The sequence below is a fragment of the Paraburkholderia ultramafica genome (assembly GCF_902859915.1).
In the GTDB taxonomy this organism is placed as follows: Bacteria; Pseudomonadota; Gammaproteobacteria; order Burkholderiales; family Burkholderiaceae; genus Paraburkholderia; species Paraburkholderia ultramafica.
In genome coordinates, this window is the sequence record NZ_CADIKK010000019.1 from 1 (window position 1) to 115,343 (window position 115,343).

The window sequence follows — 115,343 nt, forward strand, 5'->3', positions numbered from 1 at the left end:
TTTGCACCAAGGGCATCCAGGCCCGAGGCTCTGATGGGGTACCCATCTGCGGATATTCATCGTGGGCCCGCAGCGATTGCTGCGAACTGAGCCCGGATACATGGCTGCAACCTCGACCCAGTGCCAGAGAACGCGGACTGCTTGACAACAGGGAGTCGTCCATACATGGCATAAACCTCTCGCTGCGTAGCGGGAGTCGTCCATCACATCAGAGCCACTGCAAGCGTGATTAGCCGCGCAATTAGCTGCTCCATTAGTTGCCCGATCATCCCGGCAACTTCGCAGCCAGCACATCCACCTTGTCGATGCTCGGCGGCGACGCGAGCAAATCGCCGGCCTTCGCCATCAATGCGGCCGCCACCTTGCCGTTCAGATGCGCGTCGCGGCCGGCTTCGTCGGGAAAGGCGTCGAAAATGCCGAAGCTGGACGGCCCCAGCTTCAAACCGAACCACGCGGTGGTGGCCGGCTCCTGTTCGACGAGCGGCAGGCCGCTGAGCAGAAAAGCCTCGACTTCCTGTTCCTTGCCGGGCTTGGCTTCGAGATGAACGTACAGAGCGAGTTTGACCATGACACGACTCCTGATGTGAGACGCAGACAGTGAAATCGCTTTGCGAGCCTGCACAAAGCGCGACGAAACATGCGGGAGCGTTTCGCCATCATCTGAGTATAGGCCGCACCGCTCAGCGGCAGGCGCAGCCCCAAGACGCAAGCAGCGCGAGCGGTTTGCGCTACCGCAGCAACCGGCGCGGCGCATGCGTGCGGCCGACGCGCGTCCGCTATACTCGCCGGCCCTGAAGTCATTGGCCGCCGGTTGCGGCCTGGAAAGAAAATCATGTCGACAATTCCCGCCTGCCCGCAATGCGCGATGGACAACACCTACCCGGACGGCGAAAACTACGTGTGCCCGGATTGCGCGCATGAATGGCCGCTCAACGCCCCCGCCTCCGCCGACGACGCCCACGAGCGCGTGGTCAAGGACGCCAACGGCAACCCGCTGGCCGACGGCGACGCCGTGGTGCTGATCAAGGACCTGAAGGTGAAAGGCTCGTCGATCACGCTGAAAATGGGCACCAAGGTGAAGAGCATTCGCCTCGCCGGCGGCGATCATGAAGTGGACTGCAAGATGGACGCGGGCAACTTCATGCTGAAGGCCGCGTATCTGAAGAAGGTCTGACCGAACGGGGTGGCCCGGAGCGGCGCCAACGAGGAGCGACACTGATGTTTTCCCACGTATTCGTCGGCATTACCCATTTCGAGCGCGCTTTCGATTTTTATCAGGTGCTGATGGACACGTTGGGCCTGCAACTAGGCGCCCGGAAAGCGCAACTCGAAGCGCACCACGCGCGGCGCCGGACACACCACGCGCGCCGTGCCGCCGTGCAGATGCATGATCGCCTTGACGATCGCGAGCCCCAATCCGTTCGATTCGGTGAACGCGCTGCGCGCCGCGTCCGCGCGATAGAAGCGATCGAACAGCCGGTCCAGTTGCGCGTCGGGAATCGGCTCGCCCTCGTTTTCGACCACCACGGTTGCGCCCTCCGCGTCCTGCGTGCCGCGCAAACGCACGACCGTATCGCTCGCGCCGTAGCGCACCGCATTGACGACCAGATTGTTGATCGCGCGGCGGCACAGCATCGGATTGACCGATGCCACGCCTTGCGCATCGACTTCGAAGCGCATGCCCCGTTCGTCGGCGGGGCCCTCGAAATAATCAGCGATCCTGATGAGCTCCGCGTGCAGATCGACCGGCTCGCGTTCGACGGACAGCGCCGCATGATCCGCATGCGCGAGAAACAGGATGTTCTCCGCAATGTGGCTCAAGCGGTTCAGCTCTTCGAGATTCGATTCGAGCAACTGCTGATATTCGTCGGGCTCGCGCGGTTTGGCGAGCGTCACCTGGGTCTGGCCGATCAGCGCGCCGACCGGCGTGCGAATCTCATGCGCGAGGTCGGCGGAGAACTGCGACAGCCGTTGATAACCGTCGGCGAGACGGTCGAGCATCGCGTTGAACGCGTGCGTGAGCTGCCGCAATTCGACCGGTGCCGCGTCGCTGTCGAGCCGCACCGACAGGCTCGCCGGACTGATCTGCGCGGCCCGCGCGGCGATCTCGCGCACCGGCCGCAACGCGCGGCGCAGCACGTACCACGCGAGCAGCGTCGCGGCCAGCATGCCGATCAGCGTGGCCAGCACGATGCGATTGCGGTACGCGGCCAGCATCCGCACTTCCTGCGTCATCGGGTGCCCGGCGATCACTTCGACTTCGGTGCCGTCCTCGCGGGCTCGCGCGGTGGCAATCGCCCAATGCACCGGTACGCCGCCCGGCAAGCGGGTCTGGCGGATGTCGGCGAAACTCGGCGGGCGGTCCACGGCGCCGGCCGGCAGCGCCGGCACCGCGACGTTCGCCGGGTTCACGTCGACGAACGGCACTTCGCCCGGACGGCGAAACAGCAGCACGTCCTGTTCCGCGCCGAGCATGGTCTCGAACAGCAGCGGCCGCTTCTTGAGTTCGCTGACCGAGTAAAGGTCGTGCACGATCCGGCTGAAATGTTCGACGCGGCCGGTGAGCACGACGTCGGCGCGGCGTTGCAGCGACACTTCGGCCGAGTGATAAAAATACGCGCCCAGCGTGCCGATCACCACGCACGCGATCAACGCGAACAGCCCCGTGGTGCGCGCCGTCAGCGAACGCTCGGTCCAGAGTTTCATGCGCCGTCGCCGAACGTGTAGCCGATGCTGCGCACCGTATGGATCAGCTTTTTTTCGAACGGATGATCGACCTTCGCGCGTAGCCGTTTGATTGCCACGTCGACCACATTGGTGTCGCTGTCGAAGTTCATGTCCCACACCTCCGATGCGATCTGCGAGCGCGACAATGCTTCACCCTGGCGGCGCACCAGCAGATGCAGCAGCATGAATTCCTTGTTGGTCAGCGGAATCTCGACGCCTTCGCGCGTCACCTTGCGGCGCAGCACGTCGAGCTTGAGGTCGGCGACCTCGAACACGTCGCTCTCGCGGATCACGCCGCGGCGCAGCAGCGTGCGAATGCGCAACACCAGTTCGGTAAACGAAAACGGCTTGACCAGATAATCGTCCGCGCCGAGTTCAAGACCGCGGATGCGGTCGCTGACGTGATCGCGCGCGGTCAGAAAGATCACCGGCAGATCGCGCCGCGCGCGCAACGCGCGCATGATTTCCCAGCCGTCGATGCCGGGCAGCATCACGTCCAGCACCACGAGGTCGTACGCGTGTTCGAGCGCCATGTGCAGGCCGTCCGTGCCGGTGCGCGCGAGATCGACTGCATAGCCGCTCTCGCGCAAACCCTTCTTCAGGTAGTCGCCGGTTTTCGGATCGTCTTCGATGACGAGGATGCTCATGGTGCTCGGTGCTCCAACTCGGGCTTCGGCCCGGGGTTCGGCTCAGACTGTGACCCAGACTGTAGCTCGGACTGCGGCTCAAGCTGTGACTCATGCTGTGACTCACGCTGTAACTCAGCGGCGCTCTCCGGCGCGCTGCAACACGCGCCGGACATCGCTATCGCGGCCATTCTACGTGGCGGCGGCGCGCCGTTCATGACGTTTTTGTCATCGGTCTGTCACCCGGCCGAGCCGATTCGCCAACTAATCTGTCCCTACCGTTCACCACCCTGGAGCAGATTCATGAAGATCGTTTCCGCGCATGCAGTGCGCGCATTCGTTGCCCCCGCGCTCGTCGCCGCCGCTTTCCTCGCGACGACACCCGCTGCGCAGGCCCAAAACGCCGCGCCCACCGGCGTGCGCGGCACGGTGACATCGCTCGCTGGCGATCTGCTCAAAGTCCATACCCGCGACGGCAAAGACGTCGACGTGAAGCTCGCGGCTGACACGCCGATTCGCGGCGTCACACTCGCCAACGTGAACGACATCAAGCCGGACAGCTACGTCGGCACCGCCGCGATCCCGCAAGCCGACGGCACGCTGAAGGCGCTCGAAGTACACGTGTTCCCGGCCAGCATGCGCGGCTCCGGCGAAGGTCATCGGCCGTGGGATCTCGGCTCGAACAGCTCGATGACCAACGGCACGGTCGGCTCGCTCGTGGTCAGCAACGGCCGCACGATCACCGTGAAGTACAAGGACGGCGAAAAGAAAATCGTGATTCCGCAAGACGTGCCTATCGTCAACCTGCAACCGGGCGACCGTTCGCTGCTGGTGCCGGGCGCGAAGGTCGTGCTGTTCGCGCACAAGGAAGCGGATGGCTCGATGGCGGCGAACTTCATCTCGGCCGGCGTGCACGGCGTGACGCCGCCGATGTAAAGCGCGTTCCGGTCATTCCTCAATCATTCAAGCGGCCGCGTTCCGTGACGACGCGGCCTTCCACTTCCCGTTCGCACCGTCATCTTCGCCCATGTCCGAACCGCAAACGCGCCTCCTCGTTCACCCGCTCGTCGTACGCGTGACGCACTGGATCAACGCGTTCGCGATGGTCTGCATGGTGATGAGCGGCTGGGCGATCTACAACGCGTCGCCGTTTTTCCCGTTCAGATTTCCGGCGTGGGCGACCGTCGGCGGATGGCTGGGCGGCTCGATTGCGTGGCATTTCGCGGCAATGTGGCTGCTTTGCGCGAACGGGCTGCTGTATCTGACGTACGGCATCGGACGCGGACATTTCCGCCGCAAGCTGTTGCCGGTTCATCCCCGCGATGTCGCGCGCGATGCGGCGCTAGCGCTGCGCTTCAGGCTGCCGCACGATACCGGCCAATACAACGCGGTGCAGCGCGCGCTGTATCTGTTCGTGCTGTGCCTCGGCGTGCTGCTGGTCGCGTCCGGACTGTCGATCTGGAAGCCGGTGCAATTCTCGTGGCTGACCGCGCTGTTCGGCGGCTTCGATTTCGCGCGACGCGTGCATTTCGTTGCGATGGCGGGCGTGGTCGGCTTTGTCGTCGTGCATCTGGCGCTAGTGCTGCTGGTGCCGCGCACGTTGCCGCCGATGCTGACAGGCCGCGCCCGGCACGCCACGCATGAAAGGACTCAGGCATGAGCGCATCCAAACCCACCGACGCCCGGCAATCGCGGATCGTCCTCGCCGATCATCGGCCGCAAATCGAGCGGCTGCAGCGGCGTCTGTTTTTGCGCTCGTCACTGTCGATCGGCGCGCTGGCAATGCTGTCCGGTTGCAACATGCAGGACGGCGATTCCGTCGACAAGGTGCTCTGGGCGATGTCGCGCTGGAACGATCGCGTGCAGGGCTGGCTATTCGACCGCAACAAGCTCGCGCCGACGTATTCGGCCCGCGAGATCACCAACCCGTTTCCGTTCAACGCGTTCTATCCGGAGTTCGACGCGCCGGATATCGACGGTTCGACGTATCAGCTGGAAGTGTCAGGGCTGGTGTCGGACAAGCGCAGCTGGAATCTCGATCAGTTGCGCGCATTGCCGCAAGCTTCGCAGATCACGCGTCTTATCTGCATCGAAGGATGGAGCGCGATCGGGCAATGGCGCGGCGTGCCGTTTCGCACGTTCCTCGAACGCATCGGCGCCGATCTGAGCGCCCGCTATGTCGGCTTCAAATGTGCGGACCGTTATTATTCGAGCCTCGACATGGCGACGGCGCTGCATCCGCAAACGCAACTGACGCTCGACTTCGGCAACGCGCCGCTGCCGGCCAAGTACGGCTATCCACTCAAGTTGCGCGTGCCGACCAAGCTCGGATTCAAGAATCCTAAACATATCGCGGCGATTTTCGTGACCAACACGAATCCCGGCGGCTATTGGGAAGATCAGGGGTACAACTGGTTCAGCGGTTTATAACCGAACGCCCACGCCACTCCCCTGGCTCGCCTAAACGGCGCTCACGTAGCGCGCAACCGGCTTCAGCACGCGCGGTGCCGGTGGGTCGTAGACAGTGCGCATGCGTTTGACTTCGTCGACCGGACTCAGGCCGAACAGACGCTTGAACTCGCGGCTGAATTGCGATGCGCTCTCGTATCCGACGCGCGCCGCCGCCGCGCCCGCATTCAAACCATCCTGCACCATCAGCAGACGCGCGTGATGCAAACGCGTGGTCTTCACGTACTGCATCGGTGACGTCGCCGTCACGGCTTTGAACCGCGCATGAAACACCGGGAGGCTCATGCCCGCTTCAGCGGCGAGCGTATCGACGTCGAGTTCGCCGTGGTAGTCGGCATGAATGCGGCGCAGCGCTTTCGCAATTCGGCCAAAATGATTCTGATGCGTGAGCGCCGCGCGAATCGCATCGCCCTGCTCGCCGGTCAACACGCGATAACAGATTTCGCGCACCACGCCTGGCGCAAGAATGCGCGCGTCGAGCGGCGAGGCCAACGCTTCCACCAGACGCTGCACCGCATTGCACAGCGCCGGATCGAGCGGCGTCGAATAGATGCCGACCGGTTCATTCTGGGTGGCGCCCTGCGTTTCGTTCAGCGTCATCAGCAGCTCGGCCACCATCGTCAGATCGACGCGCACGGAGATCGCGAGGAACGGCTTTTCGGGGCTCGCCTCGGTCTCGCATTCGAACGGCAGCGGCACCGACAGCACCAGGTACTGCTGCGCGTCGTACTGGAACACCTGATCGCCGAGATAACCGCGCTTGCGGCCCTGGCAGACGATCACGATGCTCGGCTCGTACATCACCGGCATACGCGGCATGGGACGATTGGCGCGCATCAGGCTGACGCCTTCCAGACTCGAGCGGGTAAGGCCCGGCGTGGGCGCGAGCAGGTCGAACAATTCGATTACACGCTGCTGGGCGGAATCGATCGATGCGGGTTCAGCGGAACGGGTCGACATGACGGTATAGTGATGAGCAAGATAATAATGCTTGAAATTTAGCATCAAACAGCCTATCGCGCTTCTCGCCAGGAGTTTTAGGCAAATCTTCAAGACATTCAGGTATTCCCGCACTCGCTGCGCGCTCCTATGATGGGAACCTGCCGGATCAACTTTTTCCGCGCTGCGCTGGGCGCGGTTGGCAATTCAACGCTTCGGCGAATTCGTCAACCACCGCCGGCGCCGTGATCCCGGCTCATGTCAGGGCTGGCCGCATCGGCAACGCGCGTTGCCCTTAGCAGGCGCCTTGCACCATCACCCTCTTTGCTGGAGCTACCCATGAGCACGACTTATGCCTATGCAGCGACCGCCGCTACCGCGCCGCTCGCCCCGTTCGAAATCCAGCGCCGCGAACTGCGCGCCCATGACGTGCAGATGGAAGTCCTGTTTTGCGGCGTGTGCCATTCCGATTTGCATCAGGCGCGCAATGAATGGAAGAACACGGTGTTTCCGGTGGTGCCGGGCCACGAGATCGTTGGCCGTGTGACCGCGGTCGGCCCGGACGTGACGAAGTACAAGGCAGGTGACCTGGTTGGCGTCGGTTGTCTGGTCGATTCGTGCCGCACGTGTGCGAGCTGCGAGGAAGGTCTCGAGCAGTATTGCGAAAACGGTTTTGTCGGCACGTATAACGGTGTCGATCGTGTCGACGGTCAGATCACGTACGGCGGCTATTCCACGCAGCTCGTCGTGGACGAAGCGTTCACGCTGCGCGTGCCGGACAATCTCGACCCGGCGGGCGTCGCGCCGCTGCTGTGCGCGGGCATCACGACGTATTCGCCGTTGCGCACGTGGGGCGCGGGACCTGGCAAGAAGGTCGGGATTGTCGGCCTCGGCGGACTGGGCCATATGGGCGTGAAGCTTGCTCGCGCGATGGGCGCGCATGTCGTGCTGTTCACGACGTCGCCGTCGAAGATCGAAGACGCGAAGCGGCTTGGCGCGCATGAGGTGGTGATTTCGAAGAATCAGGAAGAGATGGACGCGCATTTGAACAGCTTCGATTTCATTCTGAATACCGTGGCTGCGCAGCACGATTTGAATCCGTTTTTGAATCTGCTCAGGCGCGATGGGACGATGACGCTGGTCGGCGCGCCGGAGCACGATCATCCGTCGCCGCAGGTGTTCAATCTGATCATGAAGCGTCGCCGTCTGGCCGGGTCATTGATTGGCGGGATTGCGGAGACGCAGGAAATGTTGGACTTCTGCGGGGAGCATGGGATTACTTCCGATATTGAAGTGATTCCGATGCAGGGGATTAATAAGGCTTATGAGCGGATGCTTAAGAGCGATGTTAAGTATCGGTTTGTGATTGATCTGGATTCCTTGCGGAAGTAATTGGTTTTTTTTGCCCGCGCGGCGGGGTGAGGTTTTTTTCTTTCGCTGCGCGGGTTTGTTGCTCTGCAGGATTTTTTCTTGCGGTGTTGTTGGCTTTTTTTGATTGTTCTTTTTTTGCTTCACTCTCTGGGGTTTTGGCTGGGTGCTCATGGTTTTGGCCTTTCCTTGAATTCATATCGGTCTATTGGCGTTGCCCCTGTGCGGGGCGGCACTCACTTTCTTTGCCGCCGCAAAGAAAGTAAGCAAAGAAAGCGGGCTCAAACCGCTAATTCTTAAGTGGGTCCCCTGGCTTGGAGGGGGTAGTGGTGCATCTGGAATCTGTGCGCTCGCACATTCCGCGTTAGTGACAAAGCCATCATCCGTTCCCACTCCGCACTGCGTGCGTCGCGGACGGGTATGCCAGGGAAAGCCGTGGGTAGTTCTCTGCGCGGTGAAAAGCCATCGGCTTCGCCTCGGCGAGGCGCCGAATAAGACCAATGACCTGACGAAGTACCGCTTCGGCGCGCGCAGCGCCGCCGGAAGAATGACTGCCTTGTCACTGCCGCGGAATGTGCGAAGACACGGATTCCAGATGCACCACTACCCCCTCCAAGCCAGGGGACCCGCTTATGAGCTGGCGGTTTGAGCCCGCTTTCTTTGCTTACTTTCTTTGCGGCGGCAAAGAAAGTGAGTGCCGCCCCGCACAGGGGCAACGCAAATAGACCGACATGAAATCAAGGAAAGGCCAACACCATAAGAACACCACCGAAAGCGCCACGCAGGCAAATACCCCCAACCCGAACCCTCGACTGGAGTCTGCACCGTGATTGACAGAATAACTGCAATGCGCACATTCATCCGAATCGTGGACACCAACAGCTTCACCCGCGCAGCGGAATCCCTGAACATTCCTCGCGCGACGGCGACCACCATTGTCCAGAATCTGGAAGCCCTGCTGGGCACTGCGCTCCTGGCCCGCACCACGCGGCGTCTGAGCGTCACGCCCGAAGGCGCGGCCTACTACGAACGCTGCGCGCAAATCCTCGCCGATATCGACGAAATGGAAGCCAGCATCCGTCATGCAACCGACAACCTGACAGGTCGTCTGCGCATTGAAATGCCGGGCGCCGTCGCAAGCGCGATCGTCCTGCCGGCACTGGACGACTTCCACGCCCGCTACCCGAACCTCGATCTCGCCATCGGCGTAAGCAACCGCACCGTCGATCTGATCTCCGAAGCAATCGACTGCTGCATCCAGCTCGGCGAATTGCCGGATTCGAATCTGGTCGCTCGACAGCTCGGCACGCTCGAACACGTGACCTGCGCAAGTCCGGCCTATCTGGCCCGTCGCGGCACGCCCGTCGATCTCGACGATCTGCGCGGACACGTCGCCGTCAACTGCATGTCGCCGCATAACGGCCGCGAAGTGGACTTCGATTTCGAAGTGGACGGCGACGCGCAAAACGTCAAGGTCAACGGCTTCGTCAAGGTCAGCGACGAGCAGGCGTATCTCACCTGCGGACTGCAAGGCCTCGGCCTGATTCAACCCGCGCGGATCGCCGCTCAGCCCTACCTCGATTCGGGACTGCTGCGCGAAGTGCTGCCGCAATGGAAACCCGTGCCAATGCCGGTCTCGGTGGCCTATATGAAGAACCGCCGCGTGTTGCCGCGCGTGCGGGCCTTCGTCGACTGGCTGGCGGAGTTGTTCGAAAAAGCGGAGCACGTCGATCAGGATCTCTCGCATGTCCGTCAGTTGCTGCGCGGCCTGCATCCCGCCTGAGGCGGGTTGATTGCGGGCGCGCAGCGCCAATCAACGCGTCAGTTCAGTAGTGCGACCGGCACCGACCGCGTCAACAGATCAACGTAGAAATTGGACAGGTTCGGATTGTCGAAGCGTTTGACGATCGTCATCTTCTGCAAACCCGCCGGCGGCGAACCCTTATATCCCGTTGCCTTGCCGTCATTGGCGCCGAAGCTCTTATCCACGTCCACCCACTCGTCCACGGTCTGCGTCGCGAACGCTGGATGCATCAGATACGCGAGCGTTAGTGTGTCCCAGATGTTCGTCGTGTAGTTCGGGTTCGTCTCGAAACCGTTCTTGCCGTCGAAACCATAGCCGTTCAACGTCTTGAACAGTTGCGTGATGATGGTCTGCTTCGCCGCGTCGTGCGGGTATGCAAGGCAGACCGCGTTGCACGCCCGCCCTCACGCATCCACTTACTGCGACTCTTCCGCCCACACGGCATTCTCACGAGCCATCAGCGCGGTCGACGCCGCCGGCCCGAACGTGCCCGCCGTATAAGCGCGCGGCTTGTCGCCCGACTTGCCCCAGCCTTCCAGAATCGGCTCGGCCCACGCCCAGGCGGCTTCCAGTTCGTCGCGACGCATGAAGTGCGTCAGACGCCCGCGAATCACGTCGATCAGCAAACGCTCGTACGCTTCCGCGCGACGTTCGGTGAAGGCCTGCTGCAAATCCAGATTCAGATTCACCGGCAGCATGTGCATGCCGCTGCCCGGTTCCTTCGCGAGCATCTGCAACTGGATCGACTCTTCCGGCTGCAACTGGATCACGAGACGGTTGCCATAGTTGCGTCCACCGCTCGGAATGATCGAGAACGGCAGCTCGGAGAACTCGATGACGATCTCCGACACTTTCTTCTGCATCCGTTTGCCGGTACGCAGATAAAACGGCACGTTGGCCCAGCGCCAGTTGTTGATGTGCGCGCGCAACGCGACGAACGTTTCGGCGCGGCTACCCGCCGGCACGTTGTCTTCTTCGAGGTAGCCCTTGACCGCCTCGCCGTCCACCGCGCCCGCGGTGTACTGGCCACGCACGGTATCGCGGACGATGTCCTCGGGCGTCATCGGACGCAGCGAGCGCAGCACCTTGAGCTTTTCGTCGCGCACCGCGTCCGGGTTGAGCGACACCGGCGGCTCCATCGCAACGATGCACAGCAATTGCAGCAGGTGGTTCTGCACCATGTCGCGCAGCGCACCGGTCTTGTCATAGAAGCCCGCGCGGCTGCCCACACCGACCGTTTCCGCGACCGTGATCTGCACGCGCTTGATATACGGCGCCTGCCACAGCGGGCCGAAAATCGGATTGCCGAAGCGCAGCACCATCAGGTTCTGCACGGTTTCCTTGCCGAGGTAGTGGTCGATCCGGTAGATCTGCGCTTCGCTGAAATGCTTGCCGACCGCCGTGTTGATCTCCTGCGCGGACGCCAGATCGTGGCCCAGCGGCTTTTCGAGCACCACGCGCGAATTGCCGTCGACCAGCCCCGCCGACGCAAGGTGATCGCAGATATGGGTGAACAGATCCGGCGAGGTCGCGAGATAGAACACGCGGCGCACGCCGTCGCGCGACGCCTCTTTCAGACGCTGGTAGTCGTCGGCCGAATCGACATCCATACGCACGTACTCGAACAGCGCCAGAAACTTGTCCCAGGCGGCGCCATCGAACGCCTTCTTTTCGATGAAGGGCTTGGCCTTCAACTCCATGAATTCGTTGATGTACTCGTCACGCGACCAGGGCTTGCGGCCGATCGTGAGAATGCGGGTGTCCGGCGGCAGATTGCAGTGCAGATGCGCCATGTAGAGCGCGGGCAGCAGCTTGCGAAACGACAGGTCGCCGGTGCCGCCGAAGATGATCATATCGAGCGGCAGGTCAGGAGTGGCAGGAGCGTGTTGGGTCGTCATAGCGCGGTCGCAGCGTCGTGATGGAGGAGGCGTCGGTCAAGGGACAGAAAAAAGGGTGAGCAAGGCGCCCGCGCCGGCGGACCGGCACTTTTTTCTGGCAAACGCCTATGTTGCAACGTTTTGAGATTGTTTGCACGGCAACATGTGCCTCAGGTTGGCGCAAGATGCCAACCTGGGTGGCAGAGGGCTGCTCTTACGGGGTTTATTGCGGCTGAGGGCGGGCGGCCGACCCGCACTCGCCGCCCCTATCGCACGATCCGGCCAAGCACCATGCCGCGCCCCGCATAGAAACGCGCCATCGTTGCAAATGGCAGATACACGTTGGCCTGATGCGGCGCGATGCCCGAGGGATTATGAAACCACACGCCGTGGCGATCGCGTCCATGCAGCAGAATCAGATGGCCGCCGTGGCGTTGATTCGGCCGCTCGGGATAGCGGATCTCGGGGCTCACGGAGACAATCGCCAGCGTATCGGCGTTCAGGTGCGCGGCGATCTCTTCGAGCGGCGCCTGCGGCAGCACCTCGACCTGAATACCGAACGCGCCGGCCGTCCACTCGGCAAACGGCCGGTAGATCAACCCGTCGACGCCGCCGTCCTCGCGCATCCGGTACACGCCATGCCGCAATGCTTCATCGAGCAGCGCGGCGCGCGGCGCGTGGCCGATGCGCCAGTAGTCGAGCGCGGATTCGAGGCACGTCAGGCCGCACAAGCGTTTGGCCCAGAAACGGTAACGCTCCGGGTCGGCGAACCCGCTGCGCTGCCAGTGGGGATCGTCGCAAGGGTCGCCCTGCTGCTCGACGATATGCCGAACCCATTCGGGGCTGCCCCATTGCGTGTAATACGGGACGTCGGCGTGGCGGAGTGTCGGTTGGTTCATCGGTGGTGCGTAGGAGTGGCGGGTGTTTTACAGCATGCTGCGGGGCCGCTGCATCGTGCCGTCGAAGAAACGCTGCACGCGGAACGCCGACAGATCGAGGGAAGCCTCGCCGCCGTCGTTCATTTCCGCGAGCAGCTTGCCGACGATCGGCCCCATCGCGAAACCGTGACCGCAAAAGCCGGTGGCAATCGTCAGGCCGCAGACCTGCGGCGGCGCGTCGATCACCGGAATGCCGTCGGGCAGCACGTCGATCAGACCGGCCCATGATTCGACCTCCTGCGCGTCTTTCAACGCGGGGAACAACGCGCGCAGTTTTTTCAACGCGCGCGGCGCGTGGCTCACGTTCGGCTGCGGATGCGGATCGCGCGGATGCAGCACCCGCTCACTGTCCGGCCACCACGTCGGCATGGGTCGGAAACGGTTGGTCGGCTGGGGTGAAGTTCGCGTGCAGCGGGTAGGTCGTGGTCATCAGGCAAGCCGGTTTTAAGTGTGGGCATAATCTTCGCAGGCAGGCGGGTTGTCCGCAATGCCGGCGTGAGAGCGAAGAAGCCCAGCTGGATGCGTGGCTGGCATTGGATACCGGCTCGATGCTGGCGGTGTTTATGCGTCACACAGATAATTGCAAATTATTCGTCTGGCAGATATCTGCAAAATATTCGCGAGGCGAATATTTGACAAATATTCGTTTGACGCATAAATTGCATTTATTCGCCTCACAGATAATCCGTCATGCTCCACCTCATCGCCACACCGGACCAGCTGGCCCAGCTGCTTGCCGCCAGCCGGCGGCAAGCAGGCCTCACGCAGACCGAGGCCGCCGCGCGGATCGGCGTCAGCCAGAGCCGCATTTCGGCACTGGAAACCGACGCCGACGCCCTCACCCTCAACCAATTGCTGGCGCTGTGCGGCATCTACGGCCTGCAATTGCAAGTGCGCGACAAGAGCCAGCCGGTGGCTGAGCCGGCGCCGATCGTCGAGTGGTGATCATGGCCCGGCAAACGCATTCACGCGCGCTGTCGGTATGGGCCAACGGCGAACGTGTCGGTGTCTGGCGCCTGCCTGCTCGCGGCCCCATGGAGTTCACCTACGATCCCGCATGGGTCGCGTCGCCCGCGGGCCGGCCGTTGTCGCTGTCGTTGCCGTTCACGCCGGGCAACATGGCGCAAAAAGGGCCGCGGGTGCTGAACTACTTCGACAACCTGCTGCCCGACAGCGAGGCGATCAGAAAGCGCATCGCCCAACGCTACCAGACTGAAACGCTCGATGCGTTCGACCTGCTGCAAGCCATCGGCCGCGATTGCGTGGGCGCCGTCCAGCTGCTCGCCGAAGACGACATGCCGAGCGGCGTCGACCGGATCGAGGGAACGCCGCTCCGGGACGCCGAGATCGAGGTCATGCTGGCCCGCACGGTCAGCAATCCGGCGCTAGGCGCGCCTGACGAAACCGACGACTTCCGCATCTCGCTCGCCGGCGCGCAGGAAAAAACCGCGCTGCTGTGGCACGACGGCAAATGGCAGCGGCCGCATGGCGCCACGCCCACCACGCACATTTTCAAACTGCCGCTCGGCCTGGTCGGCAACAGGCTCGCCGACCTCAGCACTTCGGTTGAAAACGAGTGGCTGTGTTTGCGGATTCTGCGCGCCTACGGTCTGCCGGTCGCGAACACGGAGATCATGACGTTCGGCAAGCAGCGGGTGCTGAGCGTCGAACGCTTCGACCGGCAACTGCATTCGAGCGGGCAATGGCTGTTGCGCCTGCCGCAGGAAGACTTCTGCCAGGTGTACGGCGTGCCGTCGCATCGCAAGTACGAAAACGAAGGCGGTCCCGGTGTGCTCGACCTCGCGCGGATTCTTCAGCAATCGGTGACGGCCCGGCAGGACATCGAAACGCTGCTGGCGAGCCAGATTCTGTTCTGGATGCTGGCGGCGCCGGACGGCCACGCCAAGAACTTCAGCATCCGCCTGCTGGCGGGCGGCCAGTTCCGCATGACGCCGCTTTACGACGTGATGTCGATCTGGCCGGTGGAAGGCAACGGCCCCAACCAGTGGTCATGGTTCAAGGCCAGACTCGCGATGGGCATGTGGTCGCGCAGCAAACACGATGCGTTCCGCGACGTGCAGCGGCGCCACTTCAACACGATGGCGCTGAAGTGCTCGTATGCCGCTCACGCCGAGCCCTTGATCCAGCGGCTGATCGAGCAGACGCCCGAAGTGATCGCGCGGGTCTCGGCGGAATTGCCCGAGCGCTTTCCGGGCAAGGTGGCCGAACGGATTTTCAAAGGACTGAAGAGCTCGGCGGCCAAGCTCGAAAAGATGCCGGCGACATAGGCTCACGCCGGGCCGCGCCAGGCGGCATTTCGCCGCCACGCGCCGCGCCCGGCGACCCGCCGCCCCGCCTGACACATTTCCATACAGATGCGGCACCAGTTCATCGGTAAAATGCGATTGATGCTAAATAGATAAAAAACCGCCGGTATGTCCGTTTTGTACCTCGCACTGACGGGCTCGGCGGTGGTCTTACAAAAATACAAATCGCGATACTTTTTACGGTACATTTGCGGTCCCCCTGCGTAGCCGGCCAATGCGCATCGGCGTGCAGGGGCGCACCGCGCCTGTCGTATCGCACTCCAGCACCCTTTAAGACGGCGGATTCTCACGCAGTATGACCAACGAAACAAACTCACCTGACTCCATCGCAGTCGCCGAACGCGTGCGCGAGTTGATGAGCCGGCATGGAATCGGCAAACGCCAGCAAACCACTGAGTTGTGCCGCATTCTCGATCTGAGTTTTTCACAGGGACACCGCAAGCTGCGCGGCAACAGCCCGTGGACCCTGTCGCAGATCAAGAAGGTGGCCGAGGTGTTCGGCGAACCCGCCGCCCAGCTGTTCGGCGCGCAATCGCTTGATCCGGGCATGGTCGGGGCGATCGCCCAGGAAGCCGTGTTCTGCATCGGCGCGGTCGAGCTGGCGTGTACCGCGTGGATCGGCGCCGCGCTCGAACCGGGCAGCCGCCCGGAATACGTCGCGTACTCGAGGCTCGGCCAATGGCGCGTGGCCCGCCACGACGGCACGCTTTACCAAAGCGCGTACGAGGTCCACAAGATCGAGATCTATCCGCGCCGCGCCGAAACCGACAAGCCGACCATCGCCGTGGTCGACGACGATCAGGCCAGCGCCGACAATCTGCGCGACTATCTGGAGCGCAGCGGCTTCGCGGCGGTGGCGATCTACGGGCTCGCAGCGTTCGCCGAACAACTGCAAACACAGGTGTTCGACGGCGTCGTGATCGACTGGCTGTTCGGCGCGCAGACCTCGGCGGCCGCGATTCAGGCGGTGCGTGCCTCGGAGAATCCGGACGCGCCGATCTTCGTGCTGACGGGCGAACTGCTGACCGGCAAGGCCAGCGAATCGGAGATCAGCCAGGTGATCCGCGATTACGACGTCGCGTGCTATGAAAAGCCCGCGCGCATGGCGATCCTGGTCGCCGATCTGTCCAAGCGGCTCAATCGGCCGTAACGCCGGCCATCACCGCGCCGCCAGGCGGCTGAAGGTGCGTGCTCCGCTTTCATTGCCGCACCGCGCGCGCCGCGCATCACACCGTAGGCCGCGAAGCCAAAGCCCGCTGCAACGCGTTGCGCAAATCCTCGTAATGTACCGGCTTTAGTAACGCCTCGAAGAACGGCTGTGCGCCGCGCTCTTCCCCAGCCCGCCCTGCCTCCCCTGCCATACCCGCCTCCGGCGCATACGCGCTGACCACGATCACCGGCACCCCCGACGACGGCCCGCCACGTCGCGCGAAATCCGCGAGAAACGTATAGCCGTCGCGCTCCGGCATGTGCAGGTCGAGCAGCACCACGTCGCAGCGGCGCGTGTCGAGCCACGCGAGCGCATCGTCCGCATTGGCGACGGCGTGCGCGTCGAAATCCATGTGCACGATCATTTCGCTAAGCGACTCGCGAATCAGCCGGTTGTCGTCGACGATCAGCACGCACGGCCGCGCGCCGCCAGGCTCGGCCCGCGCCGCCACGCCCGGCGGCTGCGCGGCGGCGACCGGCGTGACCGGAATCGTCACGGTGAAGGTCGTGCCCTTGCCCACCGTGCTCGCCACGTCGACCCTGCCGCCGAACAGTTTCACCAGCCCCTGCACGATGGTCAGCCCCATTCCCGCGCCTTCGAAGCGGCGCGTGCGCGACGCGTCCAGTTGCGTGAACTCCTGGAAGATCAGCGGAATCTGCGCATGCGGCACGCCCGGCCCGGTATCGCTGACGACGAAGACCAGCACGGTCGGTTGCTGCCGCAATTGCACGCGCACCGTGCCGGTCTCGGTGTAGCGGATCGCGTTGGTGACGAGGTTGTTGACGATCTGGCGAATCCGGTGCGGGTCGGAATCGACCGGACCGCTCATGCCGCTCGCCTCGCTTTCGAGCTTCAGACCGCGCGCGGCGGCCGACATCGCGTGTTCGTCGACGATCGACGCCAGCAGTTCGCGCGGTTCGAAATGCTCGTGACGCAACTCGAGCTTGCCGGCGCCGAGACGCGCGTAATCGGTCAGATCCTTCATCTGTGCTTCCAGATGCCGCGCCGCGGTTTCGAGCCGCTGGATCACCTTGCGGTCGGCTTCCGAGTGGTAGTTGAAGCCCAGCAATTCGATCGACGACACGATTGCATGCAGCGGCGTGCGCAGCTCATGGCTGATCATGCCGAGAAACGCGTCCTTCGCGAGACTCGCCTCGCGCGCCGCGCGACTCGCCTGGTGCTCGGCGGCGAGCGCCGCGTGCTGCTGGTACATCAGCCGCGTGCGGCGCCGGCCGTTGAGCACCAGCAGCAGCGTCGCCGCCGCCGACAGCAACAGCAGCAACAGGCCGCCCGCAAACAGCATGCGCCGCTTGTCGATGAAATCGCGGTTCATCGCCTCGCGGTCGGCGACGTCGGCGAACCGGCGGCTCAGCGCGAGATCGTTGACCTCGTTCCAGTGCTCGCGCATCTGCGCGACGATCTGATTGACACGGCTGCGGTCCTGCGGCAACTCGTCGACCGCGGGTTGAATCTCGCCCAGCAGATGATCGAGCGACTGGATTTCGTCCAGTTGCCGTTGCAGCAACGCGAGTTGCGAGGTCAGCCGGCTCGTCGAGCCGGCCATCACATGCAGCTTCGATTGCAGCAGCTGGAAGCGCAGCATCAGCCGCTGATAGTCGTCGTCGACGCCCGACTGATACAGCAGCAACTGGTTTTCGAAACGCGCGTAGGCAATCTGCAACTGCGCGGCGTCCCAGTAGAAGCCGTCGTACGTCCCGGTCAGCTGCTCGGTGGCGCGCGGGTTCAACAGGTTCGCGTACAACAGATAGCCGATCGCGCCGGCCGGCGCCGCGAGCGCGGTCAGCCAGATCAGCACGTAGAGGACACGGCGCCACGGACGGCGCGCTATTTGACGATGAGGGCCTTGATCTGCCATACGAATTTCGAATCGCCCGACGCGCCCGTCAGTTCATCGGGGTACGCATCGCGCGGGTAGATGAGGAACAGCGGCCCGAAGTTGCTGATCTTCAGGCGCTGGCCGTTCATGCTGTACGCAACGACCACGCCATAGCGATCGCAGTCCGACACCGGCACGGTGTAGGTGTAGTCGTCGAACGTCTGGAACTCGACCTGGGTGCCATACGCGCCGACCGTCTTCAGAATATCCGCGAGCAGCGGTCCTGTGAAGGTGGAGCGCGGCGTCCAGGTGGTCGAGGTCGTGATCGAGTGGGCCGGCAGTGCGAGCAGTTGGGCCTCGGTGAAGTGATAGGTGTGGTGCGACGCATCGGTGGTCTTGCCGATCTTGCCCTCTACGTCGAGCGCCAACGGCGAAGCCGCCGACTGGGCCTGAGCCCCCCATGCGGCCAGCGCGAAAATCAGGCCCATCGCCCAGCGTGCGCGCCTGGGTGCGCTGTTTCTGTCATGCAGCTTTGCAATCACCGTGGTCACCTGCTTTTTTATCTGTTGTCTGTTGCTTGCGGGCGGCCCGGCACTGCGCCGGGATGCTCCCTTGCCGCCCCTGCCGATTCATTACCCAGCCATGGCCGCGCTCTCGCGACACGCCTGCCGGTGATGCGCGTCACCCCGACACGCGATCTTTGAACCGCTGCATAATATCGCCAAAATTCTTTGTCTCAAAAACGAGGACGCGCCGCTTCACCACACTGGCAAGCCGCGCCCGCCCCGCAGACACTCGCCCTACGAGCGCCGCGACGCCATACGAGTTATGAACAAGCCGGTTTTGCCTCTGACTTACGAACAGCTCGATCACTGGATTGAATCGCTGCAACCCGCCTTGCTCGCGGAACATTTCACGATGGCGATCGGCATTCTGCGCGGCGGCGCGCCGCTCGCGCTGATGGTGTCGCACGCGGTCGGCACGCCGGTCGCGTTCCTGCGCTACGAGCGGCACTCGCGCACGGTCGCATGGGACTCGACGCTGCCGATTCCGCCCGCGGGCTCGAAAGTGCTGCTGTGCGAGGACATTGCCGGGCGCGGTTTTACGCTGACCGATTGCATCGCGTTCCTGCGCCAGCAAGGACTCGACGTGATGACGCTGACCGGCGCGGTGGACGACCTGAGCCGCGCGCAACCCGATTATGCGATCGACGCGCGCGGCTACTTCGCGTTGTTCCCGTGGGAGCGCCAGGCCTACACCGAGCGTTATCGCGATGACTGGGAGCGCGTCGAAGCCGGCAGTGCGCCGGCGATGGCGGACGATCACGAATACGCGACCTACGCGATCGATCTCGACGGCATACTGCTGCCCGACGTGCCGCTCGCACGCTACGACGAGGATCTCGCCGCCGCGCTCGCCGAACGCGATGCGCTGGTGCCGTTCGACGTGCTGCCCGGCATCGATCTGCAACGCGTTCGCACGATCATCACCGGCCGCCCGGAAGTGGATCGCGCGCGCACCGAAGCATGGCTCGCGCGGCATGGCTTCGGCCATATGCAGCTGGTGATGCGCACCCCCGACGCGCACGACGAAAGTCCCGCCGGCGCTGCCGCTCACAAGGCCACCGCCGCGTTGCGCGGCGGCGTCACGCATTTTGTCGAGAGCGATCCGGTGCAGGCGCTGCTGATCGCGCAGCAAGCGCCGCTGTTGCGCGTGATCTGGTGGGATGCGCTCACGCGAACCGGGATGCTGGTTGGGGCGCGTGCCTGGAGTTGAGTGAGGGGGCGCCGGGATTGTCGGCTAGCCTTCTCTCGCCTCCCTGATTTCCTTGCCCTCCCTGATCTCCTTCCCGTCGCGCAAATGCAAATGCCGCGCGGCCCGCTGCGACGCGACGACGATCAGCTTCATCGTCGCGCGCGTGGCGCCGACGAACAGCTTGCGCGCGATGCGCTCATCGAATGCATCGAAGTCGACCTCGGTGAAAATCACGCACGGCGCCGCCTGCCCCTTGAAGCGATAGATCGACTCGAACAGCACGTCCCCTTCGCGGTACTCCGGGTTGCCGAACAGATCGTACTTGCCGGTGAAGCTGCGCAGCCGGTGTGGCCCGAGATGATCCTGCGCGGTCATCGCCGAGCCTTCGCGGCCGCGAAACGACAGCACCACGATGTCCTGCTTGCGAAAGCCAAGCGACAACGCCTGCGTGATCGCGCGCTTGGTCGCCTCGATGCTGCCTTCGGCGGCATGCGCTTCGTCGTAGACGGACAGCGAAATATCGGAGCCGTCGAACGGACTGCCCGACGCGAGCGCCGCGGCAACCGGCACCGACGCGCCGACCACCTCGCGCACATAGTCGAGAATGTCGCGCGGGCTGCGATAGTTGGTGGTTTCCTTCAGCACGGTCCAGCCCGGCAGCGCGACCGGTTCACGCATATACAGATTCTGCAGCGGGTCTTCGAGCCACCACCACGCGGCGCCGGGACGCAACAGCCGCTCGAGCGCGGCGACCCACGGCTGCTGAAAGTCCTGGCCTTCGTCGACGATCAGCACGTCGAATTGCCAGCGCGGCTCGATCGGCGTGTCAGCGAACATTGCTTCCAGTTGATCGAACACCTGGCCGGACTGGAAATCGGGCTCGCGGCCCGCATCGCGCGCGATCCAGTCGCACAACTGGTGATAGTTCGCGACCTTCGCTTCGGGCGGCGCGACCCGCGCGATGTGATCCGCCAACGGCCGGTTGAAGCACACATATAGAGGCCGCTGGCCGCGCGCCACCGCATCCTTCATCACCTGCACCGCCAGTTGCGTCTTGCCGGAGCCGGCCGTGCCGATTACGCGCAGCCGGAATGGCGAGAACTCGAGCCGCCGCGCCCACGTCGCAAGCCCGCCCGCGAGACGCGTGACGAGCGTGCCCGCCTGGCCGACCAGCGCGCTCGCGTCCGGCGTGAGCGCGAGTTCGTCGGCGAGAAAGTGATGGATTTTCGACGCGCAGGCAAGGCGCGGCTCGTCGGCCGGCAGCGCTTCGCGGATGACCGCCGCGAGCCGCTCTTTGCGCTTTGCGTCGACGATGCGCGCCGGATTCACGCCGGCAATCGCTGCATCCTTGACGATGTGGTCAGGGCAGTACAGCAGTTCCTCGATGAAATAGGTGCCACCACTTTCCCTGATTGACATTCAGTTGTCAATCAACGACTATCATCAATAATAGTCAACAATTACAAGGATTTATAGGATGGCATCCGGCAAATATTTTGACGAAATTGAACTGACAATTGTCAGTCGGCGACTTTATCGTGTGAAGAAAGAGGAGTGGGACTCCCCGGAGGACCAGTTTCTGCGCGTCCAAGGCAGCGCACTCTCCTCTCTGCTTACCGCCGCGAACGGCCCGTCTCATGTCCGAGACGTGTGCCTACGAGTTCTTCTCCTGTTCGATTGCATGCTGCGAGTGATGGGCGAACCGGTCCTCGATTCACAAATCGCATTCGCCACGGAACGCTTTAAATCGCTTCAGTCGCTGTTCTATGGTGCGCTTGGCTCCGAACTCTTCATCAACGTGTCGCGCGCCACCCGGATTACTTGGGCGCACACCTTTCACAAACTCCTAGAGCGCCTCGGTGATGAAACGCCCGTCAAGTTTTCGGACCACATCCAGACGTACAACTCGGAGATTCCTCCAGAGCTGGTAATGGGTTTCGAGGGAACTGAACTCAACAACAGCGAGGTCAAGAGGTTAAGTCCATTCCTGCTGACGCCCAAGTCCGGCGTTGATTACAACGTTCCGCTTGCACCTTTGCCGCCCGTCCTTGGAGACGCCTTTACAAAATCGTTTCACGATGGGTTACGCGCGATTGCCGCCCCAAAAGCCAAGGACACCGCCCTGCCCGACTTTGGCGCCACCTTCGCTCGCTTCATTCGATACCAAGCGTCTAACCGGAACGCCCCAACAGTCAATCAGCTCCTCGACCCCGCCTTCGTTCAAATCTGGATTGTCAATTTCATGGAGTACCACTTCATGAAAATGGTGCGTCGCGAAACACCGGTACAAGAAGGAACTCTGCCATCGCTCCAAAAGCTCTGGAGCCGCTACCAGAACTACTGGAAATCGCTGGCTAACAAAGGAGTTGTTGCGGAACCGGCGAACGCCTTTCCAGGAGGTAACCCAAAGCTTCTCGCCGGCACTGAAGTGGCCCATCGCAAGATGGTTCCCGAATCCGACGGGACTACGACGCTAGTTACCCAAAAGCTCATTGTCCCTGTCCCGCTGCATATCACCGACGAAGCGGCCACACTTCTCGTATTCAAGCATCTCAAGACGGCCTTCGACACCGTTCAATCCTGGTTGAGAGACCATCTGGATGCCTTCTTTTCCGACTATGACCGAGGCGTAGAGCTCGCGAACACGGTCAAGTCGCAAACCCCGGATGAAGAATTCAACAAACTCGGTTACAAAAAACGGAAAGAACCTAGGGGAGTCGCGCTCGCGGTCAAGTATTTCAAGTCTGCACACGGCGGTTACACCGACACATCGAGAGTCAGAACGCCCATATATCCAACCCTGGCAGCACGCGACGGCCCCCCCAAAGAATTGGTCTCTCGCTACTTGGGCTTGCCATCCCGATGCGACGCAATGGCACTCATGGCGTTCTTGGCATCCCAGGACGGTCGGTTTTCTGAGTCCTCCCTATCGGCTGCAACGTTACTTGACGCAAACGGCAATCGAATCAACGCCGTCGAAACCGATGCCGGCCTAACGCTGACGGTATTAAAGGAGCGTGATTCGGGCGGCGGATGGCACCATGTCGTTTTGAAACAAGATGTCGCCGATTACGTTCGCCGCTGGATTCAACTGACAACCCCTTTGCGAAACTACATGAAGGACAATGACATCCCAGGCTGGCACAATCTGTTCATCTATCTCGGAAACCCGCTAGGACCGACCGGTCTCTTCGACCGCGCAAGCAACATAAGCAGCTGGTTTAGACAGTTTGCTAACTCGCATAAAAGTCGTCTTGGACCGCTGTCCAATCAAATCACAATCGCCCGTATCAGGTCAGCGCGTGGTGTTCTTGTGTTCTTGGATACGATGGACCTAGCCAGCATGGCTCGAGAGCTAGGAAACGACAGCGAAACCTCACTGCGACACTACCTTCCTGACTCTCTATGGGAATACTTCGCAACGCGTTGGCTCAGAATCTTTCAGAACCTCCTCATTGTCGAAGCGACAAAGGGGACGCCCTACATGCAGAGAGCCCTACATTTCCATTCGGCCGCGGAGATGGATGAATTCCTGCAGAACCATGCTTTTGCCCCCCTTCTTCCCGAAGACCAACCTCCTGCTGAGCAAACAGATACTCACCGAAACGTCAGCGAGGTGATGGTCGCGGCCAGTCCCGGTCTGTTTGGAACATTGTTATCTCTCGCTGCCGCCACTGATAGCGCCGAAGAAGCCGGGCGGCAGCTGACGGGCGAGGCAGTCTATTGGACTGAGTTCACGATGCGACTGAAAAAGTATATCGAGAGCGACGCGTTCCACGATAGAGGAATTAAACGCATGATGGTCGATGCCGCACAAAATATAGACCCTTCTAACTTTGAGGAGATAGTTTGTGTCTAACGCTCTCCCAAAAGAACTGAGCTTCATCAATTTGTTCCGGCTTTCCGAACACACGTTGGAGCACGCCTCATGGCGCATCAGCGACTTCGTTGCTGACGTTTGGGAATGCCTTTTTGGCACAACTCGAACAACAATCGATTTTCGGAAGGCTTTAGACGATGGCAGCCTTCTTACCGACAGCAAGAACAGAGAGCTATTGGACAGTATAAAACGATTTCTATGTCTGCAAACACATCCCGCTCTAACCGGAAGCGCGGTTCTAGCTCCCACGACTGCTCGCATGCGCATTGCTCTCGCTATTGCCACGCTTGACTACTTCCTACTTCGTAGCGACGAATTCCAAATAGCAAAGCATGGATTCCGACTCGTCACAGCCAACGACGTAATGGGTCTTATCGCGGTCATCGCTTCGCATCGTTCGCCTGTGCGTAGCATCTATGAGCCGCAATCCAGAATTCTTAGCTATCTTTCGCAGGTGCAAGTGTCGGCATTCGACCTTGCCCAATTGCAAAGAACTACGCCAGACCTTTTTGAGCTGGCCGAAGACGAGCAGTTGAGCCTTCCGCGGGACCAAATTCTCGTCGCTAGGGCGTGGCTAAAGCTTCACGATTGCTATCAACCTGGAACTTCCGGGGCGGTAACTGAGTATCGCTACCGCGTTGTGCGCGGGCGAGTTCTTTCTGAGGCTATCGGTCGTCATGTTCTAAACGACTTCCACTTCGAAAATCTCCAACTCCCAGGACTTGATGTTGCGCCTTCTCAGTGGTTTGCGCGAGAAATGTCCGCTGTTCCGGCAAACAACCTTGACGAGGATGAGCGCCCTTCCCGTGAATACATAAACCAATACATAGCTGTAGTTAGAAGCATGCGCGTAGCACAACAGAACGGTGTCTCTCTGTTTTCTGAGCAAGCGCTGACCGCCCTTGAAACGGCGCCGATACTTCTAAAGGACCGTACAAAAGAGCGAGCTCGTTTCACTACTCTTCCATTTTCCCTTGCCAACGACCTCCTCTCGAATTCGATTGAATTCTATCTCGAGTATGCCGAACCAATTGTCGACTATTACCTAACCTTAGCTCGCATGGGTGGCAATATACATGCGATGGCTGCCCCGATACCTTCAAAGCTCGCGGCGTTGGGTGTCGTACGGTGGCGGTCGAACGCAATTACCGCGGATGAGTTCTTTGGTCAGCTACGAAGGGGCGAGTGTCTTTTCAACATGCTTGAAGTCCTCTACGGTGCCATTGCAGTTTTGGTTAATACTCTGATGGCCCGACGTGTATCTGAATTAGAAGACCTTCGAGCCGACAGTATTGTTGAAGAGCACGGTGCATACTTCCTCGCATTCAATTTGAGAAAAGCTAATGTTCTTGAACATCGGAAACGTACCCTCAGACCACTTCCAACCATCGCAGCGGAAGCATTAAAGCTCTTGGCAAGATTGTCGCAAACCATGCGGGACCTTGGACATCAGAACGATGGCAAATTGTTTTCGATACCTTACAGCGCATGGCAACGAAAGCCACCACATTTTGGAGCGTGTCAACCTGACTTTACTCGGTTCTTCGACCGATTCTGCGATTATTTTCAAACCGGCCAAGATGAACGAGGACGGCGCTATTATGTCCGTGCGCATCAGCTGCGACGGAACTTTGCCATGTTATTTTTTTGGCAAGGTTCTTTCGGTGGGGTCGAAGTGTTGCGTTATTTCCTTGGACACCACAAAGCCCAGATGATTTATCGATACGTCACACAGGCCGTACCCGGAAAAATCCTAAGACGTGTAATGGCCTCGGTCGCAAAAGACCTTATTAAGGCCGAGCACCCGGCCATCGAGGAGTTGGCAGCGCTCATCTGCGAGCGTTATGGAATCTCTTTAAACGACCTTCATATTCTGCCTGAGCGCGACGTAGTTGACTACGTGGAGGACTTGATTAAATCGGGCGAGGCTGAGGTAAAGCCTGAATTCTTTCGAGGCCCAAAAGGGCAAGAGTACAGAATAGTGTATCGGGTGATGAAGCATCCTGCGGAGGCTTAAATTGACACAAGATACTGATGCTATAGCTCGACCCAAAGCCATTTCTGTCGAGAACTTATTTACGTTACTTAAAGATGTTGCCAAAGCTCCTGAGTCAATTGACAAATCGATTCGTGACGTTTTGCTAACTTCTCTCGCATCACAAGGTACGCTTGCGGCTCTCTGCATCCCGGGGGCTGAAATAGTCGGCATGTCCTTGAACACTCACAAAGCGATTGCAAACGAGGTCAAGAAACTAGAGGGTGGGTACGAGGCATTAAACGACTACCGCAAAGCTGCACTATCTAAACTCAAAGACTTGGAAAAAAAGGCGGAGCAACCAGGACGTGGAACTATTGACTGGTATAAAAGTGAATTTGAAAAAAATAACGAGGAGTTGCGCCGCGTGGCAGACGACATAGCTGCAATGAGTCTGAAACTCGATGAGGTCCTCCTTCTGGCGCATGATATGGCACGAAAGGCCAATCAGGAACAGGATTTTTATAAGCGTCGGTCTGAGATTTTACGGAAATTCAAGCCATCATGAGCGCATCCGAAAAATTGTACCGCATTACGACAGACGATTGCGTGCTCCCCCTTCATGTCAAACGCGACAGTGCAGCCTACTATCCAGCACACAACCTCCCGCAAGTATTATGGCCCGATGGCACAGTTTGCTGGCTGGTGAATCTTTATCTCCTGAGCGGCTACCGTAAGGGTCGTTCCCGAAAAAACAAAGGCGGAACACTTCTCACGTGGGCAAAAAACCTAAGCCACCTCATTCGATGGTGTTATCAAAACAGAATCGATTTTATCGACCTAACGGACAGTAACTTCACGATGTTTGTGAATACGCTCAGGGTAGAAAAGCACGAAAAGAATGTTTCAAAAAAGAAGCGCGGCGAGTCACAGGTAACAACCATCTGTTCCACGGTCCTAAACTTTCTCGCATTCGTCGACGAACGCATTCCTGGTCTGAACCTGCTCGGCCCCGAAGGTAGTGTCCGGGCAGAGAAGAAGACCGTTCAGATAAGGTCAAGAAATGGCGGTAAACCAATCACGCGAACTTACTGGACCCACGAGGCGGTCAGTCCCCCGAGGGCTCCGCGACGGCGCCAGCCTATCTCCACATCTGCAGTCAATCGGCTCTTCGAAACCAACACAACGGTCCATGCGTCTTCATTTGTTACCCGTCGACGTTACATTATGCTTCGTCTCTTGGAAATCACAGGTGGACGCCGAATGGAGGTCTCGTTGGTCACGGTCGCGGACCTCGAGGAAGCACAAAAAACTGGCGAGCTTAGAATTTATAGTGCTAAGCAAGGTGATGACGAAACCTACCGCTATGTCCCTGTAACACAAGCCGACCTAAAAGACATTCTCTCTTTCGTCAAACACTACCGCCAGCGCATCATACGCACCACAATCGGTTTGCCAAACGACCATGGTTTCCTATTCATCTCGGAAAACAGTGGCAAACATCTCGAAATTGACACGCTAGGAAGTGAACTCTCCATACTTCGCAAAGCAGCTCAAATCGATGACGAAGAGGCATGTATGCATGCTTTTCGGCATCGATTCATCACAAACATCTTCAGGGACCTAATCAGGACGCACCACTATCAAACTCCGAGCGACCTCCGTCGCGCACTGCTTTCGACCGAAACGCTAAAGATGAAGGTGATGGAGTGGACCGGCCACAAAAGTATCGAGTCCCTTGACCACTACATTCATCTCGCATTCGAGGCTGAATCAGACTTCAAGAAGACACTAAACCTTCTTCATGCGAAAAAAGTCGTGCAGTCCCTGCAACAAATACTTGTGGATTATGGCGTGCAATTTCGTGAGCCAAAACCGAAGGTCGCCTCATTCATCGCATTGGCTGAGGTTGTCGAGGCCGCAGCATCAGAACTCGATGGGTTACTGAATACATCGGAGTCCTTATAAATAATTTTCTGTAAGCTGAATCTCTTCCAAGTACATGCAAAATAGGACTCGACAACCTATCTTACCGCTTACCTTCCTCGATGATTTCGCGACGACGCCATGATGCATTGCACCATAGCGTTGTTTCGGAAAAAGTCGTCAGGCGGCTGCGTCAAGGTGGTGGGCTGCTCGGCGCCGGGATTTAGTCTTCGAGTTGCTCGCGCAGCGCTCCGAGGTGAGTGGACAATGCGTCTACGCGGGTTTGGTCTTGATAGACACGGCTGTATGGCGACGAGAGTTCTCCGCGTGCTTGACCAAGTTCGGCGTTTTCGCGGCTATGCCCAACCATGATGTAGGGTGCCAGTTCGGTCGCATCAAAGATTTCTCGCCGTTTCCCGCGCTCCCTACCACTTCTGCCCGAATCAGCCAGATAGCGCAGCGTCGTCTTGGTTTCAGAATGACCGAGCCGCTCCGCGATTAGCTTGTTCACCAATGGTAAAGCCTCGCCGACACGCCATCCTGTCCGCAGACACATTTCGACGGCGAGCGCAGCTTGAAAGCGCCTAACCTGACTCCTCGTCAATGTATCAGTCTCTCCACCCGTCATCACTATCTCCTGTCCATAAGCGTGAAAAGGAAAGCTGCGTCACTTGAACGCCGCTGAAACCAGCATAGGAGATAACGCGCTGATTCGCACGCACAATAGTTGACAGGCTGCGACCGGCCAACTGTAGCGGAAAAAGAGCGACCAGAGAGACGGGATGCGGACATAGGTCGCCCACGACCTCCCCGCAATCGTCGTGCCCTATTTTGTGAAATAGTTTTCCTACCCAGTGAGACGCGCAGCGACGAAGCAAACCTAACCGAACACGTTTCCGCGAAACATATCTACTCGTCGCGACTCAGCCAATGGCAACAGCTGCACTTCTTCGACCGCAAACGCCGGCATCAGGTCGACGTCGTTGATTATTCGGCTATCGATATACCAGTCTGCCCGGTGATGTTTGAGCTTCTTCTCAATCTCGAAGCAATTCGCCATTGCCCAACTTGAGGTCCTGAGAACAACGGCTCACGCGTGGCCCCCCATTTCGCCGTCAACCGCTGTTTTTCGCAGTTCCTCCTGAGGAAACTTAAGGCCCTTAGCGCAAATGGCGTACAGGCCGCCCGCGCACTCCCGCTCCAACCATTGCTTGCATTCATCTAGTTCGGCGAGTACCCGTCTGCGTGTGACCGCAGGCCTCGATTGATAGGTAAGCATCAGAACGGGGTCATTCCAGACATAGCAGTTGCTATGGTGTCCATGCCGTGGTTCATCATCCAAACTGTCCGTTCCTGCAAACGTCTCATAGTCGAGCTTTGCCGCAAGCCGCCTGCCGTCGAGTTCCTATAAGGTTGAACGTAGTAACGATGCACGGTAGCCACTCTTCCGTATCCATCACCATCCTCGTCAGGACAAGAGATTTGTGTATTGAATGTCGGCCGCATCGAGCACCAACAGAAATTCAACTGGCACTTGAGCGAAGTTGACCGCACCGCTCGCACCTGCACTCTCCGGCGGTTCAGCGAAGACATGCGCGCCCTGCTCGCGACGCCAGGCTACGAAAAGAGCACGAAACTCGCGAGCTTGTGCCGCAGATATTGCGATTGTGGTCATCGCGTATTCCCAGTCAAACTTAGGATTGAACCATAGTGGCTCTATGCATCATCTGTTCGTCGTGAACGCCGACAAAAATAGTCCAACCGGAAAGGTCTCGATACCGACGGTGACGAAGCCGACACTGCAAGGCTGCAAGAGCGGCGTGCTAAAGGCGCTGGTCACGTACGAGCACAATCAGGGCCTATGCGCGTGACTTCGTGCTGAACCGCTCTGTATCCGAGCCTGTGCACCAATGCCGAGGGCAGATTGACCTGTCAGAACGAAAGAGCGAACACGCTCCAGCAAATCTTGAGGCACAGTGAGAGCAACATCCAGTCGACCGCTAGGACGGATGCCAAGATAGTGCCGGCCAATGCTATCTACGCTCGTCGGCCGAACGCCTACGGCATTGCCCCAGAAAGCGGTTGAACGGTATCTGCAAAAGATTATCGCCCTCGCTTCTTCGCTACCGCAGCTCGAATGTCTTTCTCGCTGACAGCACCAGTTTTATCGCGCATAGTCTTCAGAGTCGTATTTGGCCCAAAGCCCTCTATGGGCTTTGGCAGATTCTTGTTCATCGTATTGCCGTGCTTCTGGTCAATCTTTCCGTCCTTGTCGCGATGGCGACCATCGAGTCCTGGCTGCTTCATGTTTGCTCTCCAGTTGATTCTGACATGGGAACTGCAGAACGCCCCCATTTCTCCCAGCAAATGCTCAGGCAGCGAGGCAGGTGCAGGCGGCACAAAACGCTTTCTAGACTGTCAACACGATGAGGCGACCTACCCTTTCGAACCGACCTAGAAGCATCGGTTTTCCACAATCGACCGCTAGAACAAACTCGTTTCCGCCTGGAACAGCCCCTAGCAATCGACGCATGCCTACGAATACTCGTTTGGCGAAACGTCCTGACTTTGTCGAACTCCTTTACTGTTGAGCAACTTTACCGGTCGCAGCTATCGCTGCAATCGCAACATTCTGGTCGGCATACCACCGGATAAGGCATTCGCGCTCATGGCATTGCTGTTCGCGGTAATTCCATTGAGCCCGGGTCCGCTCTTTGAATGCTACTGGGTCATCTGCAACGGCCTTGGCCTTGGCGTAGATTGCAGCCAACTGAACGTCATCTGAGGCCAGCTCAGCGTCGCTACAAATGATGTGCTCCGCGTCGGAATGAGCCTTCGAACAATCAAAGCTGGTCTGCTGGAATGAAGCCGTTTGAGCCGAAGGCGCGGCGTCTGTACGTGCAGCCTCCTGCGCCCAGCTTGATAGTGGTGTCGCACCGACGGGCAAGTCAGGCCACTGGAATACCTTTATCGAGGCGTTACCCGAAGGGTTTGAGGTTTGCTTGACGAGCATCACGCCTTTGCCGGATGTTGCATTGACAGCAAACGCGGCTTGCTCCGTACTGCACTCATGTTCTTTGCACCCTTGCGCGACCAGATAACCGTCTTGCATCTGAATCCCGGAAGAGTTGACCACAGCAAGCCGCTCCGAGATTTTTTTCCAGTCCGCTCGCGAGACGCCGTTGAAAGCAGAACGGAATCGTTTGTCATTCACGACATCAGATGGGTACTTACCCACTAGCCAGCTAAAGTCCGGAACCGGATGAACTGTATTCAGTGTCGGGGCAGTAGCCGCAGCCGGCACAACGCCATTCGAACCGACTGCCGTTGTGTCGGATTGAAGCGTCGCCTGTTCGCCATTGCCATTCGACGCGACGTGGTGAGGATAGGCGATGATGGTGTAGATGACCGCCGCCGCAGTGACCGTTGCGGATGCCGCCGCCTTGAGGGCAACATAGTCATTACTCGAACGGATGGCTGGTCGCGGCGTTACCTCCACAGTTAGTTTGGACTGAAACCACTCGTTCGCCTCCTTGATGGCTTGGGAGAAAACGGCCTTCTTACGCATGAAACTGAAGGTCTTGTATCCACCGTAGGCGAGCGCGAATCCAGTTAAAGCCAGCCCCACGGGCACGCTAAGCACAGCCATGAGGAAACAACCCAACAACGCGACAAACAGAGGACCAACAAATCCAGGAACACTCGGCCAAGCCCGCACCCTGGCCATCAGAGCGCTCGCGGCTGTCTGCAGTTCACCGCGAGGTCCTTGCGCCGCAGCACACTTGTGCTCCATCTCGTAGACCGCCAGCATCGCCTTTTCTTTTTCTGCGAGCGAGACCGTACCGATGTCTACGGCTAACTTGATAGCTTTCGTTGTGAGCGCGAGGTCGTGCGCGAGCGTATTGAGGAACGGTTGATGCGCTTCGAGCGTGACCGCATCGCTGATGTCATCATCTTCGACATAAACACCATGGGAGATGAAATACTGTCGCAGCGCATTCGTCGTGCGCGACTGCACTTTGTAGACGAAGTCCTGCGTGGCTTGCTCTCTTTTGGATAGGTTCTCAGTATTCATATATCCCGTACCGGTGCTCGCAGACGTGCCGTGACTGTCCCGACTGCTCGATTTCCTGCCCTTCAAACTTGTCGTATATCTAATTCCAGTTCCCGGAATACTGGTGGTGATACGGCCTCGGGTGTTGTAGGTGAAGCCCTTTCCACCCAAAGACGTGCTGATTCCGCTCTTGCTGAAATTTATGCGGATACCGGGCGCAATTTTTATGCTTTTCCTGAAGCCCCAACCCATGTTGCCCCCGCTACCTTGTCCAGCGAACTAACGTCGCGTGTACGGCAAGGAAAAATGCCGCCGGTTGTGCCGACGGCCGGACACCTACCGTGCCGCCCGCCTTGCTGTTTCAGGCTTAAGCGTCACCGGCCCGAGAACTGGCCTTCGTCGCATCCGACCAAGCCATTTCCAGACGCGTTCTGCTACCTGCGTTGAGTTTGCGAAGACCAACTTCACGTGCCATCGCCGGCACGCCAGACTCTTCATCGTGCCCCGCCCGCATCATGTCGAACGCGAGCGCCCGAAGCTCAGCAAGTGAGATTTCATCGACTGACCGCGCTGTGCCATCAACAGGCCATCGGAAATGAATCTGCATATCGCCAGATTCACCTTTAGCACGGAAAAACGTACCCACATCTTCGGAGTCGCCGCTGTAGTGCTGCGACGCCAACCGTACGACCCTGTCCTGGATTTTTGCGCCGGTGCGAACCCAGCCATGCGCCCGCGCTATACGCCGCGCTAAGACTTCGTCCCGAACCGGTCCTTCCACGCGTACGACGTGTTCAATCAGTCGGAGAAGCGTCGGGTTGTAGACGACGTCGAAGAATGCGTTGGCGTCGACAGCGTATCCCTCCAGCGTCAAATCGACCTCCATGAAACAACTCTCTGCTGAGTCACCAGAATGGGCAGCAGCGGCGTTCCGTGCATAAGTAACGGGAAGTGCTGCAGCATCTGCTGCGACATCGATGCCTCGCGAGGGCTGGGTCGCCGGGTGCGAGGACTGACCTGCCTGCTCATCCGGCATTGCCATAACGTCCGCGATGACCTGCTCTGCTAGGACTGTCGCTTCCTTCTCGGTCTGCACTCGCTTTGCCCGCTGTTCGGCAAGCAATTCCTCGAGCTGACGATGAATTTTCTCGACGGTTCCCTGCATGTCTATCCACCAATCGGTTGACCAGATGCGCAGGATGTCCCAACCGAGACCACGCAAGACCTGCTCTCGCAATTTGTCGCGGTCACGGGCTGTTGCTGAGCGATGATAGGTCGCACCGTCACATTCAACACCGGCAAGGTATCGTCCCGGTGCGTCCGGGTCGACTACACCCAGGTCAATGCGGAACGCCGAGACGCCGACCTGCGGGTGCAGAGTCCAGCCCCTCTCGGTAAGCGCGTTCGACACCGCTTTTTCAAACGGGCTGTCGAAGTCACCGAGGCTACCTGCGACAGCCTCACCAAGAGCACGGGCACCACGGTCCGCGAACTCCAGGAAGTGCTTCAAGTCACGTACTCCGAGGGCCTGAGTTCTCGCCAAATCCATCTGCTCCGGGCGGAAACTACCGAAGACCCGGAGCTCCTGCCTTGCACGCGTGATGGCAACGTTCAACCGGCGCTCCCCTCCCTGCTGATTCATGGGGCCGAAATTCATCGGCATGTTGCCGTCAACCCCCGGGCCGTAAGTCGTCGAAAAATACATGATGTCCCGCTCATCACCCTGCACGCTCTCCAGGTTTTTCACAAACACGGGTTCGAGCTGCGTTTCCAGGAAGAAGTGCTCAATAGATGGGTCTTTACGACGTTCTTCGTCGAGCAAGTCTTCAATGAGAGATTGCTGTTCAGAGTTGAACGTCACCACGCCGATGGTCAACCCACTGTCGCGGAAGCCGGGGGTTTTCATTTTGCCGACCACGTCGGCTACCAGCGCTTTCGCTTCTGGCTTATTTGTTCGCGCCCCGCCGCGCTCGTATTGGCCATTCGCAACGTGATTGAAGCTGACGGCACGGTCGTTCGTGACCGGACTTGGGAACGTCACCAGGTCGCCGTCGTAGTAACGATGATTCGAGAACGCAATCAGGCTTTCGTGGCGGCTGCGATAGTGCCACGACAGCTTCATCGTCGGCAGGTTGGCGCCGATACATTCCTCGAGAATGCTTTCGAGCTCAGTCTCAACATCCGTGTCATCAGTATCCGATTCCGCGCGGTCAAAGAAACTTGTCGGCGGCAACTGTTTCGGGTCGCCTACCATGATGACCTGCTTCGCCCGCGCCATTGCGCCTATAGCGTCCCACACTGGAATCTGTGACGCCTCATCGAAGATGACGACATCAAAGTTCGCCGTCTCGGCCGGCAGATATTGTGCAATCGACAGTGGGCTCATCAGAAGGCACGGCGTCAGGCGCATCACGGCGCTCGACGCTTGAGTCATCAACTCCCGAAGAGGCAGATGGCGAGTCTTCTTTTGCATCTCGTATCGCAACAGGCCCCATTCAGAGCCTCGTGAGACACGGTCGGGTGAGGGATGCCCGGCCGACAGCTGCGCGCGCACCCACGCCTGCGTTAGGCCGATGAACCGTTCATCAAGCTCCCGGAAATCCCGAATGCGTTTCTCGTGCTCTGCGGAAACAAAGGTGCGCAACACGTCGTCGACATCGACGACCGCGTTCAACCACCACCGACAGTAATCGGTCTCGAACGCTTCCTTCACGCGTCCGAGCTGGATTGCGCCATGTTCGACACCGGCAACGACGGGAGCGAGCCCCAGTGCCAGAGCTGCCGCGCGGGTCTTGCGCCACGCACACCATGCGTTCAACCGATTCGAACTGGCCAGGACGTCGCTTGCACGTGAGGCCAGTGCCGCGGGAAGAAGTGCACCTAGCGTCGCGGTGTCAGAACTGGGCAAGCCGCTCGCGACCGTAAATTGCGTCACTGCCTGATTAAACGTCTGCAGTGTCTCGGCATACATACGCCCGGCACCCGCAATCGCTCCCGTCGGCTCAAGCAGAACATTGCTGTCGCCCAGCAGTAGGGCAATCGGGTTCTTTACTGCCGCCAGCGCTTCAGGCGAATTTGCCATCAATGCGAGCGCGCCCGATAGTGCCTCGAAGAAACCGAGAGTTGGTTCGATTCCCTCCAGTTTTGTCTGCAAACCGTTCCAGAGTCCGCCGGTCTTCGCGGAAAGGTCGTCGAACTCCGTGAGACGACCAGCGAGGGCAACCAGTTCGCGCATCTTCTTGAGGTCGGCCGACGCGACGGCACCCGCGCTGCCGCGCTCGATGACGCTAAAACCCTCGTCCTGCCAATAGCTGCTAGCCACTGCTGCTGCAAGCGCACCCTGAAAGACAACATATGTCTTCGCGACAGTCAAATCCGTTTTATATCCAACCCAAACAGCGTCTGTCTCTTCCTCGAGTCCCGAAAGGCGATTGATTATCTGGTCAATCTGACGAAGTTCTCGCATGCGGATGAGGTCTTCACGTGCCGTGTCGCCACACTGGCCTCGACTAACCGGGTCGAGACCAACGTCTTCCCAGGCCGCGCGCACGCGAGCCTGTTCCAGGGCAGCCTGGAAACCAAGCGAAGCCCGCGCGACATCGAGTTCCGTTTTTAGTCCCAGCCATGCGTTCGATGTCGGCAGCGACAGGTCGTCGAGCGCTTTGATTTCATCCTGAAGTGAATCAATCTGCTTGAGGCGTTCGATGTCACCGCCAACATCTGGCTCACCTCCGCCCGTCGAAAGGTCCACGAGTTTCTTCGTAAGCGAGCGGCGGCGCATCATGCTCATCGGCCAGGATGACTCCTGCAGTTCCCGCCAATCGAGCTGGAGCTGCTGAACCGTTGCCGTCGAAATACCTTCTTTGTATTTGAGCGACAACTGGTCAACCACGTCCTGGCGCTTTCGCAGGAGCTCAATGCCAGAGGAAAGGCGTAACCTTAGCGATTCATTCCACGGCTGGGAAAGCTGCGAATGAAGTTCGTGATACCGAGCGAGCTGAACGATACCTTGTCGCACATCCTCCAAGACCTGGTTGCCGCGCGGCGCCGAAAGCGAAGCGTGCAGCTCGCGGTGTCGCTCGACCAATGGTTTCGCGACGCGCAGGTTATCTGTAATTGTTTTTGCATCAGGACGCAGAACGAACTGCCAATCGTGCCCGGATGCAGACTGCAACGTCGCAGCCAAGAGACGCAGTCCTTCCCTAACACGCGTGTCGAGAACAACTGGTGGCAGCCCAACGGCCGCACTCAATTGCTCGGTTGCCGCTTCAAAACGGGCGACAGCTGGGCCAATCGCCCGAGCCGCCTCGAGGAGCGCGGCCTGCCACAGCGGGGACCATTCAGTTTGAACCACGTGAGCGAGCGGGCTGGAGGTCAACTGCCCCTCTCCCATCACCTTTGCGTGGACGCCCAGCAGCTCTGCCGTCTCGCGCAGCGTTCGCATACCGACTGAATCGTGAACCCGAGCGGACGGCCATGACAGCTGCAGGACGGGCAAGTCATGCCCGGAGACAACGCGGCCGATTGCCTCATATACACTGAGCCCATTCGGGTATCTCAGATGCAGACGTTCAACATACCCATTCAACCGGTTGCGCAATCCCTCCAGTCGAGCGGCTTCTGCATGCCATTCATCGGGTTCCATGGCCGCAGCGGAATCCCATGAGGTACGTAGCTGCTCGAGCACTTCCGTCTTACGTGCTTTGCTGGAATGCAATTCAAGGCAGAAGTTGCCAAGACCAACATCGGCGAGGCGTCGGTACACGACATCAAGCGCCGCCATCTTCTCTGAGACGAATAGCACACGCTTTCGTTCCGCCAGACATTGTGCAATCAGATTCGAGATGGTTTGGCTCTTCCCGGTTCCCGGGGGCCCAATCAGGACGAAGTCCTTTCCTTTGCTTCCCGCCACGACCGCGGAAAGCTGCGACGAATCGGCTGGCAACGGGCAGAAGGTGTTCTTCACCGGCAGTTCTGCGTCGAGCCTTCTGGCGTCAGGAAACTCAATCGTGCTCTCATAGGAATCGCGCGGCGTTTCAATAAGATGCCTTACGACCGCGTTCTGTTTGAGCTGCTCGGTTCGTTCGGTCAAATCCTTCCACATCAAATATTTTGCGAAAGAGAACGTAGCGAGAACGACTTCTTCGACTACCTCCCAGCCCTTGATGTCCTTGACTGCACTCGATACGGTTTTCCAGATTCCCGCGACATCCAGGCCAGAATCATCCTTCGGCAGCTCGGTGTCCTCGATGCCCAGCTCCAGTTCGAAATCCTGGCGAAGCATTTCAATCAGCGTCGGATTGAAACGCGGTTCGTCATCGTGCAAAGTCAGGCTGAACCCCGAGCGCGCGCTTCGCCGCTCAAGCGACACAGGAACAAGAATGAGTGGCGCGCGATACTTCTTGTCGTCCTTCGCTTCGCGCGTCCAGGAAAGAAAGCCCAGCGCCAGATATAAGGTGTTGGAACCGCCCTCCTGCAAGTTTGTTCGTGAGGTCCGAAAGAGCTCGACCAGACGAGTGTCCATCTCGTCTTGCGAGAGCCCGACGAAAACTTCTTTTCGCTTCAATGCGTCAATCGCATGGGAACGACGAATGTTTTCGCGCTCCCGTGCTTCGTGGATTGCCTGGCTACGTGGGTCGTTGCCGTCCATAAGGTCGGGACGCGTGAGCAGCTTGATGGCGTGCCCCTCCGCCAGAATATCTTCCAATTGGCCGGGGTCTGGCGCTTCTAGCTTCAGCGATTTCTTGCCGGCCTTGAAACTGAGCAGATTATTGCGAAGTGACAGGTCAAGCAGCTTCCGTTGCCAACGGGTCAGCCGGTCCTCCGGGCGCTCGACAGCCTTGTCTTCCGGGGAGCGCTCCAGTTCCTCTGGCAATTCTGGAGCGACCTCGAACCCTCTCTCGAGATTGACTTCTTCCGTCCCGACAGTCCCACGTTCAATCGCCTGCTCGCTGGCAAGCGGCTTGATACGCTGCATTCGCGCGCGGCGGATGTCGATAGCCAAGTGGAATTTTCGCTCCGCCTCTTCGGAAATCTGCTCCTCGCCGTTCGCAATAGCAAAGCTGAATGCCGGATGGGGGCGATGCGTGAGCATCGTCGACTCAAACAGCACCATCTCCTTCAATTTCACACGTTTCCGGAGCGCCGTAACATCGTCGATAACGGACGTCGAGAATTCTTCGGGTTTCAGCCAGACGCCTGGGAATGCGTGTCCATCCGTGAAAATGAGAACAGCGTTGAGACCGGCCTGTTCGAGCGCTGCACACACAAACAAAGCGAGGTCGAGACAGGTCCCAAGGCCCGAGTCGGCTATCTGGCTGGGACTACGCACCTTCTGCCCAGACTGTTCGAAGCTTGCCGGCGGCACCGCATAGTCAATGCCCATCGAGCCGATGGCATTCCAGATGGCGGATGCCAATTCCCAAGCTCGCTTTGCACCTTCCTGATACCCGTTGATAGCCCCTGACTTGCCTGCTTTGTGAAGGACGTCCGCGGCCTTCTTCAGGACCCGCTCCACCGCCTGTTCGTTCGGCTGAACGAATGCCGCGACCATATCGGGAAGAGCCGTTAGGCCGCCCCACTGGTTACGTGGCAATAATTCGACGGTTGTCTCAAACGAAGCAAGCTCAACGGGACTTTCCAACCCCGCGGTCAGCTTGAAAGTAATGTGTGCCTTTTCCGACTCGGTCAGCCGGCCAAGAAGCGCTCCGTCCAGCGACAGGTCGAGGTCGCTGATTCGCACATCTTTTCCGGTCGCGACATGGTCCAAGTGCCATGTCTTCGGCTTGAAAAACGACGGCTCGGAGAACGCGGTAAGCCTCAACTCCTTGATGTCATCGGTCGTCTCGTTGGCAAGCGAGAGTTCGTGGACAACCGGAATGGCATTCTGGAAATCGGCCAGATTTATTTTGCCAGCGAGCGCAGCTTTAATCCGCACGCAACGTGGTTCCTCCGGCGTTTCTGCCGGCTCAACAATAGTCTCGTCCATCTGGCCCCCAAAGCCTTCCGCTTGTACGTCTTCTCTCAATTTGATTATGCCGTCGCCCCGCCGCGTCCTATATGTCGAACAGGCACTCAGAATATGGGCTTTTTATGGAATGGCCCTTCCGGCGGATTTCGCGCCCCATCGCATAATCTCATATCGGTGGAGACACTAGCTATGGCGTGTACCGAAAATACCGCGTTTGCCCATCCACGTGGCAGTCGATTTAAAACGAATCGGTTCAGTCCGACGAGCTCCGGAATAACGAATAGAAGCAAATACGCAAACGATTGCGAGGCCGCTAGAAAGACTTTCCTTAGCACATTCGGGCCATGACACTGGGGGCTAAACGTCTGTGGTCGATGCTTACCAAGTCAATACACGACAATCGCGCGCCGGACGACGTGCCGCGAGCGTGATAACAAAAAACGCTCCTGCACACCCGAGATTATCCCTTTACGCGCTCGGTCGGCGTATGGCGCGCAGCTACAATATGCCCACAACTTGCGTGAATCGCCCTTGTTATTGCCCATGACCGCTCTGACCACGAATTCGCATCTCGCCTTGATGTATGAACAGGCAAGCGCTTTCCTGAACCTTGACCAGGCAGCTCGCGCGCAGTCGGACTGGTTCAGAAGCTTTCGTGACGACAAAGATGTCCGCAGCTTCTTCAAGAAGAAGAAGGTGCTCGCGAAAGGCACCAGCTTGCAGGTCACGGTTATTTCACAGATTGCGCGCGCAGTTGTCGACTGTATCGAGGAAGGCGAGCCTGACTTGGCACCGACCGGGTCTGAAGTGCGGGACATCATGAAGAGCGCTACAGACCTGGCGACCAAGCTGACTGCGGCGCCCTCTTCCTGGCTTACTCCGGGTGCCCGAACACGCGGCTTCCAAGAGCCGCTGCGGACGCTCCAGACCATGCCGTCGATTGTGCCGGCTAGGACCGCAGGCCGCTTGCCGATGACACAGCGTCGAACGCTGATTCTTCGGCTCGCCCACGCCATCTGCGAGGTTTGCGACGAAATTCCTATTCGACTCATCACGGCGGTCGTCGCGCGCGCGTGGGAAGAGACCTTAGAACGTCAGGTATACGAGGTGCTGACTGCCGCCGAACGCGACAGTATCCGAGCGCTCGTCGAATCCAAGCGCAGGAATCAAGCCGACAGCGAGAACACAGCACATTTGGCGATAAGCCGGGCGAGCGTTCCGCGAAACCGTACTTCGCCGGTGCCCGATACCCGAACCGACGCCCAGCGGCTGACTCAGGCTCTCGAAATTGTGAGCGGGTTCGCCGATGAGACCGCGGCTATCGTGCTTCACGACGCGCTGAGCACCGCAGCCGCCGAACTTGGGATAGAGCCGAATTCGGCGGATGAATAAAAAACCGCGGAAATTCGGCCTGTTTTCCGGCCTATTTACTCCGGATTTTTTACGGCCGAATTGGCTTGGTATATCGGTAGCAGTGTTTCGGGCCGACAGGCGAACAATACGTCCTGTCATAACTCGCACTGCATCGAATGCAAAAACACACCAAACCGCAGAACTTCCAGTCCTTCGACAGCATCATTGCCAACTGGCCAGACAACACCGCCGAACATCAACGGGCGCGCCTGCTCCAGGCGATGAGGCTATGCGCGGGGATTACGACACTGGAGGCCACGCGGTACCTCGACGTCATTGACCCTCGGGCGCGAGTGGTTGAGCTACGCAAAGAGGGTTATCGCATCATCACCTCTTGGGTATGCCAGCCGTCAGAGTGCGGCCGCCTCCACAATGTCGGGCTGTACACGCTTGCCGCCAATGCGACCGACATCGGCATGGGCGCGAAAACGAAGCCTATGCGCGAGTCGGGCAGCTCCCAGTTGGTGCTTGCTCTCTGGCACTGATGTGCTTGAGGCATCAGCTGGTTGTGTAGTTGATACCGTAGTGCCGCTCGCGATGGCAGTTCGGACACAAGGCCATCGCATTCTCAACGCTGTCGTCGCCGCCGTCCGCTAATCGTTGGCGATGATGCACCTCGAGGTACGGTCTCGCGTCTGAGCGCTTAAACGGTGCAGACTGCCCACATCCTTCGCATGTCCCATCAGCCCTCAGCAGGACTTCCGCGATGACGTCTGGATTCCGCCTGAATGCGCGGGTCAGTACGACGATTTGCTCGGGTTGCCTGTTTGCACTGGCGAGACGCTCTCTTCTCTCATCCGCAGAAGACTTCAGTGCGTTGAGGACGGCGGCGTCCAGATTCTCAGCGACCGTCTCGTGGACGGCCATCCCCTTCAGTAACTCGACGAACTCATCATGCACCTGGTGCAGTGCAGATTCCGGCCCCTTCGTTTTGCTCTGGAGATAGACGATATGGGACAAGAACGTGTCCAACGCGACGGATAGCGGGCCAGCGCCGTCTTGCGCAATATCCCCGAGGTAAAGCTTCCAGGCGTTAGCCGCGATAGTGGTCGCGAAGCTTTTCGCGCCGCGGCGCATTGCGACGTAACTACCGATGTAGCCCTTCGCAGCACGAGGCGATATTTCAGGATAGGTATTGCGCAATGCTCGTTCGGCCTGCGGTAGTTGCAGACTGCCAGCGACAACCGCCCGCGCCAATTCGAGCGCAGACTGAAATGCAGAAGATGGAACAAGGTATCGAGGCATGTCCGGATTCTCGAAAGGAGTCATTCCAGCGCTCCCGCCGCCTCAGATGCCACGGGGCCGCGGCGCGCACTCATTTTAGCGCCGCCGTTGCGCTCCGCAGGTAGTCACGGGCCGCGTCAATCTTGTCCGGGTGTGTTTTCTCGCTTAGGTGGGCACGGTCCTTCTCGCCCAGGAAATACGCCGTGCGGTCCGGTTCCTCTTTGCGTGGATGCGGGAGACCATGAAGCACGCGTTCCTTGTTCAAGAATCCTTCCTTGGTCAGCCACTCGACGCCTCTCGATGCGGCCGCTCCCACCCGGATGAAGACCGCGTCTGGCATGGCTTTGGCCATCTTGCCGAAGTGGCTTCGCATTTGCAGGCGCAGCATCGGGTCTCTTTCGGGATGCCACCCGGCCCTGAAGTTCTCGCCGTTTTTGAACACGGGAAACTGAAGCACGGACGACACCTGCAACAAGTCGCCCGCGTCGCCGAACAGGTCTGCACTTGAGCTCAGACCCAACCACCGATGCACGCCAATATGCTCGAGGAGAGCAACGACGCGTTGGCGCGTCACCCCGGCAAAGGCGGCCGCGAGACTGGCGCGACGTAGCACCTCGCCCACGGGAGCACCCTCAAACAGTGCACGGTTCGCCTCGGTCAATGCAATGTCGGCCTGCGCCTTCCAAGGCGTGGCGTCCACGAGAACGAGCTTCGTCGTGGGATTCACCCACCCGAACGGCGCGTAATACACCACTAGGTCGCCGTTGCGGTGCATGCGGAGAGACGGAGATTGCGGGTCGCCTTGCGGGCCTCGGTAGTCCCGGATTGCAGATTCATACTTCTCGAAAAGCTCGAAATTCACTTCGTTTTGGTCCGTATATGTCGTTTTGCGTAGTGCGGCGATACGCTTTGCATTAGCTTTCGTAGGCGAGCTGCCGCCGCTGTACGTTTCCGAACGTCTACGAGCAGCGCTGTGGCTACGAGCCGTCGGCGGAGTCTAGTGCAGCCATCGTCCATGCTCGTCGATGAGTAACTCACGCCGCGCGCTACCTGTCTCGCGCAGTAGCCAGTGTAGGTTATCGCTTTCCGCCACATCATCCGAAGAGAGTTGCTGTCGTAGCAAGTGGTATAGAGTCTCTCGCGGGTAACTTCGCAACATGTTGGCCACGGCCTGAATATTATTTAGGTTCCGTGGGTCTCCGACAACTCGATTCACCATGAATGAATGTGTCCATTCGAACGACATGTCATCCGCAGTCCTCAGGAAGTGACATAAGACATCAGATTTTAAATGGCCTGACTGAGCAAGCCGCAACATCTGAGTCGGTGGAAAAAAACTCACCACATCAGCAAAAATCTGTGGAATCAACGGAATCAAACGTTCGCACGCCATCATTCGTTCAAAGAGCGCGTTGTTATATGTTGCCAACTTATCAAGCCGAGAGAGAATCTTCTCAGCCTTGTCATCGTCATTGGTGAACGGTCCGAGAACGGCCTCGACTGCAACATCCGGGACAAATCGAAGTGCTTCAGGCGAATCGTGCTCATCCCAGGCAGTCACGAATCGGATATGCGCGTACCAACGTTCGAACGAAAGCTGTCCCATTGTTGGGTCCAGCTGCAGGGACAGCCCGGTCTTCCTCTTCCAGGACATGTACTCCTTCAGCACCAGCTTGGCATGGTAGCCTCCAAATACGTTTGGGTTGCGCAAGATTTGGCCGATGAGCCATGCCATCCCAAGCCGCTCGACCTTCCCGGCTACAAAGATAAGAGACTCTCCAACGCTGGGTGCAATTCCAAGCCGTTGGCTCGTCTCATTGAATAGCCTTGAATTTAACTCCATAAGGAACGATTCAGGCACTTCGTCGAGTAGCGCAATTGCCTGAAGAGCGGCGACATATGGTTGCCCACCGAATGAAACAGGCAGTTCTGCGGTTAATTCAGGTAGTAACTTCTGTCCATGGCGCGCTATCAACACCTTCCACCCCGTATGGTAATAGCCGCGTTCTATCCATTCTCGGGCGGTTTCATCATCTATCTCAAGACTGACAGTTTCGGCTAAGCGATGGTGATGTTTTGCGCCAGGTTCTGCAAATGCGAGCCTTTGGAAGCGGGCGACCCAAGCGTCTCCAAGTTCCGGTACAGCCATCCCCAGGACTTCTTGAGCGCGCTTCGTCATGGATGAAAATTGCTGAAGCAATTCCTCATACACCGCATCATCGCCACATGTAACAAGGATACGATTCGCTTGAAACCAAGCTGCGAACATGGTGCCTTGCGCTTGCGGATAGTTCCTCGCCAGCCAGAGCGCGAGCTCGCGGTTGATTCCTTTTTCAGAGGCAAATCTTAACTGCCATGGTTCCGATAAAAGGAGGTTTGGCAGGTGCTCGATTCCCCACTTTGGTATCTCATACCCGCAAGCTAACGCCGCGGCCAGCGCCAAATTTGGCTCGAGGAGGCCTCGATGGAACATCTGCTCCAACCAAGGTAACCATCGCTCATCCCCAACAGTCGAAATAGCTTCAATGAATGTCGGGGTTCCTGGACCGCCCAGCCACAACGCGAGGGCCGCCTTATTTGCGAAGATGTTGTCAGACTTCAGAACGTCAACAATATCGCGGACGTACAGTTTTTCGCTCGCCAACTGATTGACTACGTTGAGCGCTTTCCCAACATGAGTCGCCCTGGCGGAATGCATGCTTGCGAGTGCAGCGCGGTATCGAACCGAGAGATTTGAGCTCTCAAACATAGACTGTAGCTTCGCGGAAAGCGTGGGCTCCATAGACGCGCTTCCACGAAACGAATCGACTGTCGCCGCCAGTGATGCATCAGTAGTGGCGGTGGACGTTACGACGGCAGGGTCAACAAATTCCCCAGACTGGAGCGCTAAGGTCAGGCTCTCACGTGTCGCGAGTTGAAGAGCTGCTTGGTCGATTCGCGATTGACGTAGATAGCCAACACCCGCAAGCCAGCTCCAGTAGAGGTCATGCACAGCGATAGCGACGCTTCCACGCTGGATGATTGTGCCTAGCTGTCGTAAGACCAACGTGGGTTCGACTACTCCACGTGTTTCAGCAGCTTTCCGGAGCGCCGAAATGAACTTGTTGTACGAGCGGTCTCCTGAAAGCGAGAGTATCGCAACCGCTTCGGAAAGCACAGATTCGAACTGCTCAGGCGCGCCCTTCGAAAGGTGCCTGTGAAAATGGGCCATTAAGTCGCCCGTTGTTGCCATTGAGCCGCCCAAGAGCAAGTAGAGCGACAGCACCAAGGGTATCCTGAGCAAGTCCACCATCTCATCACTAATCATCGACGAGCGGTCGAAAGACTGTTCAACGGTTTTGCGAATCCGCATCGGGTCGAGGCGCTCGAGAGTCCAGCACCTGAACGGCGTATCGTTTGGGTCTCGATGCCGAGCACACACGATTACCCGAGTCCCCGCTAACACACGGAGAAGCTTCGTACGCTGCGAAAGATGCTCTCCGGCCGCAAACTCAGACCAGCCATCTAGTAAGATACAAATGCGAGGACTAGCTAGCATATCCTCAAGACTGGTATCAGGCAAAAGCGCCGTAATCTGCTGAAGAACCTCGTCGGCGGTCTTGAGACCTGCGATATGAAGCAAAAATGGCACACTCTCGTCGGATTCAAGGCCGGAAGCAAACTCCGACGCTTCTCTATTGCCTTTTGCGAGCAGGCTCGCCGTTATCCGAAATAAGGCGTGGCTTTTCCCCGCTCCCGGCTCAGCGTATACAAGATGATGCAATTCTTGATGCCGAAGAAGGTCTGAAAGCCGGAGTCGCGGTGACTGCTGTAAGTTTTGAGCGTCATCACTGACTACCCATCGGTCGACTTCCGAAAGTCTGTCCAATGCTCCGCGCACGCGAGAAGATACGTGAGGAAAGAGAGCCAACAGCGTCGGCGGTCGGCCGTTGTCGCTTAACGTTCTTGCGGCGGCTACTATTGCCGCAAAATCTAAGACGGGAGACGCCGTGGACGATGAAAGTTGGGCTGTTCTGTCCGTCAAGCGCAATAAAGCGTCTGCCATGTCTATGAACTGTTGAGATGGAACCGCGATTGCAGTTGCCTCGCGAAAAGCATCTACGAACGCCTGATGGTCCAACTTACGAGACTTTAGTTGAAGGGTTTTTCGAAGCAGGACGCTTAGAAGAACGTCGTATGCTCTGCGAGCCGCAGTTATTTCCGCACGAACCATATTCCGGACGTCGGCCAGATAGTCTCGTCCGTCCGCTTCGATTTTCTCCCACGACGGCTGACCGCATGCAAAGGTTAAGCGCGTCAACAACCGACTACGAAGCTCCTCCAGCGTGCAGCTTTTAAGAAAAGTCGAGAGCTCCCCATCAGTAAATCGCGTGCGAAGTGCCTCGAGTAGTTCCGTCGCGTCTCCTCCTTTTGCCGACGCAGACCAAACCTCGAGCGCCGACACGTTACTAGAGAGGGGGTTGTCGCGTTCCTTGCCAATGGTTGATGTTGTCAGATAAGTGAGAAATAACTCTCGTCTGGGATTGCTTTCTTGTAACGAAAAGAGCGTGTTAATGGCTTTCAGAACATCCGGCGAATTAAGCGTGATAGCACCTGAATCCTTCGTGTCTTTGACCTGTACGGCACGCAAAATCTGTCCGTTCTGATTGGCTGAATTCAATATCTCAGCATAGTCTTCGGCGACTTCAAGGTGTAATTCGCCGTCCGCGGGCAGACGCATCCATGCAGCCAGCGAGACGTGTAGCTGATACGCATATCCTCGCAACGAAGCAATCGCCTGCCTCGCCGCTTCATCTTCGTCTATCGTCCACGGATTCGGTCCCGGACCAAATGAAGAAATCGTGTGATTGGCCATTTCACCTACGCCCGCAAGCTTTGATTGAGCATGTTCTGAATTTCACCACTTTGCGGACGACTGCGATGCGCAGTCGATGCAAAGTCAAACTGTTGCTGACGGGTGGCTGGAACAAATCTGACCGCCAGCGACATCGAACAGCTTCACCTATCTCGCCCGTAATTTACGAAACGGGTTCATGCTGTCAGAGGACACAGCTCCTGCATTCCGAACGTAATTCACGCCCGTGCCGTTTTCGTAAACCGCGCCCGGAACGCGCCAGCGAAGCAGCGCCGGCCATCTCGTAGGCTTCGGATGTAACGCCTGAGTATGCAGTAACGCGTCGCTGTCACGTGTAGAGTCATTCGGCTCAGTGACGACAAATCGGTCGTACCCATTTTCCGACGAATCAAGGACCGCGTAGTTGACCTTATGTCGAATGGCAAGTCGATATGTTGCGCAATCTGCATACTGCGCCATCAGGCCTTCTTCCACAGCTGTTTCAGGCACGTAAAGGTTGGCGAAGCAACTGAGCATTTGGTGCTGATTCAGTGCCTTCACGTCTCCGACATTGCGCACCTCAACCCAGCCGCGGTCGTGCTGAACGCTGTAGACGTCGCCATCATAAGCGAGACAAAGAATGTCCGGAGTCAGCGGCAGCAACGTGATTAGGCCGGCTGCACTGAGTCCAAACGAACATCCGCGCGCACGGCGGTCCTCGAGATACCAGCGGTTCGAAGCAACGGCCGGGTCATCCGAAGTAACGAACGGAACATCAGTTCGATTTCGGACCAAACATAACTTAAGGTCGTCAATGACTGAAGCCACCTCCGACACCATCCCCATCGCCATTTGAACTGCCTCTTTAATGCCGTACCCCACCGGCGACAATTTACTGCCCACAACAACCTCTGCCTCCGCTGCCATCTCAACGGCACGCCTCGAAGCTGCTTCCGTGCGTAAGTGCTGAAATAGCCAAAAGAACCGAAGAAACGATTTGTCTTCGTCTTCGAGAAAATATCCAGGCTTACGAATTTTTCTCAGCAGGTTCGCGTACTGGCCTTCGCACGTTTGAATAATTTCTTCCAGCTTTGGGTCTTCACCGTAAAAATACGACCCGGAACATTGATTCTTAACCGGCGCAGTAGGAATGAATCTCTGCCGGTCAAGGTTGAAAATTTTTATGGTTGCATTCCCTTCGTCCTTTGTGAAGGCCTTGAGATAACAACGCGGAACAAAATGCTGATTTTTATTTGTGGCCATACGTTGAGGTCTACAACCAGTAACGCCGTCCTGGGGCAATACGGACGATGTGCTCTGCGCGGCGCACCGTCTCGCCATTCTTAACGATTTCACAAATCATTTTGTGTTCACCCTTAAAGGCGGTGTAGGTCCAATACGCCTCTCCGGACGTCAGTAGCTTGTCGTGGGTGAGTTGATTTTCTTCCTTCGCTTCGTCGCCTTCGTTTCGAACGCTCCAGCGCACACTATATGGAAGTGCGACCCCGAGTGTATTCGCCGTGAAGCGCAAGTGGACGCCTTTCGGCAAAGCCGCCGACCCGCTGAGGTGCTGCTTATACGTCTTACCCTCCTTCTTGCGGGCGAGCATGCACTCGATGGTCAAGCCCGTCGCAGCGGCTGTCTGGGCGATTGCCTTTCTGGCACCGGACCAAAAGCTGTGCAAAAAAATTGCGTCCCATGCGGCATACGCCTGCGCGGGCGTACAGGTCCATTGATGCAGGACATCGAGCCTTGGAAGCCTCTCAGCAAGCACGTCCCGCAGACGCTCTACTTCGCGTCTTCGTCGGTCAGATGAAGTGAACGTGGAGCCGGGAGAAATGGGATTCTGCACTTCGGCGCTCAAACAGAGTCTTGCGTACAGCGCTTTCAGCGTGTCAAAGAGGGCTACGTCATCCCGCGTCGCGTTCGGCTTATAGACTTCGCATACGAGACTCGTGATGATGATGCCGCCTGGAAGCGCCCATCCAGACCGTGACCGAGCAAACGCCTTTACGAATCGCACAATCCGCCGCAGTTGGCCTCTCGCGACCGAGACCTGCGTGCCTAAAAACGTCTCCAGTAACGTCGGCGGACTTTTGCTGTCTACTTGGTTGGTGAACCAGTTCGTGTACGCCATCGGGTCCCGCTCTGTCCATTCATCACCACCAGCATGCTCGATTATGGGGCTGCCAAGCCAACTAGTTCGGCGGCGGTAGACCGCGAAATCAATGTGGTAACCCTCTGCGTACCAGACCGTGACGGCATTCTTTCGAGCCTCAGGCTCTTTCGTGAAATTGCTGCATTTCTCGAGAAGCGCTTCGCAAACTCTTGCGCGCGCATCACCTGGCCTCTCGGGAAGGTCATCCGCTTCGAAAATGACCGCAACATCGATGTCGTAATCAATGTGCTCGCTTTGGTTCAGAGTATGCATCGCGTAGCTACCCTGATTCCTGCTATCCACGAATGTCTTGTATACAACTCCGTTCTTATCGCCAAGCGACGTCAACCCGGAGGTCAGTCGTTGCAGATTTATGTCCCTATAGGAGCCAAGGTCGTTCCGCAGCTGGGTGCCGAGGCGAACGTGATTCTCGTAAAAAACAGCGAGTTCTTTCGACGCGTCATACATGGCTTTACTTCTCCCAAATCCAGAGTTGCTCAGGCTGCCCATCTGCGGCCACGAGGTCGACCGCCCAAAAGTACGGTGGTCTGCTCCGCTGGGAGTAGTTGTATGCGCGAACCGAACGATGCATGGTTTGGCTTACCATCTGGCCCAGTCGGAACGAGACCGACATCGGGGTAGCGGCAAAAATATGCTGAGTGGTCGCGGGGTTCTCGTTATGAATCTTGTCCAAGGCCCTACGAAACGTATTTGCGATAGCGCGTCTGTTCGTGATGAGTAATCACACCGCGCTTGGGCTCCGCGATGCGAACAACAAGGTGTCGATAAGGCCGGTCGATGGTCTGGTCAATATCCGATTTTGCGACTTGGGCGCTGACATCAACTTGAATAACAGCATCCGGACCACCGATGGGCCCTCCCAAATCAATCAGTTCGACACCCAAGTCTGGCCCTTCGTCATCTTGCAGGGGATTCCATTCGCCGCTAGCCGATGCGCCGTCCAGTTCGTAAAGCCGCACATGCTGCCTACTGGAGACCGCGGTGCCTGCATGCATTGCCAAGGGAATGTGCGCTATTCCGAAGTAGGCGACAGTGGCTTTGGGATTTGCTCGCAACTGCGCGATGACATCCCGGTGCAGATTGCGTTGAAGCGCGAGCGCGCCCCGTGCATCAAGGACCCCGCTTTCGTAAAAGGGCGATGCATCCATGAGCACTTGGTGGAACCCATCGGCTGCCGCGACAGGGTCTACGTTGCCGAAGAGTCCGGCATTTTGAAAGGACTGGTGGCAAATAGCGATGAGTTCGGCCGGCGCATCAATTTCGGACAGCGCGACCAGCAATGAGCGGAAATGCTCACGAGCTACCTTTCGATGGTCTTTGAGCATGTTGAGCATCTGGTCCCAGCTCAATACGTGCACGGGAAACTTTCCTTGCAGCGCGTGTTGCTCCGTAATGAGGCGCGCCTCTTTCTGCACAGCTACATCCGCGGCTCCGCTCGTGACAAGGTAGTACCGGCTGAGCGCTGGCTCGAAGGTCAAAGCTTTCTTGACTTCCGCGCGCAACTCGTCCGTCGACACAGAATGTTTATATCGCCCATCCTTGCCTTTGCACTGAACTCCCTCAAGCATGCCGGTTTCTGCGTTCGTTCCGTAGACGTCAACACCAGCTTGCGCTTGTCCGGTGCGACCATGCATCGATGCCATCGGGTCTTTCCAATGCGCGGCATAGAGGTCGCGCGTGAAGCGTTCAAACGCCTGCCAGTCACTCGGCGGTGGTAATTGATATGCGCCAAAAGTCACAACGAATTCTCTCAGGTTCTTGATTCGATTCCCGAGTCAGCCTTGCTCAGGTATCTTAATTGCTCACACTAATGGAACACAATATATACGAGAATGGCCAAAGACAACCACCACATTTTGTAGTGGTTGATTGCAGTGCAATATCTGCCCATTCGAGCTGACAAGGAAAGGTCGACAGTCCACAGCTGCCCGCACGCGCAAACGTTTTCGTCCCTTAATGTCATTTGCTGCGCTATTTAACGAAAGGAGCCGACGCTCGGAATCAGCAACGGCCAAGTTGCAGTTCGCCTCTGAATCGCGCAGAATTTATTCTCGATGCCCGACAGAACGAGGTTTGCAGATTTACCGAACAAATCGGCAGCCAGCACCTCACTAATTTCGTGGTGTGGAGCTTGAGGAGCGGGATGTTACTCGGACGTGCAGCGTCGGAAAGCCTAGTCTTGCGAGAGATTGCTCGCGCGCGACACGAAGCGGATAGACCTTGTCTCACGCCGCGAGCTTGTGCTCGTAGTAGGGCCGGTCCTTGTCATCGAGGATGGCATACATCGCTTCCAGGCTCGATGCGCTCGGATTGAGCCACGCTTCGATGTTCTCGGGCTTAATGGGAATGATGCATCGGTCATGGCCGGCCGCTTCAATCTCTGGCGGCGGCTCATCCGTGATGGCCGCGAACGACAAGAGGTCCGGCTCGCCAGGTTTCGTCCATCGCGACCACAGGCAGGCCACGTGCATCAGTTGCCCGTTGCTCGGGTGAAACTCGAGGACGACGTTCTCATCCTTATTGTGCGTCTCCAGCAACGTGCCCTCCATCTTCGCCTTCTTCACATTCTCGTAGAAGACCTCGACGAGCATCACGCCGTGCGTGTAGCCGAAGCACGACTTCCAGAAGCCCTCCAGTGAATTTTTGCGGGCATTGTATGTGCCCGGATATTTCACATCGAAACTGGCTGGCGTCCCCGCAACCCGACACTGGTATCGCATCGGCTTAACCACGTACTCGCCGTTTTCCATCACGAGCACCGGCGCGTACCATTCAGGGAAGATGCGTGAGTCGCGCGGCTCCGGTGCGGTCCGGTTGATGTCTTCGATGCGACCTAGTGCCGCGCCGATTTTGTCGGTGGCGATGCGCCGGCTTTCGGTCGCAGCCTTCGTTACCTTCGATTCCAGCTTGCGCTCAGCATCCGTCAGGCGGGTTCGCTGCTTGAAAAGCTCCTGCTCGAGTTTCGTCTTCTGCCGAGCGCGTGTCTTGTCGATGAACTGCCAAATCTCACGCTCATCATCGTTCTGCGGGTCGCGGAACGCATCGTCGAGCGCCTTTGGGGTCTTCGCGCTGCTCCCTTCGGCCTGAAGGAAGTAAAGACGCGCAAACTCGGCGATGTCCATGTGCGCGCCGAACATCCGTACATAACGACGGTAGTCCGCCTGGATTTGAGCCGAGTAGCACATGCGTCATCTCCTTTGACTGCACCGAATTTCGGTCCCGATGCATGACCCGTTACATCCGCGACAGAAGTGCCGGTCCCGCACGCTGTCGTCGACTCGCCAGCTGTTCACTGCGTCGGCAGCCTTCGTGCCCACCGTCCGGCCATTCTCGCTCGCGAAGAACGTCGGCCCACCCGCTCTGCCGCGCGCGACTGCCTCGTCAATGGTCGCATCCCCGAACGCATCGCGCAATTCGGCCACGAACGCCGCAATCTCCGGCATCGGGTGCTTGCGCACAGGCATGTCCATCGACGTCTCCCGTAGTGACCAAAAAGGGGCACTTCGCAAACTGAATTTTTAAGATACGATACTGTACATCCATACAGTATTTCTTGCCATGTCCGCGCTGCCTCCACACGTCGAGTCGATTCACCCAGCGCTGTGGCGCGGGGCGCAACTCGCGCGCGCCCATGGCAGGACGGTCGATACGGGCTACGCAGCCCTGTCGGCCGAACTGCCCGGCGGTGGCTGGCCGTTGGGCGCACTGGTGGAACTGCTGGTCCAGCAGCCAGGGATTGGCGAGATGCGGCTTCTGAAGCCCGCGCTCGCGGAATTGAGTGCGCTACCCGTCGTGCTGCTCCAGCCGCCACATATCCCTAATTCGCTGGCGTTCTCGTATCTCGGCTTGCCAGTGGACCGGCTCATAAGATTGCGGGCACCGAAGACGGCGGACGCGCTCTGGTGCGCGGAGCGCGTGCTTCAGGCGAAGAGCTGCGGCGCGCTCATCCTGTGGCAGCAGCACATCCGGACCGAGGCGCTGCGGCGATTACACCTCGCGGCGCAGGCATCCGAAACGCTCCTTGTGCTCATGCGGCCGCTGGCCAGCGCGCAGGATGCCTCGCCCGCCACGCTGCGGCTGGCCGTTCGACCGGCTAACGACGGCCTCGTCGTCGATGTCATCAAGCGACGAGGCCCAACGCGAATGGAAACACTGCCCATCACCCTGCAACCCTCACCGATTAGCCCAACATCAATCATGGGCTGACTAAGCAATTGCGTGCATGTGTCCGACGCGGGGGACTCGCGGTTGCCGATTTCACCCGTCATAAACCGAGGTTTGTCTGCACGGTGTCCGAATAGAGTTCGTATGCGCGCTTAGTTTCTTCCGCGAATTTCTGCCGTAACTTCGCAGGCTCGAGCACTTCGACGTGTGGTCCGAAAGAGCGAATCCACCAATGGAAGCGGTCACTCAGCATGACTGTGGCTCGTACCGTGACTGAACCATCCTCGCGTTTTTCTACCGTTTGGTCTGCCGACATAGGTGTCTCGACGACAGCGTGAACGGCTGCCTCGGCAAAACGGAGGGCGACCAGAATTTCGCCTTGGGGAAAGAAGTCAAATTGCCGCTCCTTCTCGACATACGTTGAAAGAGAGAAATCTCGTGGGTAGGTGAAGGACTCAACGCAGATTTTTGCGCTTTCCATCCGGTCGAGTCGATACATGGCAGGAACGGGTTTCCCGGGCGGCTTGGCGACGAGATAGACCAATTCTGCTGCTTCGACGAGGCCGAGCGGCATGACAACGTGGGGAGCCGACTTTTTTTCAGGATTGCTTCTCGGACGATAGGCTACTTCCAGCAACTGTTCGGCAAACAGTGCTTGCGATACAGCCTGGAATACGCTGTCCTTGATGGCGGGAGGGACGACGGAAAACCCACCGTCGATGACTGCCACTTTACGCTGCCAGTTGGCGTGTCGACGTCCCTCGGGTATGGCGCCACGTGCGAGGCGTTCACGTGCAACGTCGAATAGACCTTCTAAAGCTGAACTGACCAAGGTGGGAATCTGGCGTGCAGCAAATTGCCTTAACAACTGCAGTGCAAGTGCCTCGTCGAACGTCATCATCGCACCAGCCTTGGCTGCGATACCGCTCGCTCCTTCCTTTCGTTGCCATTCGAGGGCGTTTCCTGCTCGCCGGCTTTCCACGACCCCCTGTTCTAGCAGTACTTCAAGTCTGCGTTGAACCGTTTTGATATAAGTAATCTCGATTCCGAGACGTCGGAGCGCTTCAGCAATGCCGGGGGTGGTCATCCACTTCTGCTGAGAGCGTGGGGTTGGCAGTACCGCGAGAATTTCCGAATCAAGTTTGGCCATTGACGTGTCCGATAATCAGCTCAGGACATGAAATGTCCCATAGCGAAGATATTCTCACAACAACAAGAATCTTGAAACTTCCGGCCGGAAAGACACGGGATGCAGATGATTACTGCGGGAATTGGGAGATTCGGCTTGGTAGCCAATGGAGAGAACAGTGCCGATGCTTATTGACCACATTGATGCCATCGCTCGTTTGAAGGGCCGCGACGTGGTGTACGTGACTTTTCCTGCGTGCGCGAACTGGTTCGACATCGATGTCAGAAACGTCGATTGGAATAACTATGCACCCAGAGACGCCATCATCAGTTGGCTTAACAAGAATCGTATCGGCTGGGTTCCATGTGCGAATTTTGCGAATGAGAACCTCATGGAATCCTATGCTGGACAAATCTATATTGACGTTCCGTTCGACCCGGACGACGAAACCTACCGAAAGGTACAGGAATTTCTTGAGAATCCGGACGGAACTGCAAAAATTGAAGGTGTAGAGTTTTGGTATGTGCCACTCGCGATGGCGATGAAGAACAAACACCACGACCACCCCGGGTTCTGGGACGAGCACGCAAAAACATGGTGAAAAATTACGCATAGCTGTTAGGCAGCATAGCGAAATGAAGATGGAGTGAACCAACGTGGCGTTGTCAGAAAGTAAAAAATTGAGCGAGGTGGCGACCTGGTTGCGAGAGGCAGATGGCCTGCTCGTCACTGCTGGCGCGGGGATGGGCGTCGACTCTGGCCTTCCAGACTTCCGGGGTAGAGAAGGCTTCTGGCGGGCGTACCCTGCACTCAAGCTGTCGAACATGAACTTCGAGGATATTGCGTCGCCGGCTGCAATACGTCGCATGCCCACGCTCGGGTGGGGATTCTACGGCCACCGACTTGAACTCTACCGGCGGACTACGCCGCACGTCGGATTTGAAATCCTGCGTCGTTGGGCCGAGCACATGGAGCATGGCCTGTTTGTCTTCACGAGCAATGTGGACGGGCAGTTCCAGAAAGCGGGTTACCCGGAGGACCGCGTTGTCGAATGCCACGGCTCGATTCACCACCTGCAATGCTCCGAATGCTGCAGCCGGGACATATGGGCTGCTGACGGAGTGCGTCCGGTTGTCGACGAAAAGACGTGCCGCCTCGTGAGCGAACTGCCGACGTGTCCGCGATGCGGTGCGATAGCACGGCCGAACATTTTGATGTTTGAGGACGGGGACTGGATAGACGACCGGGCGGAGCAACAGAGAGCGCGGTTGGACCGATGGCTCCAAGGCGTGTTTCGGCCGGTGGTCATTGAGCTGGGTGCGGGGCGAGCGATTCCGACGGTTCGCTTGATGAGCGAGCGAAATGGCCCCCATGTTATCAGAATCAATCCACGGGAACACCGCATTGCGCCACATTTGGGGCTGGGTATTGCGGGCGAAGCGCTTGAGACGCTGAGGCAAACCGACACGGCGTTGTTTCGGACATAACGAGAATATCGGTGAGTTGCTTCCGGGATGTCCTGATTGCGGGCCTGAAGGTGGTCCTTGCTAAAGATTCCAAGCTTGTTGCCGTAAATACGGAGACATACTAGAAAACGTAGCGCATGTATTGCTTCGCTGGGTGGAGATGGCTGTCCAGATGTCTATCCAGCAATGAAAAAGACACGCTCTGCGTCCGTCAGTTGTCGTGCAAACATGCGTCGGTCTGGTACGCGGCACTACCGCAGATAGCTGTTTCTAAGAGGTAAGTTTCCAGATGACCGAATACTGCCTTCGGGCCGAAGAATTTGCGATGTTGTCGGATGAGTACGACGCCTATGCCATCGACTTTGCATATGGATTGCGCATGTTGCACTTGTGCATCGAGAGCGCAAGTGATGCGTTTTGTGAGCAAATGGGCTACGACGACTTCGCCGAATGGTTGGACGAGTTGGCGCAGCGCGTGAGCGAAGGGTTTCAGTACCTCAGGCTGTTGCCGCCGATGCCCGTTTGACCCGGATGCCGACATTCGGCTGAACCGCCAGAGAAAGCCGCGAATCGGTACTGCTGAAACGTTTCTCTACTTGGAGACAGTGGTCAGTCCGCCGTGGGCATGTGGGTCGATACTGTGTCGGCGTGAACAGTCATAGCTGGCAACTTCCGTGATGCGCGGCGTGATGCCGCCTGATTTAACCGCGGCACCATCGCGAGGAACAAAGCGACGGCTCTCTCGCTGCCATGCGATGCTCATTGAAGAGACTGCTTGCATTTCAAGGATTTCCCTCAAGCCTCGCCGGTAGCCGTTCCGGCAGAATCAGAAAGCCAACGCCGGGCCTGACTCAAGTCTGGCACGGCGTTGCTGCATCACTGCGCTGTGGCACTAAACTCGTCATGAGCCTCGTTCAACGCATTGACTGGGTCGTCCTAATTGGTGACCTTATCGTGCTGTCACGGCGCCTCATATCCTGTTGGACGGCGGAAAGCGTTAGTGTTGCATACAAGCCTGGGTTCAGCGTCCGCTCTAGTGAGCGCGTGCAATTCGAGAAAGTAGTGGTTCGCAAATCGGTCGTCCTCCGTCCAGACCTCCGATTGCTGGCCGGAACCCTTGTGTACGCCGGCCCATGCGAACAAGGTCGTGCTCGATATTGAGTATTCTTTCGAGGGGATATGTGGTCCGAGATACCGCTCAACCGAAATCTTGATAGTCTGGTCCGCAGCGATAGCACCGATGCTTCGCATATCCTTTTCGGTCTCCGCTTTGCCTCGCGGCGCGTACTTCAACTCGACCACGCAGATGACGCTGTTCGCGTTGCAGATAACGATGTCAGGACGCACAATGCGCCGTTCTTCCCCCAAATCGATTCGGGGTTCAATAAAGATTTGTCGACTGGGCTTATTGGCATTTCGCATGCGTTGCAGCAATTCTGCGAACAAATGGCCTTGCAGGCTGCGCTCAGAATTGATGTGGCCGGTGCAATATTCCGACTGGATAACGCTTTCCCATGCATCCGCAAGATGGTGCCCGACCTTTGACCGCTTGACCATGATGACCTTCCGAGTAGACGGAACTGTATATCGGCATCGTCGTGAACATTCTTAACCCGTAAGTTCATGACAACGCTTTCGCCATTGGCAAGGACAGTGCATCTGCAGCACATTGTTGAAGCGACTGTCACATCGCCCAGTGGGAATGCTCATCCGAAACCTGCCTGCCTCGGGTTAGACTAGCCGTAACTCCACTTACGAGGAGGTCCGCAAGGTGACCAACAGGTCGGAAATCAAAGCACTTCTGTTTGATGTGTTCGGGACAGTGGTCGACTGGCGAAGTGGGGTCGCCCGAGACTTGCGCCCGTTCCTTACCCGTCAGGCGATACGGGTTGACTCGTTTGAGTTCGCAGATGCGTGGCGACGTCAATATGCGCCCGCAATGAACGAGATACGTAGTGGACGAAGGCCGTTTGTCAGGCTTGATGTGTTGCATAGGGAAAACCTGCTCAGGGTACTGACCGACTACGGCGTCAATGTCAGTTCGATTTCTGCGGACGAACTCGATGAGCTGAATCGAGCCTGGCATCATCTCGACCCGTGGCCTGATTCGGTTGAGGGGCTCTTACGACTCAAGCGTCGCTTCGTGATTGCGTCCCTATCAAATGGCAACATCAGTCTTATGCTCGACATGGCGAAGCGCGCCGCGCTCCCGTGGGACGCGATTCTGGGTGCGGAAGTCGTTCGAGCTTACAAGCCTTCGCCGCAAGTCTACGTCGAAACGGTCGAAATACTTGGCCTGGCCCCTTCTGAGGTCTGCATGGTCGCCGCTCACAATGGCGACCTAGCGGCAGCACGACTGTGCGGGCTCAAGACAGCGTTCGTCGTGAGGCCGACCGAGCACGGACCGGCGCAGAAGAGCGATTTGCATGCCGAGCAGACTTGGGACTTTGCAGCAGCGGACCTGAACGACCTGGCCACCCAGCTCGGTTGTCCCACATAACTGACCAGGCATCTAATGAGACTCAAATCGGGCGCTCGCCAATGTCGATTCCAGCTACAGCTCGCTCCGACCTCACAGTGGAATTGTCCATTCAAAAAAGTCCCAGCGTTCGGGGAACGCAAAATAGACCGGTGCGTTTTCGTCGTTGAACAGCATCGGCGCCGCCACACGATTTTCTTCACACTGCACATCGCAGCGTCCTTTCGATTTGGAGAAATCCTGGCGTGAGGCCGCTCGCGCTCGGTCGAGTTTGAGCAGGGGTTGCCTTAGTGCTGGCCGGCGTTAAGTAGCATCCAAACCTGTCGCGTCGAGGAGCCCGCGAGAATGCGGGCAAAAACCCCGCCACACCGAACGCACGTGTAATGCTCCTCCACTCGCACGTCTCTCACCGCACGGGCGAAGTTAAGCGTCAAGTCTCGGTGCGGAGGCTCACTGGCCGACTGGCCATACAGGTCGGCACACCGCGCACAGGGTTGAATCCATAGTTCCATTCGTGATTGTCGAAAATTGCGAGCTGTTATGTCTACAACGGCGGCTGCGCGGGTAGCGATGTCGCGCAATTTAACCACGCCGTCGGCGGCTCGAGATGCCAGTTGATGGCAAGTGCGAAGTGATTCGCAAGGCTGCGAAGAGTACGCTCGCAACGCCAAGAGAGTATTCGCGTTAGGGTTGCCCGCAAAGTATCTACTGCTGGACGCCCGCTAACAACTCAAGCGTTCTTGTCACAAGCCTGGCTCGGCTCACCTTGACTTTCCCTGCAGAAATACTACTACTGACCTGTGCTGTCATTGGACATGTCACATGCCATCTGTGCGGACTCGTCGAGCAAGCCCCGCTGTGCCCCTCCGCGCAGCCCAGTACATCCGCATGTCCACCGACAATCAAGAATACTCCCCGTATTTCCAGCGACAAGCCATCGCGGAATATGCGGTCGCCCACGGCATCCGCATCGTGCGAGATTACGAAGATGCTGGCATCAGCGGCTTGACTCTTCGGGAACGCCCCGCGCTCATACAACTGCTTCTCGATGTTGATAGTCCCCAGCGCAAATTCACCGCTGTGCTCGTCTACGACGTCAGCCGGTGGGGGCGATTCCAGGATGTTGATGAGGCGGCGTTTTACGAATTTGCATGCCGGCGCGCCGGGGTTAAGGTCATTTACGTGGCAGAGCCTTTTGAAAATGACGCAAGCCCCGCGACGTCCGTCCTGAAAGCGCTCAAACGGGCAATGGCTGCCGAATTCAGCCGCGAGATGTCCCGGAAGGTATTTCTGGGGCATTGTCTGAATGTGCAGCGGGGTTTCCATTCAGCTGGGCCGCCCGCATACGGCTTGCGTCGCGTCCTCGTCCACGGAGAAAGTCAGGAGCAGCGGACACTTAACCGATACGAGTACAAAAGCGTTCAGACTGACCGGGTGACTATCGCGCCAGCACTCGGTGGCGAGCCTGCACTGGTTCGGAAAATCTATGAGTGGTATGCCACGCAGCCGCTGACCGGGACAGCGATAGCGAGGCGCCTCAACGACTTCGGGATTTTCAATGGCTTCGCGCGACCGTGGCAAGGTCAGAATATCCTGAATATTCTGCGCAACGAAGCGTACATTGGCACCAATGTCTATAGTCGCACTTCATCAAAACTGGCATCTCAGTGGAGGAGTGTTCCAGAGCAGGACTGGATTCGTGTTCCTGGCGCTTTCGAGGCGGTCGTCGACAAACGCATCTTCGCCGCCGTCCAGCAGAAGCTGCAGCGGTCCCGACGCAGACCCACGAGGGACGAAATTGCGGACGAGCTTCGCAATGTCATCAGGAAGGCTGGCAAGCTTAGCCAGGCAACGTTGAGGCGTTACGGCAGTGCTCCATCCGTCGAGCGCGTGATGCACGAGTTCGGAAGTCTGTATGCCGCTTACGAGGCAATAGGGTACGTGCCGAATCTTGACCCGGCGCGGTCCAGAAACCGGGCAATCGAACGCCGTCTGGAAAGAGAGATGGCAGCTATAACCAGCGAAGTACTCAACTCTCTCGGCCACGGAGTGCGGTACGAGAAACACACAAATACCTTGAGTATCGACAAATCGCTGAGGATTCAGCTTGTTGTTCGCAGCCCATGGTTAATTGGCGGTCACATCCCGTACTGGGTGGCGCGGTGGCCCGACTGTTTCGCTATCGATTTTCTTATATACGGCCGAATCGAGCGTGGAAGCACCGAACTGCTCGACTTCCATATCTTCCCGAGAGGAAGCCTTGTTTCGGGCGCTCACACGGTGGTGTGCCGCCACAAGCAGGCTCATTTCAAGGAATATCAGCACCCGGACCTGAAGCCGCTGCTTGAGATTGCGGAGACGGTGCCACTCAAGGTGCTAGCAATGGCCCGGTAGGTGACGAACGTGGCTCACAGAGGTAACGCAGGCCAACTAGATGCTGCCGGACCAACCCTCAGCGATAGCGCTGCTGGGCAGACCTTGAGCGGAGGGGAGAACCGAGTTCATCGGTCTGGTAGCCGTACAGCGCCAGAGAGGAAGGCTCAATCGGTTCTCAAGCTGGAGCTTATTCGAGTCAGGGCCTCGCTCAGGAAGGCAGAAGAGACGAACAGGGAATGGGAGGCTCTGTTGCATATCGTTCGAGACCTTATGTTTGACCCAGCGCTCGTGGCGCTGCTAGCCGCTCAATCGTTTACGACAATGCCGAAACTTCTTTGTCAGCAACTGGAGGGACTGAGCCATGGTGAAAGCAAAAACCACAAGGTTCATACACCGCGCCCGTGAGCCAGCGGCAACAGGCCCGGAGCCGCAACTGCTTTGCGAACAGGCGTCAACTCTCTTCGCTGGACAGGTGTTGCCGAAGCGAGCTATCGAGGCGCTTGCGAGGATGGCTCCAGACCGCCAGATAGAGGCGGCGGAAGTGATGGTAGCGGACAACAACCTTACGGGTGATTTTGCACGAGCCCTTCTGGCGGCCACACTCGCCGTCGACCGGACGGACGACGCGCGCGGTCGCCAGTCCCATCCGGATAACGTGCGGCGCCTCGCGCACATGGAAGAGAAACTGGTTCGGTTGCATCGGACGTTAGATAAGGTGCAGCATGACCGCTCCGTAAACCTGGCCAATCTGGCACTGGCAGCGGCTTGGGTACGAGGCTGGATGAGTAACAAAGTGGTCGCCGGATGGCTTGGCCAGCACTACCCGGACCACGCTGTCGTACTAACACAGGTGGTCCGCGATGCCGAGCGTTCCACCACCCCCGGCCGCCCTATGAAGCTTCCTTATGACCGCCCGGTCTCTGCGACTGAATGCCGGAAGAAGCGCAGGAAATAGCTGACATCATTCGGGTCGTGGCCAGTCAATCGCGACCGGTACCTATGAGCCATGTCCGACAATGCTCGTGTATTTCCTCGACCATTGCCGAGCGAAAATCGAGGCGAAAACCCTTTTCAAGTACGCCGCGTGAACTTTGGTAAGCCTCTTGCCACGCAAACACGTGCGGCGACTCGGGCAATTAGACATGGCGAGCATTCTGCCTGTAGACAAGGATGCGGAGACGTTGGCCGCCTGGAGCGTCTGCCGCCCACCTGGCGGTGCTGAAAGCGGGAGAGCGAGCGAAAGATAGTGAGCTTTCGCGGTGTTCATTAAATCCTCTGTCGACGTAATGATTGCATTGGCGCGCGAAGGCTCCGCTGGTGTGTCGACAGCGTGGATAGACTTGAAATTTTGATTCTCCGCAGGGTAGATTTTGAGCCATCAATTCACACGGCTAGCAAGGTCGGGGGGCATGACAAGTGCAACAAATCAGAAATGCGCAATCGATGTCTGTAACCGCATACGCGACAGCGACATTGGGGGCATGAACGACGCACAAAAATAGTTTTTGACGTCCCACGGAATGCCGGTGGGTTAAGCGCTTGGGACCCTAACTCAAAAAACCCGACGAAGCGGCGATGTTTCTTGACTTGTGCTCCTACCGGCCTATCACTAATAACCGCGCGCAAACCAGGAGACGGACATGCAGCAGGCAGTTAGTTCGTCGCCCTCTCTCGCTGGCAATTTTGCTGCGCAGTATGTACGCATGTCTACGGACTATCAGGAGTACTCCACCGAAAACCAGAGGCTGGCCATCGCAGAATTTGCGGAGAGGCAAGGAATAACCATTGTTGCGACGTACGAAGATGCCGGTAAAAGCGGCATTACTCTGAAAGGCCGCCCGGCTCTACGACAATTGCTCCAGGACGTTCAGGCACCCAACCACTCCTTCAGTCTCGTACTGGTCTATGACGTGAGTCGATGGGGACGTTTCCAGGACGTAGACGAATGTGCGCATTACGAGTACTTATGCAGGCAGGCAGGTGTTCAGGTCGTGTACTGCGCAGAGCAGTTCTCTTGGGATGGCAGTGCCACAGCAGCATTGATGAAGACGATTAAGCGGACGATGGCGGGTGAATACAGCCGTGAGCTATCCCGGAAAGTTTTTAGCGGCCAATGCCGGCTTGCCGAACGAGGTTTCTGGCAAGGGGCGGCCCCGGGCTTCGGACTACAGCGGGTGTTAATCGCCTCGAATGGAGTCGTCAAGGGCCCCTTACGCAACAGGGAATGCAAAAGTATCCAGACAGACAGGGTTATCTTGACGCCCGGTGACGAACGCGAAGTGGCGCTCGTTCGCCGAATCTATGACTGGTACATTTACCAGAGAGTCGGGTGCAAGAGGATTGCAGACAGGCTGAATGTATTCGGCATCTGTAATGGACGTGGTCACCCGTGGAACCCTCAGCAGATTACAGACATTCTCAGTAGCGAAAAGTATGCTGGGACTAATATCTATGCCAGAACATCCAAGAAGCTCAATGCTAGCTGGCACAGGAACTCATCTTCCGAGTGGACCCGAGCTGTAGGCGTCTTTCCGGCTCTTGTCGACCGCCCGACATTTGACGCAGCGGAAAGGATTCGAACCAATAGGACACAGTACCTTAGCGACGCTGAGGTTCTCAAAAAATTGCGCGATTTTTTGTCATCCGCTGAAGTAGTCAGCGCGAAGGCTATCGACAGTGCGCCCGGGATGCCTGCTGGAAAAACGTATTCTCGGCGGTTTGGTTGCATGAAGAATGCGTACGCGCTCGTTGGCTATGAGCAAGGATACCGTGGCGCTGAGCTTGAGATTTTTCGAGCCTCCCGGGCGGCCCTTCAGGGATGCATTGAGAAGACCACCTCTGACCTGATAGCTCGCGGCCACCGTGTGGACATCTCGCAGGACGAGACAACCATCCGGGTGAATGACGAGCTCGTCATCAGATTCGCCGTTCACCTGATTCTCCGCTACGACCGCAGGGGCCCGCGCTGGAGGGTTCGTTGGCCGACATATTCCTCGCCCGACCTTTTGGTGATATTAAGACTTGATTCCGCTTTCCGAGTCCCTGTCGACTTATATGTTTTCCCAAGGGGTAGTTTGACACCTGGTTGCGAATATTCGCTCTCCATCCGCAGTGGAAGCAGCGGCCCGTTCGAAGTGTTTCGATACCCCGACGAGAGTATTCTGCTTGATTTGTCTGCGAGAACTTGCCTGGAGGCATTCGATGGAAGCCAATCTGCTATCTCCAATTAAAGATATCCAGGTGGACCAGATTCGGGTGCTCAACCCCCGAACCCGCAGCAAGCGACAGAGGCAGGCGTTGATGGAGAACATTGCGGCAGTTGGATTGAAGAAGCCGATTACCGTGAGCCGTAAAACGTCGGCTGATGAGACGTCGATTTTCGACCTCGTTTGTGGCCAAGGTCGACTCGAGGCTGTGCAGGCCCTCGGCTATCGCACCATTCCAGCGAATGTTGTTGAGAAAGCCGAAGACGAGTGCCTCATCATGAGCCTCGTTGAAAATATTGCCCGGCGAAACCACTCGGCTCTTGAGCTACTCAGAGACATCCAGAGCCTGCGTAAAGAAGGCTACACCGACAGCATCGTGGCAGAGAAAGTCGGCCTCTCTGTCGCTTATCTGGAACACTTGATGTTCCTGCTTGACCGAGGCGAAGAGAGGCTCATCGCGGCTGTCGAAGCGGGGACGATACCGATTGGCATCGCTGTCCACATTGCCCGTGCCAATGACGCAGACGTTCAGTCTGCGTTGGCCGATGCATACGAGGAAGGAACGTTAAGGGGGCCACAACTCGCCGTGGTGCGCAGGTTATTGAACCGTCGCATCAAGTCTGGAGGGAAAGCGTTGCCGGTCTGCAAGGGACCCGCCGGCACTCGCTCGCGTGAACTGGCTCCGGACCAGCTGCGTAGGCTATATATGCGGGAAAGCGAGCGACAGAGAGTGCTCGCGAAGAGGGTTGAACTCGTACACGCACGTCTACTATTTATCGTTCACGCGCTCCGTGAACTGATGCGCGAAAGTGAATTCATCCATCTGCTCGAACAGGAGGGACTTACTACGCTGCCCCGTGTTCTCGACCAGCGTATCCGTGGCGAGGGAAAATCATGGTTGAGCTGAAACTACACCCGTTGAAAACGACCTTCGAAAGCCAGCCGGTCCTCTTGCAACTTAACTTGTTGGAGTCGTCGAGAGCACTTCCGAAAACCGCCGCCTCGGGGAAAAAATTCTTGCAGGTTCTCGCCTCTATCGCGGCGGTTGGCCTTGTCGAGCCCCTGATTGTGACTCGTATCAGAGACAACAAGAACGTATTCCGCATTCTCGATGGCAGATTGCGGGTCGAAGCGCTGCGCCGCCTGGGTTTGAACGAAGCCTTGTGCATCGTCGCGACGGATGATGAAGCCTACACCTACAACAAATACATCAGCCGGCTGACCTCAGCCCAGGACGCGCGCATGATTGCCAAAGCCATCGAACATGGGGTGCCGCGCGAGCGGATTGCCTTGGTGCTGGGTATCGAGGTCGATACGGTCAGGCGTCGGGCAAGCTTGCTTGATGGCATTTCACCGGAGGCGGCTGCATTGCTTGCAGACAAGGCCTGTCCTGCAACAACCTTCAAGGCCTTGAAGCTACTGAAGCCTCTCAGGCAGATTGCAGCTGTCGAACTTATGTGCGGTCAGGGCAACTTTACTTCCGCATTTGCGCGCGCAATTGTCGCGGCGACCCCGCCTGAGCAACTCGAACAGGGTTCCGACCGAAAAACTGGTGACGAAGTTGCCGACCAGCTGATGAAACTGGAGCAGGAGCTCGCCACGCTTCAGACTACTGTGGCCCAGACCGACGAGCGGTATGGCATCGAGCATCTTCATCTGACAGTGTCAGCGGCTTACGTTGCAAAACTTCTCGACAATGAGTGCGTGAGTCGTTGGCTGAGCGAACAGCATCCCGATTTCTCGGCGCAATTCAAAACCATCAGCAATGACGTACGCGTCGCGCGTGCAAAATCAAAATCCAGCGAGCCGAGGTCCAAGAGTTTCCGCAGAGTTGACGGAAATGCTATCGGCCGGTAATGGGTCGAAGGGCGTGCTTGAATGGCCGCTAGCAAAAGTCTCTGCTTGCGGTAATCAAGCCACCAAGCAAATGGGACATGTTCACGAGTCGCTGTGCGACCAGATGTCGAACGTCGCCCTGACATTGCCACGTCCCGTACACGGCAAGCAAAGATGTCCCTAGCGTTTCCTTCCGCTGCTTCTCGAGAAGGCTGGGCCAGACGATGACGTTCACGTTGCCAATCTCGTCTTCGAGCGTCACAAACATCACACCTTTTGCTGTGCCAGGGCGCTGACGTACGGTCACAGGCCCGCACCCACGAGCCAGGCGGCCATCGCGATAGATGCGCAGTGTCGAGGCTGGCATCAGGCGGTTCTCGAGCAGTTGTGGCCGAAGCAACTCCAAAGGATGTCGGCCTAAAGTCAATCCGATGGACCTGTAGTCTGCAACGATGTCATTCGCCCGTCAGCTTTCCCTTTACGCCAAGCGTAACGCCGAAAGTTCGTAGGCCGGCGCGCAAGCTTGAGTGCTGGATAAAACTCATTAAATTCGACTTCGCCCGAACTGCCAAGTGCTAGTCGAAACACACTCGGCTTGTTACTTTCGCCCAATCGAGATAACGCCGTGCGAAATCACGGGGGCACTTGCAATCACTTCCTTCGACCATGTGAGCTCCTAAACTTCGCACTTTAAGCGTCTGCCAATGCCACCTTCTCTTCGGCGCGTTCGCGGTAGAAGCCTTCCAACAGCGGCGCCACGACTTCAGGGGCGATTGAACTGCCCCACGGACACTCGACTCCTCAGGCATTGCGGTTGGGGTCGGACCGGCATCCGGCCATACACGCCCCGTTCCCTCCATCCCAGCGCTGAAGTATGCTCATAATTGCGCGCCGCGTCGCATCGTGGCGTCGCGACGAAACAGGAGCATGTCATGAAGCCCTTCCCGGCAACGGCGCGCGCCGGTAGCGCCGTTGCACTGCTTGCGCTGTCCGGCTGCTACTACTTCGGCCCCGGCTACTATCCATACGGATACTATCCCGCCGTTCCTACTGTCGCTACCCAGCACGAAGTCCCTGCGAAAGGCTACAGCTTGTCGAACGGCGCCGACGCCCAGAACATCCCGCCCGCATCGCCGAGTGAACCCGCGTATGTCTCTCCGGCGCCCATGTACGTCGCGCCCGCCTACTACCCTGCGTACTATCCCCCCTACCCGTGGTATGGCTGGCCCGGCTGGTGGGGGCCGTCGGTGTCGTTCAGCTTCGGCTACTGGGGTGGTGGACATGGCCACTGGGGCGGTCATGGCGGGCACGGAGGCGGGCATGGCCATTGAACCGCCGAGGTTCGACAATCGAGCTGCGTAACCGCGTCCAGTTCGCCGCCGCTGATTTCATGCCTCGGTTAAAAGAGACTTGGCCTGAACAAGAAGAGCGTGCGACGCGGCGAACTCATTGCGTCCAGCCATGGTGAGGGCGGCATGGCCCGTGCGTGCAAACAACTCGTCGTTTGATGTTGCAACCACATGCGAAGCGGTGCCAATCTGGTCGTACCGACGAAAGAGTTCGAGCATCCGGAGCGCGTCTACCCGCAGGTCCTGCGGACCGGCCGTGGCAAGAATTTGCGCCGCTGCTGCTAGTTGTCGCGTGACCAGCAGGAATTCAGAACGGTCCATGGCACTTCCCTCATAAGATGCCGTCGCCGGCTGTCCGAAGCGTCCGGGGATGGGTTTCCGATTTTGGAACTGGCGAAGATGCGACGCTTCGATTGCGCGTCCGCGTCCGCGCGTGTGCCGCACAGTCACACGGGCTTGCGCGATATGAACGCCGCCGCGTCGCAGCAGTGGTAGTCATTCAGTCCGTCAACCGGCGATAAGCGCTCAAATGGCGTATAAGACCCTGCTGGTCGCCACGCGTCTCGAGCAGGATTGCCAGATTGTGATGTGCGTCGGCATACGACGGGTCAAGCTCGATACAGCGTTTATAACTGCGCTCAGCCCATTTCGAGCAGCTTCGATGAAAGGAGGTCGAGGTCCGCGTCGAACCTGCTGGAAAGGTGCTTTTCCGACATGTTCGTTTCTCCCAAAAAACGCCCCGTAACCTCATTGTCGTTGCCCGCCGCGTCCGTTTCACGGAGGGCCATTCGGTCATTCCGGCCCCAGAGGGTCCCCCAATCAAAGTCCCACATCACCACGCCCGGGAAAACCGTATATACCGTATTATCGTACGCTTCGTGGTCGATGCTCACAACAACAAATGTTGCGGGTCGCCGGAAGTACCATAACTGGGTGCATACGGAAATATCAACGGCGCTCTGTTCTCTTCGCGCTCTGATGTACGTAGCCATGGCGGCGTTCGCTGAGCGGACCAGACTTCGCCTTTCCAGTGGTCGCGCCTTCGTATTTGCATACGGACACTTGCGCGAAATTACGCCAGCTGTCACGGAGTGTTCAGGTACCGGTACCGTTGCGATGCTTATCGCCGCTGCACCTGATTCCGGCCCGCCCGTTTCGCTGCGTAAAGTGCGCGGTCCGCGCGCGACAATGCACTGCGCGCATCGTCGGAAGGCAGCACCTCGCACACCCCGGCAGAAAACGCGTAGCGAATTCTCCGTCCCGCGCTTGTCCAGACTGTACGTCCAGAGACCTCACGGCGCAGTCGCTCGACGGCGGCCGACGCTTCGTCCAGCGATGCACCTGGAAGAACGATGAGTAACTCGTCGCCGCCAATGCGGCCAACAATATCCGACCGCCGTACGGCACCAAGGGTGGTCTGCGCAAAGTCCCGCAAAATGTCATCGCCCGCGAGATGGCCATGATGGTCGTTAATCTGCTTGTAACGGTCAAGGTCAAGTAGCGCAATGGAAAGTGGCGCTGTCCGAATCGACGCTGAGATTGCGGCGTCGAAGAGAGCGAGCGCGTAACGTCGGTTGGCGAGTCCGGTTACGGCGAGCGCCGCCTGTCCATCCCCGGCGGCGGTGAGCACAAGGTATCCTTCCTGCTCCGTCAGCGCGATTCACCTCTGGTAGAGGTCGCGGCACGGCCCGCCATATCGAACGTCGAGTGATGACTCGTCCTTGAAAAAGAGTCGCTTTAGAACTCCGGAATCCTGGACTTTCTGAACGGCGTCCCGCTTCACGAAGACGCCTGGACGTTCATCGGGCAGAACCAGTTGCATCAGCGGACCGTACTTTTGCATGGCGTTAAAAAGCTGGGTTCCAGTGAAGGTTCCATCACACCCAGCCAGTAAGCCAGGGCCGCGCAGGGATTTCGGGAGTCGCGTGCGAGAAAGCGCAACGTCTTGCGGATGGCGAGGCGGGATGCAGGTTCGATATGCGGCGCATCGCACATACGGGTCTCCGGTTGGTTGCCTGTACGTTTTGCGAAATGGACCGCATAACCGCCCATTCATCGCGACGAGGCGAGCGTCGGCTTGCTACAGCGGCTTGATGTTGGCAGCCTGCTTGCCCTTCGGCCCCTGCTTCACTTCGAAGCTGACCTTCTGATTCTCCTGCAATGATTTGAAGCCGCTGCCCTGAACCTCAGAGAAGTGGGCGAACAGGTCTTCTCCGCCGTCGTCCGGCGTGATAAAGCCGAAACCCTTCGCGTCGTTAAACCACTTTACTGTTCCGGTTGCCATGTTTATTCCACAAAAGTTTAGTGTTGCATTCTCGTTTGCTGCCTTTCACCGCGCGACGAAAGGAAGAGTCTTACCACGCTGACACTGATTCTGCGCGTCCCAGTGGTCGCTAATGTACCGCGACTGGTCTTGTATTGAGCCATCAATGTGCGTGCCGCAAAGCGGCTTGCATCCCGTCGCCGCCTTGGCGCAAACGCAGGCCCTGACTCCTGGCGGCCTGCGCGGACCACCCGTCCCAAAAGGCCTCAACCCATGTGAAGCCCACCGTTGAGCGAAAAATCAGCACCGGTCGAGAAGCCGGATTCATTGCCGGCAAGCCACGCAACAATTGACGCAATTTCCGATGCCTCACCAAGACGGCGCACCGGAATGCCCTGAATGATTGCGTCCAGCACTTCGGGACGCACGGCACGGACCATATCAGTCCCGATGTATCCGGGAGAAACCGTATTCACCGTGATGCCCTTTGTCGCTACTTCCTGCGCGAGCGACATTGTAAAGCCGTGAATGCCTGCCTTCGCGGTGGCGTAGTTCGTCTGGCCGAACTGTCCTTTCTGCCCGTTCACGGATGAGATGTTGATGATTCGCCCCCATCCTTTGCTGACCATCCCCTCGATGACCTGCTTGGTGACGTTGAAGAGGCTCGTCAGGTTCGTATCAATCACATCGTTCCAGTTCTCCCTCGACATCTTGCGAAACGTGCCATCCCGCGTGATGCCGGCGTTATTCACCAGCACGTCAACTTCTCCGACGTCCTTTTTCACCTTGGCAAACGCAGCCTCCGTAGAGTCCCAGTCGCCGACATTCCCTTCGGATGCGGTGAAAGAAAATCCGAGCGCCTCCTGCTCCTTCAGCCATCGTTCGCGCCGGGGAGAGTTGGGCCCACAACCGGCGACGACCGTGAATCCGTCCTTGAACAATCGCTGACAGATTTCTGTCCCAATTCCACCCATACCACCGGTCACATACGCGATTCGCTTTGACATGTTCTTCCCTCGGTTGCTGTTGCGGTTAAGGATTGAAATTTATGGTTCGCATGCATGCGGCTTACGCTGCTTCGCGCGTCTTGGCCTTTCGTGAGTCCACGCTTTTCCGCTTCCGGGCGGCGGGTTGGCGAGCAGACACAGGTCCGGGTGACGCGCTGGTTACCTCCTCGGGCAAACGGCCGCGCTCAATAAAGTGCTGGAGCACTTTGGCCGCCGCCGGCTTCCCGCGCAACTCCAGTCTTCCGAGAAGGGCATGCGCAAATGTCTTCAGGTCGTCGCGTCCGTGCGAGGCCTCGAACTCCAGAATGCTTTCCCTGACCGCCGCGAGCATGCTTTCCTCGTACAGCGTGCTCGCGATATGCGAGGCGCCTCGCGCCAACTCCACCTCGTAATTATTCAGGCGCGGTGCTTCGTCGAACGTCCCGTTTCGTTTAGCTGGCTTCACATTGATATCCCCGGCTTCTGTGCAATAACACCTGATGTGCCGTATCAGAAATGCGTACGGCGGCATCACTGCGAGCGCGATGCCGACCGAGCTGCGAACATCAGAACGTATGGGCATCTACGGGAGAGAAACTCCCTTGGCCCACGTTTCCCGCGAAATGCCAATCAGGCAGCCTGCGGCTGCCCTGTGCAAAGCCAATGAACATCGAGATGGAGGACAGTGGCGAGACGCATGCAAGCGCTCAGCGGCGGGACGGTGATTCCGCGTCGCCAATATTGCACGTCATATTCACTCACGCCCAGCCACTTCGCTGCGCGTGTCGAACTGATGCCGGCCCGCTTCAATGCCCTGTCGAGGCGTGCGGCCAAGGCGCGCCTCAGGCGGTCATTCCCGGCACTACGCTCGAGATGACCGATACTTTGAGTATGTGGATTCATCTTGACTAACGTCTCTCAGATATATTTTTATGCCATTCAGCACCGGCTCTCTTCCGCTGCCGGTCAAACTTGCCTGCCCGTCATGACGCCCTCATGACGTCATGCGCAACTCGCGGTCGCGCTGCATCGCAGCCGGACTGGCGGATAGTTGCTGGCTCGACTATCCCTTCGCCAGTATGCCGGTGTCAAACAGAAAATATTTTTTCGAAAATCGTTGCGGCACATCAAGCCTGCGCCCGAGGTTATCCGGTAACTAACTGTCGAGCAGGACGGGCTCTCATCGTCCAATTCCGCCGTTTCATAGCCACCCCGGTCGACGAACCGTGACGCTTTTGTGGCGCCGCACACATCTGAGTAAAAGGTCATCAATATCATCCTGAGGAACCCAAATGTTCTACGGGTATTTCCCTGGTGCTCGCTCTCCTCCAATGCCAACGGTGCGTTTGCCCACATTCCCATACGTCGCCCGGCGCTGCCGCCGAACCTGTAGTTGACATTCGGGCAACCCTTCATAGAATGGGACATTGCTGCATCGCACAAACCGTTCGTACTTCGTGGCCCGTCGCGTGCGATTTCAGTCATCTGACTTTTTGACTTTGGCCACCTCACCTCTATGGAGTTAATGATGAGCAGTATTCCCCCGGAACAACTCGTCGCTGCGCAGAAAGCCGGTGTTGACACAGCATTTGGCATCCTGACCAAATCATTTGACGCCGTCGAAAAGCTGGTCGAGTTGAACGTGCAAGCGGTCAAATCAGGCCTCGCCGAAAATCAGGAAATCCTGGTCAAGGCGTTTTCGGCCGGAGCGCCGCAGGAGTTTTTCGCACAACAGGCAAACCAGGCTCAACCCGCCATAGAAAAGGCACAGTCATACTGGCGCCACGTTTACGAAATTATCTCCAGCACTCAAGCCGAATTCGCCGCCGTCGCCGAAGCACAAATCAAGCAGTTCCAGCACGATGCACAGGCATTTGTCGACAGCGTCGCAAAGAACGCGCCGGCAGGAAGCGAAAACGCCGTGGCTGCGTGGAAGAACTTCATCACCACGGCAAGCGAGACGGCGAACACGACGTATGAAGCTGCGAGGAAGGCCGCAAAGCAGGCGGTCGAGACTGCGGAGAGCAATATCAGCGCGGCGGCTTCGACCTCGGCCAAGCGGACTCGACAGCTTGCAGCGCCGGTCGAAACCAGTGAGAAGTAATAGCGTTCCGTCGTAGCTCACTGCTTTCAAATTGTTCAAGCGACCACCCCGCCCGCTTTGCTTGCGGGCTGGCAGCCTGTGGCGCCCGGAGGCGCCCTGTGCGCCTCGCACGCCGTCACGAAACCCGTCTCCAGAGCCAGAAATTTTCAGGCGACGTTGCGCAGGTCGCGTGCCAGAGTTTCGTTTGATTTCGTCCGGTATCCATCACGCGAAGCGACCACATTCTTCGAGGCCGCAGGTACATCGAGGCTCGTGTCACAGGGCAACGCCGAGCCGGCGGTAACGAGACTGGAGGAGGAGTGGATGAACACGGCAGAAAGGTCCCTGCGTTCGCTGGTTGAAAAATGGCTCACACCAACTGCAACGATGCCGATTCGGGTAACCCGATTCAGTTGCACTGGCACGAGCCGGCGGCGTTACGTTCGCGTGGAGGCACAGCGACCGGAAGGTTCGGTTGGTCTTTTTTTCTTCCGGCACGATGACGGCACATGGCAGGTGTTCCCGCCCGAGACCCATGGGCCAAGAGTATGTGCTAGCGCCAGCGCCGTGTGATTGGGTCATCGCAGCAGCCTGTTTGCTGTATTGCCTGATTTCAAATCCCGACCTATCTGTTTTATTTTTCATATCAGTAAAGTTGGGCGCGACCGTTTTTTTCGGACACACGCCGGAAAGCAGAAGCCGGTAAATCAGAGCGCACGCAATGACCTTCATCGACAAAAACCCGACGGGCATAAGTCCCTATACTTTCCGTAATATCGACCCCGCGATTGGCCATCTTGAGCAGGTGCTGGGCGCGGAAGGAGCGGATTCGCTGTTCTCCAGAACTTACTGGCGCGGGCGAGTGCTTCAGGCACTTGCGACGCAGGGACTTTCACCGAACCAACAACAGCGACTGCAGAGATTGTTGGAAAGCATCGATGCATTCCCCGCCTGAAATATCCGTTTCCAGTTCGGAACAGTCGATAGGTTAGGCCAAATCGGCAGAGGGGCTCGCCCATCCTGGCGGAACTCGCCTCATCGATAGCCGCTTCGGAGTTCCCATTGCACCACGCCATCGAAGTCGCGAGTTGGTTGCAGATGCAACTACAAGGGAAGAAAGTCTCAGGCTATCGTGTCGGGACAGGCGTCGCTGCGAACCATCCTGACTGCACTGCGCCCGCTACCCTATGGGTTGCGGTGACGCTTCCGCTTAACGAAAGGGCTCGACGGCGGTCACCCCCCCGGGGGCCGTCTGATTTATTATTGACCAGGCATGCCAGCGGGTGCTCTCGGCGCTAACCCTGCATTTTGGCCAATAAGGAATCCATACAAGCATGGACAACACTTTCACCGCGGAACCCTGCGTTTCTTCAGACGGAAAAGTGGTTGCTTTCGTTGCATCTGTTCGCAACCAGTCGGTGCAATGTTCAATCACCCGGGACGCGCTCGAACGGCATTTCTGGTTACCGGCCGGCGCCAACCAGGCGCGCGTCTTGAAAGCGTTCGCCGACGGACACCAGCGTATAACGGCAGCCGTCGAAAGAAGAATGCTCAAGAAAACCGGCGCCCCGATAGTACTGTCGGCAGCAGACTTCGCGGACCGATAACGCGGCTCCTGCGGCGACCATCTGTGACGTCCCGCACCGATTAGATTGGACGCATCTTTTAGAATCGGTGCATTGCGTGCTTCCAATGCAGGCAACCTTAGCGAAGCAACGCCAAACGCCGACCGTAGCGTTCGGACGGCGGTCGTGCCCGGTCCCCTGGAAACAACGACAATGAAAGAAAATAAGGTCTCGGCGGAGGCACGCGCCCTCGAGCGCGTGGTGAGCGCCGCGCGAGAAGTACAAGCCGCGTCACTACGGCTGGAAGCGCGCTATGCAGAAGACCCACATGAGCAACCGTCGACCTTGGAATTGGCCATATTCGCGGCGGCCATGCAGGAACTGAAGGACGCGCGGGAAGCTTTCGATGCGCTGGTCGAGAAACGAGACCTGAACTCACCCTGGCGACAATCTCAAAGGTCGGCTTTGTGCGGGGGCACTCGCTAGACGTCCGCCGTTCCCGTACTCGTACTCACGGAATGCCGCAGTCGCGTTGCCGCCGACTGGCTCACATCCATCGCGCTGGAGTTCCTGATGGCCCTTTCGCCCTCCGTAGAAGACACGTTTCTTCAGATGTTGTCCAGAGACAAGACCACTGTGAGCGTCTTTCTCAAGAGCGGCACCCGTCTGACCGGAAAAATCGAATCGTTTGACCGTTACACCGTCTGGTTTGAGTCACCCACAGGCTCGCAATCCATCATGAAGCACGCGATTGCCACCGTACTGCCGGGCGGGTGGAAACCGCCTGCTCGCCCCGCATCCGACATGCCGGAAGCGCGAGAGCGCCAGTTGAACCGGCTTCGGATTCGCAAATAGCTATCTATGAACGCCCTAATCGTCAAGAGAGGTTGTTATGCGGCGTGCATATGATTATCGAGGCTTCGAGGCGACCATTGAAGTCGAGTCGGTGCCGGCTGTTATCGTCGCGGGCTCGGTAGTCGCCGCGGGAGGTCTCGTGGTGAAGATTGCTGTGCGACACCGGCTGTCCGGACGCGAGCTCCCCCCGGTGCGGCTCTCTGACGAAGGCCAACGGACTTTCGCCAATGAAGCTGAAGCCCTGATGGCGGGGTTTAGTGCCGCCCAACGGCTTATTGATGACGAGCTGGCAGAACGATGATGCTCGAATGCTTTGCCGTGCGTCTCAGCCAGGTCGTAGCCCGCGCGCTCGGGCCGTTAGATGGGTAGAAGCGGCGTCGGATTTTCTAACCTCTCGTGCCGTAAGCACTCGCCTTCTCCCCGGTACGCAAGCGACGCTCTTTTAATTTTTGTGGCACATTACTCAGGAGTACTCTCACAAAAAGGCTTCGTACCGGTGCTCGAAGCCGTTGGTCGACTAACGACCGCTGTCAGAACACGGCTATCGTACCCTTTTCAAATACGACAGCTGTCTCCGTCGAGACACCTGACAAGATGCAAAAGTGAACGTCGCGGCGTCGCCTACCAAGAGCGCGGCTGCGGCGCGCTTCAACCTGAGAGCAAAGACTCGAATTGTTCAAGCGATAGCGGCTTTAAAATCTGGCCATCAAAGCAGGACATGTCGAAGCGCTCGCGGATGTCGTCATACGCGGTCATTGAGAAGATGCGCCGGGACGCATATTTCTCGGATGCACGGAGCCGCAGACACAATTCGTGGCCGTTAATGTCGGGCAGTCCAATGTCCAGAAGAATGAAATCGAAAGCGCCGTCACCGCCGGCCGCAACCAATGCGTCAGCACCGGAATACGCCTTCGTCACAGCATGCCCCATCGAGCATGCGACGTCGGCGAGCAGGTCAGTTGTAGCACTGTAGTCGTCTACCAGAAGAACTTTCATCGGAAAGCACTCCAACATGCAGAACACGCGAGGTCTGTCGGCCCACCTTGCGATGCCATGCGGTTCACTGCCGCGACTAACACCCACGCTGAGCGCCATCGCATCCGTGCTCGCGGCCAACGTGCTTATTCGTCATAGAAATCGCTGCAAATTCGCACGTCTCCCTCGTCGCGCGAGCACTGGACTCGACGCGCCTGGGGCATTTTCCAGCAAAGGCCTCGGCCATATAGCCACTGCTAACACTACACTGGTGGCACAGCAATCAGCCGACATGGCGGCTCAGCGTGGGACTTTGGCGAAAGTTATTGTTGCTGCGCTCAAGACCGCGCCGAAAGCGGTCACAGTCGCGCCGAAGGGAAAGGTTTCGCCCCTGGCCAACCCAACCGAGCACTGCCAGCAGCTTGATGAGGTTGCGCTTCGCGCGGTAGGTCTGGCGGATAGACGCGAGTTCATCGGCGAACTCTGCATGCTCCTTCAACTCCGCGCGCAGCTTCCCGATGGTCCGCACAATGCCGAATGCCTCTTCGTAACGGGTGTTTCGCGTTCCACTCTCCGCCGCGATTGGCAGCAGCCGGTGATATAGGGCAATGCCGTCGTGCGGATGCGTCTTCCCGCGAACGGCCGCCATCGTGGCCCACATGTTCGTCGCCACGGGACCTCCTTTGAACGTCTCCCATGCACTGTCGTTATCCCTCTCGCGAGAAATAGCCTGGTCGCATTGACAGGCTCTACCGATGTCGCCAATAGCGAGCAGACTGACGAACGGATATTTGACTGCCGTCTTGTCAAGCCGCTGTCACTCGATGACCTGGCGGATATCATGCGCTCATAGCCGCGCGGTCAACGGACCGCCTCGATGGCGACGGTGCCATTCGCCGGGAGGACCGGCCTTCACATATGTGCGATTGGGTCAACCGTCGCCGTCAACCTGAAAGACGTCCTATGGAAGATGCTCGCATACTCACGAGGGAGCAGATAGCGGCACTCCTTTGCTATCTTGCGCCGAACTGGCGGCGTTCGCGCTGCAGGGCGCGTGGCTGTCGGAGGCAAACCTTGCTGAATCAACTCGCATCTGGTTTGCGCGCAACCACCTGACGACGGGCTGGCTTGACCGGGTGACGCTTGCGCGACGCGCTCACGCGATTGCGCAGGACGTGGTGCTGCTCGACATCGTCCAACTGACTACCATCATCCCGGCGCGGCGGTTCACCGATGCGATGACGGTCAACTACGCCGATGCGCTGGTCACGAAAATCTGGCACAGATGTCCGGACTGCCCCCAACATCGTGAGGAGTGGCGCCGCTCGTGACACATCAGGGAATGGCGTTCGAAACATACAAGGGCTACACCATCTCGGGACATATCATCGACCTGGACGACCGGCGAAACTCATTGCTCGGCGCGAGGAATGGCAACACTTTCCAACCTTTCTCGAGGAGTTCGCGATATCGGCGCAGACTGGCTTCGCCCCGCAGTCCCGCATATGCTGGCAATTCGTTGTAGAACGTGTCCCACGCGTGCATCGTCCGCGTCGGCTGCGCACGCGCAAGAGGTCCAGGCAACAAACGCTAAAAGCGAAAACACTAGCGACCCGCGCTCTCGGGTCGGTATGAAAGCAACGCTGGAACGTTCACGTCCTCATCTATTTCGGGCCAGAATATCTGCTCATGGTCCAGAGAGATGGCAAAGTGTTCGCGCTCGGCTGCTGTGGCTGCCTGCAGCACGGGAAACCAGTCCAGCGGGAATTGCGCGGCGGGACCTTCGGACATGTCGAGAAACAGATGCACGCTGTCAAAATGCACGTCCACTGCAGTGCGCTCCATGGTCGCCTCCTGAATCAGAATCACCTTAAAGATAGGTCGCGGCAAAGCTGCGTTCAAGAGCGCATGTACTTCGAGAATCCAGCCAGAATGCTCGATGCATCGACGGCCGGCGGTTCACAGGCATGTGAGTCAAGACTTATCCACTTGGGCTGCGGACAGCACGAGTTATCCACAAAATCTGTTCACAAATCTGTGCATAACTCGTCCTTAGGTTGTCCAGCGGATAGACCGGCGTCGCTGCCGACATACCTGCTCAACGCGGCGCCCGCATAACTGGTAAGCGCGTGCATCGTGACATCGGCTGGAAAGTCGACCCTGTGAATTCACAGAGGAGCATTCCGTGGCCTGGCAGGACGCTGCGCGAGCCGGAATTTTTGTCAGATGATTCCGTGCGCAAACACGCGGAAGAGATAGAGCGGATGCAATTGCGATGCACGAAATGTCATCACGCAAACGCTCAGGCATTGAAGTCCCGGTTCCGCGTAGAAGAGCTCATGCTCTTCAGGTTTTGCCCCGCCTTTCGACCGGGCGGTCTGCGACCCGAAACCGCAAACGGGTCTACAAGCGCTTGCATCTTGTCGTACAGGACAAGAATCAAAGCAGCGCGGCAACGTTCAGGTCCTCATCAATTTCAGGCCAGAACAACTGCTGTTGGTCCAGCGAAATCGCAAAGTGCTCGCGTTCCGTCGCCGTTGCCGCCTTCAGAACAGGAAACCAGTTCAGCGGGAATCGCACGGACTGACCATCGGACAGGTTGAGAAGCAGATGGGTATTGTCGAATCGCAAGTCAAATACGACGCCGCGCATGGTCACCTCCTGAACGGGAAGCATCTGAACGACAGGTCGTCACAGGTTGCGCCCAACAAAAAACGCCGGCAAGCAGGTTGCCCCCGGCATCGCGATTGAATTGGAGCGACCTCTTCACTTGGGGTAAGCCATTGATGACGATTGCAACGCCGGCCCCTCAAAGTTCTGGCCATCGTCGCACCTGTACCGCCGCTGGCTCGGGAACACCACTTGCGCGCGAGTGGAGTACCTTTTTTCGAAGGAGGTGAATCATGGGCTCAATCAACCCGCAAGGTGGCACCCGACGCGGAGCTGGCATAGTCGGCGGCGGTACGGGTGAAGGACCGGGGCCGGACATCATGGCCGCAGCAACGCTCGATGGGGACAAGGTCATGTCCTCTGACGGCGAACACGTTGGGAAAATCTCAGACATCATGCTCGACGTCAGGAACGGACGCATCGCCTACGCAGTACTTTCTGAGGGCGGTTTCCTCGGAATGGGTTCTAACCTACATGCCATCCCGTGGAGTGCACTGACCCTCGATACGGACGAGAAGTGCTTCGTCGTCGACATTACGGCACAGCGCCTCAAGGACGACCCGGGCTTTGACAAGGACCACTGGCCGATGATGGCAGATGCGAAGTGGGGCGAGTCGACGTATAACTACTACAATCGGCAGCCGTACTGGTCAGCGACCCACGAGGTGGTGGAAAGCGACCCGAGCATCAGGCCGAGCGAGCACTGAAAAACATAACAGGTAGGCGATGCCACGCGGACAGCTTGTCTGTTGCGCCAGACCTACGTCACCGCGCCCCACTGCGGTGGCGTAGGCGCGTGACTCTGGCGACAAGGCGTTCTCGAAATTGAGACGTAACGCGCTTCGGTCGCTTCGGCGATGTAGATGCGGTCCGCCGCATCTACATCGCTCTTTGTCCGTACCCACTTGCCTGCCGCACTGATTCAAGTTCGACCTACTTGCCATCAGTAGCGATACGTGTCGGTGTGCAAAAAACTTGCCGGCTTTACAGCGGGCGCGTTCGACCTCGGCTGAATAGTCGCAGGACAGCGAGCAGGATAACCGCGCCAATCAGCGCCATAATAAGTGAGCCGATGATGCCGCTTCCCAGGTGCAGCCCCAGCGCCCCGCCAAGCCAGCCTCCTATGAAGGCTCCGACAATTCCCACAATGATGTCGACCACAATGCCGAAGCCGCCGCCGTCGACAATCCGCCCGGCCAAAGCGCCTGCGACGCCGCCGATAATCAGCCAGAAAATGATTCCATGCGAGACTGGGTCCATGTTTCATCTCCTATAGAGCTAAATCCGCGTTAGCGGCGAGCAAGCATGCCGATGATGAATCCGCCGATGAGTGCCATCGTGACCGCTTTCCACGGAGCTTCATGAACGTAATCGTCGGTCGATTCAGAGGCGACACGGTACTTCGTCTTGACCACCTCCCGTGCACCCGCAATCTTGTCCTTCAGCTCGGACAGCATCCGGGTACTGGTTGCTGGGTCTCCGCCGCTGCCGCTCGACTTCGCTGTAGAGTCGTTGTCGTGCTGAGATGACCTGGCGGAACTGGCCTGGTCGGACGAGATGGGTGAGCGCCCGGCTACGGGGGCGATGGGTTGATGCGACTCTGTCATTTGAACCTCCATATTCCGTTTGTACGGTCCACGGGTTGAGCAAGTGGTGTGCCCTACCGAGAACGTTGAACGCGAGTGGAAGTCATGATTAGCGGTGCTCGCGGCGATGCGGGTCTCACCTCGAGCACGAAGGTTACAGCGCGGGATGCTCTGCGCTCGATGCCGTAGCACTTCTGCGCGGGATGTTGGCATGTGCTCCATTGCGATTGTCGGAGAGCACAATCCCGCACGTCGTCATTCAACATGAGACACATCAGGCTACATCATCGCGATGCAGCCCGTTTTTGAATCCAGTCGCGAGTACTCCCCGTATATGCGGTCAGAGCCACGCAATTGCGCATGGCAACTCAGCGGGAGTACACCATGAAATACAAGACTATGTTTGTCGCTGTCGCACTGTCGGCAGCTGTATCAGGCGCCTTTGCCGCAAGCGACACGGTCATGGTTGGTGGTCAAGCCATGTACCCGAGCAAAGACATCGTGGATAACGCGGTCAACTCGGCCGACCACACTACGCTCGTTGCTGCGGTCAAAGCTGCAGGTCTCGTCGATACGTTAAAAAGCCCCGGCCCGTTCACCGTGTATGCGCCAACGAACGAAGCGTTCGCAGCGCTACCGGCTGGCACGGTCGATACGCTCGTCAAGCCTGAAAACAAGGCGACCTTGACCAGCATCCTGACATACCATGTCATCCCTGGACGTTATGACTTCCGCAAGCTCGACCAGGCCATCAAGGCTGGCGGCGGCAAGGCGGAACTGAAAACAGTCAATGGACAGCCCCTAACGTTCACTGAGAACGGCCCGCACAACATCCTAGGTAACGGATGCCAGTGGCCACACTGCCGACATATCGACCTATGACGTCACCCAGAGCAACGGCGTTATCATGGTTGTGGATAAGGTTCTGATGCCAAAGTAGCCGGGCCTGCTTGCACTGTTAGAACTTTGAACTTAGCGCAGCGCTGTCATTTTCGGCGTCGCGCCACGACTGAACCACATGCCTCGCATCTGGACGCAGCAAATCGCTGTGCTGTTCAGACGCAGGCAGCTGCTTGCGCTTCGCCGCTACGCAACCAGTCAGCCTTGAGCGGTATATGAGACTTCGGCGCTGCAAACGCCTGCCGACATCACGGGAGAAATACCATGGAAAAGTTGACGATGAACGCTCTGTTCACGCGTGTAGCTTTCGCGTCGCTCTGCGTATGTGCTGCGACGTTTGCGCAGGCCGGCGGGAATGGCAACGGCGGAAACGGCAGCGGCGGCGCTCACGGTGCCGCGACGGCAGGGATGACTTACCACAGCGAGCCCGTATCGAGCCCGTGGAACCGCGTTCCCGGCGACATGAGCAGGAGCGCGGACACCACGAGTGGCATGAGCATGTCCACTATGCGCCCAGAAGGCAGCAGCATGCCAACAAAGACTGTTCAGTAAGACCTTTGAGGATTGCCGGCACGCCGCCATTCCCAGGTCAGGTCGCTCGCGCATTGACGTTTCCGAACTTCCGCGGCGCTTCGGTTTTGGCGATATAGGTATCTTTCGCCTTGCCGGCGGCGCCTGACTTCTGTCTCTGCGCCGCCCGCTTTGCCCGCGGTCTAGTAGCGGTGATAGTAGCCGCCTGCAGGTACAACGATGCAGCCACCCAGCGCGCTTCCGAGACACACAGCCATCAGCATCAGCACAAGAATTCGTTTCATAACGCGCCTCACTTGTCAGTTGTGAACGCACTATATTGAGACGGCAGATTACCGGTGTTTTTGTGTGTAACGAGACGTGTAATTTGAAACGCCTCCCTCCGTCCGCACGATTCCCTGAAGTCCGGCCAGTACGAAATATTCGGTTTCAGAACTCACAACTGCGCGGTCAGCATCGCGGTCGCCCGGAACGTTAAGCAGATGAACGGCCAGAAGCCGTCCTCTCAACTGAACCGGAGACAAACATGCACAACGCTGTCTACAAAATGGCTGCTGCAGCTGCACTCGCCCTGTCATTCGTGGGCACCGCGTCGGCGCAAACCAACTGGGATGCGACGCACCTACGCCGCGCTGAGGTCAACCATCGCCTCGAGAATCAGGACCGTCGCATTCACCAGGAAGTACGAGACGGCGAGATGTCGCATGCCGAGGCGGCGAGACTGCATCGTGATGACCATCAGATTCGCCAGGAAGAACGCGACATGGCGAGCCAGGACCGCAGCCACATTACCAGGCGCGAAGACTACGCGTTGAACCAGCAGGAAAACCGCGTGAGCCGGCAAATCGGGCAATGACGCCTGTCGCTAACGCCAGAGACAACTCGGGATAAGGTCGGCGCTGGCGTCGGCGGTCTGCGTTCTATCTAACTTTGGTGGCCTTCAGATTTGCAGGAGGGCGACATGAAAAGCACGAATGGGCAATCCCTGCGTTGTCAGGTCGAAAAATGGCTCGCGCCGGCGCCCGCGACGCCAGTTCGTGTGACCGCTTTCAGCCGCACCAGAGTGGGCGGCCGACGCTACGTGTGCATCGAGACATCGTCGCCATCAGGAGCGCACGCACTGTTCTTCTTCAAGCATGATGACGGCAGTTGGTGCGTATTCCCGCAGGCTGCCAACATTCGAAAGTTGGCCGCACCGAGGGATACATGGACATCTTGTTCGCAGGTGCAGCCCCCTGCCGCCACCGCCGCCTCGCTACTTTACTCTAGGTAGAAGGATAGCGACGGCTTCCCATCGTGCAAGATGACATCGAGAATAGCCGCCGCGCAATGAAGCGTAAGCGGCGGAAGTCGAAAGGTCTACAACCAGCCCCAGTGGCAACCAGTTACACCCAGCGGAAGTCACGATACGCACGAAACGACATCGCGCTGCGGGGGCATTTGCCGAATCTACGAGTAAGCGGCGAATGTAGCACCGGCCGAAGCCGCCTGATGAGAGCACTTCAGGTCGTCAGTCGACGATATGCATTGAGGTGACGCACGAGGCCCTGCTGGTCCCCACGTTTCTCGAGCAGTATTGCCAGATTGTGATGAGCATCCGCGAAGGACGGCTCGAGTTCCAGACAACGCCTGTAGCTTTGCTCTGCATCCTTTGGCCGACCAAGGTCTTCATATGCAATAGCGCGATTGAAATGGAGCGCAGCGTCTTCCGGGAAATGCGTCAGCGCTTCGTTGAACACCTGGAGCGCATCGGCGCAACGGTCCTCCCGTTCGCACAGGAGCGCCCCAAGGTCGACGTAGGCGGCATAGAACGCCTGCGGCGACAACGCTATCGCTTTCCGGTAGGCGCGCTCGGCGCCATCCATGTCAGACGTCCTAAGCTGCTCGCCAAGGTCGTACCATTCCTCAGCCTGGTGAGCCAGGTCCTTCGGCGCTGGAGCTGTGTCGAGAAACACGACCTCGCCCTTGATTTCAGCAACCTCATAATCAAGCAGCAACTGCCCCGTAATCGCATCCCACTGCGACGGACCTGTTCTCACTGCGACATCGTTGCCGACCGCCGATACGCGAATGCCGCTCAACGGTAGCTCGTCGGGCAACGCGTCCCTGAGTCGCGACAGCGCCTGGGTAACCTTGCGAGGTGGTATGCGTGCGGCACGCAACTGCAGCGCCGTGCGCAGCAGCACGACGTCCTGGAAGGTGAACCGATATTCGTTGCGCGGCCCGCGCGACGGCGTCACAAATCCGGCGGCAACGAGACCCGCCACCACATGCCGCGAGATGCCAAGCATGGATTGCAACTCGCGCGTCGAAATCTCCCGCGGGACTTCTTTCGGCGTCACTTGCGTGCCCGGACCTTTGCAGGTGCTTCAACCGGCGTCTTTGCCGCACGCGTCGCGGGTTTGCGCGTCTTGGGCGCCACCGGGATGTCGGTCATCGGCTCTGCGCTCCGGCGCTTCGGCGCGGGCGCCGCGGTAGTTTTCACTTTTGCCGTGCCCTTCAAGCTCGCGCGCAGGGCGTCCATGAGGTCAATCACCTGGCCACTACCAGTCGAGGCCTCTGCAGGCTCGTTCGTGACCACCTGCTTGCCTTCAATCTTCTCGTCGATGGCTGCAAGGATGCGCTTCTTCTCTTCGTCCTCGTACGCAGTCGGGTCGTAATTGTCTTCGGCGCCCTGTTCGATAATCTGAAGCGCTAGCTTCAATTCGGCATCGGACACCTGCACGTGTTCGATATTGAGCTCTTTCAGCGGGCGAACCTCATCGGCGTAGAGCAGCTGTTGAAACACGAGTCCGTCAGCTTCAGGCCGCACCTGTACGATTCGTGTCTTACCTTTAGCGGCCCACTTTGCAAGTGCACAACGGCCACTCTCTGCCAGCGCCTGCTGCAATAAGCTGTATGGCTTCCCACCGCGTTTGTCTGGAGCAATGTAGTACGCCTTGTCGTAGTACACGGGGTCAACCGCTTTCTCCGGTATAAAGGCCATTATCTCGACGACATGACTGGCGCCGTCTTCCAGCGCCTTGAGTTCATCACTGGTGAACACCACGAACCGGTCCTTTTCGAACTCATATCCCTTGTTCATGCTGGAGCGCTCGACGACAGCTCCCGTCTTCTCCGAGACGTATTGCTGCTTCACGCGGGAACCATCGGGTGCAAGCATATGGAAACGAACATCCGACGAACTCTCCGTCGCCGTGTAGAGCTTCACCGGAATGGAAACGAGCCCGAAAGAGAGCGACAGGGAGGCGATTGAACGGGCCGGCATGACCATCTCCTCGCGGATGAGCGGTAGCGTGACACAGCGCAAAATGCGTGCCCTCGCGGCAGCACGGGACGCTGCACGGCGTCACGCGCTCCGGACGGCTCAATTCATTGTAGAAGCTTTATCGCCGCCGCCAATGATTGCCGAGCCGACCAGTAATCCGCCCACGGGTCCAGAGACTGGAAGCTGAGATATTCGCGCGCGGTTTGCACACTCCATTGCGCCCCGCTTTTCAGTTCGGAAAGCTGCTCCCACGAGACCGGCATCGAGACGCCCATGCCGGGCCGTGCGCGCGCCGAGAAAGCCGCGGCGGTCGTCTGCCCCATTCCGTTGCGAAGGTAGTCGACGTAGACCTTGCCGATGCGGTTCAAGGGACCCGACGTCGCCGAGAAGCGCCCGGGAATGGTCTTCGCAAGGTGTCGGACGAACGCCTGCGAGAACGATTTGACCGGCTCGTATCCGAGTCGCGGCGACAGCGGAACGACGACGTGCAGCCCTTTCCCGCCGCTCGTCTTCAGCCACGCCTTCAGCTTCAGTTCCGATAGGAGCGTTTGGACCAGCAACGCCGCCTCCTGGACGTGGCCCCATTTCACGCCTTCGCCGGGGTCGAGGTCGAAGATGACCCGGTCGGGTTTGTCGAGTCGCCGAGCCGTCGAATTCCACGTGTGAAACTCGACAGCATTCATCTGGCCTGCCGACAGCAGCGCATCTGCCGTATCGACAGATAGCAACGGCGGATGATTGGGCCACAGCTCGCGGTCGTGAATCGTCAGCCCGGGCATTGCGGTGCGCTCGGCGTGCTTCTGAAAGAACAGCTGGCTGGCAATGCCCGAAGGCGCGCGGACGAGAACCACTGGCCGGTCCTTCAGGTGCGGCAGCATCCGCTCCGCGACGCTCGCGTAGTACCGCACAAGGTCGGCCTTCGTGATGCCGCCCGACGCGTCGATGACCCGCTCCGGGTGAGTGATTTTCAGCTGTGGCAGAGCACCCGGCGCCTGCGTCTTGCCTTCCTCCCGGACGACACTTCGCGCAGTCTTGTCGAACCGCAGGCCTTTGAAAGAGGCTTGCCGGACGACGTCATCGTCAGTCCAATCCGCAAACTCGACCTCCGCGACAAGCTCTGGACGAACCCAGCGTTCACTGCGGGCCGCGCGCCGTGACCATCGGCGCTGTTTGGCAATGGCGACGTCAAATGGTGCCACATCCACCTCGAGCGGCGTGAGGCGCGCCCACAGGTTCCGCGCGGTCTTGGCGTCCCAGCCGGTGCCGACGCTTCCGGCGTCGTGAAGCTGGTCGCCAACGTAATATCCAAGCAGGAGGCTGCCAATTTCGCCGGCCCTGCCTCCTCGCGCAGTAAAGCCGCAGATGACAAGCTCTTGCCGCAACCGACATTTCGCCTTCAACCACGTCTGCGTCCTTCCCGATTCATACCGTGCGTCGTGGCGTTTGAGCATGAGACCCTCGAGACCCAGTCCCGCGGCGGCTTCGAATACCTGAGCTCGTGGCGCCTCAAAGTCCTGACTAAAGCGAATCCGCTCACCCTCACCTCGAGCAGTTGGGAAAGCAGCGCGCGTCTCGCCCACAGCGGGACGTTCCTTAAGTCCTTCCCGTCCAGGTACGGCAGGTCAAAGAGGAAGTAGACGATTTCCTGGTTTGCGGCGCCGTCTATCGCATCCTGCAGTGCACCGAAATTGGGGATGCCATCTTTCAGGACGACAATTTCGCCATCCAGCCATGCGCTGGAGACAGGAAACTTCTCGACCTCTGCGGCGAGACTGGCGAGCTTCCTGGTCCAGTCGTGCCCCCCGGTCGTGAACAGTCGCACACGCCCCTTTTCGATACGAGCGAGCATGCGGTATCCATCCAGTTTGGTCTCGGTTATCCAGTCGCCGCTCGTCGGCAAGGAAGACGCGAGGGTCGCACGTTGCGGCTCAAGTTTCGCGGGCAGCGGTGCGGGAACTGCAGCAGATAGGTCTATCTCCGCGTCACCATTGCGTACGGACTTCGCAACTTTCGGCTCCCGTTCTTCAATGAGCCCCAACGGCTTCCTGGCGAGGCTGTCGGGAAGCGCCTTGATGACATCGTATTCCGCGAGTGGCTGCGCCCACTCGTCACGCTTCTTGAACAGCATCCACTGGTCTTGCCTGTCGTCGGGCTTCGAGATGCGCACCAGTTCCCAGAGACCGGCGAGCTTTTCACCGTGGAGACGGAAGACGAGCTTGCCGGCTTTCATTCCCTCGTGCGGGTCACCGACAGGCTCCCACGTCCCACGGTCCCACACCATCACGGTACCCGCGCCGTATTGCTTGGGCGGAATGGTGCCTTCGAAGCCTCCATATTCAACCGGATGGTCCTCCATGTGAATCGCCATCCGCTTTTCCTTTGGGTCATAGCAGGGACCTTTCGGAACCGCCCAGGACAGCAGCACCCCATCTAGCTGGAGCCGAAAGTCGTAGTGCAACCGGCGCGCCCAGTGCTTCTGCACGACGAAGCTCTGCCGTTCGTCGCCAGCCGATGCGCTCGCAGCCGATGGCGCCGGTTCGGGCGTGACAAGGAAGTCGCGCTTCTTTTGATACCGGGCAAGTGGCGTTGTCGGGTCGCGGGCTGATGCCATGACAATAGTCCGGGAGGAACTTTCATCCTTAGTATCGCAAGTATGGCACCTGGCCTCGAGTACAGACTGTGAAACCGACTGCGCTCTGAGGCGCCCCAGCGCGAAGCCTCCTTGCCGGCAGTCGGAACACGCTGTAGAACCTTAACTCTCCTGCCGCCCGTGCCAGAGGGATGCATTGCGCCTCGCAGGCCCGCATCCGGAAATCTGCTGGCCAGGGACAGAGGTCTCTCAGATGCACCTGTTCTTGCAATCCACGAGCGCACGCCCCTCTCCCGACAAACAGAACGAGACGCCCTTCACCATACTGCCCTCTGGTAAGCAGCCCGCGCCGCGGTCATCGCAGCATATGTGCGCTGCAGAAATGCATCGGTTATCTGCCCACCCCCGGGCGGGAGCGCAAGACTCGAGAATTCGCGGAGCCTATTGAGCAGCCCGTAATTTTCGGCGACCATGCTCGTTCAAGCCATAAGCGGCCGAGGTCGCCACCGACGATGAGCGAACAGTTCACCATCCGCTAACCATAGCTCCGCGTCGGGAGCGGCCCTTGCTGCGTAACCAGATTCCTGCCCCGTAGCGGTGTTCGTGGTTCCATCGAATGGCTACACGGACTTCCCGCTACCTTACCCAGATGGAGGTTGTAATGAGCAGTCTTTCTGGTGAACAAGCGGTTGCTTCGCAGAGAGCCAGTCTCGAAACGCTGTCCGATGTGTGGACCAAGACATTTGGCTGCATCGAAAAGCTGACTGAGCTGAACTTGCAGGCAGCCAAATCGACGCTCGCCGAAAATCAGGCAATCGCAAGCATAGCGTTGTCAACCAAAGACCCACAGGAGCTATTCGCATTGCACGCCAAGCGGGCAAAAGCCGCGATGGAAGAAGCGCAGTCGTACTGGCGGCACGTGAGCAACATCATGTTAAACACACAGGTCGAACTGGCCGCGAGCGCTGAGGCGCAATTCAGGCAGCGACAGCACGACACGCAAGCGTTTGTCGACACCGTCGCAAACAATGCACCGGCCGGAAGCGAAGCCGCTGTGAGCGCGTTGCAATCCGCTGTGACGGCCGCTGGTGAGGCGACTAGTGCGACGATTGAAGCCAGCAAAAAGGCCGCTGAACAGGCGCGGGAGATTGCCGAAAGTAACGTGAATGCCGCAACGTCCGCCTCAAACAGGGCGACCAGACAAGCAGTGGAACAAGTCCAACCCGCCACGAAAAAATAAGTGTTCGTCGGCGACGCCTTGTCGATGCTGGAAACGGCGCAACTCTCAAGCCTTCGGCGCCGTGGTCGCATCGATAAAGGCATGGGCAGCTCTGAAACGCACGACCCGGAAGCCGTCCGCGGCGAGCGGTTAGTGCCACTCCTGCCGCCGATGCCCCCGCGTGCCATCGCGTTGGCATCGGCGCATTGCTTCGGCGACCAGCCACGCGGAAGCAGACACCGTTACAGTCAGCCACCGATATGGTCAGGGGGCACCGGCAAACTCGCGAGAAACGTGGCGCACTCGCGGCGGGCTGGCGGGTAACGTGTTGTGCAACCGGACCGAAGTCGCGGTGGAGCATTCCGCGACTTTCTCCCGTGAAAGTCTAAGGTTACTCCCGCCACGCCCCATCATCACTCGGGCCAGCAACGAGAGTTGACAGCCTGCCAGCGCGAGGCCGCACCGTCTGATTGACCCATGGTGCTCGACGCCGCGGTTAAGCGCGGCGCGACGAAAGAGTCGAGCGCGCGCAAACAGCGATGACAGGTCCACTGGCTTGCGGAAATACATTGTCCAGCACGGGCGGCCCGCCGTCGGTTCGGGTGCCACCGACATGAGGACAATCGGTAATCGGGATAAAGCAGGCTGGCACCGCACCCGTTTGCGCAGTTCGGCGTTTCTCAGAAAGCCAGTCGCGGCCTCGCGCCTGCTGGAACTGCTTCAGCTGCACATTTCGCAGGTCACAGTAGGGTCGTCGCCGTGATTGGTCACGTCGATACGCCGGCAATGGAAAGGCATAACTTACTCGTGAAGCATCGCCTGAGGGATGAGTGCCTCAGGGTGCGCTTCGCCATCTGGCCACAGGAGGTCCAAAGTAAAACTAGAAGCCGCGATGTTTGTGCGACTGCGCCGTCTCGCCCCGTGCTCAACGCAGGCGAGGTCGAACACGCAGACCAGGCCGCGAGCCTCGCGTCACTTGCCCAGGTATGCTCCAGCTGTTCGACACGTACCATTTCCGACACCGGGGCGAGGTTGCGCAGGCTACCGGACGCCCTCGAGTCGGCGCAACATACTGCCTCTGACGGCTTCCCGCCAGTACAAAATTGACAGGTCCCTGGTCGGCGGCATCGAAATGGACGAAGACGCCCGGATACATACCAAGCTGTTGTCACCGCTTTTGCAGGCGTCGCGCCGGCGCTGTGGGCCAGACAGAAGTATCAGCAGGGCTGCGCCCACCTCAAGTTGTCGCATGTCGCTCCTCATCCTCGCAGTAAATTCATTCCCGCGCGTCGAAGCGGTTGATGCGATGGGCTACCCAAGCCGGTCTCGCTGCCGTGATGCTTTTAGTTGAACGTTCGCCGCCAGCTTCTGGACGTGAGTCTGCCGAGCGGATTCGGCGGGAAGGTGCGCCGCCCGGCTCCTGTGGTCGCAGCCGCTGGCGAATGCCGGACGGAACTACTTGCCCAGAGCCTCTGCCGCCACTTTCTCTTCCGCAAGCAGGGAAAGCTTTTCGTCGGTCGCCTTCTCTTCCTTCAACGTCTCGCCCAGAAGGTTAACAGCGGCCGTCTCGCCCAACTGTTTTGCCAGCGCTATCAACGAGCCATATGCGGCAATTTCGTAGTGCTCCACCTTCTGGGCCGCTGCGATGAGAGCTGTATCGAGTACTGGGCCCTTTTCAATCTCGTCAATCTGCTCCTGACATTCCTCGACCAGACCCTCCATGGCAACGCACTTGACGCGCTTGAGCTTGATTCCGGTGGCCTCGACGACCTCGTCAATTCTTTCAATCTGGCCTTGCGTTTCTTCCAGGTGCTTCTCGAATGCCGCCCTGAGACCCAGATTGGTCGATGCCAGCGCCATCTTCGGCAGGGACTTCGTCATCTGCTTTTCGGCGCTGTATATGTCGGACAGCGAGTGGATGAACAAATCCTTCAGCGTCTTCGTAGTCATGGCTACTCCTTCCTCCGGTTTCCGAGCCGCACCTACGAGCGGGTGCAGCGTGACGGGAAGAGGCGCAAGCAGCATGCCCGTGTCGACCGCGCACAATGCCCCGATTATCACGAGAAGAGCCGGCGCTCGCTGCTCTGCCACCCGACGACTCCTATTGGCTATTGGGGCCCACCGAGCCACAGCGCAGACATCACCGCTGGCATGCCCTTCTGGAATGTGCCTTGCTGATTGCAAACACATCCCCAGCTGGAGGCGAGCATGGTCAGGATACCGAATGAACACCCCTCAACTGAAAAGTCGGCGGACGACGTCGACAAGGCTGTGGAGGACAACCGACATGGCTAGTGGGCCGGTAGTGCTCGCGCAACCGCCAGCGAACGGCTCTGCTCGCGTTGCGGCCCGCGATGAGAAAGCGACCGTGAGTCGGAGCAAGCCCGAAACTTTGAAGTGGACTCTGAGCGTCGTAAAGGGTGTTTTTGCTGACGCCCGGAATGCAGTTGTCTGCAGATGTCGGACCGTCTCCATATCGGCCGATGACTTTGTGCATGACAGTCCTTGGAAATCAATCGCCAAACGTCCGCGACATCTACCAGTTTTGTCTCGACCATCTCACGCGTACCCGATGGCTCCGCTAGTTCCGCATCGTTGCCGCCGGGCTTCACCGCCTGAAACGGCAGTCCCGCTGCGCCAACAACGTACTGCTGTGCGACACGGCCGCCTCTTAATCCGCGCAATATACGATGCGTGGCGATAGAAATGACCGCACCGCAGGACCTTCGCGCAGGACCCTCCGCCGTCCGTTGACAAGCTGTGCTGAACCGGGTCTTCCCAGCCGACCGGAGACCCAGTTGATGCCTATGAGCACACCATGCGTGCGGTTGCTGGAATGGGTGGGACGCCCCCTAGTTTCACAGCGAGCATCCGTTCGTACACGCCGCAGTCCCGCCAGTTAGCGTACTCGGCGCGGCATGTCGCTGTCCGGACCGGTCGCGAGCGCCGCCCCTTGGGCGTACGACGACGTGGAGGCTCCGCCGCTTTCCACCGCCGGCTGATGCCGGAAGCCGAGTGCTCCTGCGCCGAGCGCGATGACAGCGCCGACAATCAGTGCGGCGACCGAGAACCAGCTTGCGCGAGCGACGGCGCGCGCGGCGGTGTCTGCCGCCTGTCGAGCATCCGCTTCCGCTTGCGGGCTGGACGCTGCTGCGGTGACAGAGGCGATGGCGTTGCCCGCCTGTTGCGTCAGGGAATTTATCGGATTGTTTCCCGCCTTCGTCTGATTCGCGGTTGCGCCCATCGTCGCGCCGGCCGACGCAACGTTCCCGACGACACTGACCGCGCCGCCAATTAGGGATGCCATCTCGAACACAACGAAAAGAATCATCACCGCCCACGCTAGCAGTCCATGCAACCAGCCCAGAACCGGCGCACAACGACCGGCAAAGTACGCTCCGGCAAATACGGATAGGACCGTCGTGACAATCATCCAGACGCCTGAGCCGAAGCCAAATACGCGGGAAGGATTTGGCTGGGATAACGGATTGAGCAATGACGCACCGATAGCCGTGCCGAGTACGCTCATTGCAAGGTAGACAACGAGCGAGATAATGACGCCGGTGAAAACCGCACCCCACGAAACGCGCGGCAGTCCCTCTTGGGTTACTAGGAGTCGCATGGCAAGTCTCCGGTTGAATTGGTTGGTTCGGGTACATTCGCCGGAAAAGCCCGGCACGTGAGACCGCGCAAGCGGCATTCCACTGTCGCTGCTGGCTGCTAACCTTCACCATGCTTTCCACGGTCGCGAGGTTTTTGCCAGGATAACTATTCGGTACGTTCAAATCCCTGTGCGCATGGACTGCGGGCGCGCGAAGGCAGCATCTCGGGTCGAGCGGCTGCCAGCGCGACAGTTCCGCCACAGAGGTCTCGTGCGCCCGTACACCAGTCGCGAGTCGTTCCGCAATAAACGTGTCCGCCGTGCGCATGAGCACGTGAGGTCAGCCGGTTTGCGAAACTAAACTGACCAGCGCGGCGGTTCGGCTGCGGGCTCAAGCATGAATGCGTCCCGACGTCGTGGTGGCAGCCAGTCCCCGCGACGGGCCGTGCCAGCCATTGGCAGCGGGAGCGCCGGCGCGCGCCGCCGCTGCCGACGACCGGAGCGAGTACGCGCGAGTTGAAAGCCCAAAATCTGTGATGTTATCTGGTGATGCGGAGCGGAACGACCGCCACCGTTTAAATCCCGCTCTCCTCGCCAACACAAACCTCATTTCGCTTCTAAATCGGTCCACGAAGGGAATAGCCATTGCTTCTCTAAAGTTATTTAGGAGCGTCGAAATGTTCAATGCTCTGTTAGTGGAAGACGACCCAGATGCGCTGGCGGGCGTGGGCAGGACACCGCGTGCAGCGGGCCGGAAACGGACGAGAGGCATTCATCGCCGCGTCGAACAACACGCCCGACATCATTGTCTCGGACGTCGTGATGCCAGTCATGGATGGCATCAGGCTGGTTCATGCGCTGCGAGAAGCTCCGATGCTCGTTCATATCCCAGTGATACTGACGACAGGAGTCAACGTACCCGAAGGGTTGCCAGTGCAGGCCTTGCTACGTAAGCCGTTCGTCGCGGCGCATCTGCTGAGTCTGATTTACAGGCTCGTGGACAAGCGGTCCAGACCTGAGAGTTTCGGTGGGGATGTAGGGCATTCCGGTGCGGTGGGCGGCGATGAGAGGAAGAGTTGACGCGGTGCGCGTGCATGCGCGCCAAACGACGTTATGCCTCATCGAACTCACCTAGGGAGGTGAGTTCGCCATTCGAAGTCAGGCGGATGCCCTCGCAGATTCCAAAGTATCAACTGGCTTCTTTCCGCCGCCCTCAGGGGCGGGGGTGCTCCTGCCTTCTTCTGCTTTACGTGCTTGTGGGACGGCTGCCCGATTTTCCCATGGTGTTTGCACCCGACGCGCCGGACGTTGAGTCTGTGGTGCCGTTTCCATTCGGGCTTCCCATACCGGTCTCTCCATGACCCGCAGCGGCGCCGCCGCCACCTGCGCCCTGCGCAAAGGCGGCGCCAGACGGACTCATAACCGACACTGCAAACAAAATGCCCTCCATCGAACTCGCATGACGGGCGCCTCCTCGCAAAGCGATTGGTCGCAGCCGGAAAGTTGCAAATCCAACAGTCTGGCGCGTAATGCGTATGCCTTGTCCGGCCTCGGGTATCGGGCATCTTTTCTGTCGGGACGGCTATCGCCCGCAGGATGCGTTTCGGGTCATATGGACTATTGCAACCCACCGAATTTTCATCAGTGTGTAAAATTGCTGCGCGGGTTAACCTTGGCTGGGCACGAGACCCTCAGGCCCTTCCGTTCAACCGGGCCGCCAGAGCCGACCGCAGTGGCGCTCTCATAGGGGAACGCAAGCGAAGCGCGAAATCCCTGCCAACCTTTCACCGCGGCATGCTCATTGCGCAGAGAGAGAAGCGCCCTCCTGATAGACAAATGTTAACGCCACCTGGCGCGATTGAGAGTGGCCAGCCACACCGCAGCGCATATCAGACGGGGCGGATAGAGGAATCATGCCGCAAGTCATCGTCGGGCTTTTTATCTCCTTTCGCGACGGCGATGAGGCGCTCCGAGCGTTGCAGGCGATGGGTTTATCACCCGACCATGGACACCTGTACCAAACAGAGCGACGAGAAGCCCACTCCACGTCTACCGAGGAAGCTTTAGTTGCGGATTTGCGCGCGCAAGAGTATGCGGAGTATGCCGCGCACGGCGAACGGTTGGGTCTCGCCGGTTCGGCTATTCGATACAGCAGCGCAGACAGGTGCGATTCGCTGCCCGCTACCGGACCAGACATCGAGACGCCGACGCGCACGCTTCTGGTGGTCGGAGACATACGCGGCCTGCGAGCGGCTGCGGCTCGCGAAGTGTTGTACGACTTCGGCGCGGTTGCAGTCAAGGACCCTACCGGTCACTGGCGCTTCTCACCGTATCGAAACGTCTGCCGCAGCCAGGAGTAGAAGGCGGTAGCGGCGCGGGGGCGAAACTTGCCGTTCCTCGCGCCCGATGCAGCGCCCATAAGTTGGCTCACCCGCTGCGCTTCGCCGATATAACACTGAGGCCCTGCTTTGTGCGCAGCCCGCCCGGACGAACCGGATTCTGGCGCACGCCCCAAGTGCCTTGGGGCAACTCTACCTCCAGCAGACGTTTCCTTAATCCTGACGCTGCCAGATACGACGAGCGCCGCAAAAATGGGCATGTCGTGTGCGGACCATCGCTTCTCCCGGCATTTGCGCGTCGCTTGCCCCTCAAGGGCCAGATTATCAAGGACGCAATGAACGGAGGTAAGGCAATGGACGACCGATTTGATAGACGAGAACCGCTGCTTCATCCCGGGGACATTCTCGAAGCGTTGAACTGTTTAGCCAGGACAAGTCGGCCGGACGCGCCGGTGACGCAGCTTGCGCAAAAAAGAGGATTCGTTGCAGGACTTCGAGTTCCTCCGGGCGCTTGCGCCCAAGATGAAGGCGACCGAGTTCAGCGCGCATTTCGTCGGCGCGTTCTGCCTGTGGCCGAAAGGGCTATTTGAGGCGAAGCTAAATCGGACTGCACTGTCGTCGACTGTTCAGCACACCCTGTTTAATGGCAACCCCGATGGCTGGGAGGGTATGTCACTCAAGTCCAGAAGAAGGTAGCGTGGTTCGGAAACGGGCTTCCAGGTATGAAGGCGGACCCTTTGGCCGAGCCGGCTCACGATGCCGCAGAGAAGGCGAGTCCGGTCAAAGCGTCGGTCGAGGCCGCGCCGCCCGCGGAGTGGGATGCGCCCGACGAGAAGAAGGGTTGGCCTTGGCTCCACAGCCGGGGTCGACGTCCTGACGCACTGCTGCTCGTGGCATCTACCTCGGATTCAAGGTTCCCGAGCGCCCGGACCTCGGCCCTGGCGACAGCACCGTCAACGACAAAGGTGTGCGCTCCTTCGTACACGAAACAGTGAAGCTGTCGCGCTGTTGCCGTAGAGCTCACCGGTCTGTTAGAGACTGCCGGTTAGGTTTCTGCGACTCAAGGCAAGCTCCGTACAATCAGTAGGCCGTTTCGGCTACATCACATTGTCGCCTAGACCGCGGGTCGCGCATGCTTTGCGTGCGCGGCCTCAACACAACGCTGTACGTCCTCGTTCTCGCTCTGGGTGTCTACTTCCTTCTCGCTTGCAAAGCTTGAGGTACGCCGCCGCAATGCGGCGAAGGTCCTCTTCCGAGGCATCCTCGATTCCGATGAGCCGATTGCTTGCCGAGCGGTGCGACGCGAGTCGTTCGGTGAGCTTTAGGTGAACCGCAACGCTATCCTTGTTTTGACTCTGCTGAATAAGAAAAACCATCAGGAAAGTACGATGGTCGTACCCGTATTTATGACGAGCTGCCAACCGTCTGAATAGTGAAAGATAAGGCCCGTCTCTATCCAAGTAAGGACTGTAATCACCGCGAGCCCAAAGGCGATGAGCGAGCCCGCCCATCGTGTGACAGCGCTCGCGAAACAATACCCGCGCGACTGGATGGCTCGACGCATAGCGGGCTAGACGTATCGGGAACGGTACTGAGACCGTCTACGCTGCTCGTGCCACGGACTTCACGCATAGCTGCCTCCGTCAATGAATGGACGTGCCTCTGCAATTAACAGGCCATGGGTTGTCTTCACGCGTTTATCAACGGGCGAAACGGATGACTGGCCGGTCCCATACATGAATGCAACCGGCCCGGGCCCGAGCTACATGCGGTACGGTTCATGCGGAGGGTCAATGCGGACAGGCAGTACCTGTTCATCAAAAGCGCTATGGCGCAAGCACGGAACTGAACCACTGTCGTTGTCAGTGCTGCCAAAGTCGGAGGAGCCATGCAGAGCGTAAAAATCAACGAATTGCGCCCCACGCAAATGACGCACGGTCTGCGTGAAATACACCAGAAGACCACAGAATACCAATCGCTTTCTGGGCACACTTTGGATATGGCCATCGCCGAGAAGCCCATTCCGGTTGTGATTGGGCCCAACGCGGCATCGTTCGCTATCGACCATCATCACGTCGCGACTGCGCTTTGGCGCGCCGGTATAAAAGCTGTGCCGACGGTTCTGGTGGCAGACCTGTCGTCCCTCGCGCAAGACGAATTCTGGCTGACCTTGGAAAACCACCGCTGGACCTATCCGTACGATGTTAAAGGTCGCCGGGTATCCTTTACGGCGATGCCGGAACACGTCTGGGAACTGGCCGACGACGAATATCGAAGCCTCGCGGCATCGGTGCGCGACGCGGGCGGTTACGAGAAAACGACCGTACCGCTGGAAGAGTTCCGATGGGCGGACCTGTTTCGCAGCAACCTGCCGTATCCGACAAGCGATGCCGAGTTTGAATCGCTGGTGAAAAAGGCGGTCAAACTCGCAAAAAGCACCGTGGCCATTGGACTCCCAGGGTACGTCGGGCCAGCGGAGCAGAAAAGGCAGGAGTGAGTTGAACCCACTATTGGCTCGTACGACTGGACGAGCATCTGTGGCGGCCTGCCTGTCTCGCATCGACGCGGTCCGGCTATGGGTTTCTGCCACGATGCAACCTGCAGTAGCGCTCAAGCTCCAGTAGAGCGCTTCTCCAATGTGCAGCTATCAGGTGCGCTCGTTACCCGCGGAATCGGCGTTGCATCTCTGCAGCCCTGCTTCGGTTGCGGCCCATGGACCGCGCCCCTCGCGACACTATCGGTCGCGCGCGAATGACTTGGATTGTGCGGTCGAGCTTGAAAAGGAAGAAAGAAATGGAGACGCTCATTGCATTGTTTGGCGAGGGAAAAGACCTCAATTCGCTGCAAATGGCCGCGCGTGCCAGCGCCGTCTTCTTCGGCGCGCTCATCCTAATCCGAATATCGGGCCGACGTTCCTTCGGTCAACGCTCGCCGTTCGACTATGTAGTGGCCATCTTGCTTGGCGCGACGCTAAGCCGCGTGATAGTCGGAGCCTCACCTGCAATTCCAACTTTGGTTGCGTCGCTTGTCATCGTCCTCATACATCGCTTGCTCGCGTGGGCGTGTGTCCGGTCGCAGTCACTTGAATCGCTAGTAGTTGGCGTCGAGAGGGAAGTCTATCGGGACGGTCAGTTCAACAAGGACCAGATGTCACCGGCGCTCATCACAAAAGCCGACATTTTCGAGACGGCACGGCAGGAGCTAGGTTCGTTGGACCTCGAGAAGGTGCAGGCCGCCATTCTTGAGCGCAACGGGCAAGTCAGTCTAATTCGCAAGTCCGAACCGAAGCATCACCGATGAAGGTGCACCGCTTTAACGGAGATGCTCCGCGTCTTCTGCACGGAGCTGCTATCGGCGAATTGACCCACCACACAAACGGTACTTCTGCGCGGACGGCAACGGCTCGCGTGGCGCGCCCAACGGATTGCCGGTCCCGGGCTACCGCATAACGCTCCTCAACCGGGAGCTTAACCCTAGAGATTGCATGGCCGGCCTGTGCAGCAGCGCTGCTGTTAATAGACCTTCTTCATTCAGCCGCTGTCGGAGGCAGGCGCATCCATGCCCCTTCCTCAGCATCTTCGGCTTCGTCTGCTTCTGCGACATGCGGGCCGCGAGGATGCTAAAGACAGGAAGTCGGCCGACGCCCCGGGACCTCTGTGTCGGCTCACCGGTACCTAACAGCACGGCCCACTTCTTGTTCTCCATATCGAACAAAAAATCCGCCCGACTGCACTGACCGTTTGTGCGATTCTGTACTGGTGATTTCGTCGCTGCGGAGAGCAAGTGGCTGAAATTCAATTCAAGCGATATAGGGCGACAGCGCACTGAGGTCGTGCAGGAGTTGGAGCGTATTGAGGAGGACTAGCGACGTGCCGTATCAGACAAAAATGCAAGCAGCGCGGTCACGTTCACATCCTCGTCGATTTCAGGCCAGAACAATTCCTGACGGTCCATGGAAATAGCAAAGTGTTCGCGCTCCGCTTGCGAAGCTGTCTCCAGAACAGGAACCAGTTCAATGGGAATCAGACAGCCTGTCCATCGGATAGGTCCAGAAGCAAGTGCGTGCTGTCGAAATGCACGTCAACTGCGGCACCGCGCATGCTTACCACCTGAATGGGAAACAGGTTACAAGACAGGTCGCAGCCAGTGGCGTTCAAAAGAGACCGCCAGAGGGTTCGCGCCAGCAAGGCAGAATCTGCCGGTCGCAACATCAACGGCGTGGCTATTCCTCATCGCTTGCCGCTTTTCGTCACCCTGGCAGCCGGCTTTTCGGGTCCTCCCCGTTCCGGTCGGCTTCGGATTCTTCCTCATCTATCTGAATCCGCGCCTGTTCCCAATACTCGTCGGCGCGTCCCTCCGGGCTGCCGTCTTTTTCCCAGAGTTCGTAGGCCCGTACACGAATCTTCTCTTCCTGCGAAACGTTATCCATTGCATGACTCCTGGCAGGTTTCTCACGACCAGCTACTCATCCAGTTGCACAGCGACCTTTTCGATGGAAGGCGCAAGAGCTAACGCAAGAACAGGCAAACTCAACGTCGGCGACCGTATGAAAGCCATCGGCGTCTGAGGTTCCGGACGCTTTCCAGCGTTCCCCGTCAGCCTGCCGCATAACGCTGCCTAACCGGGAGCTTGACTTCGCAGACGGCAGCGTACGCCTCAAACGGCACCGCTGTTAGTAAGCCTTCTTCATTCCGCCGCTGTCGGAGGCAGGCGCATCCATTGCCCCCTTCTTCTGCATCTTCGGCTTCATCTGCTTTTGCGACATTTCGCCCGACTTTCCCATCGTGTTTGCGCCCGACGCGCCAGATGTTGACTCGGTAGTGCCGTTCGCGTTTGGGGTTCCCATTCCAGTTCCACCCTGGCCGGCACCGGCGCCCCCGCCGCCCCCTGTTCCCGCACCTTGTGCGTAGGCGGCGCCAGACAAACTCAGAATCAACGCCGAAAACAAGATTCCTTTCGTAGCAACTCGCATGATGGTCTCCCTCGTGTGCAAAGCGACTGGCTGCAACGTCGGCCGGTGCAACCCCCGCCGCCACAAGTCCCGCAATTCGCGTGCCGCTGTTCGCGGTGGCGTCGAGGTCCCCGATTTCACCGTTGGCCGTTGCGAACCGAACTGTCGCGCGCGCGGCGGTGGTCCGCGCGCTAACACGCGACCCCCGCCGCCGCCGCGCACTGAAGAAAGTTCCTCCACGCGCTTCTTTCCTTTTGCAAGTTGCTCAACATAGCGTCTGCGAAATGCACGGGCACTGACGAGAATCCAAAGCGCTATATGCCACACGTCAATTCACGACGGCTACTGTTCACTGCCAGGTAGCGCGAATGGCTTGTAAATCTGCCAGCCGAGTTAACCCTTGGCGAGCCTCGACTCCGACAGTCCTCGCTCGAGCTAGCAGCCATCACAAGTACTGGCAGCAGTCGACGCATGCCATGCGCAAAAAGCGCCTCCGCCGTGGCATGCGCGTTGCGCGCCTAAGGGCGTCACCCTTTAGGAGAAGACCATGACAATTCTTGACCCCAAAATGCAGTCGCAGACGGGCGGCACCGGCGCGAACATTACCGGCAGTGGAGTCGGTGATGGGCCGGGGCCAGACGTGATGGCCGCAGCGACTCTGGATAGCACCAAGGTGATGTCGTCTGACGGAGAACACGTTGGCAAAATATCCGACATCATGCTCGACGTGCGCAGTGGCCGCATCGCATACGCCGTTCTCGCCGAAGGCGGTTTTCTTGGCATGGGCAGCAAGCTGCACGCGATTCCGTGGCGCGCGCTGACCCTGGACACTGACGAGAAGTGCTTTATCGTCGACATAACGGCCGAACGAATCAAGAACGAGCCCGGGTTCGACAAGGACCACTGGCCCTCCATGGCAGACGCGCAGTGGGGTACGACCGTGCATCAGTACTACAACCGCGACCCGTACTGGTCTGCTACCCGCGATGTCAGCGGAAGAGACATGACTGACATCTGAGGTTTCTATCCGGCAGGCAGCGTGCGGATTAACCGCTCTGCCTGTCCGATTGCCGCACATAGATAGCATGCCGATGCAATCGCCGCACCGTTATGTTGTTTTGCTCAAGGAGGAGGACATGACGAACCATCAAAAGAAACAGACGCGCGAAGCTGGCGGCGAAAATAGCAAAGACAAGCAGCCGGCCGACGACCCCCACCGCCGCACCGGCTCGCCTATGCCTGACACCGCGGCCCCCATCCTCCAGTCAGAGGACGATGAACTGTCCGATGAAGATGCGCCGAAATAGAAGCGACCTGACGGACAATCGATGGCCGGCCGGTACGCTCGCGACCGCCGAGATTTGAGCGAAGACCTCGAGACCGCTGGCTGGTAACGGGCGGAGTAAATCGTTTCGTTCAATTGTTGGTTTGGATTTGATGGTTGCGCCAGCCGAAATGGGGTGGCCACAGAAGAAGTGCGGGTAAGTTGTCAATTCCTCGTCACCCATGGAAAGCTTGAAATCCCGCTCTCCCGGTGACGCGAAACCTCGACGCGGCGAAATCGCGAAGCCAGCCGTAGAAGCGACAACTGTTTCTGGTGCGACACACGCCGGCCTTCATGTCTTTTCCATCATCGGTCTCTGGAAGAACTTGGCGTTACAGGAGAGCAGTGTCGTGGCAATCCTGCTGCAATGTTTTGCTTCGCCGTTTCTGACACGGCGGGAAAAACCCTTTCGATTGAGTATCCTGCGAACGAAGTCAAGTCAATGTTAGTTCAATAGGCGCTCAACGACTACGCCATCGAATACAAACGCACATGACAAAGTCAATCACGCCGTTCGCCTCTACCCCATCACATCAGCGACCGTGCCGATGACAAGGCCCTCGACTTGGGCTCCGGAATTGAATTGTGGGCTTAACCAGACGAGACTAAGATACCTTTGACTGGAGAAAATCATGCGCGCAGTCAATATGTTGGAAGCGAAATCGTCGTTGTCTCGCCTGGTCGAAGCCACCGAGCATGGCTAGGAGCGCGAAATCATGATTGCCCGCATCGGTCGGCCGGTTGTCAAGCTGGTGCCTATCGCAGCCCCTGCGGGAAAGCGCCTAGGTATCGCACAGGGGGGCGAGGTGCCCGACACGATTGACGCACACAGCGCCGAAATCGCCGGGCGTTTTGCAGGCGGGAGCCAATCCTGAATTGGCAGCTCTACGCTCGCGTGCTGTGTCTCGATTACCGTTGCCCGCTTTGCGCTAGGGAGCGCAAATTGTTGCCACATCCAACTGCGGTCAAAATTCTAGGTGACAGTTTTACGGTCGATTTGTCGGATGGTCGCGCCATCGATGTGCCGTACAGCGTGTCACCAAAAATCGTCGGCAGTAACGCCTGAGCAGCGCGCTGCGTCGCGCCTTTCGCTCAGCGGCCTGCATCGGGACCAAATCGGCGAAGACCTGGGGATTGCGGGATTGCTCAGGGACTTTGATTGAAATGCCCCGTATCTGGCAAAACGCCTCCGCAGGCAAAAACTCGCCTATGCACACCAACCGGTGCCGGGACGCACACGCTCGTTGCTCAAAGCGTTGCCAACCCGTGCGGTCAGGCGACAGTCTCAGTCTGACCAACATTCCGGAAAGTCGTCTGGCGACATCCATCTGGCCACGCAGGACGCAAGTGCCTCAAGCAGCGCGTCAGTATTCAGGCAGTACCTCCGGTAGGAAAGGAACGGCGTGACAACAAGACGTGTCTCTGAGCCGCCCGCGTTACGGTCCACGTAGACAAACAGGCGACGTTCATTGTCCCGGTTGCCGATAACAATTTCCTCATGCGGACAACCCTCGAAACCGAACGCGCTCACGAAATCTTCGAGGCTTGTCGTCCCCGTCGCAATGATAACTTTCGGATGGTGCGTCTTCCGAAGCTCGCGCATGAACTCGAATCGACCGCCGTTGCGGCAAAGGTTTCGATATTGCTCCTTGTCGCTGAGTTCAGGCTGCGCCTGATGGGTAGACTCCCAGTTCCGACTGTTAACTTGAGGAGACGCTAGCGGGAAGAGATTCAATTTGAATTCGTACGAGTCCTGGCCATACAAGTAGTTGTCGCGGTAGTGTTGCCAGGTCAGGTTGCCAGGGTTTGTACCTGCCTCTTCCAGTACGTTTCGACGAATGCCAACAACAATTTTCGCCACCTTTTCCCAAAGCGGCCAAGACCGATGTTTTCCGGCAGCTTCTTTAACGCGTCGCTCAATGCTCCACGCGTCATGCTCGTGCTCAGGGGTAACATCCTCCAGAGTCGCACAGTCTTTGCCGTGTTCAATGCCGCACAGCCATAACTTAGCGGTTTCAAGATTTCCGCCATCCATCCCGACGAAGGAACGGAAGTAGTCGCACAGCTCATCTTTGGTGAATTGTTTCATGTATTTTTGTTTGCAGCCCCGCGCTCCGCGCGTTTAGCCTTGAATAGCCCTTCGGCTCTTCGCTTTGTATGACAGGTACGATTCGAGAAGCCCCTGAATGTTAGCCGCGCCGACTGGATTTGCACTGTGAACCGAGAATTCAAACTGGTCGGGGATGAATCGTCCCGAGCAGTCGAGGTCGGTTTCGACCAAGCATTTTGCAACAACTATCGCGGTATCGTCTCCTCCCAAGTCGTGGTCGAACGACACTCTTGCAGGACAGCCTCGCTCCTTCAGGAGCGCAATCGCCTCGGATGAAGAGCGCGCGACCATCCATTCCCCACTCGGCGCGTCTCGTAGGTCATCGATGAATAGCCAGAAAACTGCGTTGCACATCAATACCTCCGCCGAAAAGAACGCAGACGCGATGCCAGCAAGTCCAGGATACGTTGATACGATAGCACTTGACCATCATCGCGTCACTGCCGTGCAGCAGTCGTTCCCAAACGATTACAGCAATCATTCGGGTCGCTCTGTTTGACTTCCTCTTGGAAGTGCAAGCAGTTCCAGCAATGCGCACACAATGCGAGCCGCACAGCTGAAGCCTTCGTAGGCCACCGTGAGGAACAGGTTCGAACGAACCGCCGGTAACTGCCAGACGAACGGATTTTCTCGAGCCTGCTCACAGCGCAGCCAAGGAGATGCGTTGGCAGGTGACTTCCGCAAGAGAGGTGGCGTCTTAGGAGAGTAGCGCAAGCTGAAGAACAGAACCATCCGCGCGCACTAATTCCTTGTCCTGGTTGCCACAATGCGCACACTCGGAAAAGCACAGAGCCAGCCCAGACCCAACGGAATTTATTAGAAGCGCGCCCACGAGCCAGATTCGGGAGACAGCCCCGCTTGCGCATAGCGACTACACAGATTAAAGATTATATGATTACCGGCGCGCTCGACCGCAAAAACTCCAAGGCAACGTTAGAGTTTTCGCAAGTGGATACCCATTTTCCGTGTATGAAGGTCAAGCAAAACGTGGGTGGAGGTCAAGTTGCGCGTGGGTGAAGGTCAAATAAAACGTGGGTGGAGGTCGAGTCATGTCGATGAACTTCCACACGTCGATTTGATGCAGACCGCCGGCCCTGCCGTGTTACTGGTCGTACTCGTTCAACGCCTCTTCGTATGCCGGCACTGCGAAACCGCCTGATGTGAAGCTTATCGAGCTCGGCACTGCGACGCGCGGAGAACTCAACCTGGCTCGTCTGCGCCAATGCCGTCGAACGGCGCTCCGTAACCCTGAGGTTCTGCGCTCGCCGTCGAACTTCCAAGAAGACGACGTATTCGACAGAATCAGGTGGAGGCGCCTGTTGCCGACGACGTCATTGGGTCTACGACCTCGAAGCCGTCTGCGCACCAAAGCGAAGAAGCTGTCTCACGCGCGGCCTATGAGGCGGCGTAGCCATGAACCGCAAGGCGCGCGGGTGGCGTTCTTGTAGGCTTCCCACAACCTGGGCGACTGCCAGGTCGAGACCGCCGGCAGCAGCTCGAGCATGGTCGCACGGACATGGGGTGTGTCACGAAGCGCCCACTGTTCCGCGAAATCGCCGAACCATTCGTCCATCGTGTAGGCGTCGTCGTACCCTCGCAGGTTGACGGTTCCTGTGTAGCCATCGCGGACCAGGTCCAGGACGTTGGGCAATTCGTTGAGCGTCTGCTGGTAGGCACTCTCCAGGTCGAGCACTGGCCAGCGCTCCTGAATGGGATAGCTGGCACAGCGAGCGCGCACCAGCGCGCCGACGCTCGCCCGCACCGCTGGCGTATCAACCAGCGGACTGATTTTCTGCTCGCGCAGTGCTTCGAAGAACTCCTGGACCGTCAGCCGGTCGGCCATCGGCTGCCCCTTATATAAAGCCCCGCCTTACGCCATCGAATTCGGCGAGCTACCGCGGTCAGACGCCGACGGTATGCTGGTAGAACCAGTCATTGAACGCGTCGAAGCCCTGCACGGTCAGCCCGAGCCGGTGCGCGTTCTCGCAGGCCCGAACCAGCATCCAGCACGCAGCCTCCTCGAGGTCGGCTTCGAAGTCCGGCGCATCGGCCTTGTCAAAGTGCCGCAGCGCGGCGGTCACACAGTTGTCCGCGTCATTGAAGGTTTTGCTGTCTAGCGGCCGGCCGTGCAGCTTGGTGTGCGCCAGGTCGGCCGCATCGAACTTCCAGTCCACGCCGGCCTGCTGCCCCTTGTTCAGCAGCGCCTGTCCCAGTACACGTTCGGCGGCGCTGGCCAGGGTGATGGCCGAGGCGAAGCGATGGCGCTCCAGGAACGCGTCGAGCGCCATCTCTAGCTGCTCGCGAGCGAGGTCGATGCGGTGGCAGGTTTGCGCAGTCATGGTCGGGCTCCGGAACGGATGTGGCAGTCCCAGTCTACTGCGGTTCACGGCGCGTTTCCGGGGAAACAATCTGACGGCCATTGCCAACGCGCCGACCGCGCCTGCTTCCGGTCGCCGCGCACTCGCCCGAAGTCAGCGCCGCGCGCAGCGTCATGGCTAGGCGCAGTATGCCGTCCAGCGCTCGCTCTACATCTGGACACCCCGTGGTGCCGTACTTAAGCCCGCTGGCGAGTCCATGTGTCATTCAAGATAGAATCGCTCCATTCTTGGTGGCGAGATGCCGGGCGTTATGCCTTGATATACACCTGACTATGACCGGACGAACCAGTTCTGATGCTTGATGACATCAAAAAGACCCTCTGGGCAACCGCCGACAAGCAACGCGCCAATATGGACGCTGCAGAGTACAAACACATTGTGCTCGGTCTCATTTTCCTCAAGTACATCTCCGATACTTTTGCCGCCCGGCGAGCTGAGCTGACCTGCCGCTTTGCCGACGAAAAAGACGAATACTTCCTGCAAGACTGTGACGACGAGGTGCTCGCCGACGAGCTCGAAGACCGCGATTACTACCGCGAGGTCAACGTCTTCTGGGTACCTGAGACTGCGCGCTGGGAGACCCTGCGTGGCGCGGCCAAGCAGACCGACATCGGCAAGCGCATCGACGAGGCGCTGGCGGAAATCGAAGCCGAGAACCCCAAGCTCAAGGGCATCCTGGACAAGCGCTATGCCCGCTCGCAGTTGCCAGACGGCAAGCTGGGCGAGCTGGTCGACCTGATTTCGACCATCGGCTTTGGCGAGAATGCCAGCCAGGCGCGCGATGTGCTCGGGCAGGTGTACGAATACTTCCTCGGCCAGTTCGCCAGTGCCGAAGGCAAGAAGGGCGGGCAGTTCTACACGCCAGCCTCCATCGTCAAGACACTGGTCGCGGTGCTGGCACCCCATCACGGCAAAGTCTACGACCCCTGCTGCGGCTCCGGTGGCATGTTCGTGCAGTCCGAAAAATTCATCGAAGCCCACGGTGGCAAACTGGGGGACGTGTCCATCTACGGGCAGGAGTCCAACCCCACCACCTGGCGGCTGGCGGCGATGAACCTCGCCATTCGGGGTATCGACTATAACCTCGGGCGCGAACCGGCCGACACCTTCGTGCGCAACCAGCACACCGACCTGCGTGCCGACTTCGTGCTGGCCAACCCACCCTTCAACGTCAGCGACTGGTGGCACGGCAGCCTGGAAGGCGACCCGCGCTGGGTTTATGGCACGCCACCGCAGGGCAACGCCAACTACGCGTGGCTCCAGCACATGCTGTATCACCTCAAGCCCAATGGTCGTGCGGGCATCGTGCTGGCCAATGGCTCGATGAGCTCCAGCCAGAACTCCGAAGGCAACATCCGCCGCGCCATGGTGGACGCCGACGTGGTCGAAGTCATGGTGGCCCTGCCGGGTCAACTTTTCTTCAACACTCAGATTCCGGCCTGCCTGTGGTTCCTCGCCAAACAGAAAGCTAGCCGCCAAGGAGAAGTACTGTTCGTCGACGCCCGCAAGCTCGGCAGCATGATTAGCCGCGTGCAGACGGAACTGACCGACGAGATTATTGAGCGCATTGCCAATACTGTCGCGGCTTGGCGCGGCGAGGCCATTGATGATGTCGGCGAATACGCGGACATTCCCGGCTACTGCCGGACCGTGAGCCTCGCCGAGATTGCCGAGCACGGCCATGTGCTCACGCCGGGGCGCTATGTCGGCGCCGAGGAAGTCGAGGACGACGACGAAGCCTTTGCCGAAAAAATGCAGAAGCTCACGGAAAAGCTGGGTGAGCAGATGGCAAAGGGCGCTGAATTCGACCAATTGATTCGGCAGAAGCTGGGGGCGCTGGGCTATGAATTCTGAGTTAGTTACTATTGAAGCGATTGCGGCGCCGACAAGGAACGCCATCGTGGGTGGTCCGTTTGGTTCCGACCTTGTTTCCAAGGACTACGCCCCGACAGGTGTTCCAGTTATCCGGGGCCAAAATATGGGTAGCAAATGGGTGGGCGGTGAATTTGCCTTTGTCTCGGAAGAGAAAGCCAACGAGCTTGAGTCCAACAAGGCCCGTCCTGGAGACTTGGTTTTTACACAGCGCGGGACGTTGGGTCAGGTGGCCATTGTTCCTTCAGCCCCATATCCGGAATACATCGTGTCCCAGAGCCAGATGAAGCTGACTCCAGACCTCGCCAAGGCCGACATCAACTACCTTTACTACGTCTTCTGTAGCTCAGAACAGAAAGAGTACATCCGAAATGCTGCCATCCAAACCGGTGTGCCACATACCAATCTTGGCATTCTGAAGAAAACGCCAATCGTCCTTCCTCCACTATCTGTTCAACGTGAGATTGCCGGCGTTCTAGGTTGTCTCGACGACCGCATCTCGCACCTGCGAGAAACCAACACCACCTTGGAGGCCATCGCCCAGGCGTTGTTCAAGTCTTGGTTTGTCGATTTCGAGCCTGTCCGCGCTAAGCAGGAGGGGCGCCCGACCGAAGGGGTGGACGATACTACCGCTGCGCTTTTCCCGGGTGAGCTAGTCGAGTCAGAGTTGGGATTGGTGCCGAAAGGGTGGACGGTCCAACGTCTTGCCGACATAACCGAGCGCATCACGAAGGGCACAACACCCACGACCTTGAAGCGTCCCTTTGTGGAGGCGGGAATTAATTTTGTAAAAGCAGAGTCGATGAGCAATGACGGCTCCTTTTTGCCCAAAAAGTTTGCGTTCATTGACGAGGAAACGCACGAATTATTGAAACGGTCACAGTTGGCCACTGGCGATGTTTTGATTTCGATTGCTGGAACTATTGGACGCACGGCTATCGTTACCAGCGATGTGCTTCCCGCGAACACCAATCAGGCTGTTGCGCTGGTCAGGCCGCGGCAAGATGTGTTCCCCAGCGGCCTCGTATGGCGATTCCTAAGCTCTATCGAATCTAAGCGAACCATGAGCACGCGCGTTGTCCAGGCCGTACAGGCCAATCTGAGTCTGGGCACGCTTTCAGGCATGAAACTGGTGGTTCCTCCTCCGGGAACTGTCGATGTCCTATATCAATCTGTTTTTGCGCCGATTGACGTAGCGAAGAACATCAATATCCAGAGAATCCACACACTATCTAACCTCCGCGACACGCTTCTTTCCCGGCTGATTCCCGGCCAGCTCCGTTCGCCCGACGCCAAAGCGCTCGTCGCCTGAGAACTACCATGACCGAAGACCAACTCGAACAGGAAACGCTGGGCTGGCTGGCCGATGTGGGCTTCACCTGCCTTTTCGGCCCGGACCTCGCGCCCGACGGTGCCAGCGCCGAGCGTGCCGACTATCGTCAGGTATTGTTGGTCGAACGTCTGCGCAGCGCCATTGCTCGCCTGAACCCCGGCATTCCGGCCCAAGCTCGGGAGGATGCTGTGCAACGGGTGCGGGACCTCGGCATCCCCGCGCTACTCTCAGCTAACCGGCGCTTTCATCAGTTGCTGGTCGGTGGGGTACCGGTGGAGTATCAACGCGACGGTGAGACACGCGGCGATTTCGTGCGGCTCATCGACTGGGCCGACCCGGCAGCCAATGAGTGGCTGGCAGTCAACCAGTTCGCCATCAAAGGCCCGCACCACACACGGCGGCCCGACGTGATGCTGTTCGTCAATGGCCTGCCGCTGGTGCTGCTGGAGCTGAAGAACCCAGCCGACCAGAACGCCGACATCTGGAAGGCCTACGACCAGATTCAGACCTACAAGGCGCAGATTCCGGACGTCTTCCAGTACAACGAGGTCCTGGTGATTTCGGACGGGTCGCAGGCGCGCATGGGTTCGCTATCAGCCGATGCGGAGCGCTTCATGCAGTGGCGCACCATCGACGGCGTGATGCTTGACCCGCTCGGCCAGTTCAACGAACTGGAAACATTGATTCGCGGTGTGCTCGCACCGACATATCTGCTGGATTACCTGCGCTTCTTCGTGTTGTTCGAGGACGACGGCGCACTGGTCAAGAAGATTGCTGGCTACCATCAGTTCCACGCGGTGCGCGCGGCAATCCAGCAGGTGGTGACGGCATCGCGCCCTGGTGCAAGCCACAAAGGGGGCGTAGTCTGGCATACGCAGGGCAGCGGCAAAAGCATCACCATGACCTGCTTCGCCGCCCGCGTGATGCAGGACGCGGCGATGGAGAACCCGACCATCGTCGTCATCACCGACCGCAATGACCTCGACGGACAGTTGTTCGGCGTGTTTTCGCTGGCGCAGGACCTGTTGCGCGAGCAGCCGGTACAGGCCGGAACCCGCCAGGACTTGCGCGCCAAGCTTGCCAACCGGCCTTCCGGCGGCATTGTGTTCGCCACCATCCAGAAGTTCATGCCCGGCGAGGACGAGGACAGCTTCCCCGTGCTGTCTGACCGGCACAACATTGTCGTAATCGCCGATGAGGCGCACCGCACCCAGTATGGCTTTGAAGCGCAGTTGAAAGGCAAGCCCGGCCAGGAAAAGTACCAGGTCGGTTATGCGCAGCACCTTCGCGACGCACTTCCCAATGCCACCTTCGTAGCCTTTACCGGCACGCCTGTATCGAGCGAGGACCGTGACACGCGCGCCGTGTTCGGCGAGTACATCCACGTCTACGATATGCAGCAGGCCAAGGAGGATGGCGCCACCGTCGCGATTTACTTCGAGTCGCGCTTGGCGAAGCTGTCGCTCAAGGCCCGCGACCTGCCGCACATCGACGCGGAGGTGGACGAACTGGCCGAGGACGAAGAGGAAAGCCAGCAGGCCAAACTCAAGAGCCGCTGGGCCGCGCTGGAAAAGGTCGTCGGTGCCGAACCCCGCGTGGCCGCTGTGGCGACCGACCTCGTCGCGCACTTCGAGGAACGCAACAAGGCTCAGAATGGCAAGGCCATGGTGGTGGCGATGAGCCGCGAGATTTGCGTTCACCTCTATGACGAAATCATCAAACAGCGCCCCGACTGGCACGACGCGGACCCCGAAAAAGGCGCCATCAAGATTGTCATGACGGGCTCAGCGAGCGACAAGGCGCTGTTGCGTCCGCATATTTACAGCGGCCAGGTCAAGAAGCGGCTGGAAAAGCGTTTCAAGGACCCGGCTGACCCGCTGCGCATCGTCATCGTGCGCGACATGTGGCTGACTGGCTTCGATGCGCCTTGCGTGCATACGTTGTACGTGGACAAGCCCATGAAAGGTCACAACCTGATGCAGGCAATTGCCCGGGTGAACCGTGTCTTCAAGGACAAGCAAGGCGGCCTCGTAGTCGACTACATTGGCATCGCCAACGAGCTGAAGAGCGCGCTGAAGGAATACACCGCCAGCAATGGACGCGGACGTCCGACGGTCGACGCGGCCGAGGCATATTCCGTGCTCGAAGAAAAGCTCGACATCCTGCGCGGCATGCTCCACGGTTACGACTACAGCGACTTCCTGACCGGCGGCCACAAATGCCTCGCTGGTGCGGCCAACCACGTATTGGGCCTGAAAGATGGCAAGAAGCGCTTCGCCGACACGGCGCTCGCCATGAGCAAGGCCTTTACACTGTGCTGCACGCTCGACGAAGCCAAGGCCGTGCGCGAGGAAGTGGCCTTCATGCAGGCAGTGAAAGTCATCCTCACCAAGCGCGAGTTGAGCGACAAGAAGAAGACCAACGAAGAGCGCGAACTGGCCATCCGGCAAATCATCAGCTCGGCCGTGGTGTCCGAGAAGGTGGTGGATGTCTTCGAGGCGGTCGGGCTCGACAAGCCGAACATCGGCATCCTCGACGAAGCCTTCCTCGCTGAAGTCCGCAACCTGCCCGAGCGCAACCTTGCCGTGGAACTGCTGGAGCGGCTGCTGGAAGGCGAAATCAAGAGCCGCTTCGCAAGCAACGTGGTGCAGGAAAAGAAGTTCTCCGAGATGCTCGCCAACGTCGTGACGCGCTACCAGAACCGGGCGATTGAAACTGCCCAGGTCATCGAAGAGCTCATCGACATGGCCAAGAAGTTCCGCGCTGCCGCGACCCGGGGCGAGGAACTGGGCCTGACGGAAGACGAAATCCGCTTCTACGACGCGCTCGCCAACAACGAGTCAGCCGTCCGCGAACTGACTGACGAGACGCTCAAGAAGATTGCACACGAACTCACCGAAAGTCTGCGTCAGAACATCACGGTGGACTGGTCGGAGCGGGAGAGCGTGCGGGCCAAACTGCGGCTGATGGTCAAGCGCATCCTGCGTAAATACAAGTACCCGCCGGACCAGCAGGACGGCGCGGTGGAGCTGGTCTTGCAGCAGGCACAGGCGTTGGGGGAGGCGTGGAGCTAGTCAGGTAGTACGTCTCCCGAAGCGTCGCTGCGGCCGCTTCGCGAAGGTTGTTTCATGAGGACAGCACCAGCGACGCAAACGAAGATGGCCCGTAACTGCGCAAGCTCTTTATGCCGCGCCGTATGAGGTATTCGCAAGGGGCGTCGACCGGAGCTTTGCCTTCAAGTTCGAATCTCATGGAGCAACTCTTCTATTGCGACCTGCCGAAGTGAATGCGGTCGTCGTGGCGAACACGAAAGGATGTCCGCTGGCCAAGTTGCTATCCCGCGAGGCAAGCCTGTCTCGCGGAGGGCATCTGGGGCGTCGTACGTCGCCCCCCGGATTTGATTCCGCGCCTGCTCCCGATTACGCGCCAGCTTCCGCGACCGTAATTCCTGGCGCCGCAATGGCGGCATCAACTTTTGCCGCAACCTTCTTGGAAGCAGCGGGCCTTTTGACCGGGACTTTCTTTGCTGGCGCCTTCTTGCTGGCGATTATCTTTTTCGCTGCCGGGGCTTTCTTGGCGACCACATTCTTCGCAGTGGCTTTCCTCGCGTCGGCTTTCGGCGTGCTCGTCTTCGTTACCGCAGCGTAGGCGCCCGCACCATCAATCAGAAATTTTGTCCTGTCCTTCGCCGCGGCCAGCCACGCCGGCGCCGGCCCACGTCCACTCCATGTCTTGCCGGACTTGGGGTCGCGGTATTTGGCCGCTTGCGGACCTTTTGGCTGCCCGTTGCCAGCAGTGGCCCCGACGGACGACGACGCCTTCTTGACGGCAGTCTTGGTCTTGCTAATAGTGCTTGAAGTCGTAGCGACGGGGGCTTCAGCGCCGTCCAAAATCAGAAATTTGTTGCGGTCCTTGGCGTTCGCAATCCACGACGGTGCGCGGCCATGGCCGGTCCACGTAGCACCGGTTTTCGGGTCTTGGTACTTCGCTGTGGAGGTTTTCGCGACGGTCTCAGATTTGGCTCCAGACTTCTTTGCGCTCTTCTTGCCACCAGCGTGTGCGTCAATGTCGGCTGTCGTCAGGCCGTGCGTTGACATCAATTCGCGAATCTTCTCCACAACAGCGCTCGACTTTTTGGCGATAAGCGCATCCGCTTGCGCCTGCAATTTCTTCATCTTTACCTGGATTTGCTCGAGTGTCGGCATTATGTCCTCCTTAATGGATGTGCCCGCAATATGCCATGAGCGCGTCAATTGCGAAAGGTCTTGAAAGAATCCAACGCTACATTGGCATAACCAACTATTACGCCAAGGCCAATTGAAGGTCTTTACCGATTGACGGTCTATCTGCCACGACCAGCGTACGCTCGATAGCGCCAATTCCATTGCGGAGTTGTTGTTTTTAGCAAAACGGTGACTGCCAGATAGCAGGTCGGTTCGATGTTTCGGCCATCATTGAGGTCCCACTCGAAGCCACGGTCCGCAGGGTTTCACTGGCCGAATGTCCCTAATGCACGGCACAGGTCACCGCTTTTGTTTAACCCCTACGCCAAAATTACCGTGATTTAAGGCATCGGACGTTGCGTCTTCATGCCGGTCTTGTTACGCTCGCGCCCGACCCGAGGATTTGTACCTTTGCGTTAGTCGGTGACGATGCAAAGGCAAAGGTCTTGGGCAACCTTTGACTAGACACGAGGAATTTATGGCAACCACAGCTACGAAGAAAGCCGCCGCTCCGGCTACGACGAAAGTGGCAGCACCGGCCGGCAAGAAATCCGCCGCTCCGGCAACGAAAAAAGCGGCAGCACCGGCTACGAAGAAAGCCGCCGCTCCGGCTGCGAAGAAAGCGGCAGCGCCCGCCAGCAAGAAAGCAGCTGCACCAGTTGCGAAGAAGTCTGCTGCGGCTGCTCCCCTGAAACCTATCAAGGACTCGTTCACGAAGGCATCGCTGACCATTCACCTGGCCGAGCGCTCAGGCGTCGAACCGAAGGCGGCCAAGGCGTTGATGGCGGCGCTCGAAGAAACGGTGCTCGCATCGATTCACAAGAAGGGCGCGAAAGAGTTCACGCTCCCCGGCCTGCTGAAGGTTGTCGCGCAAGACGTACCCGCCAAGAAAAAGCGCTTCGGCAAGGACCCGTTCACGGGTGAAGACAAATGGTTCGCGGCGAAGCCCGCTTCGGTGCGCCTCAAGGTGCGCCCGCTGAAGAAGCTGAAGGACGCCGCGCTGTAAGCGAAAGCGTCCTGACGTGATAACGCCCCCTCGCGAGCAAAATCCGAGGGGCGTTTATATTTGTGACGCACGACGGCGGCGTGGCAATTGGAAAACGCGTCGTTCTGTGAGTGAACCGGTTCTGGTTGAGCGCCCGCCATTTCCTTCTCAAGGACCAGTTCGCGCGTGAGTATGACGTACGACACTTCACGCCCAAGCCGAACGCCTCACTGCGGCGCGACGCCATTCGACGGCGGCAAGCCTGGCGATGAAAAGCCCTCAGGCCAGCTCTTCAACCTGTTGCGTCGACCGCTCCGAGCCAAGGAGGCCATCGAGCATCCGAGCCTGAGCTTTCGCGATGTCGTTGAGGGAAGCAGCGTTGAGTTGCTCACTGAATACAGCAAGAGCGGTGGATAAAGACAAGTAATCTGCATCACAGACACGCCACCCCCCGCCTGCGTGCTCTTCGGCGTTGATATGCATCAGTGCGGCTTGTACCGATTCAATGTCGCCCGCCGCGCTTGCCCGATGACCGAGCCGTATGAGTTCTTCCGCAATCAGAACGGTTCGACCAAGCGTTGAAAACAGGTCGCGTGAGCCGTGGCCCCGCCGGAAAGCATCCAGTGCAATGTAGCACCGCAGAAGCATCGCCTGCGTCACAGGCTCAAGCGAAGCGTGACTGTAAGTCAGCGCGCGCAGTAAAGGTGACATAGCCGCGCGGCTGTGTTTTCGAGAGCGAATTTTGCGGTTCACGTTCAGTTGTCTGGTAGCGCGGTAAACGGGCAATATCTTGAGTTAGATGGACGAAAAGCAAGATGGCTGGACGACCGTTTTTAGCCGAGCCTCGCAAGGCTACAACCAGGTCGGCCCGTTAGCACGCTGTGACCCATGACACCGGCTCAAACCGGATGTGCCTTGCAGCTCAAGGCGAGACACGCGCTGGCCGGACTGATGTCGTCAATGCCAGCTTGACCCGCATGCCGAAACGCGGATGACCAGTTAGATTGGGTCGCGAAGCGTCAATGCTGGAGCCTTTGTTTGATGGCAGGTGGGCCAATCCGATGTCGGCATGCGGGTAAAAATCATTTTGGCGTCGACCGCAAATCTGCTTGTGCCCTCACCCTGAGGGTACCGCGTCGTTTTGCCGAAGTTCACCGCTCGGCCGCTTAGCCTGCCGCCGGCGCCGCGTTGTGTATTATTGTGAACACCAACGTTGCCCCGAACGAGGTTTTCAGCACAGGAGGAGCCAATGGACGTATCGTTTCTCATCGACCCACTGCGCAAGACTGTGACAAGTGTCTCCGATGGCTACGCGCGAGCCGCTGAACTGATAGGCACTGATACGGCGAGCGGCTCGCCGCTATGGTCGGAAGCGACTGACCCGGATGCCTCTGTCGAGGTGATTACTGCGGACGACAGCCTGACAAACGAACCCCTTTCGCATGGCTTTTTCATGGTCATCTTGACCAGGGACGATGGACCTTATGAACGCGTATTTGCGGGCAAGGCAATTCTGAACGCCTATGGTAATCCGCCGTCGGACATCAAGGACCAGGTGAAGACGCTGAAAGCGGCACGAGAGCGCGTCAGGTTTCTCAGCTCCGAAGATGCGCTCCTTTGGTTCGAGCAGCACGCAGGTGGTGCCCCCTTTAACCTCGACGGGTCCACGGAAAACTGATTCTCAACGCCGAGGATTTTTGAGTCTGTCGGAGACAGCTCTCGCTATACGTGTAGGACACCAGGACGTGTAGGACACCAGGACCCTCAGTGAGGAACTCTATGTCGGCTATTCCTGCTCCGCGCCTACGATAGGCGCTTGCTGCTTTAACTTCGTTTTGATATGGGGCTTTCTTGCGTTCGGGCCTTCGCCAGAGTTTTCGGTGAAGAAGTTATCGGCGGAATTAAGCTGGACTTAAGCCCAGAGAGGGAGACTGCTGGCGCGTCGATTCCTCAGGCACCTTTCTTGAGGGACAGCTCCGGGCTACAGAACCGTCGCTACTCTGAGCACAACAATGTTTATGGTGGCGCCGGCCTCCCGCGGCGCCGAAGTCAGCCATCAACTACGATGAAATCAATGAAAAGATTCGCATTCTCAACGGCTGCGGCAGTTCTCGCGCTTTCGGCCTCGTCGGGTTTCGCACAGGCGTCCGACGCGTCGACCCAGAACACCGACAACCTGCCGAAGGCCCTGGTCAAGGCGCTGAGCACGGGCATGAAGCTGGAGAAGACCTTTCCGGCTGCAGGCGGCCTGACGGGCTACATCATCTCGAGCGCGCCGGGCAAGAACATGGTCGTGTTCTCGCCGGAAAACCATCAGGTTCTGATGGTTGGCAAGCTGGTCGACGACAACGGCACGGACCTGAGCGCGAAGTACCTCGACCAGTACGGCCCGAAGGTCG

General features: G+C 58.5%; 104 protein-coding genes and 8 pseudogenes (1 of these 112 running past the window's edge). 53 read left to right on the plus strand and 59 right to left on the minus strand.

Annotation, left to right across the window (positions count from 1 at the left end):
• Window positions 1-265: 265 nt before the first annotated feature.
• Window positions 266-568, minus strand: coding sequence for a putative quinol monooxygenase (locus HV744_RS20420; protein ID WP_175151236.1), 303 nt, complete (start codon window positions 566-568; stop codon window positions 266-268).
• Between the two features lie 264 nt (window positions 569-832).
• Here HV744_RS20420 and HV744_RS20425 point away from each other — a divergent pair, with 264 nt between their 5' ends.
• Window positions 833-1,174, plus strand: coding sequence for a zinc ribbon domain-containing protein YjdM (locus HV744_RS20425; protein WP_175151237.1), 342 nt, complete (start codon window positions 833-835; stop codon window positions 1,172-1,174).
• Between the two features lie 131 nt (window positions 1,175-1,305).
• Here the strand turns inward: HV744_RS20425 and HV744_RS20430 are convergent, their stop codons facing one another.
• The gene (locus HV744_RS20430) at window positions 1,306-2,706 is read right to left on the minus strand and encodes a heavy metal sensor histidine kinase (protein ID WP_175151238.1); all 1,401 of its coding nucleotides are present in this window, start codon (window positions 2,704-2,706) and stop codon (window positions 1,306-1,308) included.
• Window positions 2,703-3,374, minus strand: a complete 672-nt coding sequence (locus HV744_RS20435; protein WP_175151239.1) for a heavy metal response regulator transcription factor — start codon at window positions 3,372-3,374, stop codon at window positions 2,703-2,705. Before HV744_RS20435 ends, HV744_RS20430 begins: the two co-directional genes overlap by 4 nt.
• Before the next feature lie 282 nt (window positions 3,375-3,656).
• Between HV744_RS20435 and HV744_RS20440 the strand changes: the two genes are divergently transcribed.
• From HV744_RS20440 to HV744_RS20450, 3 genes are all read left to right on the plus strand, one after another.
• Window positions 3,657-4,289: a hypothetical protein gene (locus tag HV744_RS20440; protein ID WP_175151240.1), complete on the plus strand. Its 633-nt coding sequence runs from the start codon at window positions 3,657-3,659 to the stop codon at window positions 4,287-4,289.
• A 91-nt stretch (window positions 4,290-4,380) separates the two neighbouring features.
• A complete protein-coding gene (locus HV744_RS20445; protein ID WP_175151241.1) occupies window positions 4,381-5,013 on the plus strand; it encodes a cytochrome b/b6 domain-containing protein in 633 nt (210 codons plus the stop codon).
• Entirely contained in the window at window positions 5,010-5,783 is a 774-nt protein-coding gene (locus HV744_RS20450) for a molybdopterin-dependent oxidoreductase (protein ID WP_175151242.1), read from the plus strand. Before HV744_RS20445 ends, HV744_RS20450 begins: the two co-directional genes overlap by 4 nt.
• Window positions 5,784-5,813: 30 nt before the next feature.
• On the opposite strand, the gene HV744_RS20455 is transcribed toward HV744_RS20450, so the two are convergent.
• Window positions 5,814-6,782 (minus strand): AraC family transcriptional regulator, encoded by a 969-nt coding sequence (locus HV744_RS20455; protein ID WP_175151243.1) that lies wholly within the window; start codon window positions 6,780-6,782, stop codon window positions 5,814-5,816.
• A 318-nt stretch (window positions 6,783-7,100) separates the two neighbouring features.
• Here HV744_RS20455 and HV744_RS20460 point away from each other — a divergent pair, with 318 nt between their 5' ends.
• Entirely contained in the window at window positions 7,101-8,153 is a 1,053-nt protein-coding gene (locus HV744_RS20460) for an NAD(P)-dependent alcohol dehydrogenase (protein ID WP_175151244.1), read from the plus strand.
• On the opposite strand, the gene HV744_RS20465 is transcribed toward HV744_RS20460, so the two are convergent.
• A complete protein-coding gene (locus HV744_RS20465) occupies window positions 8,110-8,328 on the minus strand; it encodes a hypothetical protein (RefSeq protein WP_175151245.1) in 219 nt (72 codons plus the stop codon). The two genes, HV744_RS20460 and HV744_RS20465, sit on opposite strands and share 44 nt — an antisense overlap.
• A gap of 627 nt (window positions 8,329-8,955) precedes the next feature.
• Between HV744_RS20465 and HV744_RS20470 the strand changes: the two genes are divergently transcribed.
• Window positions 8,956-9,912, plus strand: coding sequence for a LysR family transcriptional regulator (locus tag HV744_RS20470; RefSeq protein ID WP_175151246.1), 957 nt, complete (start codon window positions 8,956-8,958; stop codon window positions 9,910-9,912).
• 38 nt (window positions 9,913-9,950) lie between these two features.
• Here HV744_RS20470 and HV744_RS20475 read toward each other — a convergent pair.
• The 4 genes and pseudogenes from HV744_RS20475 to HV744_RS20490 all read right to left on the minus strand — a co-directional run.
• Window positions 9,951-10,301, minus strand: a pseudogene (locus tag HV744_RS20475) (nucleoside hydrolase); the annotation flags it as partial.
• 48 nt (window positions 10,302-10,349) lie between these two features.
• Window positions 10,350-11,831, minus strand: a complete 1,482-nt coding sequence (gene zwf, locus HV744_RS20480; RefSeq protein ID WP_175151247.1) for a glucose-6-phosphate dehydrogenase — start codon at window positions 11,829-11,831, stop codon at window positions 10,350-10,352.
• 245 nt (window positions 11,832-12,076) lie between these two features.
• Window positions 12,077-12,709, minus strand: a complete 633-nt coding sequence (locus HV744_RS20485) for a C39 family peptidase (protein ID WP_175151248.1) — start codon at window positions 12,707-12,709, stop codon at window positions 12,077-12,079.
• 27 nt (window positions 12,710-12,736) lie between these two features.
• Window positions 12,737-13,093 (minus strand): annotated as a pseudogene (locus HV744_RS20490) (NAD(P)/FAD-dependent oxidoreductase); the annotation flags it as partial.
• Window positions 13,094-13,438: 345 nt separating this feature from the next.
• Between HV744_RS20490 and HV744_RS20495 the strand changes: the two are divergent.
• Window positions 13,439-13,693 carry a helix-turn-helix domain-containing protein gene (locus HV744_RS20495; protein ID WP_175151249.1) on the plus strand — a complete coding sequence of 85 codons (255 nt, stop codon included), beginning with the start codon at window positions 13,439-13,441 and terminating at the stop codon, window positions 13,691-13,693.
• 2 nt (window positions 13,694-13,695) lie between these two features.
• On the plus strand, window positions 13,696-15,036 hold the full coding sequence (locus HV744_RS20500; RefSeq protein WP_175151250.1) for a type II toxin-antitoxin system HipA family toxin: 1,341 nt from the start codon (window positions 13,696-13,698) through the stop codon (window positions 15,034-15,036).
• Window positions 15,037-15,038: 2 nt separating this feature from the next.
• On the opposite strand, the gene HV744_RS20505 is transcribed toward HV744_RS20500, so the two are convergent.
• Complete coding sequence (locus tag HV744_RS20505) at window positions 15,039-15,263, minus strand: hypothetical protein (protein WP_175151251.1); 225 nt, start codon at window positions 15,261-15,263, stop codon at window positions 15,039-15,041.
• Window positions 15,264-15,370: 107 nt separating this feature from the next.
• Here HV744_RS20505 and HV744_RS20510 point away from each other — a divergent pair, with 107 nt between their 5' ends.
• Entirely contained in the window at window positions 15,371-16,225 is an 855-nt protein-coding gene (locus tag HV744_RS20510) for a helix-turn-helix domain-containing protein (RefSeq protein WP_175151252.1), read from the plus strand.
• 76 nt (window positions 16,226-16,301) lie between these two features.
• Here the strand turns inward: HV744_RS20510 and HV744_RS20515 are convergent, their stop codons facing one another.
• Entirely contained in the window at window positions 16,302-18,161 is a 1,860-nt protein-coding gene (locus HV744_RS20515; RefSeq protein WP_175151253.1) for an ATP-binding response regulator, read from the minus strand.
• On the minus strand, window positions 18,131-18,673 hold the full coding sequence (locus HV744_RS20520; RefSeq protein WP_425497784.1) for a putative pterin-binding protein: 543 nt from the start codon (window positions 18,671-18,673) through the stop codon (window positions 18,131-18,133). Before HV744_RS20520 ends, HV744_RS20515 begins: the two co-directional genes overlap by 31 nt.
• Window positions 18,674-18,950: 277 nt before the next feature.
• On the opposite strand from HV744_RS20520, the gene HV744_RS20525 reads away from it, so the two are divergent.
• Window positions 18,951-19,898, plus strand: coding sequence for a phosphoribosyltransferase (locus HV744_RS20525; RefSeq protein ID WP_175151254.1), 948 nt, complete (start codon window positions 18,951-18,953; stop codon window positions 19,896-19,898).
• Between the two features lie 24 nt (window positions 19,899-19,922).
• Here the strand turns inward: HV744_RS20525 and HV744_RS20530 are convergent, their stop codons facing one another.
• Window positions 19,923-21,296, minus strand: coding sequence for an ATP-binding domain-containing protein (locus HV744_RS20530; RefSeq protein WP_246279122.1), 1,374 nt, complete (start codon window positions 21,294-21,296; stop codon window positions 19,923-19,925).
• Between the two features lie 58 nt (window positions 21,297-21,354).
• On the opposite strand from HV744_RS20530, the gene HV744_RS20535 reads away from it, so the two are divergent.
• Genes HV744_RS20535 through HV744_RS20550 form a run of 4 tightly spaced genes read left to right on the plus strand, consistent with a single transcriptional unit; the run spans window position 21,355 to window position 27,700 of the window.
• Window positions 21,355-23,736 carry a hypothetical protein gene (locus HV744_RS20535; RefSeq protein WP_175151255.1) on the plus strand — a complete coding sequence of 794 codons (2,382 nt, stop codon included), beginning with the start codon at window positions 21,355-21,357 and terminating at the stop codon, window positions 23,734-23,736.
• Window positions 23,729-25,774, plus strand: coding sequence for a site-specific integrase (locus tag HV744_RS20540; RefSeq protein ID WP_175151256.1), 2,046 nt, complete (start codon window positions 23,729-23,731; stop codon window positions 25,772-25,774). Before HV744_RS20535 ends, HV744_RS20540 begins: the two co-directional genes overlap by 8 nt.
• A gap of 1 nt (window position 25,775) precedes the next feature.
• A complete protein-coding gene (locus HV744_RS20545) occupies window positions 25,776-26,300 on the plus strand; it encodes a hypothetical protein (protein ID WP_175151257.1) in 525 nt (174 codons plus the stop codon).
• Entirely contained in the window at window positions 26,297-27,700 is a 1,404-nt protein-coding gene (locus HV744_RS20550; protein ID WP_175151258.1) for a tyrosine-type recombinase/integrase, read from the plus strand. The genes HV744_RS20545 and HV744_RS20550 overlap by 4 nt, the downstream gene beginning before the upstream one ends.
• A gap of 181 nt (window positions 27,701-27,881) precedes the next feature.
• On the opposite strand, the gene HV744_RS20555 is transcribed toward HV744_RS20550, so the two are convergent.
• The 5 genes from HV744_RS20555 to HV744_RS20575 all read right to left on the minus strand — a co-directional run bounded on the left by HV744_RS20555 (window position 27,882) and on the right by HV744_RS20575 (window position 38,700).
• Entirely contained in the window at window positions 27,882-28,169 is a 288-nt protein-coding gene (locus HV744_RS20555; RefSeq protein WP_175151259.1) for a hypothetical protein, read from the minus strand.
• A gap of 957 nt (window positions 28,170-29,126) precedes the next feature.
• Window positions 29,127-29,333, minus strand: coding sequence for a hypothetical protein (locus HV744_RS20560; RefSeq protein ID WP_175151260.1), 207 nt, complete (start codon window positions 29,331-29,333; stop codon window positions 29,127-29,129).
• A 428-nt stretch (window positions 29,334-29,761) separates the two neighbouring features.
• Window positions 29,762-29,965, minus strand: a complete 204-nt coding sequence (locus tag HV744_RS20565) for a hypothetical protein (protein ID WP_175151234.1) — start codon at window positions 29,963-29,965, stop codon at window positions 29,762-29,764.
• 274 nt (window positions 29,966-30,239) lie between these two features.
• A complete protein-coding gene (locus HV744_RS20570; protein ID WP_175151261.1) occupies window positions 30,240-31,964 on the minus strand; it encodes a DUF4236 domain-containing protein in 1,725 nt (574 codons plus the stop codon).
• A 115-nt stretch (window positions 31,965-32,079) separates the two neighbouring features.
• On the minus strand, window positions 32,080-38,700 hold the full coding sequence (locus HV744_RS20575; RefSeq protein WP_175151262.1) for a DUF3320 domain-containing protein: 6,621 nt from the start codon (window positions 38,698-38,700) through the stop codon (window positions 32,080-32,082).
• Between the two features lie 525 nt (window positions 38,701-39,225).
• Here HV744_RS20575 and HV744_RS20580 point away from each other — a divergent pair.
• Both HV744_RS20580 and HV744_RS20585 read left to right on the plus strand, forming a co-directional pair.
• Window positions 39,226-40,074 (plus strand): hypothetical protein, encoded by an 849-nt coding sequence (locus tag HV744_RS20580; RefSeq protein WP_175151263.1) that lies wholly within the window; start codon window positions 39,226-39,228, stop codon window positions 40,072-40,074.
• Window positions 40,075-40,211: 137 nt separating this feature from the next.
• The gene (locus HV744_RS20585; RefSeq protein WP_175151264.1) at window positions 40,212-40,580 is read left to right on the plus strand and encodes a helix-turn-helix domain-containing protein; all 369 of its coding nucleotides are present in this window, start codon (window positions 40,212-40,214) and stop codon (window positions 40,578-40,580) included.
• 13 nt (window positions 40,581-40,593) lie between these two features.
• Here HV744_RS20585 and HV744_RS20590 read toward each other — a convergent pair whose 3' ends face one another.
• From HV744_RS20590 to HV744_RS20630, 9 genes are all read right to left on the minus strand, one after another.
• Window positions 40,594-41,364, minus strand: a complete 771-nt coding sequence (locus HV744_RS20590; protein WP_175151265.1) for an HNH endonuclease — start codon at window positions 41,362-41,364, stop codon at window positions 40,594-40,596.
• A gap of 46 nt (window positions 41,365-41,410) precedes the next feature.
• Complete coding sequence (locus tag HV744_RS20595) at window positions 41,411-42,181, minus strand: hypothetical protein (protein WP_175151266.1); 771 nt, start codon at window positions 42,179-42,181, stop codon at window positions 41,411-41,413.
• Between the two features lie 135 nt (window positions 42,182-42,316).
• On the minus strand, window positions 42,317-46,174 hold the full coding sequence (locus HV744_RS20600) for an NACHT domain-containing protein (RefSeq protein WP_175151267.1): 3,858 nt from the start codon (window positions 46,172-46,174) through the stop codon (window positions 42,317-42,319).
• Between the two features lie 147 nt (window positions 46,175-46,321).
• Window positions 46,322-47,416, minus strand: a complete 1,095-nt coding sequence (locus HV744_RS20605) for a DUF4238 domain-containing protein (protein ID WP_175151268.1) — start codon at window positions 47,414-47,416, stop codon at window positions 46,322-46,324.
• A 10-nt stretch (window positions 47,417-47,426) separates the two neighbouring features.
• Entirely contained in the window at window positions 47,427-48,821 is a 1,395-nt protein-coding gene (locus tag HV744_RS20610; protein ID WP_246279123.1) for a nucleotidyltransferase, read from the minus strand.
• Window positions 48,784-49,005 (minus strand): SAVED domain-containing protein, encoded by a 222-nt coding sequence (locus HV744_RS38515; protein ID WP_175151269.1) that lies wholly within the window; start codon window positions 49,003-49,005, stop codon window positions 48,784-48,786. The genes HV744_RS20610 and HV744_RS38515 overlap by 38 nt, the downstream gene beginning before the upstream one ends.
• Window positions 49,006-49,009: 4 nt before the next feature.
• Window positions 49,010-50,071 carry an SAVED domain-containing protein gene (locus HV744_RS20620; protein ID WP_175151270.1) on the minus strand — a complete coding sequence of 354 codons (1,062 nt, stop codon included), beginning with the start codon at window positions 50,069-50,071 and terminating at the stop codon, window positions 49,010-49,012.
• 486 nt (window positions 50,072-50,557) lie between these two features.
• Window positions 50,558-51,517, minus strand: coding sequence for an SOS response-associated peptidase family protein (locus HV744_RS20625; protein WP_175151271.1), 960 nt, complete (start codon window positions 51,515-51,517; stop codon window positions 50,558-50,560).
• Between the two features lie 3 nt (window positions 51,518-51,520).
• Window positions 51,521-51,802 carry a hypothetical protein gene (locus HV744_RS20630; protein WP_175151272.1) on the minus strand — a complete coding sequence of 94 codons (282 nt, stop codon included), beginning with the start codon at window positions 51,800-51,802 and terminating at the stop codon, window positions 51,521-51,523.
• Between the two features lie 88 nt (window positions 51,803-51,890).
• Here HV744_RS20630 and imuA point away from each other — a divergent pair, with 88 nt between their 5' ends.
• Window positions 51,891-52,538 (plus strand): translesion DNA synthesis-associated protein ImuA, encoded by a 648-nt coding sequence (gene imuA / locus HV744_RS20635; protein WP_175151273.1) that lies wholly within the window; start codon window positions 51,891-51,893, stop codon window positions 52,536-52,538.
• A gap of 58 nt (window positions 52,539-52,596) precedes the next feature.
• Here imuA and HV744_RS20640 read toward each other — a convergent pair whose 3' ends face one another.
• Complete coding sequence (locus HV744_RS20640; protein WP_175151274.1) at window positions 52,597-53,646, minus strand: helix-turn-helix transcriptional regulator; 1,050 nt, start codon at window positions 53,644-53,646, stop codon at window positions 52,597-52,599.
• Window positions 53,647-53,809: 163 nt separating this feature from the next.
• Here HV744_RS20640 and HV744_RS37445 point away from each other — a divergent pair, with 163 nt between their 5' ends.
• The 3 genes from HV744_RS37445 to HV744_RS20655 all read left to right on the plus strand — a co-directional run bounded on the left by HV744_RS37445 (window position 53,810) and on the right by HV744_RS20655 (window position 55,617).
• Window positions 53,810-54,226, plus strand: a complete 417-nt coding sequence (locus HV744_RS37445) for a hypothetical protein (RefSeq protein ID WP_246279129.1) — start codon at window positions 53,810-53,812, stop codon at window positions 54,224-54,226.
• A 61-nt stretch (window positions 54,227-54,287) separates the two neighbouring features.
• The gene (locus HV744_RS20650; RefSeq protein WP_246279130.1) at window positions 54,288-55,112 is read left to right on the plus strand and encodes an SIR2 family NAD-dependent protein deacylase; all 825 of its coding nucleotides are present in this window, start codon (window positions 54,288-54,290) and stop codon (window positions 55,110-55,112) included.
• Between the two features lie 268 nt (window positions 55,113-55,380).
• Window positions 55,381-55,617 carry a hypothetical protein gene (locus HV744_RS20655; RefSeq protein WP_175151276.1) on the plus strand — a complete coding sequence of 79 codons (237 nt, stop codon included), beginning with the start codon at window positions 55,381-55,383 and terminating at the stop codon, window positions 55,615-55,617.
• A gap of 434 nt (window positions 55,618-56,051) precedes the next feature.
• Here the strand turns inward: HV744_RS20655 and HV744_RS20660 are convergent, their stop codons facing one another.
• Window positions 56,052-56,648 carry a hypothetical protein gene (locus tag HV744_RS20660; RefSeq protein WP_175151277.1) on the minus strand — a complete coding sequence of 199 codons (597 nt, stop codon included), beginning with the start codon at window positions 56,646-56,648 and terminating at the stop codon, window positions 56,052-56,054.
• Between the two features lie 214 nt (window positions 56,649-56,862).
• On the opposite strand from HV744_RS20660, the gene HV744_RS20665 reads away from it, so the two are divergent.
• From HV744_RS20665 to HV744_RS20690, 6 genes are all read left to right on the plus strand, one after another.
• The gene (locus tag HV744_RS20665) at window positions 56,863-57,591 is read left to right on the plus strand and encodes a haloacid dehalogenase type II (protein WP_175151278.1); all 729 of its coding nucleotides are present in this window, start codon (window positions 56,863-56,865) and stop codon (window positions 57,589-57,591) included.
• An 801-nt stretch (window positions 57,592-58,392) separates the two neighbouring features.
• Window positions 58,393-59,964, plus strand: a complete 1,572-nt coding sequence (locus HV744_RS20670; RefSeq protein ID WP_281363659.1) for a recombinase family protein — start codon at window positions 58,393-58,395, stop codon at window positions 59,962-59,964.
• Window positions 59,965-60,307: 343 nt separating this feature from the next.
• A complete protein-coding gene (locus HV744_RS20675) occupies window positions 60,308-60,901 on the plus strand; it encodes a plasmid partitioning protein RepB C-terminal domain-containing protein (RefSeq protein ID WP_175151280.1) in 594 nt (197 codons plus the stop codon).
• A 685-nt stretch (window positions 60,902-61,586) separates the two neighbouring features.
• The gene (locus tag HV744_RS20680) at window positions 61,587-63,176 is read left to right on the plus strand and encodes a recombinase family protein (RefSeq protein WP_175151281.1); all 1,590 of its coding nucleotides are present in this window, start codon (window positions 61,587-61,589) and stop codon (window positions 63,174-63,176) included.
• Complete coding sequence (locus HV744_RS20685; RefSeq protein WP_175151282.1) at window positions 63,148-64,059, plus strand: ParB/RepB/Spo0J family partition protein; 912 nt, start codon at window positions 63,148-63,150, stop codon at window positions 64,057-64,059. Before HV744_RS20680 ends, HV744_RS20685 begins: the two co-directional genes overlap by 29 nt.
• Window positions 64,047-65,009, plus strand: coding sequence for a plasmid partitioning protein RepB C-terminal domain-containing protein (locus HV744_RS20690; protein WP_175151283.1), 963 nt, complete (start codon window positions 64,047-64,049; stop codon window positions 65,007-65,009). Before HV744_RS20685 ends, HV744_RS20690 begins: the two co-directional genes overlap by 13 nt.
• A gap of 28 nt (window positions 65,010-65,037) precedes the next feature.
• Here the strand turns inward: HV744_RS20690 and HV744_RS37450 are convergent.
• Window positions 65,038-65,451: pseudogene (locus HV744_RS37450) on the minus strand (error-prone DNA polymerase); the annotation flags it as partial.
• Between the two features lie 469 nt (window positions 65,452-65,920).
• On the opposite strand from HV744_RS37450, the gene HV744_RS20695 reads away from it, so the two are divergent.
• Complete coding sequence (locus HV744_RS20695; protein WP_175151284.1) at window positions 65,921-66,319, plus strand: hypothetical protein; 399 nt, start codon at window positions 65,921-65,923, stop codon at window positions 66,317-66,319.
• 57 nt (window positions 66,320-66,376) lie between these two features.
• Here HV744_RS20695 and HV744_RS20700 read toward each other — a convergent pair whose 3' ends face one another.
• The 7 genes and pseudogenes from HV744_RS20700 to HV744_RS20730 form a co-directional block, all read right to left on the minus strand.
• On the minus strand, window positions 66,377-66,658 hold the full coding sequence (locus HV744_RS20700) for a hypothetical protein (protein WP_175151285.1): 282 nt from the start codon (window positions 66,656-66,658) through the stop codon (window positions 66,377-66,379).
• 178 nt (window positions 66,659-66,836) lie between these two features.
• Window positions 66,837-66,980 (minus strand): annotated as a pseudogene (locus HV744_RS20705) (tetratricopeptide repeat protein); the annotation flags it as partial.
• A complete protein-coding gene (locus tag HV744_RS20710; protein ID WP_175151235.1) occupies window positions 66,976-67,329 on the minus strand; it encodes a hypothetical protein in 354 nt (117 codons plus the stop codon). The gene HV744_RS20710 and the pseudogene HV744_RS20705, both read right to left, overlap by 5 nt.
• 128 nt (window positions 67,330-67,457) lie before the next feature.
• Window positions 67,458-67,967: a GGDEF domain-containing protein gene (locus HV744_RS20715; protein ID WP_175151286.1), complete on the minus strand. Its 510-nt coding sequence runs from the start codon at window positions 67,965-67,967 to the stop codon at window positions 67,458-67,460.
• A gap of 450 nt (window positions 67,968-68,417) precedes the next feature.
• Entirely contained in the window at window positions 68,418-68,621 is a 204-nt protein-coding gene (locus HV744_RS20720; RefSeq protein WP_137333051.1) for a cold-shock protein, read from the minus strand.
• A gap of 245 nt (window positions 68,622-68,866) precedes the next feature.
• Entirely contained in the window at window positions 68,867-69,607 is a 741-nt protein-coding gene (locus HV744_RS20725) for a 3-ketoacyl-ACP reductase (protein ID WP_175151287.1), read from the minus strand.
• Window positions 69,608-69,668: 61 nt separating this feature from the next.
• The gene (locus HV744_RS20730) at window positions 69,669-70,169 is read right to left on the minus strand and encodes a hypothetical protein (protein ID WP_217469144.1); all 501 of its coding nucleotides are present in this window, start codon (window positions 70,167-70,169) and stop codon (window positions 69,669-69,671) included.
• A gap of 945 nt (window positions 70,170-71,114) precedes the next feature.
• On the opposite strand from HV744_RS20730, the gene phaP reads away from it, so the two are divergent.
• The 6 genes from phaP to HV744_RS20760 all read left to right on the plus strand — a co-directional run bounded on the left by phaP (window position 71,115) and on the right by HV744_RS20760 (window position 74,390).
• Window positions 71,115-71,690 (plus strand): TIGR01841 family phasin, encoded by a 576-nt coding sequence (gene phaP / locus HV744_RS20735; RefSeq protein ID WP_175151350.1) that lies wholly within the window; start codon window positions 71,115-71,117, stop codon window positions 71,688-71,690.
• Between the two features lie 700 nt (window positions 71,691-72,390).
• Entirely contained in the window at window positions 72,391-72,624 is a 234-nt protein-coding gene (locus HV744_RS20740; protein ID WP_175151289.1) for a hypothetical protein, read from the plus strand.
• A gap of 379 nt (window positions 72,625-73,003) precedes the next feature.
• On the plus strand, window positions 73,004-73,276 hold the full coding sequence (locus HV744_RS20745) for a DUF1488 family protein (protein WP_175151290.1): 273 nt from the start codon (window positions 73,004-73,006) through the stop codon (window positions 73,274-73,276).
• Between the two features lie 171 nt (window positions 73,277-73,447).
• A complete protein-coding gene (locus tag HV744_RS20750; RefSeq protein ID WP_175151291.1) occupies window positions 73,448-73,720 on the plus strand; it encodes a hypothetical protein in 273 nt (90 codons plus the stop codon).
• An 87-nt stretch (window positions 73,721-73,807) separates the two neighbouring features.
• A complete protein-coding gene (locus tag HV744_RS20755) occupies window positions 73,808-74,089 on the plus strand; it encodes an RNA chaperone Hfq (protein WP_175151292.1) in 282 nt (93 codons plus the stop codon).
• A gap of 37 nt (window positions 74,090-74,126) precedes the next feature.
• The gene (locus HV744_RS20760; protein WP_175151293.1) at window positions 74,127-74,390 is read left to right on the plus strand and encodes a hypothetical protein; all 264 of its coding nucleotides are present in this window, start codon (window positions 74,127-74,129) and stop codon (window positions 74,388-74,390) included.
• A gap of 347 nt (window positions 74,391-74,737) precedes the next feature.
• Here the strand turns inward: HV744_RS20760 and HV744_RS20765 are convergent, their stop codons facing one another.
• A complete protein-coding gene (locus HV744_RS20765) occupies window positions 74,738-75,085 on the minus strand; it encodes a response regulator (RefSeq protein ID WP_175151294.1) in 348 nt (115 codons plus the stop codon).
• A gap of 262 nt (window positions 75,086-75,347) precedes the next feature.
• A complete protein-coding gene (locus HV744_RS20770) occupies window positions 75,348-75,737 on the minus strand; it encodes a hypothetical protein (protein WP_246279125.1) in 390 nt (129 codons plus the stop codon).
• Window positions 75,738-76,074: 337 nt separating this feature from the next.
• Between HV744_RS20770 and HV744_RS20775 the strand changes: the two genes are divergently transcribed.
• Window positions 76,075-76,395, plus strand: a complete 321-nt coding sequence (locus HV744_RS20775; RefSeq protein ID WP_175151295.1) for a hypothetical protein — start codon at window positions 76,075-76,077, stop codon at window positions 76,393-76,395.
• 274 nt (window positions 76,396-76,669) lie between these two features.
• Here HV744_RS20775 and HV744_RS20780 read toward each other — a convergent pair whose 3' ends face one another.
• Window positions 76,670-76,909 carry a DUF2442 domain-containing protein gene (locus HV744_RS20780; RefSeq protein WP_175151296.1) on the minus strand — a complete coding sequence of 80 codons (240 nt, stop codon included), beginning with the start codon at window positions 76,907-76,909 and terminating at the stop codon, window positions 76,670-76,672.
• Between the two features lie 594 nt (window positions 76,910-77,503).
• A complete protein-coding gene (locus HV744_RS20785) occupies window positions 77,504-77,716 on the minus strand; it encodes a DUF2442 domain-containing protein (protein ID WP_175151297.1) in 213 nt (70 codons plus the stop codon).
• Window positions 77,717-77,967: 251 nt separating this feature from the next.
• Between HV744_RS20785 and HV744_RS20790 the strand changes: the two genes are divergently transcribed.
• Complete coding sequence (locus HV744_RS20790; protein WP_175151298.1) at window positions 77,968-78,441, plus strand: PRC-barrel domain-containing protein; 474 nt, start codon at window positions 77,968-77,970, stop codon at window positions 78,439-78,441.
• Window positions 78,442-78,718: 277 nt separating this feature from the next.
• Here HV744_RS20790 and HV744_RS20795 read toward each other — a convergent pair whose 3' ends face one another.
• Entirely contained in the window at window positions 78,719-78,994 is a 276-nt protein-coding gene (locus HV744_RS20795; protein WP_175151299.1) for a GlsB/YeaQ/YmgE family stress response membrane protein, read from the minus strand.
• Window positions 78,995-79,023: 29 nt separating this feature from the next.
• Window positions 79,024-79,341 (minus strand): ElaB/YgaM/YqjD family protein, encoded by a 318-nt coding sequence (locus HV744_RS20800; protein WP_175151300.1) that lies wholly within the window; start codon window positions 79,339-79,341, stop codon window positions 79,024-79,026.
• A 378-nt stretch (window positions 79,342-79,719) separates the two neighbouring features.
• Here HV744_RS20800 and HV744_RS20805 point away from each other — a divergent pair.
• The 4 genes and pseudogenes from HV744_RS20805 to HV744_RS37460 form a co-directional block, all read left to right on the plus strand.
• Window positions 79,720-80,260: pseudogene (locus HV744_RS20805) on the plus strand (fasciclin domain-containing protein).
• Window positions 80,261-80,484: 224 nt separating this feature from the next.
• The gene (locus tag HV744_RS20810; RefSeq protein WP_175151301.1) at window positions 80,485-80,772 is read left to right on the plus strand and encodes a hypothetical protein; all 288 of its coding nucleotides are present in this window, start codon (window positions 80,485-80,487) and stop codon (window positions 80,770-80,772) included.
• A gap of 526 nt (window positions 80,773-81,298) precedes the next feature.
• Window positions 81,299-81,607 (plus strand): hypothetical protein, encoded by a 309-nt coding sequence (locus HV744_RS20815; RefSeq protein ID WP_175151351.1) that lies wholly within the window; start codon window positions 81,299-81,301, stop codon window positions 81,605-81,607.
• A 105-nt stretch (window positions 81,608-81,712) separates the two neighbouring features.
• Window positions 81,713-81,946, plus strand: a pseudogene (locus HV744_RS37460) (hypothetical protein); the annotation flags it as partial.
• Window positions 81,947-82,253: 307 nt separating this feature from the next.
• Here the strand turns inward: HV744_RS37460 and HV744_RS20820 are convergent.
• The 4 genes and pseudogenes from HV744_RS20820 to HV744_RS38690 form a co-directional block, all read right to left on the minus strand.
• Complete coding sequence (locus tag HV744_RS20820; protein ID WP_343056437.1) at window positions 82,254-83,093, minus strand: tetratricopeptide repeat protein; 840 nt, start codon at window positions 83,091-83,093, stop codon at window positions 82,254-82,256.
• Complete coding sequence (gene ku / locus HV744_RS20825; protein ID WP_175151302.1) at window positions 83,090-84,019, minus strand: non-homologous end joining protein Ku; 930 nt, start codon at window positions 84,017-84,019, stop codon at window positions 83,090-83,092. The genes HV744_RS20820 and ku overlap by 4 nt, the downstream gene beginning before the upstream one ends.
• Before the next feature lie 104 nt (window positions 84,020-84,123).
• Complete coding sequence (gene ligD / locus HV744_RS38685; RefSeq protein WP_484555895.1) at window positions 84,124-85,599, minus strand: DNA ligase D; 1,476 nt, start codon at window positions 85,597-85,599, stop codon at window positions 84,124-84,126.
• Between the two features lie 11 nt (window positions 85,600-85,610).
• Window positions 85,611-86,630 (minus strand): annotated as a pseudogene (locus tag HV744_RS38690) (DNA polymerase ligase N-terminal domain-containing protein); the annotation flags it as partial.
• Window positions 86,631-87,270: 640 nt separating this feature from the next.
• Here HV744_RS38690 and HV744_RS20835 point away from each other — a divergent pair.
• Window positions 87,271-87,849, plus strand: coding sequence for a phasin family protein (locus tag HV744_RS20835; protein WP_175151303.1), 579 nt, complete (start codon window positions 87,271-87,273; stop codon window positions 87,847-87,849).
• A 1,434-nt stretch (window positions 87,850-89,283) separates the two neighbouring features.
• Here HV744_RS20835 and HV744_RS20840 read toward each other — a convergent pair.
• Entirely contained in the window at window positions 89,284-89,778 is a 495-nt protein-coding gene (locus HV744_RS20840) for a YciE/YciF ferroxidase family protein (RefSeq protein WP_175151304.1), read from the minus strand.
• Window positions 89,779-90,727: 949 nt separating this feature from the next.
• Complete coding sequence (locus HV744_RS20845; protein WP_246279126.1) at window positions 90,728-91,450, minus strand: hypothetical protein; 723 nt, start codon at window positions 91,448-91,450, stop codon at window positions 90,728-90,730.
• Between the two features lie 720 nt (window positions 91,451-92,170).
• On the opposite strand from HV744_RS20845, the gene HV744_RS20850 reads away from it, so the two are divergent.
• From HV744_RS20850 to HV744_RS38275, 3 genes are all read left to right on the plus strand, one after another.
• The gene (locus HV744_RS20850) at window positions 92,171-92,509 is read left to right on the plus strand and encodes a response regulator (protein WP_175151305.1); all 339 of its coding nucleotides are present in this window, start codon (window positions 92,171-92,173) and stop codon (window positions 92,507-92,509) included.
• Window positions 92,510-93,342: 833 nt separating this feature from the next.
• Window positions 93,343-93,789: a hypothetical protein gene (locus tag HV744_RS20855; RefSeq protein ID WP_175151306.1), complete on the plus strand. Its 447-nt coding sequence runs from the start codon at window positions 93,343-93,345 to the stop codon at window positions 93,787-93,789.
• Window positions 93,790-94,230: 441 nt separating this feature from the next.
• A complete protein-coding gene (locus HV744_RS38275; RefSeq protein WP_343056438.1) occupies window positions 94,231-94,464 on the plus strand; it encodes a hypothetical protein in 234 nt (77 codons plus the stop codon).
• Between the two features lie 455 nt (window positions 94,465-94,919).
• Here HV744_RS38275 and HV744_RS20865 read toward each other — a convergent pair.
• Window positions 94,920-95,332: pseudogene (locus HV744_RS20865) on the minus strand (low affinity iron permease family protein).
• 324 nt (window positions 95,333-95,656) lie between these two features.
• Here HV744_RS20865 and HV744_RS20870 point away from each other — a divergent pair.
• On the plus strand, window positions 95,657-96,265 hold the full coding sequence (locus HV744_RS20870) for a ParB-like protein (RefSeq protein ID WP_175151307.1): 609 nt from the start codon (window positions 95,657-95,659) through the stop codon (window positions 96,263-96,265).
• A 296-nt stretch (window positions 96,266-96,561) separates the two neighbouring features.
• On the plus strand, window positions 96,562-97,068 hold the full coding sequence (locus HV744_RS20875) for a DUF421 domain-containing protein (RefSeq protein WP_175151308.1): 507 nt from the start codon (window positions 96,562-96,564) through the stop codon (window positions 97,066-97,068).
• Between the two features lie 561 nt (window positions 97,069-97,629).
• On the opposite strand, the gene HV744_RS38280 is transcribed toward HV744_RS20875, so the two are convergent.
• The 3 genes from HV744_RS38280 to HV744_RS20885 all read right to left on the minus strand — a co-directional run bounded on the left by HV744_RS38280 (window position 97,630) and on the right by HV744_RS20885 (window position 98,740).
• Entirely contained in the window at window positions 97,630-97,812 is a 183-nt protein-coding gene (locus HV744_RS38280) for a DUF2442 domain-containing protein (RefSeq protein WP_343056441.1), read from the minus strand.
• A 205-nt stretch (window positions 97,813-98,017) separates the two neighbouring features.
• Window positions 98,018-98,197, minus strand: coding sequence for a DUF2934 domain-containing protein (locus HV744_RS20880; RefSeq protein WP_175151309.1), 180 nt, complete (start codon window positions 98,195-98,197; stop codon window positions 98,018-98,020).
• A 243-nt stretch (window positions 98,198-98,440) separates the two neighbouring features.
• Window positions 98,441-98,740, minus strand: coding sequence for a hypothetical protein (locus HV744_RS20885; RefSeq protein ID WP_175151310.1), 300 nt, complete (start codon window positions 98,738-98,740; stop codon window positions 98,441-98,443).
• 526 nt (window positions 98,741-99,266) lie between these two features.
• Between HV744_RS20885 and HV744_RS20890 the strand changes: the two genes are divergently transcribed.
• Both HV744_RS20890 and HV744_RS20895 read left to right on the plus strand, forming a co-directional pair.
• On the plus strand, window positions 99,267-99,737 hold the full coding sequence (locus tag HV744_RS20890; RefSeq protein WP_175151311.1) for a PRC-barrel domain-containing protein: 471 nt from the start codon (window positions 99,267-99,269) through the stop codon (window positions 99,735-99,737).
• A gap of 118 nt (window positions 99,738-99,855) precedes the next feature.
• A complete protein-coding gene (locus HV744_RS20895) occupies window positions 99,856-100,026 on the plus strand; it encodes a hypothetical protein (RefSeq protein WP_175151312.1) in 171 nt (56 codons plus the stop codon).
• Between the two features lie 1,302 nt (window positions 100,027-101,328).
• Here the strand turns inward: HV744_RS20895 and HV744_RS20900 are convergent.
• The 4 genes from HV744_RS20900 to HV744_RS20910 all read right to left on the minus strand — a co-directional run bounded on the left by HV744_RS20900 (window position 101,329) and on the right by HV744_RS20910 (window position 104,492).
• On the minus strand, window positions 101,329-102,132 hold the full coding sequence (locus tag HV744_RS20900; protein WP_175151313.1) for a hypothetical protein: 804 nt from the start codon (window positions 102,130-102,132) through the stop codon (window positions 101,329-101,331).
• 33 nt (window positions 102,133-102,165) lie between these two features.
• Window positions 102,166-102,507, minus strand: a complete 342-nt coding sequence (locus HV744_RS38285; protein WP_343056439.1) for a cyclic-phosphate processing receiver domain-containing protein — start codon at window positions 102,505-102,507, stop codon at window positions 102,166-102,168.
• Between the two features lie 1,030 nt (window positions 102,508-103,537).
• Window positions 103,538-103,996 carry a hypothetical protein gene (locus HV744_RS20905; protein WP_175151314.1) on the minus strand — a complete coding sequence of 153 codons (459 nt, stop codon included), beginning with the start codon at window positions 103,994-103,996 and terminating at the stop codon, window positions 103,538-103,540.
• A 58-nt stretch (window positions 103,997-104,054) separates the two neighbouring features.
• Window positions 104,055-104,492 carry a hypothetical protein gene (locus HV744_RS20910; RefSeq protein ID WP_175151315.1) on the minus strand — a complete coding sequence of 146 codons (438 nt, stop codon included), beginning with the start codon at window positions 104,490-104,492 and terminating at the stop codon, window positions 104,055-104,057.
• 333 nt (window positions 104,493-104,825) lie between these two features.
• Here HV744_RS20910 and HV744_RS20915 point away from each other — a divergent pair, with 333 nt between their 5' ends.
• From HV744_RS20915 to HV744_RS20925, 3 genes are read left to right on the plus strand one after another with little or no spacing between them, the layout of a single operon-like run.
• Window positions 104,826-106,385 carry a class I SAM-dependent DNA methyltransferase gene (locus HV744_RS20915; RefSeq protein ID WP_175151316.1) on the plus strand — a complete coding sequence of 520 codons (1,560 nt, stop codon included), beginning with the start codon at window positions 104,826-104,828 and terminating at the stop codon, window positions 106,383-106,385.
• The gene (locus HV744_RS20920) at window positions 106,375-107,715 is read left to right on the plus strand and encodes a restriction endonuclease subunit S (protein WP_175151317.1); all 1,341 of its coding nucleotides are present in this window, start codon (window positions 106,375-106,377) and stop codon (window positions 107,713-107,715) included. Before HV744_RS20915 ends, HV744_RS20920 begins: the two co-directional genes overlap by 11 nt.
• Before the next feature lie 8 nt (window positions 107,716-107,723).
• Window positions 107,724-110,810: a type I restriction endonuclease subunit R gene (locus HV744_RS20925; protein WP_175151318.1), complete on the plus strand. Its 3,087-nt coding sequence runs from the start codon at window positions 107,724-107,726 to the stop codon at window positions 110,808-110,810.
• Window positions 110,811-111,155: 345 nt separating this feature from the next.
• On the opposite strand, the gene HV744_RS20930 is transcribed toward HV744_RS20925, so the two are convergent.
• Window positions 111,156-111,941, minus strand: a complete 786-nt coding sequence (locus HV744_RS20930; protein ID WP_175151319.1) for an H-NS family nucleoid-associated regulatory protein — start codon at window positions 111,939-111,941, stop codon at window positions 111,156-111,158.
• A 496-nt stretch (window positions 111,942-112,437) separates the two neighbouring features.
• Here HV744_RS20930 and HV744_RS20935 point away from each other — a divergent pair, with 496 nt between their 5' ends.
• The gene (locus HV744_RS20935) at window positions 112,438-112,965 is read left to right on the plus strand and encodes an HU family DNA-binding protein (RefSeq protein WP_175151320.1); all 528 of its coding nucleotides are present in this window, start codon (window positions 112,438-112,440) and stop codon (window positions 112,963-112,965) included.
• Window positions 112,966-113,223: 258 nt separating this feature from the next.
• Here the strand turns inward: HV744_RS20935 and HV744_RS20940 are convergent, their stop codons facing one another.
• Entirely contained in the window at window positions 113,224-113,697 is a 474-nt protein-coding gene (locus HV744_RS20940; RefSeq protein ID WP_175151321.1) for a hypothetical protein, read from the minus strand.
• A 496-nt stretch (window positions 113,698-114,193) separates the two neighbouring features.
• Here HV744_RS20940 and HV744_RS20945 point away from each other — a divergent pair, with 496 nt between their 5' ends.
• A complete protein-coding gene (locus tag HV744_RS20945; RefSeq protein ID WP_175151322.1) occupies window positions 114,194-114,622 on the plus strand; it encodes a hypothetical protein in 429 nt (142 codons plus the stop codon).
• A 285-nt stretch (window positions 114,623-114,907) separates the two neighbouring features.
• On the plus strand, window positions 114,908-115,343 hold the 5' end (the start) of the coding sequence (gene dsbG / locus HV744_RS20950; RefSeq protein ID WP_175151323.1) for a thiol:disulfide interchange protein DsbG. The gene runs 521 nt beyond the window's last position; only the first 436 of its 957 coding nucleotides appear in the window; the start codon lies at window positions 114,908-114,910; the stop codon falls past the right edge of the window.

Bases quoted from the DNA above. Each gene is read 5' to 3' on its own strand.
- HV744_RS20580 (WP_175151263.1), top strand. From the start codon at position 39,226: ATGACCGCTCTGACCACGAATTCGCATCTCGCCTTGATGTATGAACAG.
- ku (WP_175151302.1), bottom strand. From the start codon at position 84,019: ATGCCGGCCCGTTCAATCGCCTCCCTGTCGCTCTCTTTCGGGCTCGTT.
- HV744_RS20440 (WP_175151240.1), top strand. From the start codon at position 3,657: ATGAAGATCGTTTCCGCGCATGCAGTGCGCGCATTCGTTGCCCCCGCG.
- HV744_RS20670 (WP_281363659.1), top strand. From the start codon at position 58,393: ATGCCATCTGTGCGGACTCGTCGAGCAAGCCCCGCTGTGCCCCTCCGC.
- HV744_RS20570 (WP_175151261.1), bottom strand. From the start codon at position 31,964: ATGGGTTGGGGCTTCAGGAAAAGCATAAAAATTGCGCCCGGTATCCGC.
- HV744_RS20930 (WP_175151319.1), bottom strand. From the start codon at position 111,941: ATGCCGACACTCGAGCAAATCCAGGTAAAGATGAAGAAATTGCAGGCG.
- HV744_RS20815 (WP_175151351.1), top strand. From the start codon at position 81,299: ATGGCTGCTGCAGCTGCACTCGCCCTGTCATTCGTGGGCACCGCGTCG.
- HV744_RS20840 (WP_175151304.1), bottom strand. From the start codon at position 89,778: ATGACTACGAAGACGCTGAAGGATTTGTTCATCCACTCGCTGTCCGAC.
- HV744_RS20845 (WP_246279126.1), bottom strand. From the start codon at position 91,450: ATGCGACTCCTAGTAACCCAAGAGGGACTGCCGCGCGTTTCGTGGGGT.
- HV744_RS20875 (WP_175151308.1), top strand. From the start codon at position 96,562: ATGGAGACGCTCATTGCATTGTTTGGCGAGGGAAAAGACCTCAATTCG.
- HV744_RS20610 (WP_246279123.1), bottom strand. From the start codon at position 48,821: ATGGGCAGCCTGAGCAACTCTGGATTTGGGAGAAGTAAAGCCATGTAT.
- HV744_RS20500 (WP_175151250.1), top strand. From the start codon at position 13,696: ATGGCCCGGCAAACGCATTCACGCGCGCTGTCGGTATGGGCCAACGGC.
- HV744_RS20740 (WP_175151289.1), top strand. From the start codon at position 72,391: ATGACCTTCATCGACAAAAACCCGACGGGCATAAGTCCCTATACTTTC.
- HV744_RS20515 (WP_175151253.1), bottom strand. From the start codon at position 18,161: ATGGCAGATCAAGGCCCTCATCGTCAAATAGCGCGCCGTCCGTGGCGC.
- HV744_RS20920 (WP_175151317.1), top strand. From the start codon at position 106,375: ATGAATTCTGAGTTAGTTACTATTGAAGCGATTGCGGCGCCGACAAGG.
- HV744_RS20655 (WP_175151276.1), top strand. From the start codon at position 55,381: ATGACCGAATACTGCCTTCGGGCCGAAGAATTTGCGATGTTGTCGGAT.
- HV744_RS20510 (WP_175151252.1), top strand. From the start codon at position 15,371: ATGACCAACGAAACAAACTCACCTGACTCCATCGCAGTCGCCGAACGC.
- HV744_RS20660 (WP_175151277.1), bottom strand. From the start codon at position 56,648: ATGGTCAAGCGGTCAAAGGTCGGGCACCATCTTGCGGATGCATGGGAA.
- HV744_RS20945 (WP_175151322.1), top strand. From the start codon at position 114,194: ATGGACGTATCGTTTCTCATCGACCCACTGCGCAAGACTGTGACAAGT.
- HV744_RS20530 (WP_246279122.1), bottom strand. From the start codon at position 21,296: ATGTCAATCAGGGAAAGTGGTGGCACCTATTTCATCGAGGAACTGCTG.
- HV744_RS20905 (WP_175151314.1), bottom strand. From the start codon at position 103,996: ATGGCCGACCGGCTGACGGTCCAGGAGTTCTTCGAAGCACTGCGCGAG.
- HV744_RS20910 (WP_175151315.1), bottom strand. From the start codon at position 104,492: ATGACTGCGCAAACCTGCCACCGCATCGACCTCGCTCGCGAGCAGCTA.
- HV744_RS20685 (WP_175151282.1), top strand. From the start codon at position 63,148: ATGGAAGCCAATCTGCTATCTCCAATTAAAGATATCCAGGTGGACCAG.
- HV744_RS20585 (WP_175151264.1), top strand. From the start codon at position 40,212: ATGCAAAAACACACCAAACCGCAGAACTTCCAGTCCTTCGACAGCATC.
- HV744_RS20640 (WP_175151274.1), bottom strand. From the start codon at position 53,646: ATGGCCAAACTTGATTCGGAAATTCTCGCGGTACTGCCAACCCCACGC.
- HV744_RS20675 (WP_175151280.1), top strand. From the start codon at position 60,308: ATGGTGAAAGCAAAAACCACAAGGTTCATACACCGCGCCCGTGAGCCA.
- HV744_RS20605 (WP_175151268.1), bottom strand. From the start codon at position 47,416: ATGGCCACAAATAAAAATCAGCATTTTGTTCCGCGTTGTTATCTCAAG.
- HV744_RS20900 (WP_175151313.1), bottom strand. From the start codon at position 102,132: ATGAAACAATTCACCAAAGATGAGCTGTGCGACTACTTCCGTTCCTTC.
- HV744_RS20465 (WP_175151245.1), bottom strand. From the start codon at position 8,328: ATGAATTCAAGGAAAGGCCAAAACCATGAGCACCCAGCCAAAACCCCA.
- HV744_RS20750 (WP_175151291.1), top strand. From the start codon at position 73,448: ATGAAAGAAAATAAGGTCTCGGCGGAGGCACGCGCCCTCGAGCGCGTG.
- zwf (WP_175151247.1), bottom strand. From the start codon at position 11,831: ATGACGACCCAACACGCTCCTGCCACTCCTGACCTGCCGCTCGATATG.
- HV744_RS20795 (WP_175151299.1), bottom strand. From the start codon at position 78,994: ATGGACCCAGTCTCGCATGGAATCATTTTCTGGCTGATTATCGGCGGC.
- HV744_RS20880 (WP_175151309.1), bottom strand. From the start codon at position 98,197: ATGGATAACGTTTCGCAGGAAGAGAAGATTCGTGTACGGGCCTACGAA.
- HV744_RS20755 (WP_175151292.1), top strand. From the start codon at position 73,808: ATGGCCCTTTCGCCCTCCGTAGAAGACACGTTTCTTCAGATGTTGTCC.
- HV744_RS20790 (WP_175151298.1), top strand. From the start codon at position 77,968: ATGGGCTCAATCAACCCGCAAGGTGGCACCCGACGCGGAGCTGGCATA.
- HV744_RS20785 (WP_175151297.1), bottom strand. From the start codon at position 77,716: ATGCGCGGCGTCGTATTTGACTTGCGATTCGACAATACCCATCTGCTT.
- HV744_RS20695 (WP_175151284.1), top strand. From the start codon at position 65,921: ATGAAGCCCTTCCCGGCAACGGCGCGCGCCGGTAGCGCCGTTGCACTG.
- HV744_RS20630 (WP_175151272.1), bottom strand. From the start codon at position 51,802: ATGGACATGCCTGTGCGCAAGCACCCGATGCCGGAGATTGCGGCGTTC.
- HV744_RS20700 (WP_175151285.1), bottom strand. From the start codon at position 66,658: ATGGACCGTTCTGAATTCCTGCTGGTCACGCGACAACTAGCAGCAGCG.
- HV744_RS20495 (WP_175151249.1), top strand. From the start codon at position 13,439: ATGCTCCACCTCATCGCCACACCGGACCAGCTGGCCCAGCTGCTTGCC.
- HV744_RS20720 (WP_137333051.1), bottom strand. From the start codon at position 68,621: ATGGCAACCGGAACAGTAAAGTGGTTTAACGACGCGAAGGGTTTCGGC.
- HV744_RS20560 (WP_175151260.1), bottom strand. From the start codon at position 29,333: ATGACCACAATCGCAATATCTGCGGCACAAGCTCGCGAGTTTCGTGCT.
- HV744_RS20430 (WP_175151238.1), bottom strand. From the start codon at position 2,706: ATGAAACTCTGGACCGAGCGTTCGCTGACGGCGCGCACCACGGGGCTG.
- HV744_RS20450 (WP_175151242.1), top strand. From the start codon at position 5,010: ATGAGCGCATCCAAACCCACCGACGCCCGGCAATCGCGGATCGTCCTC.
- HV744_RS20765 (WP_175151294.1), bottom strand. From the start codon at position 75,085: ATGAAAGTTCTTCTGGTAGACGACTACAGTGCTACAACTGACCTGCTC.
- HV744_RS20935 (WP_175151320.1), top strand. From the start codon at position 112,438: ATGGCAACCACAGCTACGAAGAAAGCCGCCGCTCCGGCTACGACGAAA.
- HV744_RS20915 (WP_175151316.1), top strand. From the start codon at position 104,826: ATGCTTGATGACATCAAAAAGACCCTCTGGGCAACCGCCGACAAGCAA.
- HV744_RS20445 (WP_175151241.1), top strand. From the start codon at position 4,381: ATGTCCGAACCGCAAACGCGCCTCCTCGTTCACCCGCTCGTCGTACGC.
- HV744_RS20690 (WP_175151283.1), top strand. From the start codon at position 64,047: ATGGTTGAGCTGAAACTACACCCGTTGAAAACGACCTTCGAAAGCCAG.
- HV744_RS38285 (WP_343056439.1), bottom strand. From the start codon at position 102,507: ATGTGCAACGCAGTTTTCTGGCTATTCATCGATGACCTACGAGACGCG.
- HV744_RS20925 (WP_175151318.1), top strand. From the start codon at position 107,724: ATGACCGAAGACCAACTCGAACAGGAAACGCTGGGCTGGCTGGCCGAT.
- HV744_RS20710 (WP_175151235.1), bottom strand. From the start codon at position 67,329: ATGGCTACGTACATCAGAGCGCGAAGAGAACAGAGCGCCGTTGATATT.
- HV744_RS20625 (WP_175151271.1), bottom strand. From the start codon at position 51,517: ATGTGCTACTCGGCTCAAATCCAGGCGGACTACCGTCGTTATGTACGG.
- HV744_RS20535 (WP_175151255.1), top strand. From the start codon at position 21,355: ATGGCATCCGGCAAATATTTTGACGAAATTGAACTGACAATTGTCAGT.
- HV744_RS20810 (WP_175151301.1), top strand. From the start codon at position 80,485: ATGGAAAAGTTGACGATGAACGCTCTGTTCACGCGTGTAGCTTTCGCG.
- HV744_RS20890 (WP_175151311.1), top strand. From the start codon at position 99,267: ATGACAATTCTTGACCCCAAAATGCAGTCGCAGACGGGCGGCACCGGC.
- HV744_RS20760 (WP_175151293.1), top strand. From the start codon at position 74,127: ATGCGGCGTGCATATGATTATCGAGGCTTCGAGGCGACCATTGAAGTC.
- HV744_RS20600 (WP_175151267.1), bottom strand. From the start codon at position 46,174: ATGGCCAATCACACGATTTCTTCATTTGGTCCGGGACCGAATCCGTGG.
- HV744_RS20590 (WP_175151265.1), bottom strand. From the start codon at position 41,364: ATGACTCCTTTCGAGAATCCGGACATGCCTCGATACCTTGTTCCATCT.
- HV744_RS20680 (WP_175151281.1), top strand. From the start codon at position 61,587: ATGCAGCAGGCAGTTAGTTCGTCGCCCTCTCTCGCTGGCAATTTTGCT.
- HV744_RS20425 (WP_175151237.1), top strand. From the start codon at position 833: ATGTCGACAATTCCCGCCTGCCCGCAATGCGCGATGGACAACACCTAC.
- HV744_RS20565 (WP_175151234.1), bottom strand. From the start codon at position 29,965: ATGAAGCAGCCAGGACTCGATGGTCGCCATCGCGACAAGGACGGAAAG.
- HV744_RS20885 (WP_175151310.1), bottom strand. From the start codon at position 98,740: ATGCGAGTTGCTACGAAAGGAATCTTGTTTTCGGCGTTGATTCTGAGT.
- HV744_RS37445 (WP_246279129.1), top strand. From the start codon at position 53,810: ATGCTTATTGACCACATTGATGCCATCGCTCGTTTGAAGGGCCGCGAC.
- HV744_RS20855 (WP_175151306.1), top strand. From the start codon at position 93,343: ATGCCGCAAGTCATCGTCGGGCTTTTTATCTCCTTTCGCGACGGCGAT.
- HV744_RS20895 (WP_175151312.1), top strand. From the start codon at position 99,856: ATGACGAACCATCAAAAGAAACAGACGCGCGAAGCTGGCGGCGAAAAT.
- HV744_RS20835 (WP_175151303.1), top strand. From the start codon at position 87,271: ATGAGCAGTCTTTCTGGTGAACAAGCGGTTGCTTCGCAGAGAGCCAGT.
- HV744_RS20525 (WP_175151254.1), top strand. From the start codon at position 18,951: ATGAACAAGCCGGTTTTGCCTCTGACTTACGAACAGCTCGATCACTGG.
- HV744_RS20455 (WP_175151243.1), bottom strand. From the start codon at position 6,782: ATGTCGACCCGTTCCGCTGAACCCGCATCGATCGATTCCGCCCAGCAG.
- HV744_RS20745 (WP_175151290.1), top strand. From the start codon at position 73,004: ATGGACAACACTTTCACCGCGGAACCCTGCGTTTCTTCAGACGGAAAA.
- HV744_RS20780 (WP_175151296.1), bottom strand. From the start codon at position 76,909: ATGGAGCGCACTGCAGTGGACGTGCATTTTGACAGCGTGCATCTGTTT.
- imuA (WP_175151273.1), top strand. From the start codon at position 51,891: ATGTCCGCGCTGCCTCCACACGTCGAGTCGATTCACCCAGCGCTGTGG.
- HV744_RS20550 (WP_175151258.1), top strand. From the start codon at position 26,297: ATGAGCGCATCCGAAAAATTGTACCGCATTACGACAGACGATTGCGTG.
- HV744_RS20730 (WP_217469144.1), bottom strand. From the start codon at position 70,169: ATGCCCATACGTTCTGATGTTCGCAGCTCGGTCGGCATCGCGCTCGCA.
- HV744_RS20725 (WP_175151287.1), bottom strand. From the start codon at position 69,607: ATGTCAAAGCGAATCGCGTATGTGACCGGTGGTATGGGTGGAATTGGG.
- HV744_RS20505 (WP_175151251.1), bottom strand. From the start codon at position 15,263: ATGTACCGTAAAAAGTATCGCGATTTGTATTTTTGTAAGACCACCGCC.
- HV744_RS20485 (WP_175151248.1), bottom strand. From the start codon at position 12,709: ATGAACCAACCGACACTCCGCCACGCCGACGTCCCGTATTACACGCAA.
- HV744_RS20460 (WP_175151244.1), top strand. From the start codon at position 7,101: ATGAGCACGACTTATGCCTATGCAGCGACCGCCGCTACCGCGCCGCTC.
- HV744_RS20575 (WP_175151262.1), bottom strand. From the start codon at position 38,700: ATGGACGAGACTATTGTTGAGCCGGCAGAAACGCCGGAGGAACCACGT.
- HV744_RS20435 (WP_175151239.1), bottom strand. From the start codon at position 3,374: ATGAGCATCCTCGTCATCGAAGACGATCCGAAAACCGGCGACTACCTG.
- HV744_RS20800 (WP_175151300.1), bottom strand. From the start codon at position 79,341: ATGACAGAGTCGCATCAACCCATCGCCCCCGTAGCCGGGCGCTCACCC.
- HV744_RS20420 (WP_175151236.1), bottom strand. From the start codon at position 568: ATGGTCAAACTCGCTCTGTACGTTCATCTCGAAGCCAAGCCCGGCAAG.
- HV744_RS20870 (WP_175151307.1), top strand. From the start codon at position 95,657: ATGCAGAGCGTAAAAATCAACGAATTGCGCCCCACGCAAATGACGCAC.
- phaP (WP_175151350.1), top strand. From the start codon at position 71,115: ATGAGCAGTATTCCCCCGGAACAACTCGTCGCTGCGCAGAAAGCCGGT.